Origin of the sequence: Nostoc sp. PCC 9305 (genome assembly GCF_963920915.1) — a bacterium.
In the GTDB taxonomy this organism is placed as follows: Bacteria; Cyanobacteriota; Cyanobacteriia; order Cyanobacteriales; family Nostocaceae; genus Nostoc.
In genome coordinates, this window is the sequence record NZ_CAWUDN010000019.1 from 1 (window position 1) to 93,880 (window position 93,880).

The following is a 93,880-nucleotide window of genomic DNA, read 5'->3' on the forward strand; positions in this document are numbered from 1 at the left end:
TAGGGGGATCTAAAATTTTTGATACCGACAAGAGGACTTTTCAAACATCCTCTTACACCATAGCGCGCTGTTGTTCGCAATAACTCCATTGCAGGTTCCTCCCATCAGTAGAAGTGGTAGCGAGTCTGGTAAAATCCCAATCTAGCGATCGCAAATAACTGAGTAACTATAATTACAAAAATATATAAGATAGCAATTATACCTAACCCAATGGTAGGAAGTATTTTAATAAGTAATTGTGTCAATCTAGCAAATAGCTTTTCAATAGATTTACTCATGGCTAAAAAATCTCAACCCAATGTAGAACCATACCAAGATGTCAGATTATCTGCTACCACTAGAATTTGGGTAATTACAGTAGCCATTCTAGGAGTTTGCGTCCCATTGTCAGCCGTTACTAGAAGCGGTGCTATTCTTCCTTTAGTTGCTATTGGTGGCGCAGCTGTTGGTACAGTTGCGGTTTGGCGTTCTGATGAACAAAAATCCAAAACTAACTATTTGCAACAGCAGCAAATAGAACTGCTAGAACAAAGATTAGCGAATTTAGAAACAATTGTTAGCAGTGATGACTTGAACTTGCAAATGAAAATTAAACAGATCGAAGCAAGGGATACTTTTGGTGACTCCTCTGATGTAAGTACTACACCCAGACAACCAAAACGCAAAGGTTAAAATTAGCCAATCTTCACCATTTATCTCGATTTCAGATGATATTTCCTAGAATTATCGTTACTAGGTTATTTCTATGTAGCTATTTGCTGACTTAACGTTACTGTAATCTTTAAAATCCGTCTCAAATTCAACTTTCCTTTACAGTTAGAAGTGTTTCTAGGGAAACAGTATTTCGTTATCCACCTCCGTTAGAATTGACTGATATCATCTAATTCTATATACTTCAACGCATCAGTTCATGAAATGTCTAAGTGCTATCCATCTATCTCTTTCACGGAAACATTTGTCAATGGCTGTGTTTTATTAGACTGTTAATATTACTGAATTTTTAATTAACTAAGGTTATAAACTTGAGTAATTGCATTTGTATAGCTTACCGTAGGTATGCAATAGTTTGCCGCAGGAATGCAGATGGATTGGATTAGCTTACTCAAAGCTCAACAAACTGACTTTCTTCAACGTGTGAAAAAACCTAAAACTTATGACTTATCTTTGCTGGAAAGTCAAGTTAAAGGTTGTCACACTGAAGTTATAGCCTTTTGGGGCGAGCCTTTGGCTAGACTCCAAGAACTTTCTCGCCAACAAGCAGAAGTTCTCGCCAAAAATCCGCCGCCGACGCCGCCGGAATATCCTGAGCCTCCTGACTGGACGATACCTTTTCCTAAATACTTCCAACAACAAGCTCAAGATTATCTTTTACGGGAGCATATTGTTGACAGGGTAATAACTGAACGCTTGGGCAAGTTAGTAAAAAAGGTGTCACAAGATACTTTGCAAAACATGATTTTAGATGATGAGGGAAATTTGGGTGGCGAAAGTAAATTTCCTTATATAATCAAAGATTATCCTCAGCTAAGTGTTCAAGTTTACGTTGCTGATGGAGAAAGTTTTAATGGTATTAAGAAAGACAAAATTAGGTGGTCGGTTACTCAAGAAGATTTAAAAAATCACCAAGTATTAATTTTTCTCTGTTTATTTTATCCATCTACAGGTAATTTAGGTTACGAGAAGCAAAGTATAATAGCAGGCTTTTTACCTACAAATCAACTTGAATTTAGCGAACCAAAACTGTATGTCACTCCGAGTAATTTGTTATATGCAGGGGGGTTGGGTTGGTATTTAGAATCACTGATGGGTAAAAAAGACACGTCGCCAGTAATTAATGAGAGAGCGATCGCACATACAATACAGACTCTACCATCAGAACATTGTCTCAAGGCTATAGTCGGTGACTGGGAATGCTGGCAGACTTTGCAAGGACACACCAGAGGCATTAATTGCCTAGCTTTCAGTTCTGGGTGCAACAATGGCAAAGCCTTACCCATATTGGCAAGTGGTAGTCGTGGAGAGACGAAACTCTGGGATTTAAGCAAGGGTGAATTAATAGAGACATTATCAGAGTATCCTTGGGTAATATCTGGGCTGGTGGATGAAGTGAATTCCCTAGCTTTTAGTTCAGATGGACAGACTTTAGTGAGTTGCGGTGCAGATTCGACAATTAAGCTTTGGCACGTAGGCGCTTTAGACTTGATAGATATTTTGCACAAACATAATGGGGTGGTGCGGTGTGCTGCTTTTACCCCAGATGGCAGAATGTTAGCGACAGGCGGAGATGATAGAAAAATTCTATTTTGGGATTTGATGCATCGTCAGGTTGCGATCGCACTTTCTTTAGATGATACAGCTGCTCATTCCTTAGTTTTAAGTCGAGACGGCGAAACTCTCGTTACAGGTAGCTACCGCAAAATCAAAGTTTGGCGCACCTCACCCCAAACGGGAATCAAAAGTTTAAAAGATGCACAACCACTGCATACCCTGATGGGTCATTCTCACATCGTTTGTTCTTTAGCAATCAGTGCAGATGGTAAACTGCTGGTGAGTGGTAGCTGGGATCAAACGATTAAAGTTTGGCAATTGGAGACTGGGGAATTACTCCATACCCTTAAAGGACATAGAGATAGGGTATATGCGATCGCTTTAAGTCCCGATGGACAAATTATCGCCAGCGGTAGTGCCGATCAAACCATTAAGTTGTGGCATTTACAAACCGGGGAATTGCTGGGTACATTTACAGGTCATGGGAATATAGTCACAGCATTAGCCTTCACGGCTTCCGGTGAAATGTTAGTCAGCGGCAGTTTGGATAAGACAATTAAAATTTGGCAACGCAGTTAATGGTAGTTGGTAACTCATCATCACACTCTCTACGTAGCTTGCTTCTTTGCAGGAGTACAATAGACACCTTGCAAAAGTTACTTTTGCAAGATGTTGGGAAAAGGTTAAAGGTTACTGGGTTTGGGAAAATTCCATACTTTTACCTTTTACTTTTTTCGGAACAATTTAGCCACGTCACTACTGCTTTGTGCTTACTAGCAAAGTCAAACGAACAGCAAGTATATTACCAGCGATCGCACAATCGGATGGTGGGGAATGGTGGAAGTTTATCTAACTTTAACAATTGATTCAGCCCCAAACATTGTTAATTCATATAGTACTTATATTTACCCATTATAGTACTAGTATTTTCACTGCTTAATATGATAAGGTTATACGAAATACTACGCGAACATACTTTCATAGCAAATGGAAAATAAATTTTTCATTTCTGCCCTCTAACCGTTACTGCTATTGGGTAAAGTTTCTATCCGTGATGCAAAGTTGCGGATATCGTTTCTTTGTGAAGTTGTATATATTTACCCCCAGTTACTCAGTTTTCCCAAGTCATTGGGGAGACTGCATGGGGGTCTTATTATATGTATCTTCACACAGAATTGGTATGACTCAGGAATAATACAAAACCAAAGGAGTAATAGAATGCGTCTGAAAAAGCTAGTCAGCTATGGAATTTTTGTGCTGATGCTCATCATCGGGTTCAGTTTCACGGGAATTGCCCGTGCTTTTGACTATCCACCCCCAACTGAGAAGGTTGCGATCGCCCAAGAAACAAGCGATCTTATGTTCAACACGTTATTCGCAGCACTGACGCAGGAGTTCAACGAAACCACTGCTGCTAACGTGGAGCAAGGCAAGCATTCCATCTCGCTGATATTTAACGATCAGAACAAAGATATGCGGTTAGTAGGCACTGTTGGCCCACTTCGGGAAAGCGATCGCCCCAGCGACAACTTTGAGCGTCAGGCAAACGCGCTGGCAATGGCGGGACAGGCATATGCGTCCGTCCAGCGCACGAACAATCAATGGTACTATCGACGCTCAATCCCCCTCAGCAACTTTAGGGCGGAGTGTGCGCTTTGCCACATCAATTTCAAGCCCGGCCCCACGCCAGACCAAGTGGGCGCGCTCATGCTCAGGGTGCCAATCAAGTAGTAAATGACTTCCAAAAAATAAAATAATTATTGTAGAAAGTAGGAGTCAGCGCTGCGTCGGCAGCACTGACTCCTTATTTTGTCGTAAATTTAACTATGTTAGGACTTACGCACGAGTTACGGGATAACGAACCACAGAGGCGCAGAGGACACGGAGAAATCAGAGTTTGAGAGATATTTTGCGTAAGTCCTATATGTATGATTGGAGTTTTTAGTCAATCGAAATCTGCTGAGGGCCAGTGGCTTTGCCGTTATGCGCGTCCGTTGTATTACTGGTGTAACTATTTGAGCGGATTTGTTTATCCAGCCAACTTTTAACGGGATCGTCTGCAAGATTAAGCCGAAGCACACCAGAGAAAAACCCACCCACAAATGAGACTGGATGTTGAGTTAATTCTCTGAATATAGGTGACAATTCATCAATGAACATAAAAAGACTCCTGGCACTGCCGTAAAAAATTATTACTTCTTAATTGATCGTAACGTGTTACGGCATTGGGGATTGGGCATTGATTATTCTCATCTGCTTTACAGTTCCTAGCCCCTAGTCCCCAATACCCAGTCATTCTGCCTTATGAGCTTGGTTGCTGATCGGGAAACATACACTTATCAGAATCACAACCACTAGGGCCAGGCTCTGTCATTTCGCCTAAATCGTAGCGGCTTAGTACTGCACAGAAATCATCTGTTTTGCGCCGCGCTTTCACTTCTTGAGTTAAGCGATCGTAGGTTGATTTATTTATTGGTTCAAATGGCAAACGTGGGAATGATTGCAAATCGTCAAAACGAGCTAAAAGAGCGGCTGAAATATATCCTTCATCATTCTGAATGGTCTCGTAAATGCGCTGTCCCAAAGGCTCAATTTCATCAGAGCGCAGTTCCAAAGTAGCTGATGTGTTGTGAGTCACGTACCAACGTTGAACCTGGAGGACAAAATCAAATTGGGCTAAGACTGAAAACTTAGAAACATCAATTTCATCAGCTCCTGGTAAATCAGCCCAAGTTACAGAAACAGGGATTTCCACTAGCCATTCACTCACCCGTGGATCGAAGGGATCGTTAAGCAAATTACCGTGTTCATCTTTGTCTGATTGAGAGGGAATGACATTGTAACCATAGTCAATACAAGCTAAGGCTACTGGGTCATTTTTACCGAAGGTGATTCGACGAATGAATCTTTGGGCTTTGGGAGGATGCCACCCCGAACTAGCATTAGTTAATAAAGCCTTAGTACCACTGGGTTGGACTGTGGTGCAGCGATTTGGGCGCTTGAGATTGTGGCGATCGCAATAATCCCAAACTACCCGATGTACAATATCTCTCCAAGAACTGAGGTATTTCTCTTCCTCACGCTTGAAAGCTAATCCTTGGGGAGTTGCAGGTCTTCCTTCTTCCCACCAGCGCAGCCAATCAACACCAAAAGCATGGACAAAGAAATCAAATAAACCTGTAAAAGAAACTCCCACAATCGGGTCTAATTCACGGCTGTATTGATAGCGTGGTTCCAGGAATTTGTGATTTAAAAGTGCTGCTACAGATAGCGCCCCAGCAGTGAAAGCCTCCTCTTGTTCTTTGTAGTTATGGGGGTCAATTTGATTAAGATGAACCTCTGACAAATTACAGTGGAAATTAGAGCCGATGATTTCCAGATTTGTTACCCTAAAGGCTTTTTATCCCCTAGTTCTACTGCTTGATTATTTGCAGTAGCTCCGCGTACCTTTTGCAGATGTGACGTCAGATAATAAAAGTGTTTTTCACATCCGCCCCCGCACTCTTGGAGAGATTATATTCTAGACAACAATTTTGGATGTAATCTAGTTTCACTCTCTACGCTGTACGGTGTCAAAGGCTTTTTACTTCCTTTGATTACCACGGGATTAGCATCTCAGCTTTCCCCGTTTTTGCGAGGTTTTTAACGTGAGGCAAAATCAATTACCACACGGATTTAGCCCATAACGAGCTAAACGATGTTCTAACTCATTAGCATCAAGATTTGAATAACGTTCTTCTAACCACTGTTTTGCTGTTCCTTGTTCATAAGCTTGTAAAAATTCAACTTTCAGAGCTTGTGTTGGTAGCAAATCTATGTTCGATCGCGCCACGGCTTCACCAGCCCATTGAATCGCTCCCTCGCCACTGTAATATTGTTTGCGGACAGCACCAACACATTCTTCTAAGGTGGGCTTGCGGTGAAAAACTCTAGTGTGGTTTGCCATCCTGAGTGCATCACGCTCTGGATCGATTCGCCAGTTGCCATTTTCATCTTGCTGCCATAAATTATCTTTGGCATCGGCAAACAAACTATCAACGCTTGAACCTTGCCTCATGCCAGCACTATTGTGTGTCAAATAGCCATCACAATAAAAACAATGAGCTTCTTCGACTTCAATATCGTAAGTGTGGACATGATCGTAACTGCCTAATCCTTTAACACTGACTGGAATATCTAACGAGATATCAGCCTCAACGATATAGCGTTCATAATTAGCATCAACAGTGCGAGAACCTTGAAATCCCATATCTCGCATCTCGCTATAGGTATAAGCTTCCCGCATGATTGCACCAGGCACGGTGAAACCATACATTTTCAGCCCTTGGCGGAGTTCTCGCTTGAGTGAGTGAGGTGCAATCAGGGCGTTGTAACGCTCTTTAAGGGCTGGAATTGTGAGGTTGTACTTAACTTGCCATCCCGACTGCTGTGGATGGGTAATGCTAATTCTGCCAGCAATACCCAAGCTGGATAAAACTGCACTAACTTGTCTAATAAATGACCGATAGACTGAGGTAACTAAGTGAGGGGGTCGGTTATTGACAGCACCATCACTGTCCATTAATCCAGCTAGGTAAGCCGCCCTGATATCTACTGAACCCTGCAAAATAAAACTAGGAATCGCTAGGGGAATATTAGGTTGCTTGATATAGCGATGGAAGTACTCAGCTAGTCGAATAGATGAGCAGATTGATTTGGCAGTGTTTTCGCCCTTGATGATCCCATGAGTAGCAGTCAATCCAAATAAAGCTAAAGCAGCATCTATTTTGGCTTGAACTCTAGTTGTTAGTTCTGTATCTAAGCTGTTCATTGCCCATTCAACCCGGCCATAGGGCTTATCATACTTATTGCGACCGAGAGCAATATAGCCGTCACCGTGGGTTAACCCAATTAGCCAAGCAACCTCAGCTGTCAATTCGGGAATTATAAACGACTTAGCTGTGCGACTGTTTGAGGGTCGAGATTCAGTAAAATCAGGGGGGAGATGGGTAACTGTACCAGGTAGAACTTGTGTGTTGTGCTGTAGGCGATCGCCTTCAACTAAACTTGCAATCGACTTCCAGGTAATTCCCCCTTGAGCATCTGCAAGAACTGCTTGTCTATGGTTTAAAGTTGCTCTTGGGTAAGTCGCATTAGTTTCAATTTCATAGACATCTTGAAATCCTTGGTCGAATTTATCAACAACTCGCCGAAATCCTAAAGGAGTTTGTACTAGATCGCCTACTTGGACATCGCAAATGGGAACAAGACCTTTGGAAGTATGAACTAAAGCATCTTCAGGCAGACAGCGCCGGATATTACCTGCAACAATTGTTACAGCAGCTTGATCGATTAATAGACAGCATTCAACTGAATTTAATTGTCGTCCTACAGCTTTATTGAGAATAGATGCACAACGCTGATAGAGTCCGGGCAATTTTACAGGATTAGCAACTCCTCCAAAGCCGTTGAGAGTTTCTCCCGCTTTTCGGACATCGCTGATATCAACTAATACTTCAACTGCTGCTGAAAATTGTTCATCAGTAGAGAGTTCTAATAAGGCTTGATATGATTCAACCCAACCTTCACGGCTATCTCCAACGTGAATAGTGACGTTATTACCTTCTATATGAGTTTCAGTATATTCACGTCGCTGTTGGACAGGAGTGCTGCCAATTTCACCTTTTACAGTGACATTCAGTTGATTACGAATTGCAGGCAACTGGTTAATAAATTGTGGTTCTAGGACGGCTCCAGTACCATTAAACTAAGCAACACCCTCGCGAGTGCTACTCGTCTCCAGAACCGGACATGAGACTTTCACCTCATCCGGCTCCTCAGAAAACATACCCTTGTCATGGGAACCGCTCAGGCTGCCATCTCTGGCTGTCTTTTGGTTATGGCAATGTCTATGCAATGCTTGAATGTTATGGAACTTTCTTTTTCCGCCCAGGCTGATTGGTAAAATGTGGTCAAGTTCAATTTGGTCTTCCGTTGTGAAGGTTAGACCGCAGTTAACACATTTTCCTTTCTGCTTGTGAAGAGTTTTTGCCAGTAGAGATGGAATCTCTTTGCTTTTTCCAGTTCTTATTCCCCAGTAGACGAAATCACCGTTAAATGGTGAAGCATCGCCTTTGACCTTGGTGTGGCGCACAATCTTAGTCCATGTATGCTTTGACAGTATATATCTTTCATTCGTGTCTGGGTTGGTATATCCAAACACCCAGTTATCTCCACCTACATTTGTCCAGTATTTCTCAGTTACCCACTTGCCACCTTTGTTGGGGTGTCTGTATTTTGCCCATGATGTCAGCTTGACGTAAATCATGTTATTTAAGTCTCTGAAGGCATCTGTTGAGCAAACGGATGAGTAATAATTAGCCCATCCTTGGATGATCGGGTTGAGTTTCTGGATTAGCACTTTTTGCGGTGCTGCCTTGTGGGAGTCGATGACATCGGATATCGCCTTGTAGTGACGTTGTACCGCTTTCTTGCTTGGTTGGATGATTGTTTGGAATCCAAGAATTTTTCTTGATCTAGGCGCTCTTGCGCTCATCCCATCGTTGACTGGGAATTGCCGGATGTTAAAACCTAAGAAATCAAATCCAGGTTGTTCCCCTTCATATTCTTCAAAGGTGTGACAGATTCTAGTCTTGCTTGGCTTGAGTTCCAAACCGATGTCTTTTAAGAAACCTTCAATTGCGGTTTTTGCCCCTAATACTACATTGATGTCTTCGTGGATAATCACGAAATCGTCAGCGTAGCGAATTAAACTGAGGGCATGACGGTTCTGCTTTTTCCCGTAGTCCCTTCGAGTGGGTAGGGTGTTTGCATATTCCTTGATGACCTCTTCCATCCCGTGGAGAGCAATATTTGCCAGTAGAGGCGAGATGACCCCCCCTTGTGGCGTACCTGCTTCAGTTGGGAATATATCTTGTCCATCCATAAATCCAGCTTTTAGCCAGTTGCGGATCATCCGTTTCATGGATGGGTAAGTGTTTAATTTGCTCAGTAGCTTCTGATGGTCGATATTGTCAAAACACTTGGAAATGTCGGCATCTAAGACATACTTACTTGTACAATGGATTGCTAGGTAGATGGCTTCAATAGCATCATGTGCTGCCCGTCCTGGTCTGAACCCGTAGCTATTTGGCTCGAATTTGGCTTCCCATTGTGGCTCTAAGGCTATCTTGGCTAATGCCTGATTTGCCCTGTCTGCCATTACGGGAATTCCAAGGGGTCGCTTTTCGTCTGTTCCTCGCTTGGGAATCCAGATTCTACGGGTTGGTTTTATTTTCCCGTTAGTTCCTAGATTGTTAGCGAGTTCCAGCCGTTGGGCATATCCGAGAGATTTTACTCCGTCAACCCCTGCTGTTTTCTTGCCTTGGTTGTCTTGGGTCACTTGTCGCGTTGCTAGGAGCTTGGCGTACCAGGATTTCATCAAGGTCTTCTGGAGTCGTCGCATTGCTTTGACATCCCCACGTTGAGCAGCTTTATGTATGCGCTTTTGCAACTTGAACACAATCCGCTGGATTTTCTTCCAGTTGATTTGGTTCCATACTACCGTAGTCTTGAAACTCGTTTTAGTCATCTTCATTGCTACTTGTACCTACATGTATCTGTTTCCCGTGAGTCCGTCAGCATATCCTACACATTACTGTAGGCATTAGCTTCTGACTCAATCTCGCCACATAGCTCATCCGGTTAGCACCTGCTCAGGTATCGACCTTCCTGAGAGAAACTATGTAGTTACTTCGTTCCTGATAGTCATTGGTTGAGAGTTTAGGTTTCTACTGTTCACCGGGGTTACGAGTGGTGCAGACCGAGATGGTAGCAATTCCGGTCACTCTACCCTTGCCTTTTGGCACAGCCTGTTAGTCCACTAGGCTGTTTTATATGATCGCGATGATTCAGATGTAGATTTGCTTTCGCTAACCGTACTCTCTTGCTAGTTGGGATTGAGGTCTGGACTGACCTCTTACCACCGTTCATTCCCGCTTCACGGATTGATGGCTAGTCGCTACCGTGGGGAAAGTGCTTTCACCCTTGCACTTAGGGGGTTGGACTTCATCGTTTTTCTTATGCTTTCCAGGTTTACCATTAGATATATCTATGATTTTGACTGTACTGACTTTTGATTTATTTCGATGTCACCAACATGACTATCAAGTTGTCAAGGCTCTTACCTTTTGGGTAGGTTTACCTTGCGGCTAATCCTCCAAAACCCTTACTGGTCTTGGTTTCTAGCCAACGAATCGCACACAGCCCATCATTGCCAGATCCATCATTAATCCGAAGGCACTCCAGTCTTCGAGATTGGTGGAGGTGCAATTATAAGCCCCGGAAAAGTTCTTTGGCTTGGTTATCCAATTTGTACCACCAACCCATAACCAGCGCCCACTGGGCATAGCTTTCAAGTTGCGCTGCATCTTATCCAGTGTGGCAGCTTCTTCTTGAGTTAACTTTCCCAACTCTACTAAACCGAGTATAGTGCGATCGCATACCTCATCCCATGTTTCCCTTAGTCCCGCCTTTGTACGGCGGCTATAGGTTCTAAAAAATACGGGATTAGCAGCCGGTGCAGTTTCTGGAAACCTTGCACTCTGGCGTGTTCTTTCGAGATTCTGAACCATATATTAAGTGTCTTGCGTTCTTCTTGCGTGCGGACAGATTATGACTATACGCCAAGTAGTTTTAGTATTAAAGATTGTCAAATTGTCCACTTTACGCTAGCTCCACCCAGGACTAATTACAACAGAAATTTATGATGTATAATATCCCCTACTCTTGGGTAAGAGATATATACTAAGTTCTAATTAGCACTACTTGTTTTAAGTAAATTATCTCTATTACTTCATGTTCAGGGTGACGATCGCTACTCAGCAATGACTCAACGCTCCGCTACTGCTAACTGTACTCACGACTCTTCATTAGTTTCCCCCAACTTGCAGTGATAGTTAAATAAGTTGCGGCTGTCAGTTAAATCCAAACAATTAATTCCAGTCTCTTGGGAACTATAAATTTAGTTACAGGAAATTGATTATGAATGATGAATGGGAACCTCTAAATCCTGATGATGTTGTGCATTTTTATCAAGAAGCATTTGAAAATTTACCCCGCACTCAAATAGTGTTTCAGTTATTCAAAGAAATCAAAAAAATTTGGGCAGAACACTTTACATCGTCAGGATCAAGAGTATTTGGAGAAGGATTTGAATGTTGTGTTTTAATACCCGGTCAACAATGGCGGACAGGTAAAATTAGAGTACGCCTAGAATTCTGCCCTGATGAAACTGAAATCGAAGATAATCGATTAGACATCAAACACGAAAACTCTCCCCTTGACGACCTTCGGCAGCAACTAAAGGAAGGTAAAAACTAATACCCAAGTTGATATAGACAGATATAATATAAAATTATCTGTGTCTGTGTGCGCTGAAAAAATAAAATGGTATGGACTCCCCTACATGCAAAAATTCATCGCACCATCCGAGCGCGCCACTTATTTGAGCGCAACCAGCGGCTATTAATCGCTGTTTCCGGCGGACAAGATTCTCTGTGTTTAATAAAATTACTTTTAGATTTACAATCCAAATGGGGATGGTATTTAGGTATTGCTCACTGCGATCATCGCTGGCGTTCTGACTCTGAAGCTAATGCTAACCACGTCGAAAATTTAGCGAAAACTTGGGGTATATCCTTTTATTTAGAAACAGCGAACAAACCGATAAATAGTGAAGCTGCTGCACGCGATTGGCGCTATCAAGTTTTAAGTGCGATCGCACAGGCAAATAATTATCAATATATAGTTACAGGACACACCGCCAGCGATCGCGCCGAAACTCTCCTCTACAATTTAATTCGCGGTACTGGTGCTGATGGTTTACAAGCCCTGATTTGGCAACGCCCCCTAACTACGGGCATTATGTTAGTGCGTCCACTTTTAGAAATTACTCGAATACAAACAGAGCAATTTTGTCAAGAATTTAAATTACCAATTTGGGAAGATTCTACCAATCAAGATTTGCAATATGCCCGCAACCGCATTCGCCAAGAATTACTACCATATTTGCGAGATAATTTCAACCCCCAAGTAGAATCAGCCTTAGCCCAAACAGCAGAACTTTTACAAGCGGAAGTGGAATATTTGGAAAAAGCTGCCCAGCAGTTGCGGGGTGCGGCATTGGGCGTGAGACATGAAGAAGATTCTCTTACTGTTCTTCCCTTACGGTTAAATCGCCGGGTATTACAGAAAGCACCACTGGCGTTGCAACGTCGCGTGATGCGTCAGGTATTGCAGCAAATACTGACTGATGCGCCCAGTTTTGAACACATTGAAAAATTAACGGCTTTAATTATAGCGCCCAACCGATCGCAAACCGATCCATTTCCTGGTGGTGCGATCGCTCAAGTAGAAGGTGACTGGATCTGTTTTAAATAGTTAGGAGTTGGAAGTTAGGAGTTAAGAGTTTTAAATTTGGAATTTGAAGTTTGGATTTTTCGGTTTTGGGTGTTGAGATTTGAGTTAGAAATTTTCTTTAATTCATAATTCCTAACTCCTAACTCATCACTCCTAACTTATTAAGACGCTAGTAATTCTGGCTGAGGCATTAAACTCTGGAGAGTATGACGCAATTGAGCGATCGCTTGGACTTGATAATCACCAGTTTCCTGGAATTGATCCAAAGATTCTGCAATTCCTTGCAGCTTTTGCCGTAATCCATCTAGAGAATCTTGAATTGGTTGTAGTGCTTCTTGATAAAGATTCACTCGACCAGATAATTCAGCAGTTGTTCTTCGTAAAGATAGCAAATTTTCCTCGATCGCTTTCAGTTCTTGGCGCTTTTCATCTAGATCGTGAGTTTGATTGTCAATCATTCCCTGATTGAGTTCAACACCAGAACGAATCTGTTCAATTTCACGTTCCAGCTTTTGGATTTCCTGTGAATATTGTTGTCGCTGGGTTTCAATTTGTAACAGAATCGGTTCTAAATTAATTTTGTTGTTACTTTCTTCTTCTTCAGTAACAGTATGTCCTTGCCGCCGTAGCAGTACAGCTTGATGTTGCTTGAGAAACTTCTGGTGCTGTAGCATATTGCGGCGTTGCCCCACCAAACTGGAATTTAGCATCTGATAAAGGTCTTTTTCATCAGTTAGTTCTAATTCCAAATTGATGTGGTCATGGTCAGATGCTTGATTTAATTTAGTTTGGAGTTCTTCTATAGCTTCTTGTTTATATTTCAGTTCTTGTTCTTGATCGTGAACAAAGCTAGCATCGATTTCTAACTTATGCTGCAAGTCTTGCACTATCTTTTGTAGTTCTTCTAAAGGCATTTTATCCAAAGCCTCCACATCAGCTTGCTTGCCGAGAACTACATCACCAGATGTTGCCGCTAAAGAATGCATCTGTTGATATAACTCTTCGGCATTTCGTAACTGCTCTTTGACGAGCCGAGCATATTCTTGCTTACTGGTAAGGTCTGCTGTATTTATTTGTAATTGGGCTGTTTGCTGAACTAGAGAATTTTGTGCTTGTTGCAATGCATTTTGGCGATCGCTAAAAGTTTGTGATAAACGCTCAACTTCTTCTTGCTGTTGTGCGATCGCATTTTTATGCTCCTCCAGTTTTTGCCAATGCGGGGTAAGAGTCGCTTGCTGCTTTTCGACCAATTCAAAGGCTAGATGCAGGTGTTCTCTAACTTTTTCCGTAGGAGTAACACGACTAGACAAGCGATCGAGTAACTCACTCATTACTCGACTTTGCTCCTCATCCAAAACCGTCCCTTGTTGAAAATCCGCTTGGCGTTCTTCCAGGCGACGCTGCTCACCCCGTAAATGCTCCCAAGCGCCTTCCAACTCTTGGCGGTTGCGCTCAATTTCTCCTTGTAATCGTTCAATTTCCTGGCGGGAGGTGTCAACTTCCTGTTTTTGCTCCTCTAGATGTTGTACCTCATCCTCCAATTGCTGCAACTGTTCTGCTCGTACCTCCATGTCCATTTCACGGCGATTCAACTCTTGCGCCTGAAATGTGAGTGACTGTTTCCACTGATCGATCTCATCTTCCTTGAGCTTAAATTTCTCCAACTGGCGGGAAAAATTCTGCAAAATGTTGACGAGTGGACGTCCTGCTTCTTGAATCCGCTGCACTTGACGATTCGGATTCAGTTCAACCAATACCAAAGCACCATCATTTAATTTGCTTGCGTCCTCAGCGGCAATCACCTCTTCCGACACAGTACTCCAATTCTGGTCAGTTCGCTGACAAGCTAGCAGTTTCAGTTCGGTTTTGCCACCGCCACTGAGTAAACCACCTTTCTGTTTTTGTACTTCTGCTAAATACAGCACACCGTTAGTCCTTTATTGATGCACTTAAAGTTCGTGTTTTGAGATATACCTTAAATAATTCTGTTAACTTGTCTCACTGAACCAAGGTTTAGAAAAACAAGACAGACAAAACTATAGACGCAAGATGTTACGTCTTGATACTTATAGAAGCGATCTGGTCGCGCCTTTATATTTTGTACTGATGACAGTGGTGATGACTTCCGTGTTAACACTAGCTTTGTCAAAGTGTATTACGAAAAATAAAGGTTTATAGCTTAATGTATTCCCTATGACAATCAGAATAGAGTAAAAATCTTTTCAATACTCCATAATCAATACTTAAAGAATAAGTCATAATTCACGATTCAGAATTCAGCAATACTTAAGGAGTACTTTTTAGCTAAATGCAGGGAAATTTAAATGAAATTGATATTTGCAGTATCCTGCAATTGATTGAATTGGGACAGCGAACTGGGCAACTATGGGTGGAAGCTTATAGCTCTCACCATAACAATAAACTGGGTGGAGATGGAGCAAACATTTATCGCTCTAAACAACAGTCTTGGTTCGTTTTTTTCCTTAATGGCCAAATTATCTATTGCCAAGAAGGCGAGAGTAGTTTATCCAGAATTAGCGATTATTTACGTCATTATCGCGTTGAGATGCGACTCACCGACAAACAAATTGCCACCCTACCACCAACCGACGCGCCAGAGTATGCCTATCTTTGGGCACTCTTGGAGCGGAATATCATTAACCCAAAGATAGCCGCTAGTATCATTTACGGTTTAGTCCATGAAACTCTCTTTGACCTGCTGAGTTTACGCCAAGGTAACTTCATTTTCCATCAGGGTGCAGCACTTGCCCCGCAATTAAACACTTATGAGATTGCTCCATTGGTGACAAAAATCACCAAGCAGCTGCAAGAGTGGAAGCAACTCTATCCACACATTCAGTCTCCAGAGCAATTGCCAGTGCTATCTGACAAAGTTCAGCTACAATCTTCTTTACCAGAAGCAACCGTGAATAAGCTACAACATTGGGCTGATGGTAAAACATCCTTGCGACAACTAGCTCGCCATCTCAACCGAGATATTTTGACAGTAGCTAAGGCAATATATCCTTATGTGCAACAAAGTTGGCTACAACTAGTATATTCAGAGACTAATTACCCAGATACATACACGGATAGCTGGGAATTGAAAGAAAAACCGATGGGGCGGATAGTATGTATTGACGATGCGATCGCCATCGGTGAGACTATAAATTCCATCTTACAACCACAAGGTTATGAAGCGATCGCTCTTACCAATCCCTTAGAAGCACTGAGTCTGGTTTTTCAACTCAAACCGGATTTAATTTTATGCGACATTGCCATGTCGGAATTGGAAGGATACGAGGTTTGTGCCATGCTGCGACATTCAACAGCATTTCGGCTCACGCCGATTATCATGCTTACTGGGAAAGATGGGTTTATGGATCGAGTCAAAGCTAGGATGGTCGGGGCAACAGATTATTTGACAAAGCCGTTTACAGATACTGAGTTACTTATGCTCGTAGAAAAATATATCAACAACCCATGAAAATTGGGTATGGGGCATTAATTATTTTTCCCTCATCTCTCTCACCTATGGGGCATATAAAGAGATCAAAGATTTGTTGATCTACTAAAAGATGAGTTAAAAGATGTTATCACAGAGTCAGTTAACTGAGTGAAACGTCAATCTCCGGGAAAATAGTGAAGGCATAAAATTAATTTATACAGTTAATACTTGCGGAGGAATCAGGGAATGTTCCAATTAGGAACGTCTAAATCAGGAGGTAAATAGACAATTATGAGCACAGTTCTGATTGTGGAAGACAGTATAGCGCAAAGGGAGATGATTACAGACCTCCTGAAAGCAACTGGCCTAACAGTTACCCATGCTAGTGATGGATTAGAAGCATTAGAGGCAATTCAAATAGCACCTCCAGATTTAGTGGTATTAGATATTGTCATGCCCCGAATGAACGGCTACGAAGTTTGTCGGCGGTTAAAATCCGATCCAAAAACCCAAAATGTCCCAGTGGTTATGTGTTCTTCCAAAGGCGAAGAATTCGATCGCTATTGGGGCATGAAGCAGGGTGCAGACGCTTACATAGCCAAACCATTTCAACCAACCGAGTTGGTAGGAACAGTCAAACAACTGCTGCGAGGATAAGGATAAAAACAACATGGTCAGCAAACCGGACTTTTTAAGTGGCGGCGGTCAAGACCACTTTCGACCAGAATTACAAGTAGAAAGTCCTGAAGGTGAGTTACATTTGAGGTTTTACATTCCCTCGCATCAGGAGTTTGCACTACAAGCAACTGGCATCCGAGAGGTAATTGAACTAAGTCCTGATAGAATCACCCCGATTCCTAATGCTTCTCCTTTACTTTTGGGTACTCTAAATTTACGAGGTCGAGTTATTTGGGTGGCCGATTTGGGTCAATTTCTGGGGGAAGCAGGTGCATTAAACACGGATAGAGCTGAAATTTCGGTGATTGCCATTGAAGAGCAAGACACAATAGTGGGTTTAGCAGTAGAGGAAATCGGTGGTATGGACTGGTTGGATGTCCAGAATCTGATGCCACCAACTAGTGTTCCAGATACTATGGCTCCCTTTTTACGTGGAGAGTGGTCATTAGGTGCTAAAAGCAACCAGTGTCTACGACTGCTCGATCAAATGGCAATTGTACGAAGTGCTAGGTGGGCAGGATGAAATTGGAGGAGGAAATGGCAGCAAGTATTGATAATTACGAGCCAACATATCAACAGGCGATGACCGCCTATGTTCAAAGAAATTATGAGGTTGCGGCCACTTTAGTTGACCAAGTGGTGCAAAATTTACCAGATGACCCCAATACCCATTTGTTGAGGGGTCACATCTACTATGTTTTACAGCACTATGATGTAGCAAAAGAAGAATATCAACAGGTGTTAGGCTTGACTAACGATCGAGAAATTATTGGTTTTGCCAAGAATGGAATTGACAATATCAATCAATATTTAGAGTCATTTAGTGGGCAGATCGATCCATCAGAAAGTCAAGAGGAAATAAACTCTTCAGAGATATCCGATCCACTGGCATATAACGAATCAGAATTAGAAGATTTAAGTGCTAATCAGGAGTTTGACAGCGAGAACCTTGATTTGAACTTTTTTGGAGAGCATCAAGAAAGTATGAATGGCGTTGAAGATATATCTTCAAAAAGTCCATTCGATCTGCCCACGGAAGATAGTATTGGAACAGAAAAAATCTCAGATTCTTCTATAGCTTTTGGTGATGACCCTTTTGCCATGAATGAAGAATCACAGGAAGAAGAGTCAAATAAAAAATGGGAGGAGAACACAGAATTAGAGTTGCCTGCTTTTTGGCAGGAAAGTATCTCAGAAGATATTTCCGAAGAATCATTAGCAAATAGTCAATTCTCAGATAATGGGATAAATTCTCCTTACGGAAATTCAACTATTGACAATAATAACTCTTCATCTTCTAACTCACAAACTGGTAATAACGAGAATAATTTCCCTGATTTGTTGAGTGAGCCAAAGTCTCCAGATCAGACTATGGGAAATTTAGAATATAAAAAATCTAGTTTTGGAGACGAAACTTTACTGATTGTTTCAGAAGAACTAAGAAATGATTCGCCAACAACAAATAACTTGGAAAATGGCAGTCAAAATAACTTGTCTGAAACCGAATCCCATAGTTGGTTAACACCAAAACAAGTAGAGCTGGAATCAGCATTTCAGCCGAATTTACCTGATAATACATCATCTTTTAATAGTAATTTACCTCAGAAGGAAAAGCAATTTAAATCAGGTGAATTCATCGGAAAAAATAGCTTCGATGACGATGAAAATTTTGATATGGAAGCATTTGAGTCTGCCTTTGGCTCAGAGAGTTTAAACTCTTATGAAGACTCAAGTAATATACTAAATGGAGAAAATTCTAAGAGCAATATCGAGTTTTTAGATGACTTTGAGGAATTTGATGATTTAGGCAATATTCCAGGGTTTGACCTGATCGAAGGAGATTCTAACTTCGGTAATGTCGCAATGCATTCTGCTCCATCAGAAACTAGTGACACTGGACGCCCTAAAGTAGCAGAGGCTTTTGCAAGTAATTCAGCCGATCGCGAAGAAGAACTTTTCTCAATGACTGGTTCCCATGAAGCCGTTCCAGTCTTTAGCCAAACAGATATCTCCAAACTAGAACCCAACGTCAGCATTGAGCAAGGATGGTTAGCACCATTAGAAAATGCTTCCATTGAACGGAAACAATGGCTAATTGCTGGAAGTGTGGGCATTGTCTCAGCGCTGGTTGTAGCTACAGTTAGCTTTGTCGCCACCACATTTTCGCCACCCCAACAACGAGAATCAGTACGAAACACCGGTTGGGCAATGTCACTAGCCGCTGGAATTGCAGGTTTTGCTACCGCAGGCTTCATGGGGAATCTGGCGCTTAAACAAATTCGGCGCACAACTGATGACCTCCAAGCCCAGTTTGAGGCTGTACGTCAAGGAAATCTGAATGCTCAAGCTACAGTATATTCCGAAGATGAATTGGGGCATTTATCCACTGGCTTTAATGAAATGGCGCGGGTAATTTTCACAACCACAAGTGAAGCCCAACGCAAAGCCGATGAACAAGAGGAAGCCAAAGAAAACCTGCAACGTCAGGTGATCCGCCTTTTGGATGATGTGGAAGGAGCTGCTAGAGGCGATTTAACAGTCCAAGCGGAAGTGACAGCTGACGTACTGGGAGCCGTAGCTGACGCCTTTAACCTAACAATTCAAAACCTGCGGGATATTGTCCAACAGGTAAAAGTGGCGGCGAAGGATGTAACAAAAGGTGCAACCAACTCCGAAACCTTTGCCAGAGCCTTATCTAGTGATGCTTTGCGGCAAGCAGAAGAGTTGGCAGTAACGCTGAATTCTGTACAGGTGATGACCGACTCGATTCAGCGGGTAGCAGAGGCGGCGCGGGAAGCTGAAACCGTTGCTCGTGATGCTAGTACGATCGCCTTGAAAGGTGGCGAAGCAGTAGAAAATACCGTGGCGGGGATTTTAGAAATTCGAGAAACCGTTGCCGAAACCACTCGCAAAGTGAAGCGCCTGGCGGAATCTTCCCAAGAAATTTCTAAAATTGTGGCGTTGATTTCTCAAATTGCTTCGAGAACAAACTTGTTAGCACTCAATGCTAGTATTGAGGCGGCAAGAGCGGGAGAAGCGGGACGCGGGTTTGCGATCGTTGCAGATGAAGTGCGCCAGCTAGCAGATAAATCTGCTAAATCCCTAAAGGAAATTGAACAAATTGTGATGCAAATCCAAAGCGAAACAGGTTCTGTAATGACCGCGATGGAAGAAGGCACACAACAAGTAATTAAAGGGACAAAATTGGCAGAAGATGCCAAGCGATCGCTCGAAAACATTATTCAAGTGGCGAATCGCATCGATATTCTTGTGCGCTCTATTACTAGCGACACTGTGGAACAAACGGAAACCTCCCGCGCCGTTGCTCATGTAATGCAATCAGTGGAACTGACCGCCCAAGAAACTTCCCAAGAAGCACAGCGAGTTTCAGGTGCCCTACAACACTTAGTAGGTGTATCTCGTGACTTGATCGCCTCCGTTGAACGTTTCCGAGTGGAAACTATGGAAACCAGATAACAAAGTTAGGAGTTAGGAGTGAGGAGTTAGAAATAAAAATCACAACTCACATCTCATAACTCATAACTCATAATTCATAACTCATAACTCATAACTCATAACTCATAACTTTTGCTATGCTGCCGGAACAACAACAGCGGATTTTGGGTTACTTTATCGAAGAAGCCAGGGATCACCTGAATACCATTGAGCAGGGCTTGCTGAATTTAGAGGGCACTCTAAACGACCCGGAAATGATCAGTGAGGTCTTCCGGGCGGCTCACTCCATCAAAGGAGGAGCGGCGATGCTTGGATTGACTAGCATCCAGCATACCTCCCACCGTCTGGAAGATTGTTTCAAAATTCTCAAAGATAATCCGGTTCAGATTGACCAAAAGTTAGAGTCTTTATTTCTTGGTGTCTCTGACACCCTAAAATCGCTTTTAGAGCATTTGAGTGGCCCTTATGGCCTTTCTGAAGATGCAGCTAATACTTTGATGTCAGAAACTGAGCCAGTCTTTCAATGGCTGTATCAGCATCTGGAACTACTTGTAGAACAAGCAAAGAGTGGAGTAGCCAGCAGTTCTGACGCAACAGAACTCACAACTTCTATAGAGAATGTCTCCACACTTACAGAAATTTTCATGCGGCGAGATATTCCCGATCTGACAGAGTACACCCATCAGGAATCTCCAGACTCGGTAGCACCCCAAGAGGCACGCGGACTCGCTAACGCTGCGCTATCGCCAGTCACCGCTAAAGAAAATAATAACTGGAGCGAGTTTCAAGCCCAAGTGCTGCAAACACTGCGGGAAATGTTGCAATTATTTAAGCAAACTACAACACCTTCAACTCGGCAAAACCTCCAGCAATGCTGTCACCAGTTAGTCAAACTTGGTGAAACTTGGAATTTGCCCAATTGGTGTGGTTTGTGTCAAGCAGCAGCCAGTGCGATCGGCAATCCCGAAAATACTTATCTGACTTTAGCTAAAATTGTCATTACCGAAATCAAACAAGCTCAAGAATTAGTTCTGCAAGGTAGAGAAGCGGAAATTGCAATTAGTCAGCAACTAGAAGCACTTTTAAGCTTTGCAGAAATTGAGTTATTAGAAATTACCCCTGATTTATTTGAAGAACAATCTCCGGTTTTGACAGAATCAGAGTCAATTCTATCTGGTGACACCAAGGTGTTAGCCCAGACAACTGAAGAACATAGCTACGCCAATTTCTCTGACGAACGCTCCTCCCTTCAGTTACAAGGAACACCACTAAATGAAAGTAGAAACACTAGTCTTACTTTCACCACACATGACGAAGCACATCCAATCAGTAACAATCTCGATCCCAATGGGCCAGAGGTAGGAATAGCTGAGTTAAATACCCTTGCCGATTTATTTGACGGTGAGACTCCCGAACTAGATGAAAGCTGGCATCAAGAAGAAACCTTAGATATTGTTACTACCGATGACTTTGGAATTGATTTGAGCAGCACTGAGGCTGAAGACGCTCATAACGATTTATCTGACTTACTCTCCTTTAATGAGGATATAAGCAACGCACTACACCCAACAACCACCGCTACAACAGAAGATTTATCCTTGTTATTTGGCGATCATTTCCTAGAAAAAGATAATTCAAAACCGCAAAATCAACAAACGTCTGCGACGCCTTTAGAGTTGAGCGATATTAACGAATTTGATATAAATTTAGACTCATCTTCTTCCGAAATATTACAAGAATTTATTGATATTTCTAGTGATACAAACCAGACTAATAGCGAGATTATCCAAAATAGTGTAGTCGAAGATTTCTTGACACTGGAGTTAGATGATGATGAACTATTGCCAACAGGCGAAGTTACTCAACCAGAAACTGAGCCGTTCGCCAGTGTAGAACTATCTACCAACCAACAAAATAATTTTGATAACTTATTCTTAGAAACTAAAAATGCAAATTGGGTAGAAGAAATTACCCCTAGTGACTACATAGAATTACCCCAGCCAAGAGACTTGTCTTTGGACAACCTGTTTGCTGAAATGGAAGAACAGCCACAACTATCGACAAGTGAACCAGAAATCAATGATTTATTTAATACGCCTCCAGTAACAGAACCTGAGTTTTCTCAATCAGAAAATGATTTGAGCAACTTCTGGAACCAGGAAACCACAGAAGAAAAGGACGAATTCGATTCCTTAATTGAGCAGAATGTGGAAAGGGCGTTAGATGAAAGTTTGTTTACTGCGGCGGCTGATGACATTTTTGCTGATAATCAGCAATCCATATCTTCTCCTATAGCCAGTTTTGATATAGAAGAAGATTTTGATATTAATTTCCAGCATCAAGAACAGCTAGATTTAATATCATCAGATTCTGGAGATAATTTATTTGATGAATTAACATCAAGTAGCTCAACTATTTCTCCTGTAATCAACGATAATTCTACGCCTGAGACGCTTTTGTTCGCACAGCATCCTGGGGAAGAAATTCTCAGACCGCAACAACCAGAATCTTTAGATTTTGTTCCAGAATTCGCTAATCAGACGCCAGAAATATCTGCTGCTGATCTGGAAGTTAATTCATTAGGATCTTTCGATGAGAATCCACAACTGTTGTTTGAAGATGTCGCTACAAATGAATTGACCTATATTCAGATAGACCCCACAGAGAATACTGTGGATGAACTATCAGAAACTATCAGTTTTGGGGAAAATTCAGATTCAGCATTACCCGAAGCACAGCCAGATGATTTGTTTAGCTCTTTTGATGAAAACCCCCAACTGTTGTTTGAAGATGTAGCCACCAATGAATTGACCTATATTCAGATAGACCCCACAGAGAATATTGTGGATGAACTATCAGAAACTATCAGTTTTGGGGAAAATTCAGATTCAGTATTATCCCAAGCACAGCTAGATGATTTGTTCGAGTCCGAGGATGTAGCCACAAGTGAATTGACCTATATTCAGATAGACTCCACAGAGAATACTGTGGATGAACTATCAGAAACTATCGGTTTTGGGGAAACTTCAGATTCAGCATCACCCGAAACACAGCCAAGTGAATTGTTTGACTCTTTCGATGAAAATCCCCAACTGCTGTTTGAAGATGTAGCCACAAATGAATTAACCTATATTCAGATGGAAACCACAGAGAATACTGTGGATGAACTATCAGAAACTATCAGTTTTGGGGAAACTTCAGATTCAGCATCACCCGAAACACAGCTAGGTGATTTGTTCGACTCCGAGGATGTAGTTACAAATGAATTGACCTATATTCAGATAGACTCCACAGAGAATACTGTGGATGAACTATCAGAAACTATCGGTTTTGGGGAAACTTCAGATTCAGCATCACCCGAAACACAGCCAAGTGAATTGTTTGGTTCTTTCGATGAAAATCCCCAACTGCTGTTTGAAGATGTCGGTACAAATGAATTGACTTATATTCAGATGGACACCACCGATAATACTGTGGATGAACTATCAGAAACCGTCAGTTTTGAGGAAAATTCAGATTCAGCATCATTCCAAGCACAGCTAGGTGATTTGTTCGACTCTGAGGATGTCGCTACAAATGAATTGACTTATATTCAGATGGAAACCACAGAGAATACTGTGGATGAGCTATCAGAAACTATCAGTTTTGGGGAAAGTTCAGATTCAGCCCAGACAAGCCTAGAAGTTTTAGAGACCGAGGAAAATAATAATTTAGAAACTACCTTTGAATTAACAGAAAATACAGTTGTTGAAAATAATTTATTGTTTACAGAAACCACTGAAATAGTTACTCAAGAAGATGAATTTGCAGACTTGGCAGCATTATTAGGGGAGGAAGTAGCACCCATTCCCAAAGCTAAGAAGATACCAGAAGTAGATTTTGCTGCCCTGGAAGACTTACTAAGTACAGAGAATAACAACGATGTCTATGACGGGCTACGCCAACGCCAGCCTTTCAACACTCAACCAGTCTCAGCTAAAAATGCTATTCCATCACCAGCCATCAAAGATGAATTTGGTGACTTAGAGAAATTGCTGGCAGAAGCGAATCAAACAATATCCCATTCTACTGTAGTAAAATCGAACACCAGCCAAGCTAACCGTCCCTCTACTCGTCGGGCTGCGAGATTTGAAGAAACGATGAAGGTTCCAGTTAAGCAACTGGACGATATGAGTAATTTAGTTGGGGAGTTGGTGGTAAACCGCAATACCTTAGAGCAGGATCATGAACGACTGCGACAGTCATTAGATAACTTGCTGATTCAGGTACAACAACTCTCAGATGTAGGCGCAAGGATGCAGGAGTTGTATGAGCGATCGCTACTGGAAGCATCTCTGTTAGCTGGACGCAAAAAGAAAGACCCCGACGGCTTCCAAGCCCCTGATTCCAATGCAGATCGGGGTTTTAGCGAGCTAGAAATGGATCGTTTTACTCCCTTCCACACACTCTCACAGCAGATGATTGAGCGCATTGTACGAGTGCGTGAGTCGGCTAGTGACATTGATTTTGTTACCGAAGAAACCGAACGAGTCGCCAGGCAGTTCCGCCAAGTAACTACCCAGCTACAAGAGGGATTAACTAGAGCGCGAATGGTTCCTTTTGCTCAAACTATCGATCGCTGGCGGCGAGGAGTGCGCGACAATGCCATTAAGTGTGGCAAACAAGTAGAGTTGCTGATCGAAGGTGGCGATACCTTAATTGACAAGATGATTTTGGATCATCTGACTGATCCGTTAACTCACATGCTGAATAATGCGATCGCTCACGGTATTGAAACGCCAGAAGAGAGGCAAGCTGCTGGTAAACCACCTGTAGGAATCATTACTATTCGTGCCTTCCACCAAGGCAACCAAACGATCATATCTGTAGGCGATGATGGCGCAGGTATCGATTCGGCAAGGGTTAAGGCTAAGGCTGTGAAGATTGGCATGATTACAGAAGCGCAGGCAAAAGCCATGTCTCGTCTGGAAGTCTACGATCTACTGTTCCAGTCTGGTTTTACGATTAAAGACCAAGCCGATGAAATTTCTGGTCGTGGTGTGGGTATGGACGTGGTGCGCTCCGAGATTAGCGAAATTCGGGGAACAGTTAACACCGATTCTGCGATCGGCAAGGGAACCACCTTCACCATTCGTTTACCACTGACTCTGAGTATTTGTAAAGCTCTCTGCTGCGTCTCCGATCGCTCCAGGATCGCCTTCCCGATGGATGGTGTAGAAGATACGCTAGATATTCCAGTCAAAAATATTCAGCACGATGCCAATGGGCAATCATTTATTTCCTGGCGCGATACGGTGCTACCATTCCGACCTCTGAAGGAACTTTTAACCTTCAATCGCCAAATCAGTCGCGGTAATGTCTATGGCGGCACCAGAGATGATGATATGGTTTCTGTGGTTGTGGTGCGATCGGCAAATACCCTGATTGCTCTACAGATTGACCTGGTGTTAAGCGAACAAGAAATTGTAATTAAGCAATTTGAAGGGCCAGCACCTAAACCCATTGGTGTTGCTGGTGCTACTGTTCTGGGTGATGGTCGAATTATGCCCATTGCTGACGTGCTAGAAATAATTGACATCTTCCAGGGACGGATTTCTACACAAGCTGGTGGCAATTCTTGGCAACAAAAACTCACTCCCCCAGATACTTCTCCCGCGAAGATTGACCCGACAGTGTTGATTGTTGATGACTCAATCACAGTCCGAGAATTACTATCCCTGACATTTAACAAAGCAGGTTATCGCGTAGAACAGGCACGTGACGGTCAGGAAGCTTGGGATAAACTCCGCTCTGGTCTGCCTTGCGATATCGTATTTTGCGATATTGAAATGCCCCGTTGCGATGGACTGGAATTACTCTCTCGCATCCAGAAGGACTCTAACCTTAACCACTTACCGATCGCAATGCTCACCTCGCGCGGTGCAGACAAGCACAGACAAATTGCCGCTCAACTCGGTGCTAGTGGCTACTTTACCAAGCCCTATCTCGAAGAAGCTCTACTTGAAGCCGCAGCGCGGATGCTAAAAGGAGAGAAACTCGTTAACTAAATCAACCAAAAGACTTCGATTTTAAGGAAAACTCACACGCTTCTACCTCGATTAAAGCTAATACTATTTTTTAATAGTACAATTGTTCTATAAGCAAAAATAGCACGTATTGCCCCGTCAAAAGCCGGGGCTTTCTTTTTGAGAACAATTAGAGTGTATACCCCAAGTCTTGGGTCTATCTTTGTAGTATGTAAAGAAGCACTTTGACCTAAGACTATGCCTTCTTCTGAAAAATCTCTCACTTACCCAACCAGCCATAAGAGCAATCAAGCTGATAATTACCACGGTACTTTAGTCACAGACCCTTATCGTTGGTTAGAAGATCCTGACTCCGAAGAAACAAGAACTTGGATTGAGGCACAAAATCAAGTTACTTTTGGCTATCTGAGTGAAATTCCTGCTAGGGAAAAAATTAAACAGCGCCTCACCAAACTTTGGGATTATGAAAAATACGGTATTCCTTTTAAAGAAGGCGAACGTTACTTTTATTTCAAAAATGACGGACTGCAAAATCAAAGTGTCCTTTACACCTTGAAAACTCTCGACGACCAACCCAAAGTTTTACTCGATCCCAATAAACTCTCTGAAGATGGCACTGTTGCTCTTTCGGGATTGTCGATTAGCGAGGATGGTAAGCTTTTAGCTTATGGTTTATCCTCCTCTGGTTCTGATTGGCAAGAGTGGAAAATACGCAATGTTGCAACTGGTGAAGACCTCCAAGACCACCTGAAGTGGATTAAATTCTCTGGCGCATCTTGGACACACGATAATCAAGGTTTTTTCTACAGTCGCTACGATGAGCCAAATGAAAAAACTCGATTAGAAGATGTCAACTATTATCAAAAACTCTACTATCATCAACTAGGTAAACCCCAATCAGAAGACATTTTAATTTATCATCGTCCTGACCAAAAGGAATGGGGTTTTAGTGGTGGCGTTACTGAAGATGGACGCTATCTAATAATTTCAATTTGGCTAGGTACTGACTCTAAAAATTTGGTTTTTTCCAAAGATTTAACTAACCCTAATGCGGAAGTCGTAGAACTAATTAACCAATTTGAGGCAGATTATAGCTTTATTGACAATGATGATAGCATCTTTTACTTTCGCACAGATTTAAATGCACCACGGGGAAGAGTTATTGCGATTGACACGAAAAACCCTGCACTAGAAAATTGGCAAGAAATCATTCCCCAATCAGCAGAAACTTTGGAAAGTGTCGGTATACTTAATAATCAGTTCGTTGCCGATTACCTCAAAGATGCTCACAGCCAAATCAAAATTTTTGACCTCAAAGGTGCGTTTAGTCGAGAGATAGAACTACCTGGGCTTGGTTCAGCAGGTGGCTTTGGGGGTAAGCGTTATGATACTGAAACTTTTTATAGTTTTACCAGCTTTACCATACCAGGTACTATTTATCGCTACGACATGGTGACAGGAAAAAGTGAGCTTTTCCGTCAACCACAGGTAGATTTTAATCCTGATGAGTACGAGACAAAACAGGTCTTTTATCACAGCAAAGATGGTACTAGAGTACCAATGTTTATTACCCATAAAAAGGGCATTAAATTAGATGGAAATAACCCTACTTATCTCTATGCTTATGGTGGTTTTAATGCTTCAATGACACCTGGCTTTTCTGTGAGTCTGTTGGTGTGGATGGAGATGGGTGGTGTCTATGCTATGCCTAATATACGCGGTGGTGGAGAATACGGTGAAGAATGGCATCAAGCAGGAATAAAGGATAAAAAGCAGAATGTCTTTGATGACTTTATTGGGGCTGCTGAGTGGTTGATTGCTAACAAGTATACTAAAACTGAGAAGCTAGCGATCGCAGGTGGTAGTAACGGCGGTTTATTAGTGGGTGCTTGTATAACGCAACGTCCCGATTTGTTTGGTGCAGCAATACCCGCCGTCGGCGTCTTGGATATGTTGCGGTTCCACAAATTTACCATCGGTTGGGCTTGGACTTCCGAATATGGTTCAGCGGATAATCCAGAAGAGTTTCCGGCGCTATATGCTTATTCGCCATTACATAACATCAAACCAAATACAGCTTACCCAGCAACCTTAATTACCACAGCCGATCATGACGATCGCGTTGTCCCTGCTCATAGTTTCAAATTTGCCGCTGCTTTGCAAGAGGCTCACACCGGTGAGGCGCCAACGCTAATTAGAATTGAGACTAAAGCCGGACATGGTGCGGGTAAACCCACGGCTAAAATTATCGAAGAAGCCGCAGACAAATGGGCTTTTTTAGTACGTGCTTTAGATGTGAAATTTTAGCAACTTTGTCGGGTGGGCATTGCCTACCCTACGAGACTAAACTAACTATCGCCTTCACTAACTTCTGTGGCTCTACAGGTTTTGTAATGTGAGTTTGAAATCCTACCTGAAATGCTCTTTGTTGGTCAATTTCTGCGGCATAAGCAGTCAGTGCGATCGCCCGAATGGTTCCTCCTTGATTCGGTGGGCGAGATCGAATCCGCTGCATCAGCATATAGCCGTCCATCTCAGCCATACCTATGTCACTCACCAGCACGTCAGGAGTGAATTGCTCTAGAGCTTGCAAAGCTTCTAAGGCAGAAGCGACGGCTGTTACATTTGCACCGCTTTGTGACAGCACAAGTGCTTGAAACTCGCGAGTATCTGCCTCATCATCCACCAGCAAAATTTGAACGCCGTCTAAAGGCACTTTTGCTTCTGTCTGAGTGTGGATTGGCTCGGATGCGTTGAGCTTTGCTCTTGCCTGCTGCATGAGGGGCAATTGGATGATGAAGGTTGCGCCTTGATTTTCACCCTGACTTTCTGCTGTCACCCTGCCCCCATGCATTTCGACAATTTGCCGCACGATCGCTAGCCCCAATCCCAACCCGCCAAATTTGCGTGTCGTTGAGCCGTCTTCTTGGCGAAAATATTCAAATACATGAGGCAAAAACTGTGGATTGATGCCCTTGCCAGTATCAATTACCTGAATCTGAGCTAGCCCGTCGAGTTGCCGCAGTTCAACAGCTACTTGTCCGTTGTTGGGTGTGAACTTAACCGCATTGGTAAGCAAATTCCACATCACTTGTTGCAAGCGAGCTGCATCGCCAGAAATCGGAGCGATCTCAGTGTCAAGATCGAGAGCGATCGCAATATTTTTTGCTTCTGCTGCCAAACGCACTGTTTCAACGGCAGCATAAATCACAAAGGTCAAACTGACCGGAGCCGCTGTTAAGGTGAGTTTGCCCTGCATGATGCGGGAGATGTCGAGCAAGTCTTCGATGAGTCGCGTCTGTAAATTGGCATTGCGCTCGATAATTTTTAAGGCTTCGGCTCTTTGGGCTTCGCTCAGTTTGCCGTTTTGTAGTAACTGCGTCCAGCCCAAGATCGGGTTGAGAGGCGATCGCAATTCATGAGACAGCACCGCTAAAAACTCATCTTTGATCCGATTGGCACGATCGGCTGCTTCTCTTGCGGCTTGTTCGCGGACAAGGAGTTGTTCTCGTTCTGCCTCAATGCGTTTTTGCTCAGTGATATTGAGTACAGTACCGACAAAGCGTTGGGGATTGTCGGCAGCATCAAAGTAAGCCTGTCCTCTGGCTGCAATCCACCGTTCAACCCCATCCTGAATCCCGATCGTGCGATATTCTACGTCATACTTGCCGTTGCTTTTTGGGTTCAAAGTCCTTTGCACCAACTGTTCTAGTCGTTCGCGATCGTCAGGGTACAGTCCGGCAAAAAAGACCTCAATGCTGCTCTCGGCTTCTGGTGGTAAACCATGCATGGCTTTGCAACCCTCATCCCAAATCAATTGGTTGGTGATGAGATTCCAGTCCCAGGTGCCTAATTGGGCAGATTCGATCGCCATACGAAAGCGGTTTTCACTGTCGCGCAAGGCGGCTTCAGCGCGGGCGCGTTCGACTGCTGCCCAAGTGCGCTCGGCTACTTCTTCCGCCAGGGACACCTCGTCCGGTGTCCAAGCCCGCGACCCGGATGTGTGAACTGCCAGCCCCGCTACGAACTCGCCCCTCTTGATCAGCGGTATGCCGATGTAGGCACCGATCTCAATCGCGGCGTAGGCTGCTCGCTGTGGCGGGGACAGGTTGGGATCGGCTTCCACATCGGACGCGGATACGGCGCGACCGGTGCGGTAGGCTGCGAGCAGCTTGGGGCCGAACGAATCAACCGGGTAGTTGCCAGCGAGTGCTGCGGCTCCGTTAACATAATCACGCTCAACGACGTAATCAGCACCGCGAACCTCGAAGTACGCCACCCGATTCGCGCTGAGATATTCGCCCAGCACACGGCTGGCCGTAGCCTGAATCTCTATAGGGTCGGCAAGCGGGCGGAGTGCGTCGGAGAGAGAAACGCGGAAAGCATTAAATTCGGCGGTTCGCCGCGAAAGTTCTTCTGCCCGTTTGCGTTCGCGTAGCGCAGCTTGCTGTTCGCTAATATCTTTGAAGACAATGGCAACTTTTCGCGCCTCCGGCTCACCCATGCGACAGGCATAGACATCGAACCATCGGTTCATTGCAAGAGAGCCATTTTCAAAGCGAGCAGGTTCACCCGTTAGAGCAACTTGACCGTAAATCTGAATCCAATGGTCTTCTAAATCTGGAACTAACTGACGCGCCGTTTTCCCGACTGCTTGTCGAAGTCCCGTTTGTTGCTCAAAGGTGGGATTGATCTCTAAGAAACGGTAGTCACTGGCGCGTGGCACACTGCCACTCGGCAGATCATTTTCTTCAAATAATACTTCAATAATGCAGAAGCCTTCGTCGATCGATTCAAACAACGTCCGGTAGCGTTCTTCGGATTGATGCAGGGTTGCGGCAGTTTGAATCTGCTCGGTAACATTCTTGAAATAAACAGTGATACCGTTTGGGGCGGGGTAGGTGCGAACTTCGTACCAGCGATCGCGATCTGGGTAAAACGCGGTCATTGACGCAGCCACACGATCGCGCATGGCGCTCCAGTGAATCTGCTCCAACTCGTTGCCAATCAATCCTGGATATTCTTCCCATAAAGTCTTGCCAATTAAATCCCCTGCCACACAATCGAGCAGCATTTCGGCAGCTTGATTCACATAGGTAAACATCCAGTTCTCATCCAGAGCAAAGAATGCGTCTGTAATACTCTCCAGAATATTTCGGCTCTTTTCCTCGCTTTGGCGCAAGGCTTGTTCTACCTGTTTGCGTAAGCGAAGCTCGTTGGAGACATCGGTAATGTCTCGCGTCACGCCTGCCACTGCATCTACTGCGCCGTTTATGCCCAAAAGTGGGACGAAAATGTATTCATAGGTGCGTGTGCCGATTGCGCTAGTATAGGGCGTTTCATCCTTGAGCGGCTGGCGCGTGGCGATCACCTGTTGAATCTGTTGCTGATGTCGGGTCGCTAAATCGGTTGGATAATCCAGATCAAAAAAGTTCTTTCCCAAAGCTTCATCCGAAGTTTTCTGCCAAAGATTGAGCAGTGCCGGGCTGATATACGTGAACCGTCCCGCCAAATCAAAGGTGTAAATAAAATCAGGAATTGCAGCGACGATCGCGTCGAACTTCCGCAGTTGCCGTTCGAGTTCGCTACGGCTCTCGCGTAATGCTGCTTCAGCAAGGGCACGCTCGACGGCTGCCCACGTCTGCTCTGCTGTTTCCTCGACTCGTTTCACCTCGTCTTCTGTCCACTGGCGAGGCTCTGCCTGATGCACCGCCAGCAACGCGACAAATTGATTGTTCTTAATCAGTGGCACATCAATATGCGCGGCAATATCGATTGATCGATACCTTGCCCGATCGCTGGTTGTGTATTTAGAATAGTTGGCCACATCGGGAACGATCGCCGTTCGCCCCGCTCGATGCTCATCTGTCAGGTTGCGCCCAAAGTCTTCTAGATGGTACAGTCCGCTCAGTTCGGCAACGCCGTTCGTGTAGTTTTTATGAACGATGACCTCCTTGCCGTCCGGTAACACTTCAATGTAAATAACGCGGCTTGCGCCTAGAGACTCGCCCAGAACAAAGGCAGCGATCGCCTGAATCTCGTTAGCATCAGTCAGCGGGCGTAGCGCATTGGTGAGCTTGACTCGAAACGCATCGGCTTGGGCAGCTTGACGCAAGGCATTGGTTGATATGCACTCCGGCAGCAGATCGGATTCTAGCTGCTGGACGCGATCTAGTTCTGTTAATAGGATCTGCACAGCCGTTTTTAGGCTATCCGACCAGGTTTCGACGGCCCCTAGTGGCGTTTGCGACCAATCGTGCGATCTCAACAATGCACCTATCTTGCCGCCACCAACAAAGAGGTTTTCAGCCTTGGTGCGATCGGCAGCCCATCTCTGACGGTATCGCATTTCCCGTTCTAAAGCCTTAACTATTAAATCATTAAATGATTCGCTACCTTCCTTGAGCTTCCTGGCTTTTGCAACCAAGTCAGGCGGAAAACAGATTGTTAAGGCTTCGCGTTCCATAGCAATGAGTGTAACCAGATATGGATAACATTTATTGTATTGTGCCCATAGAACAGTCCGACTAGGTTTGCTTCCACTTTTTTTATTTGCAATTAGAGGGTGAGTTTTAATATTGATAGATGAGTTAAAATTCAATCAATCATTACTTATTTTTAAAATATATCTTCAAAGTATTGATAATCTTTAGTTAAAGATTGAATAAAAATAAACTTTACTTAATTTCAAGTATTATCTATTTTATAAATAATGCGATATCAACCTTGACAAAGGGTTAAGCGATAATGGTGAAGGCAAACAATTATTTATCTTCACCCTCAATACGGTTCGGTTAAAGTTTTTTGATGAAAATTCTAGATCGTTAAAGATGCGATAAATCACCGTTTCTACAAAGAAATGATTATTGTAGAGACGGCGATTCATCGCGTCTTGTCTTAACCGAACAGTATTAACGCTTTTCCCGATGCGAGCAAGAAGTTTAATATTTTTATCCTTCTTGTGTAGTTAAAACGCGACAGCTTGAGCTGTACCAGTCAAATGGATTGTCGTATAAGTTTGTCTTTGCCCCTGGTTGAATTTAGGAATCACAGAAAAGAGATTTGTTGTTGTGATTCCCTTAGTTTCTACTGCGGCTGAGTTGCTTTTTCCAAGGTTTACACGGGGTAAGATCAAAGTAAACACGGTATTGCCAGTATCTACTGTCTTACGGATAGTCACAGTTACTAGTGTACCAATTTCTGTTTCTACACTACGGATCTGCTCAGTACCTTGAAAGTTTAATGTCTGTTGCTTATCTTTATAGGTAAAAAGGGGCTTGCCAATAAAGCTTGTCGTTGAGTAACTAATGCTGACATTCTTACCTTGAAACTGGTATAAGTTTGGTATTACTTCTGAGGCATTAGCTGATAATACAGGTATTGCTGTTAACAGCATACCTAATGTAAACGATCCAATTAAGTTTCTTGTTTGCATATCTAAAAAAGTTTTTGCTAGTTTGACAGAGATACTTACCCGAATGGGATGACAATAAGTATCAAACTAATTTTAAAAGTAAATATTACTACAGTCGTGTAAAATGGAACACATTGCAATGCTTGTTAATATATTTGCAATAATTTCTAATATTCTGTAAAAGTTCGATCTGCGAACCTGATAACCCTTGGGTAGTTTTAACAAATGCACCCAGATATGCTATGGGCAAAAAGTAGTGCAGCAATAAATTTATATATTCTCTCCTTTGAGGGGATTTGATTTCATTTTTGTCTTATTCCCTCAATAACTAGCAACTTGAGTTAGATTTAAATTTTGAAATACCCTTTGGGGTTTTATTTTAAAATTGGAAATTTTGTATTGCTTATGAAACGGCGATCGTACATGCTTCTAGGATTTTTCCTCAGTCTTATTTTAACTATCGTGCCAATGCCTGGCAATTTCACTAATGCTGCAATACCAACAGCAGTCACACCTGTCTCAGCTCTCTCATTCACCCAAGGAGTGCAAAAAACGGTATTAGACAACGGCTTAACGGTGTTAACCAAAGAAGTTCATACTGCTCCAGTGGTGAGTGTGCAAGTTTGGTATAAAGTTGGTTCGCGCAACGAGGTGAAGGGAGAAAATGGTATTTCTCACCAGCTAGAACATTTGATGTTCAAAGGCACAAACGACCGTCCAGTACAGTTTGGACGGTTGTTTAGTGCTTTGGGTAGCCAGTTCAATGCTTTTACTAGTTATGACGAAACAGCTTACTTTGGCACAGTGCAGCGAGACAAATTAGAAGCACTGCTGACACTAGAAGCCGATCGCATGGAAAATTCCTTAATTGGGACTGAACAACTCACCAGTGAAAAGCGGGTGGTGATCTCCGAGTTACAGGGATACGAAAATTCACCAGGTTATCGTCTGAGTCGGGCGGTGATGCGGGCTGCTTTCCCCAATCGAGCTTATGGTTTATCGGTGGGAGGCACAAAAGCCGATGTAGAGAAATTCACGGTGGAGCAGGTACGGAATTATTACCAAACTTACTACAGCCCAGAAAATGCCACGTTGGTGATTACCGGAGATTTTGCCACAAAACCCGCACTCAAAGTTGTTCAAGAAACTTTTGGGAAGTTATCGCAACGAGCAAAACAGGATACGGCACTCCCTAATGCCAGGAGAGCAATTGATCTTTACTCGGCATCTTCTTCCATTGCTGACGCTTCCCCGTCTACCCCTGTTGCGAAAAAAGCACCGATTGTCCTCAAGCAACCTGGAAGTGCTGCACTATTGCAAGCGGTGTATCCTCTGCCAGACATCAAACATCCTGATGTTCCAGCAATTGATTTGATGGATGCCATTCTTACAGGTGGACGTAGTTCTCGGCTTTATCAGGCTTTGGTGGAATCTGGACTCGCAAGTTCAGTGAGTGGCGGTGCTGCCGAACTTATCGAACCGGGTTGGTATGAAATTAATGCTACAGCGGCTCCCGGTCAAGAGTTGGGGAAAATTGCCCAGGTACTCCAGGAATCTTTAGTAAAATTGCAAGAGCAGCCAGTCACCTCAGAAGAGTTAAAGCGGGCGAAGACGCAACTGCAAGCTTCGTATATTTTGGGAAACCAAGATATCACTAGTCAGGCTAATCAACTGGGATATAACCAAACGATCGCAGGGGATTATCATTTTATTGAAAGGTATCTGGCTGCGATCGCGAAAGTGACTCCTGCTCAAGTCCAGAAAGCAGCGAAAACTTATCTCAATCCGGCTCAACAAACTATCGGCTTCTTTGAGCCGACTCAACCAGATGGGAAACCAGGAACTTCTAGTGCTGGTTCTAGTCGCACGGTGGAAAACTTCAGCCCTGGTAAGCCTGTAGATCCAGCAGAACTAGCAAAATATTTGCCACCTGCTACATCAGAGACAGATTCTAATAAACAATCACTACCAGAAGAGTTTACCTTAAAGAATGGTTTGAAGGTTCTGTTGTTGAGCGATCGCAATCTTCCCACTATTAACTTAAGCGGACAAGTTGACGCTGGTGCTGAATTTGATGGCAATCAAAAAGCTGGATTAGCAAATCTAACTGCAAGCAACTTAATGAATGGGACGCAGACTAAAAATGCTCTGACCCTAGCAAAAACCTTAGAAGACCTGGGAGCCGGTTTGAGCTTCAGTGCTAGCCGTGAGGGAGTTAACGTCAGCGGTGAGGGACTTTCAGCAAATCTGCCTATATTGATTCAAACTCTGGCAGATGTGTTAGAAAACGCCACTTTCCCCGCCGATCAGTTAGAACTGAGTCGCCAAAGGGCACTGACAAGTCTGAAAGTCCAACTGGATGATCCTAGAGGTTTGGGAAGGCAAGTGTTCCAACAGGCAATTTACCCTGAAAATCATCCATTCCACAGCTTTCCCACAGCCGAGAGTTTAAAGACTATTACTCGTGATGATTTGCTTGGTTTCTACCAGACACACTACCGACCGGATGCCACGACGATCGCAATAGTTGGAGACTTTGATTCAGTTAAGTTAAAAGCTTTGCTAAATGAAGTATTTGGTAAATGGCAAGCCACAGGTAAGCCACCTGTTCTCAAAATACCAACCGTACCATTTCCGAAAACTTTGACACAACTAAACAAAGTAATTCCCGGTAAAGCCGAGGCTGTCACCTACATCGGCTACAACGGCATCTCTCGGAAAGATCCACGTTATTATGCGGCACTAGTGCTAAATCAAATTTTGGGTGGTGACACCTTAGCCAGCCGCCTGGGTACAGAAGTGCGCGATCGCCAAGGTTTAACCTACGGTATATATAGTGGTTTTGCCGCTGGGATTAATCCCGGGCCGTTCTTGATTCAAATGCAAACTGCTCCTGGAGATGCCCAAAAAGCGATCGCCAGTACTCTCGCTTTACTAAAACAGTTGCGGGAACAAGGAGTGACTGAGGCTGAATTCAACGCAGCAAAACGCTCAATTACTAATAGCTATCCTGTGGATTTAGCTAATCCTAGTGATGTATCAAGCATCATTTTGGATAATTCTGTCTTGGGGCTTTCACGCTCAGAAATCCGAGAGTTTCCCCAGCGGATTCAAGCAGTCACTATGGCTAATATGCAACAGGCAATTGAAGATTTAATTAAGCCAGAAAATCTGGTGATTGTCACCGCCGGGCCTGGAGATAGTGTAACCAAGGGTAGCTAATTATTTCAGATACATAACACAATACGGTTCAGTTAAGGCTAAAACTCTTTATTAAAGTCAATTTTTTTAACGAACCGCAGAGGCACAGAGGGAACAGAGAGAGGAAAAAAATGCTTAACTGAACTGTATTGATACATAACAATCTTATCTGATTGGTAAAAAGCGCAATAACAAAATCCCCGACTTCTTTAAGAAGTCGGGGATTTCATTCTTTACGAATGATTTAGGATGGCTAATATCACCTCGTACCTTCTGCCTCACTTCGACTTCCTTCTCTACGAGAGGCTGCGCCAACAGCTCCGCTCAGGGCAGGTTGTTGAGTTTCGACTACGCTCAACTGCCGCGTAGTCGAAACACTGCCTCCTTCAAATTGAATAAGACACTGGAAAGGACTTTGCATCCTTTGGCTTTACATACACTCGCTGTAGAGGTTCTAACTCTAAGTCATTAAAGCGATCGCGTGTTAAATGCGCCATCACTACTTGCCCGTCATCGAAAGTTAATTCCACCTGAATTTCCCAACCCAAATGTATCAATCGGCTTACTGTCGCAGCCGTAGTCGTACCGTTAGCAACCTTTTCAAAAATCACATCTTGCGGACGCAAAAATACTTGTGGGTGTGGCGTATCAAAGCCGCTACTTTGAAAAATCTTCGAGGTGCTGGGTAACACATTCACCGGGCCAATGAAGCTCATTACAAATGCGGTGGCGGGATTATCGTAAATTTCAGATGGTGTCCCCACTTGTTCCACACGTCCTTTATTCATCACCACAACCTCATCGGAAACTTCCATTGCTTCCTCTTGGTCGTGGGTGACGAAAACTGTGGTAACATGAACCTCATCATGGAGGCGGCGTAACCATGCCCGTAAATCTTTACGGACTTTAGCATCGAGTGCGCCAAAGGGTTCATCTAGCAATAAAACTTCCGGTTCTACTGCCAATGCCCTGGCTAATGCTACCCGTTGTCTTTGACCGCCAGAAAGTTGTGATGGATAGCGATCGCCTAATCCAGTCAATTGCACCAATTCGAGTAACTGTTCTACCCGCCCCTTAATCCTCTTTGGCTGTGCCTTACGAATTTCTAAGCCAAAGGCAATATTTTGCTTAACAGTCAGATGCTTGAATAGGGCATAGTGCTGAAATACAAACCCAATATTTCGCTGTTGCACACTTTGGTATGTAGCGTCCTTACCGGTAAGCAGGATTTTGCCGCTATCTGGCATTTCTAAACCGGAAATCAACCGTAATAGCGTAGATTTACCCGATCCCGATGGCCCGAGTAACGCAACTAGCGAACCACTCTTAATTTCCAGGCTGACTTGATCGACTGCCTTGAAACTCCCGAATTGTTTGGAGACGTTCTCAACTACTATACCCACTGCTACTATAACCTCTGCAACTAAATCTACAGATCCTTGGTAGGATTACTGTGTCCTACATATACCATATATCGTTATTTATGGATGAACAAGATTTAGCTACCACAACTGCCGCAATCGAGGAAGCTACAATCAGCCCCACTGCAATCTAGGGAACTACAATCAGCAGCACCACAATCAAGGGAACCACAATCGGGAGTCATGCTAACGATCTCGACACAATTGCAGCCCAGATCGGCACAATCAAAACAGTTGGTATTGTCGCTACTCATAAATGAAGATTTTTGAGTAACTTTACCAGATGCTTGTCGTTGCTGCTTGTCTGCTTCCTCCTCTGTGGATTCTTCTGAGTTCTCGCTCTGCATTCGCAAAATTTGGTTAGCTTCCTTGCAAGCTTGAAATCGTTCGCGGGAATTAACAAAAGCTACTTTTAACCCTTCCTTGGCAACTACCCGCTTAATGTATTGAGAGCAAGATTCGCCGCCATATAATATTCTGTGGGCACAAGCAAAACCTTTGTGCGGAGAAATATGTTTTTGATAGCCAGTAATTGCGGCAGTACTAACTTGTCTAGTCAAAGAATCGAATAAGGAAATCTGCATATTGAGGACTGGGGACTGGGTAGGCAATATTCTTCATTTTTCCCAATACCCAATGCCCAATACCCAACTCTAATTCGTATCGAAACATTAAGGAATATTGCATTTGTGCAGAAACCTGGAGGAAAAGCGCCAAATCACTAGAAAGACCGTGGTAGTATGCTCTCGGTAAATGTGAAGATTGGGAGAAAGACCTTTGACACTACGGGTTGCTGTTATTGGGTCAGGCCCTGCTGGTTCATCTGCCGCTGAAACACTGGCAGCCTCTGGGATTGAAACCTACCTGTTTGAGCGGAAGCTAGACAATGCAAAGCCTTGTGGGGGTGCAATTCCCCTGTGTATGGTGAGTGAATTTGACTTACCACCAGAGATTATCGATCGCCGGGTACGGAAGATGAAAATGATTTCGCCTTCCAATCGCGAGGTTGATATCAATCTGGTAAATGAAGATGAATATATAGGAATGTGCCGCCGAGAAGTGTTAGATGGCTTTTTGCGCGATCGCGCGGCAAAAGTCGGCGCAAATTTAATTAATGCCACTGTTCATAAACTCGATATACCAGGAAACAATACCGATCCCTATACCATTCATTACATTGACCACACAGATGGGATATCACAGGGTATTGCCAAAACTCTGAAGGTGGATCTGATTATTGGGGCAGATGGGGCTAATTCCCGCGTTGCCAAAGAAATGGATGCTGGGGATTACAATTATGCGATCGCTTTCCAAGAGCGAATTCGCTTACCCGAAGACAAAATGGCCTACTATAACGATCTCGCCGAAATGTATGTCGGTGATGACGTTTCTACCGATTTCTACGCTTGGGTTTTCCCCAAATATGACCACGTAGCTGTCGGTACTGGCACAATGCACATCAATAAAGCCAGCATCAAACAGTTACAAGCTGGTATCCGCGCTCGTGCTTCCGAGAAGTTGGCAGGCGGTAAAATCATCAAAGTTGAAGCCCACCCCATTCCCGAACATCCCCGTCCCCGTCGTGTTGTCGGTCGCATCGCCTTGGTGGGAGATGCTGCTGGTTACGTTACCAAGTCCTCTGGTGAAGGTATCTATTTTGCCGCTAAATCTGGGCGGATGTGTGCCGAAACCATTGTGGAAACATCTAATGGTGGTAGCCGGATTCCTACAGAAGGCGACCTGAAGGTTTACCTGAAGCGTTGGGATAAAAGATACGGACTCACCTACAAGGTGTTGGACATTCTGCAAACCGTGTTCTATCGTTCCGACGCCACCCGCGAAGCGTTTGTGGAAATGTGCGATGACCTCGATGTACAACGGCTAACATTCGATAGCTATCTGTATAAGACGGTTGTCCCAGCTAATCCCATCACCCAACTGAAAATTACTGCCAAAACTATTGGTAGTCTAATTCGGGGTAATGCCCTTGCACCTTAATTGAGTGTGGAATCCTGTAAATTGCAACAATTGGTACTCCCTGGTTAATGCAAGAGACGCGATGAATCGCCGTCTCTACAATAATTACTCTTTTGTAGAGACGGCGATTTATCGCGTCTTTGTGATGATTTATCGCATATTTAGCGGTCTAAAATTTTCATCAAAAAACCTTAACCAAGCCGTATTGCTCCCCGGTCTAAAGACACGGGGATTTTAATTTCACCCTAGCCACTTCTCAACTAGGCAACCTCCTCTAACTTGTTACGGGTCGCAGGAGGTGTATATTAGGATGCTGTATTCTGCACTTCAGCGATAAATTGCTTTCTGAATAAATGCTTAATCTTATTTCCTATTTGTTTTTAGCTCAAGCATCGCCTTCTCCTCCACCTGCACCACAGGAAATCTTCGTTCCCCAACAAACAAGACCTTTAACAGGACATCTTGACGAAGTACCGGTATTTAACAGTAATAACCCAGAAGTAGTTAAGAGTGAAGGAATTCTGCTGTCTACATTTCCTCCTCAAGGCAAAAAAGTGCCCAGCGCCCACCTAAACTTTCCATTTCAGGGAAGGTTTGATTTATTTTCTCACCATATTGCTAGAGCGATTGAGACGCCAAATGATTTGCGGACTCTTTATTTGGGAGTGATTGTTTACAATCCCAGCGATCGCTCTGCAACTGTCAATATCTTGCAAGCAGCTAGTTATGTAAGTCAACCTGATGCACCTTTTGTCAAGCTGCCTCCCATGCTGTCAAATAATTCGGGAAACATTTATGCCGGGCCGGGCGATCGCGTCATGAATGATCTGCTGCGAGCCAGACGACAAGGATGGCCAGCCCAGTTGGTAATTCCACCAAAACAAAGCCGGATGTTAATGAATCATCCAATTCCCGTGCGGACTTTAACGCCGCCATTGAATGGACGTTCTACTTTGTTACGTTTATATAGCGATCGTCCTGTTTATATGGCGAACCTGGCCATGTTTGCCAAACCCAATCCCGATGGTAGTGAACGAGCGCCTACTTTAGAAGAATGGGAGAATTTATTAGAAAATGGTGATTTTGCAGGGCCCCGCGAACCGGCTCCCAGTCCTCCAGATAAACTTGCAGGGGCAACAGAAATTTACGGACGGGTAGCGGGAGTAGCTGTTGGCTCTCGTTGGCAAGCACAAGTTACCGACTCTAATAGTTCATACCTGACAATTCCCGAATTAGGACAGGCTTTTTCTTACGGTTTAAGTACCCTTTTGGCTGGCAAAATGGGTACTGGACAAAACCAAACGGCTAAACTCGTAGCGCGTTATCCTGGTACTGCTTACGAAGCTCACGGCAACTACGGGATTGAATACAATATCTCTCTACCATTATTCAACAATACCGATAAGCCGCAAACTATAAATGTACTTTTCCAAACGCCTATCAAAGAAGATGAGTTAAGTAAACCAGGGCTGCGCTTTTTTTCACCACCCCAACCATCTGTCTTTTTCCGAGGCACAGTTCGTATTCGCTACAACGACGATAATGGCTTACCCAGAACCCAATATTGGCATTTAGTTCAACAACGGGGACAAATGGGAGAACCGCTTGCTCAATTAAAAATATCTCCTGGACAGCGCCGACTGGTAGAAGTGGATTTTCTCTACCCACCTGATGCTACGCCCCCTCAAATGCTGACAATTCAAACTGTAGACCAAACATAAGGTATAGGGCAAAGGAGAACAAAAAAGTTATCAAAAAATCCTTGCCAATGCCAGCTTCTACTTAAGTTGATAGAGGTGAACTGCTGTTGTGCCCTTACAAATTGTGTGTACTTGAGGCAATTGGAAACTGCTATATGTAGCGTTTCTCAGTCGTATGTAATACAGGTCTTTGGTTTTTAGGTTTAGTGCAATTTCTGATAAAACAGATGTTGTTCTGAATCTACTGGGGCAAAATAGAAAACATGACGATTGAATCCAATTCCTCTAATCTACCAACCCCAGAACCAGACCCCGAAAATGATTTGCAGCCGGATGACTTTGACGGGAGTGCAAATGAGAAAAACCTAGCCTCACAAGCACTAGCAGCAATTGGTTCTTTGCAATCTCCGCAACATACAACTGCTTTACAACAAACCCGTTTTGACTTCAAGCAACCCATTAGCAAGCAATTCACAGTTAAGCCGAGGGCATTGCTGATTATTTTAATAGCGATCGCCATCACCCTCGTTGGAGTTCTCCTCAATAACTGGATCGTGGGCATTATCGGCACGCTGATAACTTTGCTGTTATCCCTAGCGATATTATTGCCTTGGTTACAAGAAGTTTTAGACGAGTGGTTTTCACCCCAAGAACGCACCCTATTTGTTGCCTTTTTGGGACTAATAGTAGCTATTATCGGCACGATCAGGTTCACAGGTATAGGCGATCGCTTACTGCTTTTAGGACGCCAGATTAACTGGGATATTGCTGGTAGCCTAGCAGAATGGTTTGGCGCTTTGGGGCAAATTCTCATCGCTATCATTGCCGTTTACGTAGCATGGCGACAATATGTCATTTCCAAAGACTTGACAATTCAGCAAAACCTACTAACAGTTCAGCAAAATATTATCACCCAGCAACAGACGATTGATTCCTATTTCCAAGGCGTTTCCGACTTAGTATTAGATGAAGAAGGATTATTAGAAGATTGGCCCCAAGAAAGAGCGATCGCGGAAGGACGCACTGCGGCAATTTTAAGTAGTGTCGATGGTAGTGGGAAAGCGAAAATTCTCCGTTTTTTGTCACGTTCCAAGTTGCTCTCACCCCTACAACGCGATGGTCGATTAGGTCGAGCCATTCTTGACGGGAGTGGCGGATATGCAGAAGACCGCCTTGAAGGTGTGCGCGTCATCGATTTAGGCGTAATGCTAGCCGCCGCAGACCTTTCTGGCACTGATTTGCGTTGGACTGATTTGAGCGAAGCTAATCTTGTCCGCGCTAATCTGGTCGGTTGTGACTTAGTAAAAGCTAACCTTTCTCGTACAATTTTATATAATGCTAATCTCAGTGGTGCTGACCTGAACGGGATTCGCCTATTCTACGGTGTACTGGAAAAAGCATCACCCCGCAGTCGGACTGAACGACCAGATTATGAAATCGGCGAACACACTGGCGCTGTGGTGGAAAATGCCGATTTTACGAATGTGCAGCGGATGTCTGAGTCTGCGCGTTGCTACTGTTGCGCTTGGGGTGGTGAAAAAACTAGAGGTACTATTCCTGGTGGTTGTGAAGGTATTCCCAATAAGTTGGGAAGATAATTATAAGACTAGATAAAAAAATTACTCCTTTGTGCAACTCATAGCGTTTTCCATCGTTGGGATACCATTCGATAAATTCATTGAAGGTAGCTAAGAGTAGATGTATTAATAGTGGCTGAAACCATAGAGATTTTTCCTTCCAGGTTCAGAACTAGAGCAGCAATACCTACTCTTAATTATTCTAACTAGCTGTTTTATCTAGGTTCCAGTAATTCACACCTTCAGGAAGGGTGAGGATTTCAACGCCGTCTTCAGTTACAGCTAAGGTATGCTCGCATTGAGCAGAAAGCTTGCGATCGCGCGTTACCGCAGTCCATTTATCGCTGAGAACTTCGACTTCGTAAGTACCTTCATTAATCATTGGTTCAATGGTAAAAACCATCCCCGATCTGAGGCGCTTGCCCTTACCACGAGTGCCATAGTGGGGAACATCCGGCGCAGTATGGAAAATATTACTGATGCCGTGGCCAACGAAATCTCGCACTACAGAAAAGCCTTGTCCTTCAGCATACTCTTGAATGGCTGCACCAATGTCGCCAATGCGTGCCCCAGGTTTAACTTCAGCAATACCCAGACGGAGACACTCTTCTGTCACCTCTACCAGCTTCCTCGTTTTTGGCGAAGGGGTACCAACAAAGAATGTCTTGGATGTATCGCCGTGATAACCTTCAACAATGGGCGTTACATCAATATTAATGATGTCACCTTCTTTCAGGATTTGCTTGGCGTTGGGAATGCCGTGACAAATTACCTCATTTACACTAGTGCAAATTGATTTAGGATAACCCTTATAGCCAAGGGGTGCGCTTTTTGCGCCATGCGCTTGCGTCCAGCGTTCGGCTTCATCATTTAGTTCGAGAGTGCTAACCCCTGGTTTCACAAAGGGTTCGAGATGCTGAAGGAGTTTAGCAGCTAAACGCCCAGCTTGACGCATTTTCTCTATTTCTCGTTGGGATAAAATAACAATTAGTTCAGTTTTCATTAACTTTTATCTAAAGTATCTTTCATAAACATAGTTAACCCTGTCTGTGCAGCTCTTTGTGCAGTATCAGCAACCTTGAGGGTATACAAGCTCTCCTCTGGGGTAACGTACAAAGGAGTCCCGTCAAAAAGATGGTCTAACACCATACTCGTATCTTTGGCGAACAAACCCCGACGAGGCCCAACCTCTATAGGTGTTGTTTCCCCCGGCTGGACGAATATTCCGGTGTCGCCATCAAAAATTAAACCACCTTTTTCACCGTGAACTTCAAACTTGCGTTCTGATTGCCAAATACTTTCGCCTTTGCCGTAAACTACTTGGGCTAAAAGTCCACTGTTAAAGGACAGTTCACTAGTGCAGAAACAGGTTTGGTAGTATTCCGGTTCTATTTCCCAATATCGCTGGTGACAGTTAACAGTAAATACTGTACCAAATAAATCGATGAGGCGATGTAGGCGAGACAGGGCCCCAATTAAGGGAAAGCCAAAAAACTCGTGGTTATAAGTCCATTTGCGGGGTGCAGGATTTTGAGAATTGATGGTGCTGTAGCGAACATAAAACACCTCACCAATTTTGTCTAGGTTTTGCTTCAAAGCTTGATGCAAACCACCCAAAAGTTCCAGATGTTCAACGTGTAGGAGTTTTTGTTGTGCTTTGGCTAAGGCAATCAGTTCCTCAGCTTCAAATACATCCAACGAAAGAGGATACTCTACAATCACATGTTTGCCGTTGCTAAGTGCTACACGAGCGATCGCACCATGATCTCGATTAATAGTGGAGATCGCTACTAGGTCTATATCTTCACGCTTTACTAGCTCTTGCCAAGTATTCAAGACTTCAATCTGGTACTCTCTGGCAAAGGTTTCGGTTTTTTCTCTTGTATGACCAACAACTGCGACTATATGCGATCGCTCATCGTGGAGCAATGCTTCAGCCCGAAACTTTGCCGCATACCCAGTACCTACCAAACCTACACGCACTTTTGCTTTTTCCAAAGCTGCCTCTGAATTATACATTATCCTTATTAGTTCTGTTCTCGATCTTCCCACGCTTCTAGTGGTGAGATTCTCTCTTCATGGGGTTCACCAGTCTAGACTCTACAACATTCGCCCTACCCCCTCAAGGGCAAATAAGACTTTATTTGCAGCTAGATAGAATTACGTGTACTCAAAAAGGAAGACTTCAAAAGAAAAGCCCTTTTTTTACCCATAATGTTAGAAATTTGTCAATCAATGAACAAAAAAAATGGCAAAAGAAAAATTACATCTCTACTGTACTGTTATGTTTCCTTCATTTATAACAGGCGCATTTAAATCAGATTAGAAAATGAAACAGCCCTATTTTTTAAAGGAGTTGGGGAATCTCTTCTACGTAAGTCCTACAAAATATCGGTAACATTAACCTTACTCATGCTTAAGTTTCAGGCATATAATTTTTTCTAATCACAACCTGACTAGGGTAGATAATAATATAAAGAAAACTTATCGGGATTAAGTAACTAAATTTCATTACTAATCGGGTTCAATTTCCAGTTACATCGTTTAATTTTTCTCGTAGTATCAGAAATGAAGCAAATTTAAACCAGCGGCTAATTCCACAGAACAGCCGCTATCTTTGCCTTAAGATAACTTATACTGCCGTTTACAAAAGAGAGGATTACTCAATGCCAACTTATAAAGTGACACTACTCAACGAAGCCGAAGGTCTGAACCAAACACTTGAAGTTGATGATGATGTCTATATTCTAGATGCTGCCGAAGAAGCTGGTCTTGACTTGCCCTACTCTTGCCGCGCTGGTGCTTGCTCGACCTGTGCAGGTAAAATCACCAAGGGTACTGTCGATCAGGGCGATCAGTCATTCTTAGATGATGAACAAATAGAAAAGGGATATGTACTGACTTGTGTTGCTTACCCAACCTCTGACGTAACAATCGAAACTCACAAAGAAGAAGACCTTTACTAAGAGTTAAGCCACTCAAACTTGAACCTCTTGCAAGAGTTACTAATTTCGACAAAATAGAAGCAGGATATCCAGAGTTAACACCCTTGCAATGCAATTCCGTGTGTACCTCTAAAAGCGACTTTGACAAAAAGTCTAATTTTATGTTGGGCAGGAACACAGCAAATCTTGTGTTCCTGCTTAATTTTTTAAGTATGGAGTTTCCTATCTATATTTTGGCCTCTTTTTAACTCCCGACTCCTAACTCACAGATGCAACTTGAATGCCAATAGCTCAAAGCTTAATTTCTTTTTTGAGAATTTGAATCTGAGTACCAGGATAGTAAAATTGGAGAATTTTTGGACTTGACCAACCTAGTTTTGCTAAATTTTGAGCGCCAGTTTGACTCAAGCCGACTCCATGTCCTAATCCACCACCAATAAAAGCGTATCCCCAGAGTTCAGATTTGCCTTTGTTCAGGGGTTCGATGTAAAAAAGCGTACTTGTAGGGGCTGCAAAAGCACTGCGAACTTCGTCTTTGTGCAAAATAAAGGTGCTGCGATCGGTTTTAACTGCAAGTTCAAGGATACGTCCACTCTGGCTTCGCTCCACTACTGCCATAGCCTGAATTGTCTTAAATTTGGCATGGGGACTGTTTTTCACCTGTAAAAATTTTTGCAAGTCCTTGATAATATCCTTTAAAGGGGTTTCCTTATGCCAACGAAACATATCCCACTTGCTTTCATTAAATCCTTGTTGCGTATTAATAAATTTCTGGAAATTCTTTTCATTTGCTAAATTCTGCTTAGACAAGTCCCAAAAATTAGTCGGAGCATCCAGTACAGGGCGCAGGTAGGGACGATCTTCGCCATTCCAGACATCGCTAAAGGAAGCAGTGACGCCACCAGTGGTAGAAGAATACAGGGCGTCTACGAGTTCATTTTTATAAGTTAGTACTTTACCCCTAGTTGAGGCGATCGCTTGGTCTGTTTTGGCAGCTGCTCCCTTCAGCCCATAATAAACTTGGCAGTGAGTATCAGCACACAACTGATAGTTATCTGCGGCAAACCTACGTAAATTTCTCAAGGCATAAGTCCGAGCGAGAATTGCCTGAGCTTCTAGTGCCGCTTTTGGTGCATCTGTTCCTATTTCGTAAGGCACAACCCCACGCAAATAAGTTTCTAAAGGTACTTGGTTAACGAGAGTGTATGTGCCATAAGCGTTTGGCTGCAAATTCATTCGACCGGCATAAAGACGAGCAAGCTCTTGTTTTTCGGTTTTATTTACCCGAATCAAGTTTTTATCAGTGCTAATTTCCAAGTCATTCGGGCTATAGCGATTACCATCCACCACCCAACTCACTCGCGGCACTTTTTTCAACACTTTAGTATCAAGATATACTTTTTCTTGGGTAGAAGCTTGGATGTTTTGTAATAACAAGCGTCGCAGTAAAGGAGTGCTGTAAACATCTCGTTTAGCCCAAACCTGCCAGCGTTCTGGCTGGGCTATTTCCACTTCCATTCCCTTAGAACGCCATTTATTAGCACTATCTTCCGCAGTTTCAAAAGTGCGGTATGTGCCTAAAACTACTACTTCTTCGACTGCTGGCTGGGGTAAAGCTTGCATGACTGTTTCCAGCTTTACAGGATTCTTAGTAAACAGGATTTGCTGCTTATTGCCCGTTTGAAATTTTAACCTTAAGCGATCGCCTTTGATGGGTTCCAGTTGTAGCTTGGCTGTGGCTTCGGCGCCAAATCGCTGCACAATCCCAATTTTCAGTTCTATATCCTGGATGTTGCTCTCAGGGCCTGATGCAGCAGTCAGTCCCAATAGACAAAATGTTGTCAGCACAGTGTGGGAAAAACGCCAAAACGAAAATTTCATGGCTACCTGATAGGGAAGCGATAGCGAGTACTCAAGCGTCTTCTGCCCCTTAATGCGTCGTTGGAGCTGATTTTCCAATTGCTTTGTAGCGCGGTTTTTTTGTCGCATGAATGCTCCAATGATACCATTACCAATTTTGCCCTAAATACTAGTTGCAAAACGAAGTCATAATGACTATGATTTATTTAGAGAGAAAAAACAGAACTAGTTGGATAAACTCTTTATGGTTAGAGTCCAAGAAATTCCATTAAATCAGATAAAACGGCCATTGCCTCGTACAAACGATCCAAAAAAAGTACAAGCCTTAATGGAATCGATTGCGGAGATTGGGCAGCAAGAACCTATCGATGTCCTAGAAGTAGATGGACAATATTATGGCTTTTCTGGTTGCCATCGGTATGAAGCTTGCCAGCGTTTAGGCAAAGAAACCGTTTTAGCCAGAGTCCGTAAAGCACCCCGTAGCGTTTTGAAGATGCACTTAGCATAGACAATGGGAGTGGAGAAGGGAATAGGTTACAGGGAATAGGTTACAGATTATTCCCTATCACATGTCACCTCTTTGTTGGTCTTCTACACTGGCTACTTGTTGGTTAAGATTATTCTCTGTCACCTCTCCCCTGTCACCTCTCCCCCATTCCCAATTACATATAACCTAATTAGGAGAAAATTATGTCATCGAAAGTAACAGTCAAAAATGTAAATATCGGCATTGACGAGGCGAGTAGGGCTAAAATTGCCGATGGTTTATCTCACCTGTTAGCTGACACTTATACACTGTATCTGAAAACTCATAATTTTCATTGGAATGTAACGGGGCCGATGTTTCAAACATTGCATTTGATGTTTGAGACCCAGTATACAGAATTAGCGTTAGCAGTGGATTTAATAGCCGAGAGAATTAGAGCGCTTGGCTATCCCGCACCAGGAACCTACAGCGAATACGCCAAACTGAGTTCGATTCCAGAAACTCCTGGAGTTCCTAAAGCTGTGGAGATGATCCGCTTGTTAGTGGAAGGACAAGAAGCCGTAGTCAGAACTGCACGATCTATTTTTCCTGTGATAGAGGAAGTTAACGACGAACCTACCGCCGATTTATTGACTCAGCGGATGCAAGTACACGAAAAGACAGCTTGGATGTTGAGAAGTTTACTGGAAGAATAGGGAATAGGGCATAGGGAATAGGGAATAGGGGACAAAGAAAAACTTAATCGTCAATGCCCAATTCCCAATGCCCTTCAGGAGTGCTGAGTTGGGAATCTCACTTCTTTACTCAGGACTCGGAACGGGCTAAACCCTAGCTATCCCCTAACGGAACTGTTTTGCCAAATGCCCAATATTAATTTCACCCAAAAGTTGCAAGATTTAATGCAACAGGTAGGTATTTCTAGTTTTAAAGGGCTGAGTCGCGCTGCTGGCGTCTCAGAGCGTCAACTTTCGCGGTTACGCCAAGGAAAGTTAGAGCAGATGCGGGTGGATGTGCTGCTTAAGCTTTCGCCAGTGCTACAGATGCCATTGAATGAATTAATCGCAACTTTTTCAACCGTAGAGTTGTTACAAGAGAAAACAGCACCTACCCAGGAATTGTTACAAGAAATTACAAATTTAAGAAGAGAGTACGATCGCTCGCAGTTTCAATTAGAACAACAGCGAGAAATATTACTACAAGAACTCCAGCAGTCGACTTTGCAACTGCTGGAGTCTTTATTATTGCAATGGCCAACAGCAGCAAAGACAGCGCAGGAGAATCCCCAGCTAGAAGCAATCAAAATAGTACCGTTGGTGCAGAAACCCCTGGAAAAGTTTTTACAGGCGTGGGGAGTGGAAGCGATCGCCCCTGTGGGAGCAGAATTACCTTACGATCCCCAACTGCACCAATTGATAAAGGGAACTGCACAACCTGGAGAAACAGTCAAAGTACGCTACACTGGCTACCTTCAAGGTGAGAAACTGCTTTACAGAGCCAAAGTGAGTCCTGTTTGAGAGAGTGAGGAGTTAGGAGTAACAAATTCACAACTCTTTACTTTTTGTATTGTCTATCGAGAAATGACAGATATTGGGAATACTAAAATAGCAGAGGCGATCGCCTTCAGAAAACTTCTTTTAAAGCCTTAGTCTCGGTTCTAGCTTGCTTGGCGCTGTTGAAACCTAAATTTTTGGCTCTAGAGCGGTAGTCCAGAGGTAAATTATTTCAATTATGTAAGTAATTGGACATAAATAAATATAGATCCTAGTTACCATCATAAGTACTCAGGGAGGAAAAGCTACTGCTAGACTCGGTTTAGCTATGTGTAGGCGTAGCCCGCCGTAAGCATTGCTGCAACTAGTTGAATTCTGAATTGCTTAATGACTAGCTATTGTCATGAGATTTATTAGAGAATCTCAGTTTTGCAAAAATTTTTGGTAAATAATCTGAAAAGCAGTAACTTCAGCTTGTATGTAAGTATATATCTAAATCCATGAGATACAAGTAAGTCGGCGTTAAAAATTAACATACATGACAAAACATCAAATCAACGAACGGCTTATAAATTCGTCATTACAACATTTTTACAAAACTAAAATACCAGTTTTTTGTCATGCCAACTGACTTAGCTTGTTTATTTATAATTGATCTATTTCTAGTAAGAAAACTATACTAAATTAAGCTAATGATTTATTTTGATTACAAAAAAATAGATTCAAAATTTTATAATTAATCTTTATCTATCCTGATTAATTATTAATGATTACTCAATAGATAATATTAAATTTTATTTTACAAGCATTTTTAAATGTTCTATAATGGCGAAATCAGAGTATTATTTACATAAGTCAGAGTGACATAATTATGAGAGAACAAGTAAAAGTTATTAAGCTTAGTGGTAATTTGAATGCCACAACTTCACAAGACTTTCGACAAAATATCACTGATATTCTAGAAAGTGGTGCGAAAATTGTGTTAGTTGATTTTAAAGATGTAACGTTTATGGATAGTTCGGGTTTGGGAGCTTTAGTATTAGCTTTTAAAACCTTGCGAGCCGCCGATACTAAGCTTGTTCTCTGCTCAATTAATGAGCAAGTCAGGATATTATTTGAACTGACTAATATGGATAAAGTATTTGAAATCTTTCCCAGTCAAGATGCATTTAACCAGGTTTTAGTCTCTAAAACCTAATTAATCAAACTTCATTTGCAAAATAGATAAATCATCATCAAAAGCATCTTTGGAGTTCAGAGCTATTAAATAACTGAGTACGCGATCGAGTTGGCTATCAACAGGATCTTGTAAGCTAACTAGTAGCTGAATAAAAGCATCTAAACTCCAAAGTGTGCCGTCTGATTTAGTTATTTCATAAGCGCCATCACTAAAAATATAAAGGGTACTGAATTTTTCAATATTGCAAAACCCATCAACATATTTTGCCTCTGGAAACATGCCAACTGGCATACCAGGGGTTTTTAGGAGTTTAACTTCAGACTTTCTTGGAGATGTGCCAGTTACTAAAACTGCTGGTGGATGACCTGCGCTAGCATAAATTAACTGGCGGTTGATTCGATTGTAAACTCCGTACCAAATCGTAAAGTATTTATCATTTTGATAATTCATCTGAAAAGTGTCATTTAAAGCCTTCAATACATCACTAGGTTGATAGTAATCAAGACCTTTGAGCGCACGAGAACGCAGTAGATTCAGCACTGAAACAGAGGGAAGAGTAGCTTTGAGTCCGTGTCCGGCGGTATCGAGTAAGTAAATTGCCAGATAGTCATCATCGAGCCAATAGTAATCGAAACAGTCACCGCCGAGTTGTCGCGAGGGAATGAATCGGAAATTTATATTGAAGGGTTCGGTCATGGAAAAAGGTAGCAGCGATCGCACATATTCTGCTGCTTCTGACATTTCTGATTCTAAAAGCAACTTTTGAGCCTGCAAATCTCTACTCAACTGATGCAGGCGTAATCCCGCTCTTACGCGTGCTTGTAATTCATTATGCTCAATAGGTTTAGAGATAAAATCATCGGCACCAGCATCTAAACCTTTGACACAATCGGCAACGGAATCTAAGGATGTTAATAAAATAAAGAATGTGGTAAAAAATTTCGGGTCTGTCTTAATGCGGTGGCAAACTTCTAGTCCAGTCAACCCCGGCATGATCCAATCACAAATAATTAGTGCTGGGCGATAAACTAGTGCCTTTTCTATTCCTTCCTCGCCGCTACTGGCAGTAACAACCTCATAACCCTGTTTTTCCAACATCCTTTTCAGGAGTATTTTTATTGAATGGTCATCATCAATTATTAGTATTTGAAACATATAAATTTTTTGAAAACACTCATTAATAATTTTTTGTCAAACTAGAAAATAAAAATATGATATGAGCTAATAAGCTAGTAGTATCAATACAGAGATGCTATAGCGCTTATAGTACCTTCTCCCTTGGCGTTAGCCTCTCCCTTTGGGAGAAGGGGAGACGCTAGCGCGAATAGAGAACTCTTAAAGTAGCCGCTACGCGTCTATGTATGCAATAGACTTTGACTACTCTCTCTTAAAAAGAGAGAGTACCTTACGTTGTAGCAACAGGCGTAAGGAGTTGAGGGTTTGGTCTTTATTCGACTCAAATGAGAAGCACTATAACTCATTTCTATTTACTCATGGAATTTACGACTGTTTAACAGTCATAAAATATTATGGCGATCCTAAAGGATTTAGCCATAAAAGAATGTTGCTTTTTAACTGGTTTAAGTCGCGGTATGCTTCTTGCTTGAACCATTGTCCTAAAGCATCAAAGGGGGTAAAAGATGTTCCCGTTTGCCATTTAATATCTTGACCTAAAGGTGTTGTATGATTTCCTGGTAAAGTTTGCGCTGTCACCATCTCATCAAAACGTTCTTGTAATATTTTGGTTAAAGCTGCCGATTGATCGATGGTGTCATTACTAAATTTTATTAATAAATTGCGTCGGATATTGTAACTTTCTTGGACAAGTTTGTTAGTTTCTAACGGCGATGGGGTAAATTCAATCGCAAAAGTAGAATTAAATTGTTCTACTAGAGGGATAGCTTCTTTCGCGGCGTAGTTGTTGAAGGATATTAAAATATTGCCTGCACGTTCTACTTTAAAAAGGCTGCCAATCAGCAAGTGGAGTTTACAGCCCATACTGTGTCCAACGCCGTAGATGGGAAAGTAAAGCTTGCGTAATGCTCCAGAATCATGCAATCGTTCGAGGGTGCGGTCAAAGTTTAACAGCACAGATTTTGCGATCGCAGTATGATCTAGTGTATTAACAAAAGGCGTAGCAATTACAACATAGCCTTTACTTGCTAGTTGTTCGAGTAACCAGCGATAAGTGATGTGCGGTGCAGTGGCGACAAATGCACCTCCTAAAAAATGAACGATACCTATGGGATTTCGGGGAATAATTACCCAGTTTCCTCTAATTTCTTTCCAGTCCATGCGGATAAGCGATCGCTTTACGATTATTCTTTATGTTAGACCGGGGATTGCAACCGTGGGAAAGATTATAGAAAAAAGCCATTGATAATCTCTGGCGAGTAGGTTGGAAACCAATCCACCCAGCAGCGTCTATGGATTTATCAGAAGCACCTACGCTTTCTCCAACTCTTTCTAAATCCCTATTACAAAACTTAATTACGTTAGCGCAGCGTAAAGCCTTCTCTACGAGAGGCTGCGCCAACGGCATGGCTTCGCTTAGAGCGAGTCCGCGTTCGCGCAGCGTCTCGTAGAGAGCGTCATTACAAATTACGAATTATCTTAACGCTGAGTCTGTAATCTTTTCATCTCGTATTGCACATCTAATGCAATTTGTAATGCTTCATTGAGTAACCTTCCATGCTCAGTAGCCTCCTCTGTTACTTGCATAGCTGTTAAAGTTGCTAAATTGTTGACAAATAGTTCTGTATTACTCAATATAAAATTCTTATTCTCTCTCAAAATCTTTTCTGTCTTTAAAGCGCGAACTAAATCAGCTTTGGTGAGTTTAAGTGCTGCGATTACATCCTCTCTTTCCTTTATAATCACTTCTGGATTACCAGCTTCTTCTATTTGGTCATTGATATCTATAACTCTAATAACAGTATTATATCTATTAACCTCATTTAACAGGATTTGCAGAGATTTTGTCATATTCGCTTTAACAAGCTTACTTCTAGTTTTCCAGATAAAATATAAGATGCTTTGCGTCAAACCACCAACCCAAAGACTTAAGACAATTAATAATATCCAAGATGGAATTGTTATCCACGTAACAAAAATTTTAATAATGATATCAAATAAAATATAGACAAAAACAAATGTAGAAAATCCAATAAAAACTACAGTTGCTCCTTCAGAGCTTTTAAGTTTTTCTATATAGATATTAGCTAATCTCTTGAGAGGATTTGTAATGATTAAAAGTTCCCCATTGACAGGTAAATTAGTCAGCTTTTGCAGATCGTTCTGACTAATTTCCAAGCCCTGTAAATCATCCCGCACAGCTTTTAAACCCTTGCCAGAATAGTTATTTAATCTAATATAGCAATCAAATTTCTAGAATGCTGGCATTTTGTCTAAACTTTTTCGTGCAAGTTAATACTTATAAGCAATGTCAAGATTTTTGTACAATACGATACTATTTTACCAAGATAACTATTTACAGCAGAATTCTGAATTCAGAATGGGCTACCCCCGCTGCACTAACAGGAGTAAAACACTCTTTATACCTGGGTAACAGACTTAGCTTGTGTACCTCACTTTCCTTGAAATCTGCTGTCTACTATAGCAATCCTAAATCATTCGTGAGAAACAAGCTTCTCGACTGATTTAATAAATCAGGGATCTGCGGGTTGCAATTCTCACAAAACAAATCGGATTGCTATGTAATAGTCAGGATAAAAAACAAATTAATTGCCTGTAAATAGAATCGCAAGGCAACAGGTTCTTGTTCTGGAAAACGGTCATTTAAGAATGAAAAAGTCCGTTTTTGCGGACTTTATTTGTTGAATTCTAAATAATCGTGTCTCAGTCGTTACATTAACTTCGCTTTGAAGAAGGTTGTTTCTGTTTTGAAACACTAGACTGAGGGTTTAAAAATGGTGGGATAGGACAGTCTAACGTCATGGCGATCGCTCTGAGTAAATCTGCTTCTGAAGGAGTAACTTTGTTATCTAATAGTACCGTGTGGGCGCAAGCATCAACAATAGCCTGTTTGAGTTTAGGAGTGGCAAGACGCAAACGCTCAATACTTTTTTTGAGTTCAGTAAAATTACAGTTTAGTGGTTTTTCTGGTTTTTCTTGCTCTCCGGCTTTGGGGAGTCGAAAAACTCCAGAACGAAAAGCATAGGCGATGTCTTCAGTGGACGCATCGGGTTGGGAGTGTCCGACACGGGCAATTACGGACAATATTAATAGACTATCTGGCCAAATCTGTTCGATGGAGGTGAATTCTACCGTTGTAGTAGATGCAGGATTTATACTAGGTTGAAGACGATGCCACAGTATTAACTGCAACACAAAATGCCACAGCGATAAACTTCCGGTGGCTACAACTAAACCGTGGATGCATTTGCATAGCCTTTGGCATTCTTTGGCAGAATTTTGTCGCAATATAGGCACTGCCAAATCCACAAGTGGTAAGCGAATTCGGGGATCTAACTGATTAATTTCGCTACTTAATTGTAGGGTTTTCTCTACCAAATCAGCAGGTTGTACCTCTCGGAACCAAGCAATCTGACGTTCTTGAATTTGGAGGTTTTCCGTATCTAAAGCTAGCGCAAAAACGATCGCCATTGCACTTTGTTGCTCCCGCGCACCCAAACGCAAGGATTCTGATAATTGCGATAACAGCGCTTGAGCATGGGCAAAATGCTCTGGTGTAACGCTGCCAACTTGGTTTACAACCTGTTCTGGCGAGGTGTTGCCACCGCCAGCAAAGCCCATTGTTAGGGATTCCTGGGAAGGGGAACGCATTTGATTGCGAGATGGCATTGCTGCTAAATTGCTGACGTTCAAACCCCCAACGCGGCGGATACGTTCTGCTAGAGGTGGGTGGGTAGAAAACATATCTTCCCAGAAAGAGGGGTTGAGGGCATTGCCAAAAAACATGTGGCTAGAAGCTTCTGCACCCGGCGAAATCAACCGTGAATCCATCTGTTGGAGTTTTTGAAAGACTCCGGTAAGTCCGTTGGGGTTGCGAGTGAACTGTACCGCTGAAGCATCGGCAAGAAATTCGCGTTGGCGAGAGACGGCGGCTTTAATCAAGCGTCCGCAAAGTAATCCTATACTGCCAATTGCCATCAGTGCCAAACCAAAAGCCCAGATAGGTAAACCCTTGTCTTCCTTTCCTAAACGGAAGCTACCGCGAAGGCGCCACAATAATTCCCCCGTTAAATAAATGAACAAAATCCCATGCAGTAGTCCCACTAAACGCAAATTCAGCCGCATATCTCCATTGAGAATATGACTGAATTCGTGGCCGATAACTCCTTGTAGTTCATCCCGGCTCAAGTTTTCCAAAGTTCCACGGGTAACTCCAATTACAGCATCATTGGGCGTAAACCCGGCAGCAAAGGCATTAATGCCGGTTTCTCTGTCGAGGAGATAAACTTGTGGGACAGAAATACCAGAAGCGATCGCCATTTCCTCGACAATATTTAATAGTTGTTGTCCTTGTTCGTCGGCCATTTCTGGTAACAGGAGTCTTCCTCCTAACTCTTGGGCAATTACGCTTCCACCCTGCCGGAGACAGGCAATTTTGTATAAACTTCCGACTGCGATCGCAATTATTGTAATCCCAGCTACGTAGAGAAATATCCCTGGATGCCACCAAACACGAGGAGCCATGCGAAACAGAAATAAAGTGGCAATATAAATTGCCATAATCATAACTGCGATCGACAGGGAAAATAACCCGATTAATTGTTGCGTATTTTGGCGTGCCCGATCCTGATGTTCAAAGAAATTCATAGACACCTAAAAAGACACGCGTGGGGCATTTCTGATTTCTGGAGTAGCTTCGGGGAGCAATTCTGCAACAGTAAAGTTAAAATTATTTGCCACAAGGTTGCTAGGAAAAGATTCCCTCTTGGTGTTGTAAAGTGTCACCGCGTCATTAAAAGCCTGACGGGCAAAAGCAATCCGGTTTTCAGTGGAAGATAATTCTTCCATTACCTGAGTCATAGCGCGATCGGCTTTCAATTCTGGATAAGATTCTGAAAGTACCATCAACCGACTTAACGCACCCGTCAGCGCCCCTTCAGCATTGCCCAACTGTTGCATTGCTTGGGGATCTCCAGGATTTTGCGCGGCACGACTGCTAGCATTAATTGCAGAATTTCGGGCGGCAATAACTGCTTCTAAGGTTTCTCGCTCATGTTTCATGTACCCCTTGGCTGTTTCTACCAAGTTGGGAATTAAATCATAACGGCGCTGTAATTGAACATCGATTTGAGAGTAAGCATTTTTGTAACGGTTCCGATACTTAACTAAATCGTTGTAGCTATTAATGATAATTACAGCAACAATGGCAACTAAAGCAACAGAAAATATTAAAAACCCCATATTTTTAGATTATTTCCATCAAGTACTTACTTTTTTGCAGATTTACCAATTACGGTAATCCTTAATATCCAGCAAAATTTGTGTGGATATAAAGATGAGTCTACTTGTAGCAAGTTGGCTTCGTCGTCTGTAAAATTAGTTACGCAAGTTTACTGATGTAGGATTTTTTAAATAACCGCAGAGGCACAGAGAACGCAGAGCGAAATAATTTACAACAATTCCAAACTATTTGTGAACTCTAAGTATTTAGGCATAAATAAATTAAAGTTTGTAGTAAGACTTTAGTCCTGATAATCCTTGCTCTGAGGGATAAATCGCTCACTACAAACTAAGAGTTTATTTTATTGTATTTAATTATATCTACCTACTTACTTACCTAATTATCATCTCTCTTTTCTCTGTGTACTCTGCGCCTCTGCGGTTGATGAAAAATTGTAGCCAGATATGTCACCCATGAATCTGCATAAATAGGGAATAACCACTGACAGCAAAAATAAAAAGGATGGCGGCAGGAAAAATTACTACATCCCTGACAATAAATAAAATCCAATCTTTTCTTAGTTCTTGTTTAAACTTGAGTTCTCGCAGTTTTCGCTCAAGTTCTAAGTCTTCTGGTGACTGCAAGTTGACAGGTGACAAACTTAGCGGATTATCGCCTTTGCTGGCAATTCTTTTTGATAAATCTGTTATATCTGTCATGCTGTTGAGATACTGATATTACTTAGTGTCTCATAAAAAAGAGCCAGAGAGTTAGTTCTCTGGCTCAAAGCTGGAGACAAAAGAATCATCAATTGAAGGAGGCAGGAGGCAAAAGGTTTTGTTAAGAAGGGGATTCAGACCCCTCCTTAATAAGAGCGACCAAATTTTTAATTTGGTCGGGGTTTTAAACCCTTGAACATTCGGTCACGGGCTTTGGTTAGGAGTCAGAATTCCCTTTTGCCTTCTGCCTCCTGCCCCCTGCCTTTCTTCGATAAAGGCTAACTTGGGTAAGAACCTAGATTCTTCCCAGGTTATGCAGCCCTAAAATAGTACCTACTCCCAAGATATGACCAAAGGCGGTAGTTGCTAAAAGGGCTGGTAGACCAAAACCACCAAAGAAATTGGCTGAGGGTAGTCCTGGTTCTGCATTGGGATACTTGATGCTAGATTTGCCAAAGGCAATGGCAACGATATTAGCAATAATCATAATCAGTCCGACTGTAGGACTCCATTGCAGAGGTGTGGTTGCAGCAGCGAGTAAGGTTGAAGTCAACACCTAGATTTGCTCCTGAAATTTATTAATGGTTGAAAACATAATCTGAAACTTTCCGAAGCAAATTCAAGAAATTACCCGATTTTGCATCAATATTTAACAGTTATTCTTACTACTTAATAAAATATGAGTTCAACGCAGCGATGTGACTGTGGTAGCTAGTTTGAATTTAAATATCTCAAACAATCAGACTATTAGTCTTTATTTATACTTAAGTGGCAGTGATTATGATGAAATTATCGAAACAGAATTCAGGAGTCAGTCGCCAGAATTCAGAATGAATTTTGAACTTCATAGTGGATGAATCCAGGGCGTTTAAGACCTACATTAAATATGCAGATTTAGTGGTCAACTTTCGTAGTGGCGGGTCTGAATCCCCCACTGATAGCGAGTCTTCGAGCGTCTTCATTCTGACTCCTGTTAGCGCAGCGGGGCGTAAGCCCATTCTGACTTCTGAATTCTTCTTCAATGCAATGTATCCATAGCAATTTGTGCAGGAGTTACGAATAAAAAGATCCTGACTTTTTGAAGGATATAGCTGAAGTAAGAAATTTAAGAAGCGGATTCACCTTTTGGTAGATTTAGACAGAATCATCAAACCTGTATATTTGGATGGGATAACATATAATTTGCCGCAAAACCTCATGCTAAATCAGTAATTTCAAGATCGACAGATGAAATTTTGATTGAATTCTAGTTAATTTGTTCCTTAAGTTCCTCAAAAGCCATGACATCCCCTGAGCCTCAAACTGATTTTGGAGAAAAAGCTCCACAAACGTCATTTGAGCCACCTTCTGGAAAACGGCGGTGGCTTTGGTTGAGTTTAGCCGCACTCCTATTGTTAGGGGGCGGAGCAACTCTAGTCTGGCGTTTACTGACTCCACAAAATTCAGCACCTTCAAATACTAACGCTCAACCTCAAGGGGTAAGAGTCAAAATATCAGCAGTACAAAACGGCATAATTGAGGAAAGTTCAGATTTTATTGCTAGTCTAAAATCCCTGCGCTCAGTCACGCTCCAACCGAGGATTCAGGGTCAAGTTACCCAGATACTTGTTAAATCTGGAGATCCAATCGTCGAAGGAGCAGCAATTCTCCAAGTAGATCCTACACGACCAGCAGGTATCAGTGGAAGCAATACTGTGCCTCAAGCATTTTTAATGCAACTGGCAAATGCCCGCGCCACGCTCAAATCTTTAGAAGCAGAACGACCATCCTACGTTGCGAATCTGCAATTGTACCAGCAGAACTACGATAAGTTTGTCAACCTAGCTGAACAAGGAGCCGTGTCTCGACAGACTAGCAATCAGTTTGCTAATCGGCTGGCCAATGCTAAGACTAGTCTCGATGCAATTGATTCCAGGATTCAAGCACAACGAGCCACCATCTTGCAGGCTGAAAAATCTTTGCAGCAATCTAATGTAAATACTCAAACACAACAGCCCCAGCCTGACAAAATTACCGCTCCTTTTAGTGGCACAGTTGGCAACATCCCTGTGAAAGTCGGTGATTTAGTTAATACTTCTACACCATTAGTTAATATCACGCAAAATCGACCTTTAGAAGTGAATATCTCTGTACCTCTACAGCAAGGGCCCCAATTGCGTAAGGGTATGCCAGTAGAGGTGATGAACACACAAGGTCAAAAGCTTGGTAGAAGTAGGATATTTTTTATTGCACCTAATGCCAGCAATGAAACACAAACGATATTGATTAAAGCACTTTTTGACAATACTAACGGTCAGCTACGTGCAGATCAATTGGTCAGGGCTAGAGTGTTCTGGAATCAGCGCCCTGGAGTTTTAATTCCCACAACAGCAATGACTCGTGTAGGCGGAGACACTTTTGTTTATGTAGTTGAAACAGAGATATCTCCCCAAGGTGTATCCCAACAAGTAGCTCGGCAAAGGCGAGTGAAGCTAGGCGAGATTAAAGGTAACAATTACCAAGTTATTGAAGGATTACAGCCAGAAGATAAAGTTATTATTTCAGGGTTGCTTAATCTCAGGGATGGTGTTGCGATCGTTCCAGAATTTTAATTAAGGGGAGTAGAGAGGAGGAGCAGGGGAGAAGTCTCAATCTTGTCTCCTACCAATCTTCACCCAAGAGTGTTAACTATAGCGATCGCTCTTTGTTGGAGAACTTGTAAAGTAGTCTCTAGGTGTCTATCTATGCAATACACTCTGAACTCACTTCCATTCTTTTCTCCTCAAAAGAAAGCATTGGTGACATTTTAAGATATAACTCGTTTTGTCAATAGTGATTACGCTGTAAATTATCTCTGCTATGAGTATCTCATTAAGCTTTATACTAAATTTTATGGCAAGGATGAAGGATGCTTTTAAATATGCGTAGGCGTAACTAGTCTTGTCTATGAAACGCTATGCAAAGGCATCACAGGCTGGAAAATTACGTAAATTTAATCACCACTATTTATTGACAAATGGTTAATGACCTTAACCTATCACCAATGAGTAAAAGTAAGCAATTACTTGATTACGTAACAGAGGTAAATAATTATGTCAGTGAAAATCATCCAATCTAAGTGCGGTTTAGTTTTAACTTGTTTACTGGGACAAATAATGTTGTTGGCTGCGCCAGTACAAGCTGGAGTGGAGGGCAAAATCTACGATGTCAATGTTAATTCGAGTCAGGGAGATAATTTTACTGTTTGTTTTGAATTTAACGCCGATGGTAAAAGCCTTCGCTTTGTTGGACTAGATGCTACTTATAGCCGTACAAATCTAGGTCAAGATCAGAGAAATTGGCAAGCAGTAACAAATCCAAATTCAGAAGAAAGTATCGCACTTAGCGGTCAAGTAAGAGGAGACTTTATTCCAGACCGGAGGATAAGTGGTAATGCTATCAATTCCAAAGGCACTACTTATACATTTAATGGAACGCTCTTATCTGAGCCAACATGTCCGATTGAGATTCAATCCGTGATAGGTTCAGAAAATCCCTTCTTCAAATAATTTAATTGACGCAGATATGATAAACTAGATGAGCTTTTGGTTAACGAAGACAGACAATTTATAAAAGATGTTTGTAGACTATGGTCAAGACAATACCTGTGTCATCAGCACTTAAATTCTGTCAAGTTCGGTAGGGCGTAGTTTACTGCTGTAGGCATTGTGTTTAGCTCAATGAAGACTCAGAAATTCGATTTAGCTCAACATATTCAACAATATTCGCCAAGCCATAGCAAATCTTAATCTGCTGTGAAAATGCCGCCAAGAGGGCACGTATCCTCACCTTTTGCAAAGTATTTTCATTTCTCCCGCCTGAGAGTTACTTGAATTCACTGGCGGGATTTTGGCTGGAATGAAATCGGCAGTTTTAGCAGCGATCGCTAAATTTAACTTTGGTACAGTACCTTTAACAATAGATAATCACTTTAGTTAACCAAAATTAAACTCGATTAATCTATGGCATCATTAACAGGGAAGGTTGCAATTATCACTGGTGCATCGCGGGGAATTGGACGAGCGATCGCACTAAAATTAGCCGCTAACGGCGCATCTATTGTCGTCAACTATGCGGGGAATGCAGGCAAAGCACAAGAAGTTGTTGCAGAAATTGAAAAGTTGGGGGTAGAAGCGATCGCTATCCAAGCTGATATTAGCAAAGTACCCGACATCCAACGGTTATTTGAGCAAACACTTGAACGCTTTGGCAAACTCGATATTTTGGTCAATAATGCCGGAATCGCCTTCTATAAACCAATTACTCAGGTGACAGAAGAAGATTTCGACGCGATTTTTGCCATTAACGTCAAAGGCACTTATTTTACTTGTCAACAAGCGGCGCAACACATGTCAGAAGGAGGACGGATTATCAACTTTTCCTCATCAACTACAGTGATGATGTTGCCAACTTATAGTGCTTATGTAGGAACCAAGGGTGCTGTTGAACAAATCACGCGGGTACTAGCTAAAGAATTAGGTGCAAAAGCGATCGCAGTTAATGTTATTTCTCCTGGCCCCACCGATACAGAACTTTTCCGAGAAGGTAAAACCCAAGAACAGATAGATCGTTTAGCCCAAATGGCTGCTTTTGGCAAACTGGGTGATGTGCAAGAAATCGCCGATGTAGTAGCGTTTCTCGCTAGCGACGAAGCTAGGTGGATCACTGGGCAAAATATCCGTGTCAACGGTGGAATCGCGTGAGGAGAAACTCTGTTGATGAAAGCAATATTCCCTAATCCTGATTTACCAAAACGTTTAGAACTTAACGCACATTTAAACACTCCATATCTAAAAAAATTTTATGCCCCTGACACCACAGGATACACCGACTACCCATTTTTAGAACTTCAGACAACTTAAAGTAATCACAGTCATCTGTAAATCAAAAATATATAGGAATCTGCTTTGATTCCTGAAATTATTTGCATAGGGAGGGAACAGGGAACGGGGAACAGGCAAGAAGGAATAAAAGTGTACTGAGTTTTTTCAAAAATCAAATACGAGTCCTATAGTTTTTCATCTACAAAACTTTTCGGTTTTATAATTGTCCAAGTAAGATAGGACAGCCATTGTATCTTACAAATAAAACGGATTGCTAAATCTGGGCTGCAAAAATTTGTATAAATAATTTATAACTTATACAAATAACGGCTCGGCGGCGTTGCATATTTGCGGGATGATTTTGCTAGTTTTGTGGGATGGGCATCTTGCCCGTCCCTTGTATTTCAGGGCGGGCGAGACGCCCACCCTACAAGAATCATCCCTTGATTCAGCAACGCCGGCTCGGCTATGCGGTTGTAGAGTCTGTGTTTTCGTACTCAATATCAATTCACTGTCATTCCAAAATTATGGATTTGTCCAACTTTACTACACTTCAAAACTTAGAAGCTGCCTTCGGTGGTGAATCGATGGCAAATCGTAAGTATCTGTTTTTCGCTGAGGTGGCGCGTCAACTTGGGTTTACAGACTTGGCGAAACTTTTTAAAGAAACAGCAGATCAAGAAACTGAACACGCTTTTGCACATTTTAAGTTACTACATCCAGAACTTGTGGTAGAAGATGCAGCTGCTTTAACTGATGAACAAAAGCGGGAAATTGTATCTCGCTGTTTATCTTTGGCAATTGAAGGCGAGACTTACGAATATACCACAATGTATCCAGAGTTTGCCGCAGATGCCCAACGCGATCGCGACAATCCTGCTGCTGAAGAATTTCTCAAACAAGTTCAAGAATCTACCGATCATGCCAACACATTTCGGGAAGCTGCCCACCGTTTTGGCTTGTTAAAATTCATCGAAAATTATCACGCCGATCGCTACACTGAAGCCTTAGAAGTATTAAATGGTGGACAAACAGCAACTAGAGTTGCTGGTGAAGATCCTAAAACTCGGAAATGGATTTGTAGACAATGCAGCATGATTTACGATCCCGTTGCTGGCGATCCTGATTCGGGAATTGCGCCTGGTACACCTTTTGAAGAAATTCCTGAAGACTGGGAATGTCCGATTTGCGGTGCTAGCAAAAAAACCTTTAAACCATTTGAGGAAAAAGTTGCAGCTTAAGACAACAATCAATTAGGCAATCTTTTTTAGCGTATAAACGCGAAGTGTCTTAAAAGATACTTCGCGTTCTTAATTTTTTATACAGAGGTTTTGATCGTGCGTTCACCAGAAGATAACGGCTATGCCTTTTGTTTTGGTGAAATTAGTAGGTCTTTTATACCGATTTGGCTGACAACGGGTAGATGGAATGTGGAGCTATTGCACTTGTAGGTAATTCGTAATTCGTTCAGGAAGTGAGAGTCTTCTCAATGCGACGATCGGGGATTAGCCAGATGACTGCGACTAAAGCGTATAATGCACAGGCAAACCATGAGTTCACAAAGGCAAGTGGAATTGCCACAGCATAGACAACTACTGATAATTTTCCTTTGAAGTCTTCACCAACTGCGATCGCTAGAGTCGAATCCTTGCCGTGGTGAAAAATCAGGGTACGAGTCAGAATGAAGTAAGCGATCGCAGCCAACAACAACACCGTACCATAAAGGGCAACTGGCATAGCGGCAAAGTGATTCTCGCCCATCCAACCAGTGACGAAGGGGACTAGCGATAACCAAAACAGCAGATGCAGATTAGCCCAAAGGATACGCCCATTAACGTGTCGGACTGCTTGTAGTAGGTGATGGTGATTGTTCCAGTAGATGCCAATATAAATAAAACTCAACACATAGCTCAGAAATACTGGGATTAGTGGACGTAGCGCAGCTAAATCGAACCCATGCGGCACTTTGATTTCTAGCACCATGATAGTGATAATGATGGCAATCACCCCATCGCTGAATGCTTCTAATCTCCCTTTTCCCATGAACGCATTCCTTTTCTATTTATTTGAGAGTTAAGTTGTGAGACTCTGTACTTTATCGTACCAAGTAGTTGCCGTTGATGAAGATTCTCTGCGTTGGCGTAGCCCGCCGTTCGCAAAGCGTCTCGTAGAGAGGGCATCGCAAAATCAAAATCTTTAATTCTCACTTGCCAATTTCCGCCGTAATTCCCGAATAGCAGCGCTAGTATTGCGCTCGTAGGCAATTTTTAGAGACTCTGTGACTACTTCTGACACATTGATGTTAGAGAAATAACGACTTCCAAGTAGGCGTAATGTTTTAAATATCAACTGCTGCGGCTGAAGAATACAGCAGCTATAACAATTAAACCTAAAAGTGCTAGAGGAACCCAGAGATTAGGGAGATCGGACAAACTCATAAAGGACTTTCAAATAAGTAGGGTGTATGAGACAGATTGCAATAGACAGTCGCTACTTTATAAATCAACTTTTAGGTAAGCCTCCTTTTAACTTCCTCAGCTAAATTTTCTAGCAGTACTTCTACTTGCTCGCCTGTTTTCAAATCTTTGAGCGATGACTTTTGCGCTGCTGCTTCTTCAGAACCAATAATTACGCAAAATTGAATTCCTTGTTTGTCTGCTAATTGAAATTGTTTACCCAAGGGACGCTTATCAAAGTTAGTTATCACATTAATTCCCGCCTGACGCAGATGTTGAGAAACTTTTAAATAAGTGGGCATTAAATCTTCTTGCATATTCACTACCATTACCTGGGCTGGTGTAGCAGCTAAGGTACTTAGAATCCCAGCTTTTAATAAACGACTAATTAAGCGAGTTAAGCCGATAGAAATGCCGACACCAGGCATCTTTTCGCCCAAAAAGACCCCGACTAATTCTTCATATCTACCGCCAGAACAAATACTACCTAAAGCTTCATGTCCTAATAGAGTTGTTTCGTAAACTGTGCCAGTATAGTAATCAAGACCGCGGGCAATGGATAAATCAATACAGAAACGGTTTTCGGCAACTCCGAGATTACGCACTCCAGCAATTACCGTTTCTAATTCGGTAACTCCTAAACTCAATTGCTCGGTTTCTGGCAGATTTTGGGCGAGGTGCTTGAGTTTATCTAAGACTTCATCAACTGAACCATCTATTTTGATAAACTCAATAATTTTTTGTGACTGTTCGGCTGCAATTCCTTCTTTTTCTAAATCTTGTTTGACTTTATTTTCACCAATCTTTTCTAGAGTATCAACAATACCAATACAAGATTTAATTTGATTTTCGGCAATTCCCAATGATTTAAAGAAACCAGTAAGAACTTTTCGGTTATTGATGCGAATTAGAAAATCACCAATATTAATTGCTTCAAATATCTCAGTGATAATTGCAGGCATCTGAGCATCATAGAGCAAGCTGAGTTCGCGACGCGCAACTACATCAATATCGCATTGACGGAACTGACGAAAACGCCCATCTTTTGCCCGTTCTCCTCGAAAAACTACATCGGTTTGGTAGCGGGCAAAGGGAAAGATTAATTCATTCAGGTGACGGGCAATATACGCCGCTAAAGGAACTGTTTGATCGAACTTTAAAGCTCTTGCTTCCGAACCTGTTTCGCCCGATTTATCTCTCTCGGCTTGTCGATTTGGTGGCAATATAGGATTAATTCCATAAATGATATTATCGCCTTGATTACCTTTAGCTTGTAGCACTTCTAAACGTTCTACAGCAGGTGTTTCGATGGGCGTAAATCCATAGCTTTCAAAAACTCTACGGATGATATCTAGCAAATATAATTCTAGACGCTTTTCGCTAGGAAGAAATTCTGGAAACCCGCTAGGGGTAGAAAAGTTTATTTTGTCACCTTTGGCCATGTAAGTACCTTACTAAGTTGAAATTTGAGATGAGAGTTATATAATATCTGCTTGATTATTGAAACCCCTGACAGTTTTCACTGCTATGTCTATTTTATCCGTTCTTCTTGCACCAATGTACGTTGATAGAGTCGATCGTTCTTAAACCAATGCCAGGTGCGAAAACGATAGTTATTGCAAGGGCTGAGGAAAATCACTTCATACAAGTGAGCACCCGGAGCCTTCTTAAAAGTAAATCGGAACATAATAGTAGCATCGTCTACTTCCCAGGCATTACCCTCAAGACGTTCGGTGTCAAACCATACTTTTTTATCTCGATATAAACCAGGAAAATGATGTTCCTCTTGTTTGCCATTAGGCCATTTGTAGCGATTTATTTGGTAGTAGGAATAAGGAGGATTTTCAATAAATTTGCAGCTTAAATGAGAAGTATATTTATCTAAAATTTCTCCTTCTGTATCAACCAGTTTATAAGAACCAGACCACTCTCCTTCATGACGGGCCATTAGGGACATTTCAGTTTTCATGATAGACATATTCAACTCCTATTTCTATAAGCTTTATTAGAGACTATTATTTTTCATTTGTATTTATTTTTCCTGTTATCAATTCTTTATTATTTCTTCACTATTCTTGATTATCAAACCACCAAGGGTCACTAGTTGAGTTGGTTTTGATCAAAATAGCTTTTTTTCGCATAAACCGTTTCAACGCTGCTGCACCCATACGTGAACCTCCCAAACCAGAGAATTTGAAGGCGTTTTTCTCCCCCTCGTGCATAATGGCGGTGAGTCCAGCATCGTTGATACTAATAGCACCTGCATCTATCTGGTAGGCAACTTCTAAAGCTTCTGTTTCCAAAGCAAATACAGCAGCACTTAATCCATAGATTGAGTCATTGGCTAAAGAGACTGCTTCACCTATTGTGGAAAAAGGCATGACTGGCATAATCGGGCCAAAAGTCTCTTCGGCCATGACTTTCATGGAATGATTAACTTGGGTAAGCACTGTTGGACGACACCACCAACCCCCACCTAAATCTTCTATTACACCGCCGCAGTGAATTACTGCTCCTTTTTCAACTGCATCTATGAGATGATCGCTAATAATGGCTGCTTGTTTTTCGGCGATGATGGGGCCAATTTCTCCACTTTCGACTGTGGGGTAGGCTAGCTCAAGGCGATGTGCTTTGGCTACTAGTTGATGATAAAACTTTTCAAATATGGAGTCTGCAACATAAATTCGCTCAATTGAGAGGCATGACTGTCCGGTGTTGGCGACGGAAGCCCACAAGATTGCTGAGGTTGCTAATTCTAAGTTAGCTGATTCTAAAACGATCGCAGGATCTTTTCCTCCTAATTCCAAAAAAGCTGGAATAAACTGTTTTGCAGCCGCTTGTGCAACTTTTCTCCCTGTGGCTACACTGCCTGTAAAACATACCAAATCTACATTTTCAATTAAAACAGATCCGGTCGCACCTGCTCCTTCCACAAAAGTTAATACCTCGTGCAATTTAGGAACAGTATTGAGTGCTGTAATCAGTGGTGCTACGAAGCGGGGAGTGATTTCACTGGGTTTGACAATGACAGCACAACCTGCCAACAATGCCGGAATGGTATCAACAGTAGACAGTGACAGGGGAAAATTCCACGGGCTAATTACCCCAACTAAGGGATAAGGAACGGATGTTTGTTGTAAGGCAATAAAGGGAATGGCTGTATTTTTTGCCGATTCTTGCAGCAATTCCGGTGCTAACCGACACCAGCGATCGATGCTGGAGAGTAAAGAGTCTATTTCTAATACCGAGGCTGACAATCTTCCTGTATCATTTACCAAAGCTTCCGTGAGGCGATCGCGTCCAGATATTATCGCCTCCTTCCACTGCTGTAAAGCTTCAATTCTCCCCTCTAAGCCCAATTTCTGCCAGCGAACTTGTGCCCGGCGCGTCCGCTTACATTGCTGTACCACCAACCTTGGAGGTGGTGGGATAATTACGTAGTCAAATTTGCCAGTTCGGGGATTGCGGACTTCTATTGGTTTTGTCATTTGTCATTTGTCATTTGTTATTACTTCCTAATCCCCAATTCCCAATTTCCATTCCCAAATTCAAATCATCCCCAGGTTGGTGAAGCACTCAATGGTGGTTTGCTGTGTTTGCAGGAAGTGTTTGCGGTCTACTTCTCTTTCCAGCATAGTATTAGCAGGGTAAAAGTGTAATTGGCGATCGCGAGTGAAGGTTGATTGCATAACAGGTAACTTGCGATGCTAAAGCGCAGTACGATTCTAAATTAGTGGACATGGAAAATTGAGAGTCATAACAAATGACCAATGACAAATGACAAATGACAAATGACTAATGCCTAATTTAGAGAATACGATCGCCACCCCAGAGCGATCGCACAAGTTTCTCTGTCAATTCCGAGCCAAACATCTGTGCGGCAAATTTATTACCTGGATCGCGTTCAGCACTGATACGGCGGAGTGCTAAATCACGAGCAGCTAAAGCTTTTCGTGCATCTTCTGGCATAGGTTCAGCGCCATCTACCCAAGTTAACCAGCGATCGAGTGTTTCGTGTGCAAGTGTGCGAGTTAGTTGCAGGGTTTCAAAAGTAGGTGCGCCTGTGTAGCAAAGACTAACGGGCGATTGAAATAGGCGAATATACGCACTTTTGCTAGTAAATACCTTGAGCCGCGAATCTTGCTGTAATTTTAAGAATGTTTCATTAACTGGCTCATAGTAGCGATCGAGAGATGCCAAATCGGTTAAAAGCTCAGTCCGGGCAATGTAATCTATATAAAATAAAATATTTCCATTTGGAAGTGTGCCAAACTCAAAGGCCAAATGAGGAACCTGAATATGGGACTTCAACCAAGTAGTGAGACGCATTGTCCCAAAGTTTGATTTTTCCGGGTTTCCCAACCACGAATGCACTAGCCAGTCAATTTCTTCCCCAGAAAAAGCGGTTAGCGAACCCTTCATATTGCCATCAAGACTGCTGTATTGCTGTAAATTTTCTACAGAAGGGTCTGGATGTAACTGAAAACGAGCCTCTAATTTTTGGCGGAGTTCCTTTGTAATCTCCCACAACTGCTCAAATACAGCTTTATTATCTAAATCAGTTGGTTGCTGAGTCATAGTTTGAGTTTGCAGTTTTTCTATAAACTTCATATTTAGTTTGACACTTTCCGGTATCTAATTCGTTACTTGTATCGAGCAACGCATTCATCGAACTCAAGACTGTGAGAAACAGACCATCAACCAAAGCGCGATCGAGCTATTGCAGCAACATCTTTTTTCACAGCAGAGTTGCAGCAATTTATTTCAGTCGATGATTCTTCATTTAGATGCTTTTGCTCTTAGCACAAGCTTCAGTGATAATACTGGAATTTTATGTAAAATTATTTTTTATATACTTAATTATAAAAATCAAAATAACTTTGTTGAGAATTATAGACAAATTAGAAGAAAAACAAATATTAATAAGTTAGTTGTTTGATTATAAATATACAGAATATGGCTTTTGATTTAGATAAAGCTTTTCAAGTAGATATCGCTCAAATGAATTTGAAAAAAGCACATTCATTAGTATTTAGGTTACATGGTGAGCCGAAAATACCTTTTGTCATTTGGTTACTGGAGAATCCTAATAGCATAATGGCATTACCTGGAAAAATTAGTCTGCTCAATCATGATTATATTCACATACTTTTAGATAGAGGGATTTCTTCTCAAGATGAAGCTTTTGTCATAGGGTTTACAATGGGTAATGACTTAAAGACCAATCAACTACATTTGTTCATCTATCAATTCTTTGCTAAATTTATATATCCAGTTCCTTATAATTTTTCCAAGCTAGACTTTATGAGTTTTAAATTAGGGTTTATTTATGGCAGAAAGATTAAAATTAAACAAATAAATAAAATTGACTTTGAAATTTACCAAAATGAAACCATAGGATTTTTGAGAAATTTTTTCGGTATCAATACTGATAACTCTAGACTTATGCAAGAGTATTAACGGCGACAAAAATTAATTAAAATATATCTAAATAAATAAAGAGTATTAAAATGCACATACCTTATAAACTGAGATTTGCTTCCTCTCAACTAATAACTGTAACAGTACTGCTTACTCTGCTCTTATTCATTCCTCAAGTTTGGCTCAATTTGGAAGCATATTATAACTTCAATAGTATTACTAAAAATGAATTTAAACTTCAAATATTAAGTGATGAGATCGCTTATTTGGATGAAGTACTAACTATGTCAGCCCGCATGAATGCTGCTACAGGAAACACTATTTGGGAACAACGATATCGCCAATTTGAACCTAAGCTTGATATCGCTATACAAGAATCGATTAAACTAGCTCCTAAAGCATATAAAAATGAGGATGCTAAGAAAATTGATGCTGCTAATCAGCGCCTAGTCGCAATGGAATATCAATCTTTTGATTTAGTTAATAAAAATCAAAAAGAGACAGCACAACAACTACTTTTTAGCCGCGAATATGAAACTCAGAAGCAAATTTATGCTGATGGGGTGATGAAAAGAAAGTCTAATATCTCACTAGAATTACAGCAGAAGGTTGATGAATATTATCAAAGAATTCTATGGGCAATTTCGGAGTCTATTATAAGTTTAGCGATGCTGATTCCGGCATGGCTTTTAGTATTGCATTTATTACAGCAATACTTAAAAGCTAAAAAAGCTGCTCAAGCCGCTTTAGAAGAAACGAATTATCGATTGGAAATGCAAGTTACGGAGAGAACGGCAAAATTAAAACATAAAAATGTTCAGCTACAAAATACACTGCAAGAATTGCAACACACTCAAGTACAACTTATTCAAACTGAAAAAATGTCTTCATTAGGTCAGCTAGTTGCTGGTGTTGCTCATGAAATCAATAATCCAGTTAATTTTATTTATGGTAATCTGATGCATGTTAGAGAATATAGTCAGCAATTACTAACTTTAATTAAACTGTATCAGCAACACTGTTCTAGTGAGAAATCAGAAATAACTACTCTAATTAATGAGATAGATTTAGAGTTTATTGTTGATGATATGCCAAAAATCTTATCATCAATGGCAGTTGGTACTGAACGTATTCGTGAAATTGTGCTAACTTTGCGTAACTTCTCACGCCTTGATGAAGCAGAAATGAAATTTGTTGATATTCATGAAGGAATTAATAGCACGCTATTAATTTTACAGTATCGTTTCAAAGAAAATCATAAACAGCAGGAAATTTCAATTATCAAAGATTATGGAAATTTGCCTCTTATTGAATGTTATGCAGGAGGGTTAAATCAGGTTTTTATGAATATTATCAGTAACGCTATTGATGCTTTACATCAACGGGAAGTAGAGTATTTAAAAGGAGATATTGAAAGACAGCTTAATTCTATTGTTATCCATACTCAAGTTAAAAATGAAGAGTCTGTAATTATTAGTATAAAAGATAATGGTTTAGGAATAACTGAAGAAGATAAAACTAGATTATTTGACCCTTTCTTTACTACTAAACCTATCGGCAAAGGTACTGGTTTAGGATTATCTATTAGTTACGAGATTATTGTGGAAAAACATCAAGGGAAAATTAAGTGTATTTCTGTACCTGGTAAGGGTACAGAGTTTGTCATTGAGATTCCTATCAAGCAGACACGTTCAATAGTTACGCATTGACAGAGAGCGATTGTTGCTATTTCAATTATTACTAATAGAAAATCCTCGACGCCTAGGTTTAATATTAGCTAACTCCACCTGAAAACTTACTTTGTCGCTCATTTCCCCGCTTCTTGCTTCCAAAGTCCACTTACCAGGACGTAAATTCCAAAATAAAGAATTAGCTGAGTTTGTATCTAACTTTTCGCCATTTAACCACCACTCCACTAGTGCAGATTTATTTCCCGCTAGTTTAAATTCGAGTTTTTGCTTTGCTTCTTCACCAGGATAAACTAAAAATAAATCGCCATGATGCGGAGATAAAATTCTCAAATTGGTAGAAGTAAAATTTGACTGCTGTTGTTTTGCCAACCATTCATCATACTCTGGTGGCAAATTGAATTGATGCTCGCGTTCGTAATTACTTTTATCTTCAGGATAGAAATATTCCTGCACCACTGAGGTACAATCTGGTGTGGGTCGTAACCCAGAAATTGCACAAACAGGTAATTGCACTAAACCTTTTGGAGATGGAAAAGCTGCTGGTTCTTGATGTTCGTGCAGATGTAACATAATTCGATTCCATAAAGGTGCTGCACCTGTCACACCTGAAACTTGTCGCATTGGTTCGCCGTTGAAATTTCCTACCCAAGTAGCGACGGTGTAATCTGTAGTGAAGCCAACAGTCCAAGTATCACGAAAATTGGAAGAAGTGCCAGTTTTAACAGCAACAGGAAAGGGTAAATTTAACACCGAGTCTACACCAAATGCTGTTGCACGAGCATAGCTGTCACTGAGTATATTGGTGATTAATTGCCAAATTGTCGGATTTTGGATTTGAGATTTGGGACTTCGACTTTGCTCAATCGAACGATTTTGGATTGGGTAATTGGAAAATGTGCTTACTAAAGGAATCGCCTCTCCTTGTCGTGCTATGGTCAGATAAGCACGGGCTAATTCCCAGAGACTTACTTCGCCACTACCTAGAGTCAAACCTAAACCATAATGTTCTGGAGTTTGATTTAGGTGTTCAAATCCCAGTTGATGCAGTCGTTCTAAAAAAGTTTCCACACCAACTTTTTCTAACACCTTTATTGCAGGTACATTTAAAGAATTTGCTAAAGCGATTCGCACCCGCACCGGGCCAAGAAATCTTTCGGTGTAATCTGTGGGGCTGTAAAGTTTCGCGCCGGGAATTGCATAATGGGCGGGTACATCTGCCAAAATGGTGTTTGGGCGAATTAAACCTTTTTCTAAAGCTAGTTCATAGACAAAAGGCTTGAGGGTAGAACCTGGTTGACGTAGCGCTTGCACTCCATCATTGCGTCCCAGTTTGGCTTCATTAAAGTAATCAGGTGAACCGACATAAGCCAAAACTTCACCAGTCTGATTATCAATCACTAACGCAGCAGCATCATGGACATTGTTAGCGGCTAGGGAAGAAATTACCTGCTGTACCTGTGCTTCTACAAACTGCTGCAAAGGGCGATTTATAGTCGTGCGGATGGGGGAATTTTGTTCTGTTTGCGTTTTATCAAACTGATTGGCTAACCAAAATAAAAAGTGTGGTGCAGCGATAATTCCCCCTTGGCGAGACTGAAACACAACTTTTTCAGTATGTGTTCGGGTTGCGTTCGCACTATTAATATACTTTTCCTGTATCATCCGATTAAGGACGTATTTTTGTCGCTGCTTCAGCCGTTCCCAATGTTCATAAGGATTAAAATATGTGGGATTATTGGGAATAGCAGCTAACAAACTAGCTTGAGCAAGATTCAACTCACTAGCTGGAATGGAAAAATAAGTCCGCGCGGCTGCTTCTACACCATATATATTCCCGCCCATTGGTAGCCGATTGATATATGCAGAGAGAATTTCATCTTTGTTCATCCCTGCTGCTAACCGCCAAGATAGCCAAATTTCACTCAGTTTACCAGAGAAGTTGCGCGGCACTGGATCTAACATTCGCGCTAACTGCATAGTAATTGTGGAAGCACCGGAAACAATTCTTTTGGCGTGGATGGCTTCTTTGCTGGCGCGGATAACAGCTTTCATATCCAACGCTCCATGATGGTAAAAGCTGCCATCTTCGGCGGCTAAAATGGCATGGATAAACTGGGGCGAAACCTGATTTAGTGGTACTACTGATGTATGCTCTTGATCGCGGGTGAGCAATGTTCCTAATGGTAAACCATTGCGATCGCTAAATTGCATTGCCAACTGATTTTGGGCAATATCTGCGGCACGAATGGGCGCAAAATAAGGGAGTAAGCGTACCACGAGACAGATTAGCAGCACAGCTAGGATAACTTTACTAGTGCGCTTAAGTTTGAGTAGCGATCGTAAAATTAGTTTCATCAGGGAATCCCCTGTCCAAGAATACCTACCTTAATCTTGACGCAGCGATTACATCTACATCAGTAAATATTTCAAATCCTTAATAATTAATTTTTACTAACTCAGCAGATGTAAATTAATGTTTGCGAAATTTAAATACTTCTTTATAGTTAAGAATTGTAGTCATTTTTGGAACAATAACACTAGATTGGTTATCTATGTAAATAAACAGACATTACATCCGCAGGTTGTGTAAAAATAACTAGTTATCTTGCGTCCTTTATTAGCCTTGGCATTTCCGACTCCATCAGGGAATAAAAGTTTTTATTTGCTATAGTGCATAAATTTTTTATTTTTAATTACTAGAAAAATGATTATCAGAGTTTTACTGCGTTTCCAGCATAAAATAACCTATCGCCTTCGTAGAGTTATTGGCAGTAGCCTGCGACAAGCCGTACCACTTGCCTACGGCACGCTCCGCGAACGTGGAAGCAAGCTACGCGTAGCGTCTCGTAGAGAAGCGTCTACGTTAAAAAAAATTAGACGTTCTTCAGTCCGAAAGAGAACAATACAGTTTCTCCTTCTCTTTACATTTATATTAGGGATGGCAGGGTGTAACTTTTTTGGTATCAACTCAAGTAAAGAACAACTCCCAGCAGTTTCCTCACTCACACCACCAAAATTACCAGACTGGATTGAACAAATTAGTCCCATTGGAGATGCAAAACCTCTCAATCAAATCCGCATCCGTTTTAAAGAAGCTTTAATCCCAGTTGAAAGTCTTGATAGTCCAGAACAGCAAAAAATACTACAAAAATTTGCCCTTTGGCCGCCTTTACCCGGTCAATTTCGCTTTTTAACACCTCGCATGGTGGGATTCCAAGCTGAAAAAGCATTACCAATAGCAACACGGTTTCAAGTTACTCTTAAAGCAGGTTTAGCCGATTTAAAAAATCATCGACTAGACAAAGATTTACCTTGGACTTTCAACACCGAGTCTATTAACCTGACCAATTTACCAGGTGTAAACCCGATTGAAAAAGCTGATATTGAACCAATTGATTTACAACAAAAGTTACAGTTTACTTCCAATGTCGAATTAGATTTAGCTTCTGTACAAGAACATTTACAGTTAATTCCTGAAGGAAAAAACAAAGGTGTCGGCTTCAAAGTCGAATTAAACAAAGAAGAAAAGCCATTAAAAAATGAAGAAGACCCTTTAGAAAAATTTGACCCTTCAGCACGCAATTGGATTTATAACCTCATCCCACAGCAAAATCTCGAAAAAGCAACTAGTTATCGCTTGGTATTTTCCCCTGGAATACGTCCTGCTTATGGCAATCTAACTACAGCGAAAGAATTTGTCAGTAAGTTAGTCACTTATTCGCCTTTGGCGTTTCAGAAAATTAACTTTTACGGACAGCCAGATTCAGGTGGAACTTTTGGAAGATTTCTTAAAGGCAGTCCGCAGCTAGAATTTAATAATGTCTTACTAACAGATTCAGCTAAAGAAAATATTACTATTAATCCAGCACCAAAAGCCATTTCAAGAATTATTCAAATAAATGAAGAAGATAAAATTGTTGGCATTAACCCTTATGCACTAGAACCTGCCAAGACTTATACAATTACTATCGGCGGAAATCTCAAAGATAAATTTGGGCAGACTTTGGGTAAACCTCTAACACTTAAATATGATACTGGAGATTTAGCTGGGGATATCTGGGTACCATCCGATTTGAATATTTTCCCCACAAGTAAAGATTTACAGCTAAATATTAGTACGGGAAATCTGCCAGAATCAAAATACAAAGCAGCTTATCGAGTAGTTCAACCGACAGATTTAGTTTATTTTAATAATAGTAGTGATTTATTACCACAACCTTCTGATTGGCAAAGCTTTCAGGTATCGGATAAGAAAAATCAATCAGTTGACATTGCTGTTCCTCTTCGGGAAAAAATAAGTGCTGCTACGGGGATGTTAGCTTATGGAGTGCAAGCCCGTACTAATAAATATCAGGATAATGGTAAAGAACTATGGCGTGAACCTACGACTTATGGCTTAGTTGAATTGACAAATTTGGGCATATTTACGCAGTGGTTTCCTGAATCAGGGTTAATTCGCGTCAATCATCTTACAGATGGTTCACCAGTTAAAACGGCTGTTATTGAAATTTATCAATCAAAGTTACAAGCAAAATCTCGCCCTGAAGCAGTACCTTGTGCAACAGGTAAAACTGATGAAAATGGAATTTTCAGAATTGTTCGTGAAGGATTACAGCAATGTTATTCTGGGAATGAAAGCTCTAGTAAATCACCACAATTATTAGTAATTGCCCGTGAAAATCAAGATTGGGCATTCGCTAGAACCGAAGAATACAGCGGCGTTTATGGCTATGGTATTGATGCAGGTTGGCAAGATGCTAAACCAGAATCACGCGGCGTAATTTTTTCGGATAGACAATTGTATCAACCAGGTGAAAAAGCTTGGTTAACTGGTTTCGCTGACTTCTTACAAAATGGCGCAATTCAGCAAGATAAAAATGCTGCTTACCAATTAACTTTGGTAAATCCTGATGGGCAAAAAACCAGCTTAGGTACACAAACCACAAATGAATTTGGCACATTTTCTCTAGAATTACCAATTAAAACTACTCAGCGCTTAGGCTACTATACAATCCAGGCGAAGGGGAAGAATGGACAAGAAATTTCTGGAGAATTTCGGGTAGCTGAATTTAAGCCACCCAATTTTAAAGTCGAACTCAACTTAGATAAAGAATTTGCTCTTATTGACGAGAAAGTTAATATTAATGCTACCAGCAATTATTTGTTTGGCGCACCTGTAGAAGGTGGAGAAGCAAAATATTTTATCACTCGCCAGCAAGCTGATTTTGTTCCTAAAGGTTGGGAAGAATTTACTTTTGGTAGGCAATGGTTATGGCCAGAGGAAACTCCTAGTATATCTAGTGATGTATTGCAAACTAATGCCCAGCTAGATGCTAATGGTAAAAGTAGTCAAACTGTGAATGTGGCTAATGATTTACCATATCCGATGACTTATCAGGTAGATGTGCAAGTTGCAGATGTTTCTAATTTGTCTGTAGCCAATTCCAAAACCTTTACCGCTTTACCGAGTAATCGCCTTATTGGTTTAAAAAGTAATTTCATCGCCGATGCTGGCAAGGCTTTTCCCATTGAAGTAATTGTTACTGACCCTACAGGAAAACCGATAACAGGTCAACGAGTCCGGGTAGAATTACAACAGATAAAATATAGCAGTGTCACGCAGTTAGTTGAAGGTAGCCGAACACCAAAAAATCAAGTCGAATATAAAACAGTAGGACAAGCAGAAATTACATCTGCTAGTAACCCACAATCAGTAAGTTTGACAGCAACCGAATCTGGTTCATACCGGATTAGAGTTAATTTTAGTGATGCTAAAAGCGAATTAAGTGCCACAGATTTACAAATTTGGGCAACTGGAGAAAATCCTGTGTTTTGGGGTTCGAGAGAAAAAGATGTCTTAGAAGTTAAGCTAGATAAAAAAGAGTTTAAACCAGGCGAAACTGCTACTGCATTAATTCAATCTCCCTATCCAGATGCAGAATTGTACTTTGCTGTAATTAAAGACAAACCCCTTTATCAGCAAATTATCAAAGTTCAGGGAGGCGCACCACAAATTCAGTTTCAAGTCACGCCAGAAATGCTGCCTAATGCCGCCATTGAAGCTGTATTAGTGAGACAAGGTAAACCCATAAACCAAGTGGAAGCAGGAAGTTTAGATAACTTGGTGAAGATTGGTTTTACACCTTTTAAAGTTAAGTTAGAGGATAAGTATTTAAAACTGCAAGTTAAGCCAGTACAAGCATCATTAGAACCTGGTGCAGAAGAAACAGTACAACTAGAACTGAAGGACAATCAAGGAAACCCCACCAAAGGACAGTTTACAGTCATGGTGGTAAATGAAGCGGTGTTACAACTTTCTGGTTATCGTCCGCCAGATTTGGTAGATAGAGTTTATGCAGAACAGACAATTTCTACCCGCTTTAACGATAATCGCGCAGATGTCATATTACAAGCACAAGATGTAGCTAAACCCAAAGGTTGGGGTTATGGCGGTGGTTTCTCAACTGGTGCAGCAAATACTCGCACTCGCACCGATTTTCAAGCCTTAGCTTACTACAACGGTTCTGTCCTTGCTGATGCAAATGGGAATGCACAGATAACCTTCAAACTCCCGGATGACTTGACTACGTGGCGAGTCATGGCTGTGGCCACCGATGGAAATCTGCGTTTCGGGAATGGGGATGCGACATTTATCACCACCAAGCCACTACTAACTAATGCTATCTTGCCACAATTTGCCCGTCCAGGCGATCGCATCCTCGCTGGTTTATCTGTAACTAACAACACCGGGAATTCCGGAAATCTCTCAATTAATGGCGAACTTAGCGGTAATGTGAAGTTTGCTGACAAAAATCCCACAACAACTTCTTTGCAAACCAAAGCTGAATCCGCAACTCATGCTTATCGCTTTCCAATGGTGGCGGATAGTGTGGGAACTGGTAAAGTTCGCTTTACCACTCAGCTAAATGGTACAGCCGCAGATGCTTTTGAAGTACCTTTGGAAATTAAGCCAATTGAAATTACAGAACAAGTCGTTGAATCTGGTGTCACTGACAAACAGGTGAAGATTCCCCTGAATGTTGATAAAAATACCTTCCCTGATGCGGGAGGTTTAGATATTCAGTTGGCGAGTACTTTGATTCCAGAAATTAAAGCACCAGCAAAACAAGTTTTAGAAGATGATGATTTACCATTCACAGAACCGGCGGCGAGTCAGTTAATAATTGCGGCAAATCTGCAAACTCTTGCCCAAAAATACGGTCAGACATTTGCAGAATTTAATCCTAGCCAACAAGCGAGCCAAGCAATTGAAAAATTACAAAAACTCCAAATAGCTGATGGTGGTTTTGCTGCTTTCCCCGGACAAGAAAAATCTGACCCTTGGGTTTCTTCCTATACGGGTGAATCTTTGGCTAAAGCTAGTCAGGTGTTCCCTAATTTAGTCGATTCTGCAATGCTATCTCGCCTGAAAGCCTATTTACAAAAAGTTCTAGCAAACCCCGGAGAATACGACTTTTGCAAACAACTACTTTGTAAAAGACAACTGCAACTAAATGCTTTAATCTCTTTAGCAGAATTGGGAGACAAACGCAATACTTTCCTCGCAGATATTTATGAACAGCGCAATAGCTTTGATGTAGCAACTCAAATTAAACTGGCGCGATACTTATCTCAATTCCCAGAATGGCAAGATGAATCTCAACAATTAGTCAATAAGCTGCAACAGAATATCTATGAAACTGGCCGCACAGCAGTTGTCAGTTTACCCAGTAGTTGGGGATGGATGAGTTCATCTACTACGACGCAAGCGCAAGCTTTACGCTTATTTATTGCCAAACAAAGTAAACCCGAAGTTATAGATAAATTATTCCAAAGTCTTCTGGCATTACGACGCGATGGTACATGGCAAACCAACTATAATAATGCTCAAGCTTTAACAGCTTTGGTAGATTATAGTCAACTGCAACCCACACCACCTAATTTTGTTGCCACAGTGGAATTAGCTGGTAATAAGTTAGGAGAAAATCGTTTTGATGGCTACAAAAATCCTAGCTTACAACTAATTCTGCCGATTAATCTATTACCTCGTGGGCGTAATGATTTAACTCTACAAAAATCAGGTAATGGCACTTTGCACTATCTGGTTGCTTACAATTATCGCTTGCAAGGAAATCAACCAGGCAGATTTAACGGACTCCGCATAACACGAGAAATTAGTCAAGTAAATCAAGAAAAAGTTTTGCAAAAAACAGGTCTTTACGCTTTCGATAAACCCTTGACTTTAGCCTCTGGACAGGTGTTTGATATTGGTTTAGAAATCATCGCTGATCATCCTGTGGATCATTTGGTGATAAAAGATCCGCTACCATCAGGTTTTGAGGCGGTGGATGCAAGTTTTCAGACTGCTACCGCTGCATTACAAGCAAAAGCCGATAGCTGGGAACTTGGGTTTAAGAATGTGTACCGCGATCGCATTATCGCCTACGCCGACCACCTGGAACCAGGAGTTTATAGCCTCCATTACTTAGTCCGTTCTGTTACTCCTGGTACATTTTCTTGGCCTGGTGCAGAAGTTCACTTGCAATATGCGCCAGAAGAATTTGGGCGTACTGCTGAGTCTACATTGGTGATTGAGGATAAGTCGTGACAACTGGGTTCTATAACCAATCCGATCGCATTTTCACCTCAGCCAACAAATAATCACAACCAAAATCTGTATATGTACTGTGGGAGAAGGGGAGCTAATTTCAAAGTTCCTCTCCCAAGGTTGGGAGAGGGATTTTGGGTGAAAGCTGATTGATTTATGCAAGAAGTCTATTAGACAATTATCGAATGTGTATCTGCCAAGGCGGGAACTTTGACTTCTGTTTCGGCTTGTAAGTCGAAGTCATACCACTCGTTACGCCATTGCAGACGAAACTTCAAACGCGTCCAGTTGGGTGGTAAATTGGGACAGGCAACAGGGCCAAATTGAGTCATCCGAATGCCGCCAAACCCGAAAACTACCGCTTGCCAAACTCCTCCAGCACTGGCAGCGTGAATTCCTTCGGCGGCGTTCAGTCTCACATCCTCTAAGTCTACCAAGGCCGATCGCAGAAAGTGTGTATAAGCTTCGGTTGGTTGATTCAGGTCGCAAGCTAAGATAGCGTTAATGGCTGGGCCTAGTGAAGAACCAAAACTGTGGTCGGTGCGTTGGGTGTAATAGTCCCAGTTGGTGGCGAGGGTGTTATGGTCGTAGCGTAGACGCTTTGCGTCTTGTCGCCAGACATCGCGCAGTAAATACAAGAGCATCAACACATCTGGCTGTTTGAGAATCTGCTTTTGGTTTGTAGCTTCAATTCCCAACAAACCTTGCAGAGATTTGCTACGCGGTTCGTAATCAGCGAGGTTAACGTCTTCTAGCTGGAAAAAACCTTCAAATTGCTCAATTAAACCTGTTTGAGCATCTTCGTTAACAAATAGACGCTCTTGAATTTCCGCCCAATGGTGCAGACGCTCTGTGGTTAAGTTGAGTTTTTGCACCAGTTGGGCTGAAGTTTCAGGATAAGCTTGTTTGAGCCAATCCCACAGCGCCAAAGCTGACTGCAAATGCCACTGTACCATGAGATTGGTGAAGGCATTATTATCGACGCGATCGTGATTTTCATCGGGGCCAATTACATCTAGGATGTCATAGCTGTGGCGCTCTTGGTTCCACTGCACTCGACTTTCCCAGAAAACAGCCGTATCAAGAATAATTTCCGCGCCATAATCGCGCATCCAGTCATCATCGTTGGTAGTCTGCCAGTAGTGCAAAATTGCATAAGCAATATCTGCGGTGATATGCACTTCAATGTCACCGCACCAGATGCGGATTAATTCTCCGTTGGGAGCCGGAACCCAACGCGGAGTTACTTCATCGCCAGTAGTGGCACTTTCCCAAGCATACATCGCTCCTTGATACCCTGCTTCTTGAGCTTTGCGTCTCGCTCCTGGTAGGGTGTGGTAGCGGTAGGTGAGTAAGTTACGCGCTAGGGCTGGTTGAGTTAAGGTGAGGAAAGGCAGGATGAATATTTCTGTATCCCAAAAGATATGTCCGCTATAGGCAAAACCGGAGAGGGTTTTGGGAGGAATGCTCACGCTGTCATCGTGACGCGGTGTCACCGCTAGTAATTGGAAGAGATTGTAACGGACGCTCAATTGAGCCAAGCGATCGCCTTCTATAATAATGTCACTGTCTTGCCACACTTGCTCCCATGCTGCAATGTGAGCTGCCAATAGGGTAGTATATCTCGGTTCATCAGCGAGTCTTTGTAAAGCGGCAGCAATGGGAATTTCTGTCTCTCGTGAAGTAAACAGGGTGACAATCTTTTCTACAGTTACCGTTTTTCCGGGATATAACTCTAAGGTGGTTGTCAAAATGGGAGAACTAGAAGCATTTTCAACGCTCACTGGTGCAGTCTCGTCACCATCTACCACTAACTTAGCTGCCATCCCAAGTTGAATATTTGAGTGGAGAGTTGTACTGTTTAACCAGAGAATCTGATTTATGCCACCTTGGTTTAAGGTTCGCCAATGTTTAACGCCTTGGGTATGTGGTTCGCTGTCAAATCCAGCTTCGACGGTAATTTCACCCTCAAAGTCTACCGATGTAATTTGAGCGCGAATCGCCAAAACGTGTTGGTCTGCTAAACTGGTGAAACGCTCGAAGTGAAAATCTAGGGTATGACCATTAGGACTACGCCAGCGCACATCACGGCTAACTAAACCTAAGCGTAGATCGAGCCGACGTTCGTAGTTGAGAATCTCACCACTGTCCATAGTAAAGCGTTCCCCAGCTACTTTTACCGCCAATGGCAGCCAGTTGGGACAGTTGACTAGTTCGGTGTGAGCAATTGTCACATCATCATAAACACCGTGAATAAGTACGGCTGGAAAATCCTGTGGATATCCTTCCTCAAATGTACCCCGCACTCCTAACAACCCATTACCAAGAGTAAAGACGGTTTCTTTGTGATGTAACTGCGTCGGATTAAACTCCGTTTCAATAACGTTCCAGTCAGTATTGTCAATTAATTGCTGATTTTGTTGAGAATTGTGAGTGGATACGTTGAGCATGAGCGATCAAACCTATGTCTTGGGGTGGCTGTGGGCAGGATGCAGTAAAATTAAGAGCAATCCTTAAGTGATTAACTCCTTTTCTTTAGCGCGTAGATTAAAAGATAATCTGAACGCTAAAAAACACGCTTCTGATAACAGTAGCGTTTCAAATTTCATCTGTCTACAGTTAGATTTCTTTAAAAATGCCAGTTATAACTCATAAATCTTAACTAGCTACGAATTGATTCGGCTTTTCATCAATTTCTTTCATATTTACAATTAACGCAAGACGCGATGAATCGTTAAAGCGAGACGCGATAAATCGCGTCTTTGTCTTTGTGATGGACGTTAGTCATATTTTATTTTGGCTGGTAAAATCTACAGGTGCAGTTAAGTAACGTTTTGTTCTTTTACCAGAAGTGGTATATTGGCACTTGATCCGACCGAGTACAAACTATGCATAAGCCCACAGGACAGCAAACTAGAGGTGTTGTACTCAGTACTACAGGACAGGAAGGGAAAGTGGGCAAATGAATAAAAATACTGGGCAAGGTAATGTTTTTTCTTTGTTTAAAGGCGTAGCTCTAAGTCGCATTTTGGTAGCGTTGTTTTTGCTGCAAATCTTGCTAGCCGTGGGATTGACTGCATACTTATCAATCGGCAACGGGCAAAAGGCAGTCAATGAGGTAGCTAGCGAATTACGTCATGAAGTTGGCAATCGAGTTGAGCAGAATTTACAGACTTATTTGGCAACGCCGCGTCAGGTACTACGCAGTAATCAAAATCTCATTAATATGGGGTTGCTGAAGATAGAGAATCTGGCAACCTGGGAGTCATACTTAATAGAGCAGTTAAAGATTTTTCCCGATGCGTTGGCAATAACTGCAAGCAATGAACAGCAAGAATATCTAGCGGTAGAGAAGCTCAACGATCGCCAATCTTTACTCAGAAAAGCCGATAAGTCAACTGGGTACGATCTCTACACTTACATAATTGACTCTCAAGGTCAACGTACTCAATTACCAGAGGTAATCAAAAACTATGATGCGCGATCGCTTCCTGATTATCTCACAGCAGTTACCGCTAAAAAATTCAGCTTTAGTGAGATTTTTACACCCCGCACTGAACCAACACTCTTAATTAGTGCTTCTCTTCCCATCCATAACTCCCAAGGGGAATTACTCGGAGTCAACAGCACTCTCACTCACTTATCACAAATTGGGGATTTGCTGCAAAACATCAAAGTTGGCAAGTCTGGGCAGATTTTTATTATGGAGCGATCGGGGCTATTAGTTGCAAGTTCTACAACCGAAGAACCATTCCGCTTCCAAAATGGTAAACCCATTAGGTTGAAAGCTTCCCAAAGTGGCAATTCTTTGACTAAAGCAACCGCTAAATACTTAAAAACTACATTTAATAACTTTGAGCAAATTCAAAGTTTACAGCAACTAGATTTTTCCTTTGACGGCAAACGGCAATTTTTAGAAGTTAGACCTTTACAGGGCGAAACAAATGTCAACTGGTTGATAATAGTAGCTGTCCCAGAAGCAGACTTTATGGGACAAATTCATCGCAATATTCAAACTACTATTTTTCTCTGTTTGGGAGCGTTGGGACTAGCTATTCTATTGGGGATTCTCACCGCCCGGTGGATTACTCAACCAATTTTGTACTTCAGCACGGCGACAAAAGATTTAACTGATTTTACCAACAGCGAAGACTCAGTGGTGAAAGTGCAGGGCATTCAAGAACTAGAGGTGCTGGGTGCATCTTTTAATGAGATGGCGCAAAATTTACGGAAAATCTTTACTACACTGATTAGCAAAAATGAAGATTTAGAACTGCAAGTTAAACAGCGAACTCAAGAATTACAGCACGAGGTTGAAGAACGCATTAACAGTGAGCAAAAACTGGAGCAGCATTATCAAGTACTCACAGAATTGGCAAATCACAAAGCGATTTTTGAAGGAAATCTGGAAACAGCATTCAAAGTTATCACAGAAAAAGCAGCCAATGCCTTAGAAGTAGAACGAGTCAGTGTATGGTTATTCAATAGCGATCGCACCAAGCTACAATGCATAAGTCTCTATGAACGTAGCCATCAGAAACATTCGGCAGGTTTAGAACGCAACCTTGCAGATTATTTAATCTACTTTAGAGCTTTGGTGGCTTCTCGTACCATTGCCGTCTCTGACACTCGTACCGATCCACGAGTACAAGAATTATGGAATAAATGGCTCGAACCAAATAATATTGTATCTCTAATTGATACCAGTCTTTGGGTTGGGGGCAAAATGGTGGGAACAGTATTATCTGAACAGGTTGATATTCCCCGGAAATGGGAACTGAGCGAGCAAAACTTCGTTAGCTCAATCGCGGAAATTGTCACCCTAACTTTAGAAGTAGGCGATCGCAAACGCGCAGAATCCGCGCTACGTGAGGCGAAAGAAATTGCCGAAGTGGCAAATCGTGCTAGAAGAACCTTTTTAGGAAACATCAACCACGATCTGAGGACTCCTTTAAACTCAATTTTGGGAATCACAGAGGCACTCAAAGAGCAAGTATACGGCCCTGTAAGTGAAGAACAGCGCCAGTCTTTAAATATGCTCGAATCTAGCGGTAAGAACCTATTAGAATTAATTAACCAAATCCTTGACATTACTGACACCGAATCTAGCAAAATAGAACTGCAATTAGCTGCTACTTCGATTCAGGGAATATGTGACTTCTGCTTGAGTTCTGTCAAAGATTTAGCCTTCCAGAAAAATATCCGGCTGAGGGCACAAATACCTGAAGAACTCGAACCCATCCAAGTCGATGAACGCCGCATTCGCCAAGTATTTATCAACTTATTGACTAATGCAATTAAGTTTACTAAAGAAGGAGGCGAAGTCTGGATTGAAGCCCAGCCAAGTTCCACCAACGAATATATCTTCATCAGCGTGGTAGATACTGGTATTGGAATGCTTTCTGATGACCTTTTTAAATTATTTCAACCTTTTGTGCAAGTTGAAACTGCCTCTAACCATCGTTCTTCGGGAACTGGTTTAGGATTAGTAATGGTGCAAAAAATTGTCGAGTTGCATGGTGGAACTGTCCACGCCGAAAGTCAGTTAGGCAAAGGTAGTCGATTTACTGTGAAGCTTCCTTGGAAAAAGGCGGGGGAATGGAGAGTCTAAGCGATGTGACGATAAGTATTAAACGGTAATCCAGTGCGCTGCTTCACATCAATCAATGATTTATACTCACCTCGTTGCTGCCTTTCGGCAACAATTTGTTGTGCGATCGCTCCATCCAATCCACAGGTAATTAATTCATCAGTTGAATATGTATTTAATCGTTTCCAAGAAAAATCAGCTTCTTTTTTGTAGTTGTAGCTAAAAGTAATGAGTGGTGTAATTCGAGCCACCTGCTTTTCGGGAATTCCGGCTATTTCGATTAACTCTTCTACATGAGTGAAAACATATCCTTCATTCATTAATGATTCTATATTATTTGCATAAACTATCGGTAGCCCTAAATAATTAACTAGTTCATGTTTTGAGCATTCATTAATATCTACTTTCTCACGAGTATTCGCAACTAACTTTGCTAACTCTTGTTCTTCTGGAATTGGTAAATTCTTCGGATAGGTTTTAACTAAATAAGATTTTTTGAGATAGAAGGCAATGCCAATTTGAGCTATCCAGATCGCAACCGCTAAACTATTTGCCGATAAAGCCAAAGCTAAAACAGAGGTGCTAATCCCTATGACAACCCAAGTTTTAGTCTTAGATTTATAACCTGCATAGACAATAGCAAATCCCCCTAATGTCGGAATTAATGATAACCATACCCAAGCAGGAGTTTGCTGAAACCAAGATTTAGATTGTGACACGGTAAATCAACTGATGATTTTAATTTACAAAGATTTCAGAAGCTTTTGCCGCTTTTCTTCATACTCTTCTGCGGTAATTATCCCAGAATCAAAAAGATTTTTTAAATCAGCTAGCGCACTGGTTGCATCTTTAGCAGATACTGCTCCACTTGCGCTTGCTATACCTTGATTATATTTTGTATTGAATTCGGTATCTGGCATCAAAACTAGGATGAAGAACTCAACAAAGGCTATTAAAGATGGAATACAAGTCCAAAAAAACAATAAATACAAAATACCTGCTACATTTTGTCCTAAGTAAAATTTGTGAATTCCCAGCCAGCCACCAAAAAAGCAAAGTATAATTGCTGTAGATTTAGTCTTCATAACATTTACTTCCTTAATTAACTCTAATAAATATCTATTTGCATACAATACAACCAAATTTTTTGACCTTTTTTTGATTATTTATGTGTTTTATTAGTGATTTTTGCCGTCAAAAAATAAATAACGATTATACATAGCTGAGATTCCATTAAAACTAAATATCCTTTAAATATGTAGTTTAAATCTAGATTGGAATTGAAATAAAAAATCAGAGAGCCAATTGCTAGATATGGAACTAAACGCAACTGATGGAATTTGAGGTTTAGTTTTTGGTTATTTAAGTCACTCATCAGTGGATAAAGTTATGTTGAGCAATATTTGCTGATAAACAATCCATCGGTTATTACCGATTATTACAAACTTGTTTGGTTTAACAGATATTGACTGTTATTTAAAGCTAATCTTAGTTAATTTTTATCTGTTAAACCTCACGAATTTTACCGAATTTACTTATAGTTACATCAATAGAGTTACGTAAAGTTTCTGATGACTAAAGTAAAATACACAGCCGAAAAAATTACTTATGAAATGTTTTGGCTGGCTGTCTCATTTATTCTGGCTCCTGAGAGGATGTTTGAAAAGTCCTTTTCTTGGTAACAAAACATTCTAGATTCCCCTAAATCCCCCTTAAAAAAGGGGGACTTTGAAAGGTTTCGCCCCCCTTTTTAAGGGGGGTTGGGGGGATCAATAAGTGCCTAAAATCACAGCCAACCACTTTTCAAACAACCTCTGAATTCTGACTCCTGAATTCTTACGTGCAGATTTAAATCTGAGGCGCTTTTATACAGTTGTAGCACTCTTAGTATTTGCTTCCTCTGAAGTCGCTTTCAAGCGTGTTGCTGTGCTTTTACGGATGCGATCGCTTTTACGAACACCACCTGCCATCTGATATTCATAGCTATCTTTGCCGTATTTAAAAGCAACACCCAAGAGCATTTTTTCATTCAGATCGCTCAAAGTTTTTTCCAACTCTTTCATCTCACTTTTATAAGAGTCAATCACAGCTAGAGTCGTATTATAAGCATCTATTTTACTGCGGTATTGCTGAATTACTTGTGCGACATTTTGCAAGTTGCGAGCATCCCCAAAATCCATACTGGGATCGATCGCTTTGAGTCCGGCGATTCTCAATTCAGCTTTTTCTAGAACGCGATATGTACGCTTTTGACGAGGCATAATGATGTTCTTTTTAATGTGTTCTAGAGCTAGCTTGCCTTACTAAAGCCTAATTTTGGTTGGGTAAAATCCACATATTTTGGTGCTTATTGTAACAATTAACTCAGCAATATTAACTAAAGCTATGACGTTTGTAACGAAAATCGTAGTGATAGTAACTAAATTTGTAAACTTGTAACGAAAATTATGATGTTTGTAACAAAAATCGTAGTGATGGTAACTAAACTCGTTATTTTAGTAACAAATTTGTCAGATTGTCACGAAAATTGTAGTAGTGGTAATTAAAACAGCTTCACCCAAGCGATCACTCTTGTGCCACTGTTAAATATTCTGAATTTAATGCTCGCATATCTCAACGGACTTAACTGCGATCGCCTAGAAGCCTAACCAGATAATTTAACTTCTCAAGAGATGCCAAAGTTATAGCTTGTTAATATAATATCTCAAACACCAAAAATTATTGACACGCTAAGTACATACGCAATACAATTATTATAGTTGAACCTAACGATAGAGTTAATCAAAATACTTTTCCCAGAGAATAATAGACAAGCAATATTAAAATAATTTGGATAAAACAAATGAACGCCAAAATTATTGCTTTCTTAGGGATTACGGCAGCCTTTGTAAGCTTAGGAAGCCAAGTCTACGCTCAATCACCAGCATCAAACTCAAATCCCGGACAATATAGATTAAGTGGTGATTCTCTACTTGGAATCGATAAGAAAACAGCCCAAGATGACTTTAAAAGTTTTTTTGAGCAAACTAATCCAGCAAGTCTTTCCAACAATAATCGAAGAGAAAATAAAACTCCAACCCAAATCCGCTTTAACGAATCACTATCACAGCCAGACACTTCAGTTTTCTTAACACCGGCTCAGTCAGACAGTGACAATGATGGATTGCAAGTACAGTTAGATATAGGGAGAGAATAAGCAGGGATAAAGGCTGACGCTGTAATTTTAATTATGGGTTGCCCAAAATCCTTGCTAATAGTCTGTTAAGTTTAAATTAGTAAGGTAAACAAGTTTGTAGTAAGGACTTTAGTCTTGAATTTTCTAAGCACTAAAGTCCTTACTACGAACTTTTCATTACTAAGTTAGACATTGTACTAGGCACAATTACGAAATTATTTCCACATCATTTTCACTCTTGTATTTTTACTTAAATCAAAATAGCTTTATTAGAAAACATCGTTCAGACAACGGCAGTTTTAGCCAATCCTACTGCCTCCTCTAGCAGAATAAAGTTTTGCACCTGACTCAATCCGCAACCAGAGTTATCTATTCTTGAGGTCTGGGATATGTATTGCGAATACAGAAAACAAGGATTAAGAGAAAGTGTTTATAAAGGCAAATATCAAGGAAGATATAAAAATTTCCTTAAGTCAGCAATAGAGGCAACTAAATCAGAAGATGCTTTGAAAATTATAAACTTGTTGATTGAGAATAGAAGCTTAAAAACAGTTAAACTTGTACTTTCTAATTTAGAAAAAGCTTATCAAGTAGGGATAAAACAAAAAATTTTGTCTTACAATCCTTATAAAGATATGTCTGACGAAATAATAACTAAAAGTGCTAAAGGTAAAACTCAAAAGGAAATTGAAGTAGAAACAGATGATGACGTTTTGGACAGAGGAAAAGCTTATACTTGGAATGAAGCACAAATAATTCTTAGTTATGTGCAATCAGAATATTCTCACTGGTTTAACTTTCTTAAGTTTAAATTTCTTACTGGTACAAGAACAGGTGAAGCAATTGGTTTAATGTGGTGCGATATAGAATGGGATAAAGAAAGAATTTTAATTCGTAGAAATTATGACAGAATAACTAAGAAATTCTATCCATTAAAAAATGACAATAGTTACAAAGGGGATTTAGTACGAAAATTTCCGATACCTAAAGATGGTGAGTTGTGGAATCTTTTAAAGTCAATTCCACAAGGTGAACCAAATGAAGTGGTTTTTAAATCTAAAATTGGAAAAATAATTGATGACACAAATTTTGGTCAAGTGTGGCGTGGAAGGAAGAACTTTTATCGCAAAGGAATAATTGATAAATTAATCCAGCAAAATAAACTTACAAGATATTTATCCCCTTACAATACACGCCATACTTTTATCACTCATGCAGTTTTTGACTTAGGAATTGATGAAAAAGTAGTAAGTAAATGGTGTGGACACAAAGTGGAAGTTTCAAATAAGCATTATCAGGATGTAGCGATATTTGCTGAAAGAATTAACCCAGAAGTATCTCAGCAGCAATCAGAAATTGATTTACTCAAGCAACAATTAGCCGAACAACAAGAGTTAATTAATCGACTAATGGAAAATAGGGATATATAAGGAAGTATCTTCCAAATTACTCCAAGTACAGACTCCAAGTAAATTAAAAACCTCTAGAATGCTTATTCCTAGAGGTTTTTTGTGTATGCCACCTACACTAAATAGCTGCTCAACAACTAAAATCACACTCACCTTTGAGAGTCTTTTTTCTGAAAGGTCTGTGTAGCAAGCATTCTAGACACTGCAAAACTGTAATTTTATTTTTGGTGGCAGTAACGATATAGCAGACATACTTTCACACTCATCAGCGGATAAGTTCCTATTTTGTAGCGCTTTGTAAAAGGTGGGATAAGTAGGAAAAGTAGGGAATTTGGTATAAACTCTTGATTCTCCTGTCCCGTATTAGTACATTAAGTAGGCAGTTGAGGAATAGGAGCTTAACGGTAAAAGTCAGATTCATAGATTGGTTTATTTTACAATTGTTAATGATAAACAGGTGTTACGGGCGGCGGCTAGTTTGGCTATGCTGTCACCTATTACTAGTAATGGTGTAAAACTACAAATCGACATGGGATTAAAAGCGGTTAGAGTAGAGCATTCAATTTTAGATTAGCCTGCTCAACAGCGATCGCACTCTTTACAAAGCTTGTTGTGTCTGTATATTACCAAAATTGTCGAAGTTAACAACAGTTGCCGCTCCTGTTGAGGCGTTATAGAACAAGATTACACCATTACGGATCTTCGTTACGCGAGTCCAACCCCCAGCAAAGGTATAACCTTGTTGTGTCTGTATATTACCAAAATTGTCGAAGTTAACAACAGTTGCCGCTCCTGTTGAGGCGTTATAGAACAAGATTACACCATCACGGATCTTCGTTAAGTGAGTGCAACCCTCAGCAAAGGTATAGGTTGTGAGTGTCTGCACATTACCAGAACCGCCGAGGATGCTAGCAACAGTTGCCGCTCCGTTTGTAGAGTAAAAAATAACGACGTTATCGCGAATTGATTCTATACTAGTCCAGTTCCCAGCAAGACTTGCGGAAGCAGGCAAACTACCAGTTAAATTTGCCCCGCCTAAAGTTAAGACTAATCCAGCTAAAGCAGGTGTAGCAAAATAAGCGAGTTTCTTGAGCGATAGATTCATGAGATTCATGGCAGTTTTCTCCGTAGATTTTGAAGCGAACTCAAAAGGTTATGGAACTTACACCTGGACTTTTAGTCCAGAGTGGTTGAGTTGAGTCTGAGTAGTTACGATATTTAGAGTATTATAGGACTTACGCACTGTACAAAATAACTATCTTGTGTATTAACGTAAATACGTTGTTTCAGGCTTTTGTAGGTTGCTTTTGATTGCTGGCGATCGCCTAAATATGATTGAAAAATCTAGATAGAAGCCTTGAAAACTCTACCTGTCATTTTTGCTTTTATGTAAATGCGTAAGTCCTATATTATACGGAATTACAGCAGTTTCGGCAGCTATGAGGTACATCCTAAAAGCTGAAAGCAATGATAGGAGAGGGGCAAGGAGAAAACTATATTGCATAATAGCCGGAAGCGCTGTATTATACGGAATTTTCCTACCAAACATGATTACGAAAGATGAATTTTTTGCAATCATTCAAAAATTATATGAAGTACATCAACTTTTAATGAAATTACTTTACGGCACTGGTTTTCGATTAAATGAAGCCTTAAATTTCCGGGTTAAAGATATTGATTTTGCTCAGAACCAGATTACCGTTCGCGATACCAAGGGAAATGAAAGTCGAGTAACAATGTTACCTGAAAGTGTTGCAGAAGAACTTAAAATTCATTTACAGAGTGTCAAAATTATTCATAACCAAGATTTAGAAAAAGGCTAAGGTTCTCACACAGTCAGAGATACAGCTATAAATTGAAGGCTAGAGTCAATTTTCTAACCCTAGCCTTCAATTTGTTATATATATTGCTTTTCAACTATCTGTAGTTTAGACAGAATGTTAGAAATAAAGCTCTAATTACTGTTGCCTTCCTTTCTTTTCATCCAGTGCTTTTTGAATAGCTTCTCTACAGAATTCAGGAGGATTGTCTTGTTGCTGTACTTCCTCTTTCATGGATTTTGTCATGC

Annotated in this window: 66 protein-coding genes and 2 pseudogenes; 34 read left to right on the forward strand and 34 right to left on the reverse strand. The window is 41.6% G+C overall.

What is annotated here, in order from left to right:
• Window positions 1-104: 104 nt before the first annotated feature.
• Window positions 105-278: a hypothetical protein gene (locus ACM0OX_RS09345; protein WP_414514638.1), complete on the reverse strand. Its 174-nt coding sequence runs from the start codon at window positions 276-278 to the stop codon at window positions 105-107.
• On the opposite strand from ACM0OX_RS09345, the gene ACM0OX_RS09350 reads away from it, so the two are divergent.
• From ACM0OX_RS09350 to ACM0OX_RS09365, 4 genes are all read left to right on the forward strand, one after another.
• Window positions 277-672: a hypothetical protein gene (locus ACM0OX_RS09350; RefSeq protein ID WP_335181559.1), complete on the forward strand. Its 396-nt coding sequence runs from the start codon at window positions 277-279 to the stop codon at window positions 670-672. The two genes, ACM0OX_RS09345 and ACM0OX_RS09350, sit on opposite strands and share 2 nt — an antisense overlap.
• 405 nt (window positions 673-1,077) lie before the next feature.
• Complete coding sequence (locus ACM0OX_RS09355) at window positions 1,078-2,847, forward strand: WD40 repeat domain-containing protein (RefSeq protein ID WP_414514639.1); 1,770 nt, start codon at window positions 1,078-1,080, stop codon at window positions 2,845-2,847.
• A 68-nt stretch (window positions 2,848-2,915) separates the two neighbouring features.
• A complete protein-coding gene (locus ACM0OX_RS09360; RefSeq protein WP_414514640.1) occupies window positions 2,916-3,134 on the forward strand; it encodes a hypothetical protein in 219 nt (72 codons plus the stop codon).
• A 352-nt stretch (window positions 3,135-3,486) separates the two neighbouring features.
• The gene (locus ACM0OX_RS09365) at window positions 3,487-3,999 is read left to right on the forward strand and encodes a hypothetical protein (protein WP_414514641.1); all 513 of its coding nucleotides are present in this window, start codon (window positions 3,487-3,489) and stop codon (window positions 3,997-3,999) included.
• A 210-nt stretch (window positions 4,000-4,209) separates the two neighbouring features.
• On the opposite strand, the gene ACM0OX_RS09370 is transcribed toward ACM0OX_RS09365, so the two are convergent.
• From ACM0OX_RS09370 to ACM0OX_RS09390, 5 genes and pseudogenes are all read right to left on the reverse strand, one after another.
• A complete protein-coding gene (locus ACM0OX_RS09370; RefSeq protein WP_414514642.1) occupies window positions 4,210-4,428 on the reverse strand; it encodes a hypothetical protein in 219 nt (72 codons plus the stop codon).
• 142 nt (window positions 4,429-4,570) lie between these two features.
• Window positions 4,571-5,644, reverse strand: a pseudogene (gene nrdJ, locus ACM0OX_RS09375) (ribonucleoside-triphosphate reductase, adenosylcobalamin-dependent); the annotation flags it as partial.
• Window positions 5,645-5,926: 282 nt separating this feature from the next.
• Entirely contained in the window at window positions 5,927-7,969 is a 2,043-nt protein-coding gene (locus tag ACM0OX_RS09380) for an LAGLIDADG family homing endonuclease (protein WP_414514643.1), read from the reverse strand.
• A 45-nt stretch (window positions 7,970-8,014) separates the two neighbouring features.
• On the reverse strand, window positions 8,015-9,838 hold the full coding sequence (gene ltrA, locus ACM0OX_RS09385; protein WP_414514644.1) for a group II intron reverse transcriptase/maturase: 1,824 nt from the start codon (window positions 9,836-9,838) through the stop codon (window positions 8,015-8,017).
• A gap of 670 nt (window positions 9,839-10,508) precedes the next feature.
• Window positions 10,509-10,880 (reverse strand): annotated as a pseudogene (locus ACM0OX_RS09390) (ribonucleoside-triphosphate reductase, adenosylcobalamin-dependent); the annotation flags it as partial.
• 409 nt (window positions 10,881-11,289) lie between these two features.
• On the opposite strand from ACM0OX_RS09390, the gene ACM0OX_RS09395 reads away from it, so the two are divergent.
• Window positions 11,290-11,628, forward strand: a complete 339-nt coding sequence (locus ACM0OX_RS09395; RefSeq protein ID WP_414514645.1) for a KGK domain-containing protein — start codon at window positions 11,290-11,292, stop codon at window positions 11,626-11,628.
• A 66-nt stretch (window positions 11,629-11,694) separates the two neighbouring features.
• Entirely contained in the window at window positions 11,695-12,687 is a 993-nt protein-coding gene (tilS, locus tag ACM0OX_RS09400) for a tRNA lysidine(34) synthetase TilS (RefSeq protein WP_414514646.1), read from the forward strand.
• 140 nt (window positions 12,688-12,827) lie between these two features.
• Here tilS and hmpF read toward each other — a convergent pair whose 3' ends face one another.
• Complete coding sequence (gene hmpF / locus ACM0OX_RS09405) at window positions 12,828-14,591, reverse strand: pilus motility taxis protein HmpF (RefSeq protein ID WP_414514647.1); 1,764 nt, start codon at window positions 14,589-14,591, stop codon at window positions 12,828-12,830.
• Window positions 14,592-14,974: 383 nt separating this feature from the next.
• Between hmpF and ACM0OX_RS09410 the strand changes: the two genes are divergently transcribed.
• The 6 genes from ACM0OX_RS09410 to ACM0OX_RS09435 all read left to right on the forward strand — a co-directional run bounded on the left by ACM0OX_RS09410 (window position 14,975) and on the right by ACM0OX_RS09435 (window position 28,581).
• The gene (locus ACM0OX_RS09410) at window positions 14,975-16,153 is read left to right on the forward strand and encodes a response regulator (protein ID WP_414514648.1); all 1,179 of its coding nucleotides are present in this window, start codon (window positions 14,975-14,977) and stop codon (window positions 16,151-16,153) included.
• Between the two features lie 252 nt (window positions 16,154-16,405).
• Window positions 16,406-16,771, forward strand: a complete 366-nt coding sequence (locus ACM0OX_RS09415; protein WP_069073698.1) for a response regulator transcription factor — start codon at window positions 16,406-16,408, stop codon at window positions 16,769-16,771.
• 13 nt (window positions 16,772-16,784) lie between these two features.
• Window positions 16,785-17,315, forward strand: coding sequence for a chemotaxis protein CheW (locus tag ACM0OX_RS09420; protein WP_289799376.1), 531 nt, complete (start codon window positions 16,785-16,787; stop codon window positions 17,313-17,315).
• Between the two features lie 14 nt (window positions 17,316-17,329).
• Window positions 17,330-20,269, forward strand: coding sequence for a methyl-accepting chemotaxis protein (locus ACM0OX_RS09425; RefSeq protein WP_414514649.1), 2,940 nt, complete (start codon window positions 17,330-17,332; stop codon window positions 20,267-20,269).
• A 116-nt stretch (window positions 20,270-20,385) separates the two neighbouring features.
• Window positions 20,386-26,295, forward strand: coding sequence for a response regulator (locus ACM0OX_RS09430; protein WP_414514650.1), 5,910 nt, complete (start codon window positions 20,386-20,388; stop codon window positions 26,293-26,295).
• Between the two features lie 216 nt (window positions 26,296-26,511).
• Window positions 26,512-28,581 (forward strand): prolyl oligopeptidase family serine peptidase, encoded by a 2,070-nt coding sequence (locus ACM0OX_RS09435; RefSeq protein WP_414514651.1) that lies wholly within the window; start codon window positions 26,512-26,514, stop codon window positions 28,579-28,581.
• 28 nt (window positions 28,582-28,609) lie between these two features.
• Here ACM0OX_RS09435 and ACM0OX_RS09440 read toward each other — a convergent pair whose 3' ends face one another.
• Together ACM0OX_RS09440 and ACM0OX_RS09445 are read right to left on the reverse strand one after the other, a co-directional pair.
• Entirely contained in the window at window positions 28,610-32,740 is a 4,131-nt protein-coding gene (locus ACM0OX_RS09440; RefSeq protein WP_414514652.1) for a YlcI/YnfO family protein, read from the reverse strand.
• A gap of 501 nt (window positions 32,741-33,241) precedes the next feature.
• Entirely contained in the window at window positions 33,242-33,709 is a 468-nt protein-coding gene (locus ACM0OX_RS09445) for a hypothetical protein (protein WP_334898484.1), read from the reverse strand.
• Between the two features lie 384 nt (window positions 33,710-34,093).
• Here ACM0OX_RS09445 and ACM0OX_RS09450 point away from each other — a divergent pair, with 384 nt between their 5' ends.
• Window positions 34,094-36,910, forward strand: coding sequence for a M16 family metallopeptidase (locus tag ACM0OX_RS09450; RefSeq protein WP_414514653.1), 2,817 nt, complete (start codon window positions 34,094-34,096; stop codon window positions 36,908-36,910).
• 365 nt (window positions 36,911-37,275) lie between these two features.
• Here ACM0OX_RS09450 and ACM0OX_RS09455 read toward each other — a convergent pair whose 3' ends face one another.
• Both ACM0OX_RS09455 and yidD read right to left on the reverse strand, forming a co-directional pair.
• Window positions 37,276-38,292, reverse strand: a complete 1,017-nt coding sequence (locus tag ACM0OX_RS09455) for a sulfate/molybdate ABC transporter ATP-binding protein (protein ID WP_414514654.1) — start codon at window positions 38,290-38,292, stop codon at window positions 37,276-37,278.
• 95 nt (window positions 38,293-38,387) lie between these two features.
• Entirely contained in the window at window positions 38,388-38,894 is a 507-nt protein-coding gene (gene yidD / locus ACM0OX_RS09460) for a membrane protein insertion efficiency factor YidD (protein ID WP_414514655.1), read from the reverse strand.
• Window positions 38,895-39,087: 193 nt separating this feature from the next.
• Here yidD and chlP point away from each other — a divergent pair, with 193 nt between their 5' ends.
• The 3 genes from chlP to ACM0OX_RS09475 all read left to right on the forward strand — a co-directional run bounded on the left by chlP (window position 39,088) and on the right by ACM0OX_RS09475 (window position 43,585).
• Complete coding sequence (gene chlP / locus ACM0OX_RS09465; protein WP_104907632.1) at window positions 39,088-40,308, forward strand: geranylgeranyl reductase; 1,221 nt, start codon at window positions 39,088-39,090, stop codon at window positions 40,306-40,308.
• A gap of 332 nt (window positions 40,309-40,640) precedes the next feature.
• Window positions 40,641-42,008, forward strand: coding sequence for a DUF3370 domain-containing protein (locus ACM0OX_RS09470; RefSeq protein WP_414514656.1), 1,368 nt, complete (start codon window positions 40,641-40,643; stop codon window positions 42,006-42,008).
• A 242-nt stretch (window positions 42,009-42,250) separates the two neighbouring features.
• A complete protein-coding gene (locus tag ACM0OX_RS09475; protein WP_414514657.1) occupies window positions 42,251-43,585 on the forward strand; it encodes a pentapeptide repeat-containing protein in 1,335 nt (444 codons plus the stop codon).
• A 181-nt stretch (window positions 43,586-43,766) separates the two neighbouring features.
• On the opposite strand, the gene map is transcribed toward ACM0OX_RS09475, so the two are convergent.
• Both map and ACM0OX_RS09485 read right to left on the reverse strand, forming a co-directional pair.
• Window positions 43,767-44,567, reverse strand: a complete 801-nt coding sequence (map, locus tag ACM0OX_RS09480; protein ID WP_334839448.1) for a type I methionyl aminopeptidase — start codon at window positions 44,565-44,567, stop codon at window positions 43,767-43,769.
• On the reverse strand, window positions 44,567-45,583 hold the full coding sequence (locus ACM0OX_RS09485; protein WP_414514658.1) for a Gfo/Idh/MocA family protein: 1,017 nt from the start codon (window positions 45,581-45,583) through the stop codon (window positions 44,567-44,569). The genes map and ACM0OX_RS09485 overlap by 1 nt, the downstream gene beginning before the upstream one ends.
• A gap of 647 nt (window positions 45,584-46,230) precedes the next feature.
• Between ACM0OX_RS09485 and ACM0OX_RS09490 the strand changes: the two genes are divergently transcribed.
• The gene (locus ACM0OX_RS09490) at window positions 46,231-46,530 is read left to right on the forward strand and encodes a ferredoxin (protein WP_334839451.1); all 300 of its coding nucleotides are present in this window, start codon (window positions 46,231-46,233) and stop codon (window positions 46,528-46,530) included.
• 270 nt (window positions 46,531-46,800) lie between these two features.
• Here the strand turns inward: ACM0OX_RS09490 and ACM0OX_RS09495 are convergent, their stop codons facing one another.
• Entirely contained in the window at window positions 46,801-48,498 is a 1,698-nt protein-coding gene (locus tag ACM0OX_RS09495) for a SpoIID/LytB domain-containing protein (protein ID WP_414514659.1), read from the reverse strand.
• Window positions 48,499-48,613: 115 nt separating this feature from the next.
• Here ACM0OX_RS09495 and ACM0OX_RS09500 point away from each other — a divergent pair, with 115 nt between their 5' ends.
• The 4 genes from ACM0OX_RS09500 to ACM0OX_RS09515 all read left to right on the forward strand — a co-directional run bounded on the left by ACM0OX_RS09500 (window position 48,614) and on the right by ACM0OX_RS09515 (window position 51,544).
• Window positions 48,614-48,877, forward strand: a complete 264-nt coding sequence (locus ACM0OX_RS09500) for a sulfiredoxin (protein WP_334839454.1) — start codon at window positions 48,614-48,616, stop codon at window positions 48,875-48,877.
• A gap of 182 nt (window positions 48,878-49,059) precedes the next feature.
• Window positions 49,060-49,551: a Dps family protein gene (locus ACM0OX_RS09505; protein ID WP_292739190.1), complete on the forward strand. Its 492-nt coding sequence runs from the start codon at window positions 49,060-49,062 to the stop codon at window positions 49,549-49,551.
• 165 nt (window positions 49,552-49,716) lie between these two features.
• Window positions 49,717-50,370 carry a nucleotide exchange factor GrpE gene (grpE, locus tag ACM0OX_RS09510; RefSeq protein ID WP_414514660.1) on the forward strand — a complete coding sequence of 218 codons (654 nt, stop codon included), beginning with the start codon at window positions 49,717-49,719 and terminating at the stop codon, window positions 50,368-50,370.
• Window positions 50,371-51,217: 847 nt separating this feature from the next.
• A complete protein-coding gene (locus ACM0OX_RS09515) occupies window positions 51,218-51,544 on the forward strand; it encodes an STAS domain-containing protein (RefSeq protein ID WP_335199233.1) in 327 nt (108 codons plus the stop codon).
• Here the strand turns inward: ACM0OX_RS09515 and ACM0OX_RS09520 are convergent, their stop codons facing one another.
• The 8 genes from ACM0OX_RS09520 to psaK all read right to left on the reverse strand — a co-directional run bounded on the left by ACM0OX_RS09520 (window position 51,545) and on the right by psaK (window position 59,177).
• The gene (locus ACM0OX_RS09520; protein WP_414514661.1) at window positions 51,545-52,681 is read right to left on the reverse strand and encodes a PP2C family protein-serine/threonine phosphatase; all 1,137 of its coding nucleotides are present in this window, start codon (window positions 52,679-52,681) and stop codon (window positions 51,545-51,547) included.
• A 372-nt stretch (window positions 52,682-53,053) separates the two neighbouring features.
• A complete protein-coding gene (locus tag ACM0OX_RS09525) occupies window positions 53,054-53,821 on the reverse strand; it encodes a DUF1350 family protein (RefSeq protein ID WP_414514662.1) in 768 nt (255 codons plus the stop codon).
• A complete protein-coding gene (locus tag ACM0OX_RS09530; protein WP_414514663.1) occupies window positions 53,802-54,068 on the reverse strand; it encodes a hypothetical protein in 267 nt (88 codons plus the stop codon). Before ACM0OX_RS09530 ends, ACM0OX_RS09525 begins: the two co-directional genes overlap by 20 nt.
• Before the next feature lie 71 nt (window positions 54,069-54,139).
• Window positions 54,140-54,859 (reverse strand): hypothetical protein, encoded by a 720-nt coding sequence (locus ACM0OX_RS09535; protein ID WP_414514664.1) that lies wholly within the window; start codon window positions 54,857-54,859, stop codon window positions 54,140-54,142.
• A 537-nt stretch (window positions 54,860-55,396) separates the two neighbouring features.
• Entirely contained in the window at window positions 55,397-57,328 is a 1,932-nt protein-coding gene (locus ACM0OX_RS09540) for a M48 family metallopeptidase (protein ID WP_414514665.1), read from the reverse strand.
• 6 nt (window positions 57,329-57,334) lie between these two features.
• The gene (locus ACM0OX_RS09545; protein WP_335054964.1) at window positions 57,335-57,922 is read right to left on the reverse strand and encodes a LemA family protein; all 588 of its coding nucleotides are present in this window, start codon (window positions 57,920-57,922) and stop codon (window positions 57,335-57,337) included.
• A 447-nt stretch (window positions 57,923-58,369) separates the two neighbouring features.
• Complete coding sequence (locus ACM0OX_RS09550) at window positions 58,370-58,621, reverse strand: hypothetical protein (protein WP_414514666.1); 252 nt, start codon at window positions 58,619-58,621, stop codon at window positions 58,370-58,372.
• Window positions 58,622-58,916: 295 nt separating this feature from the next.
• Window positions 58,917-59,177 carry a photosystem I reaction center subunit PsaK gene (gene psaK, locus ACM0OX_RS09555; protein ID WP_289799424.1) on the reverse strand — a complete coding sequence of 87 codons (261 nt, stop codon included), beginning with the start codon at window positions 59,175-59,177 and terminating at the stop codon, window positions 58,917-58,919.
• Window positions 59,178-59,901: 724 nt separating this feature from the next.
• On the opposite strand from psaK, the gene ACM0OX_RS09560 reads away from it, so the two are divergent.
• The 5 genes from ACM0OX_RS09560 (at window position 59,902) to ACM0OX_RS09580 (ending at window position 64,703) form a co-directional block, all read left to right on the forward strand.
• A complete protein-coding gene (locus ACM0OX_RS09560; RefSeq protein WP_414514667.1) occupies window positions 59,902-61,212 on the forward strand; it encodes an efflux RND transporter periplasmic adaptor subunit in 1,311 nt (436 codons plus the stop codon).
• A gap of 480 nt (window positions 61,213-61,692) precedes the next feature.
• Window positions 61,693-62,148 (forward strand): hypothetical protein, encoded by a 456-nt coding sequence (locus ACM0OX_RS09565; RefSeq protein ID WP_414514668.1) that lies wholly within the window; start codon window positions 61,693-61,695, stop codon window positions 62,146-62,148.
• 453 nt (window positions 62,149-62,601) lie between these two features.
• Window positions 62,602-63,342: an SDR family oxidoreductase gene (locus ACM0OX_RS09570; RefSeq protein ID WP_414514669.1), complete on the forward strand. Its 741-nt coding sequence runs from the start codon at window positions 62,602-62,604 to the stop codon at window positions 63,340-63,342.
• A 15-nt stretch (window positions 63,343-63,357) separates the two neighbouring features.
• The gene (locus ACM0OX_RS09575; protein WP_414514670.1) at window positions 63,358-63,501 is read left to right on the forward strand and encodes a hypothetical protein; all 144 of its coding nucleotides are present in this window, start codon (window positions 63,358-63,360) and stop codon (window positions 63,499-63,501) included.
• A 488-nt stretch (window positions 63,502-63,989) separates the two neighbouring features.
• Complete coding sequence (locus ACM0OX_RS09580) at window positions 63,990-64,703, forward strand: rubrerythrin family protein (protein ID WP_414514671.1); 714 nt, start codon at window positions 63,990-63,992, stop codon at window positions 64,701-64,703.
• Window positions 64,704-64,929: 226 nt separating this feature from the next.
• On the opposite strand, the gene ACM0OX_RS09585 is transcribed toward ACM0OX_RS09580, so the two are convergent.
• The 6 genes from ACM0OX_RS09585 to ACM0OX_RS09610 all read right to left on the reverse strand — a co-directional run bounded on the left by ACM0OX_RS09585 (window position 64,930) and on the right by ACM0OX_RS09610 (window position 70,496).
• Window positions 64,930-65,505 (reverse strand): TMEM175 family protein, encoded by a 576-nt coding sequence (locus ACM0OX_RS09585; RefSeq protein ID WP_414514672.1) that lies wholly within the window; start codon window positions 65,503-65,505, stop codon window positions 64,930-64,932.
• A 466-nt stretch (window positions 65,506-65,971) separates the two neighbouring features.
• On the reverse strand, window positions 65,972-67,360 hold the full coding sequence (gene hisS / locus ACM0OX_RS09590) for a histidine--tRNA ligase (protein WP_414514673.1): 1,389 nt from the start codon (window positions 67,358-67,360) through the stop codon (window positions 65,972-65,974).
• 89 nt (window positions 67,361-67,449) lie between these two features.
• Entirely contained in the window at window positions 67,450-67,896 is a 447-nt protein-coding gene (locus ACM0OX_RS09595) for a DUF3598 family protein (protein ID WP_414514674.1), read from the reverse strand.
• A gap of 91 nt (window positions 67,897-67,987) precedes the next feature.
• The gene (locus tag ACM0OX_RS09600; RefSeq protein WP_414514675.1) at window positions 67,988-69,406 is read right to left on the reverse strand and encodes an aldehyde dehydrogenase family protein; all 1,419 of its coding nucleotides are present in this window, start codon (window positions 69,404-69,406) and stop codon (window positions 67,988-67,990) included.
• Window positions 69,407-69,466: 60 nt separating this feature from the next.
• Entirely contained in the window at window positions 69,467-69,607 is a 141-nt protein-coding gene (locus ACM0OX_RS09605) for a hypothetical protein (protein WP_414514676.1), read from the reverse strand.
• 118 nt (window positions 69,608-69,725) lie between these two features.
• Window positions 69,726-70,496 (reverse strand): red chlorophyll catabolite reductase, encoded by a 771-nt coding sequence (locus ACM0OX_RS09610; protein ID WP_414514677.1) that lies wholly within the window; start codon window positions 70,494-70,496, stop codon window positions 69,726-69,728.
• Window positions 70,497-70,874: 378 nt separating this feature from the next.
• Between ACM0OX_RS09610 and ACM0OX_RS09615 the strand changes: the two genes are divergently transcribed.
• Window positions 70,875-71,378: a hypothetical protein gene (locus ACM0OX_RS09615; protein WP_414514678.1), complete on the forward strand. Its 504-nt coding sequence runs from the start codon at window positions 70,875-70,877 to the stop codon at window positions 71,376-71,378.
• 50 nt (window positions 71,379-71,428) lie between these two features.
• The gene (locus ACM0OX_RS09620; RefSeq protein ID WP_414514679.1) at window positions 71,429-73,048 is read left to right on the forward strand and encodes a sensor histidine kinase; all 1,620 of its coding nucleotides are present in this window, start codon (window positions 71,429-71,431) and stop codon (window positions 73,046-73,048) included.
• Window positions 73,049-73,069: 21 nt separating this feature from the next.
• Here ACM0OX_RS09620 and pbpC read toward each other — a convergent pair whose 3' ends face one another.
• Entirely contained in the window at window positions 73,070-75,385 is a 2,316-nt protein-coding gene (pbpC, locus tag ACM0OX_RS09625) for a penicillin-binding protein 1C (RefSeq protein ID WP_414514680.1), read from the reverse strand.
• Window positions 75,386-75,968: 583 nt separating this feature from the next.
• Here pbpC and ACM0OX_RS09630 point away from each other — a divergent pair.
• The gene (locus tag ACM0OX_RS09630) at window positions 75,969-81,638 is read left to right on the forward strand and encodes an alpha-2-macroglobulin family protein (protein WP_414514691.1); all 5,670 of its coding nucleotides are present in this window, start codon (window positions 75,969-75,971) and stop codon (window positions 81,636-81,638) included.
• Window positions 81,639-81,808: 170 nt separating this feature from the next.
• On the opposite strand, the gene ACM0OX_RS09635 is transcribed toward ACM0OX_RS09630, so the two are convergent.
• Entirely contained in the window at window positions 81,809-84,088 is a 2,280-nt protein-coding gene (locus ACM0OX_RS09635) for a glycoside hydrolase family 65 protein (RefSeq protein WP_414514681.1), read from the reverse strand.
• 512 nt (window positions 84,089-84,600) lie between these two features.
• Here ACM0OX_RS09635 and ACM0OX_RS09640 point away from each other — a divergent pair.
• Complete coding sequence (locus ACM0OX_RS09640; protein WP_414514682.1) at window positions 84,601-87,249, forward strand: ATP-binding protein; 2,649 nt, start codon at window positions 84,601-84,603, stop codon at window positions 87,247-87,249.
• Here the strand turns inward: ACM0OX_RS09640 and ACM0OX_RS09645 are convergent.
• The 3 genes from ACM0OX_RS09645 to ACM0OX_RS09655 form a co-directional block, all read right to left on the reverse strand.
• Window positions 87,246-87,947, reverse strand: coding sequence for a helix-hairpin-helix domain-containing protein (locus ACM0OX_RS09645; protein ID WP_414514683.1), 702 nt, complete (start codon window positions 87,945-87,947; stop codon window positions 87,246-87,248). The genes ACM0OX_RS09640 and ACM0OX_RS09645 overlap by 4 nt on opposite strands.
• Window positions 87,948-87,971: 24 nt before the next feature.
• Window positions 87,972-88,370: an NINE protein gene (locus ACM0OX_RS09650; protein WP_414514684.1), complete on the reverse strand. Its 399-nt coding sequence runs from the start codon at window positions 88,368-88,370 to the stop codon at window positions 87,972-87,974.
• A 723-nt stretch (window positions 88,371-89,093) separates the two neighbouring features.
• On the reverse strand, window positions 89,094-89,489 hold the full coding sequence (locus tag ACM0OX_RS09655; protein WP_414514685.1) for a hypothetical protein: 396 nt from the start codon (window positions 89,487-89,489) through the stop codon (window positions 89,094-89,096).
• Between the two features lie 581 nt (window positions 89,490-90,070).
• On the opposite strand from ACM0OX_RS09655, the gene ACM0OX_RS09660 reads away from it, so the two are divergent.
• The 3 genes from ACM0OX_RS09660 to ACM0OX_RS09670 all read left to right on the forward strand — a co-directional run bounded on the left by ACM0OX_RS09660 (window position 90,071) and on the right by ACM0OX_RS09670 (window position 92,386).
• Window positions 90,071-90,424: a hypothetical protein gene (locus ACM0OX_RS09660; protein WP_414514686.1), complete on the forward strand. Its 354-nt coding sequence runs from the start codon at window positions 90,071-90,073 to the stop codon at window positions 90,422-90,424.
• 368 nt (window positions 90,425-90,792) lie between these two features.
• Window positions 90,793-91,833, forward strand: coding sequence for a tyrosine-type recombinase/integrase (locus ACM0OX_RS09665; protein ID WP_414514687.1), 1,041 nt, complete (start codon window positions 90,793-90,795; stop codon window positions 91,831-91,833).
• A 403-nt stretch (window positions 91,834-92,236) separates the two neighbouring features.
• Window positions 92,237-92,386 carry a hypothetical protein gene (locus tag ACM0OX_RS09670; RefSeq protein ID WP_414514688.1) on the forward strand — a complete coding sequence of 50 codons (150 nt, stop codon included), beginning with the start codon at window positions 92,237-92,239 and terminating at the stop codon, window positions 92,384-92,386.
• Between the two features lie 24 nt (window positions 92,387-92,410).
• On the opposite strand, the gene ACM0OX_RS09675 is transcribed toward ACM0OX_RS09670, so the two are convergent.
• Window positions 92,411-92,926, reverse strand: a complete 516-nt coding sequence (locus ACM0OX_RS09675) for a hypothetical protein (protein ID WP_414514689.1) — start codon at window positions 92,924-92,926, stop codon at window positions 92,411-92,413.
• 325 nt (window positions 92,927-93,251) lie between these two features.
• On the opposite strand from ACM0OX_RS09675, the gene ACM0OX_RS09680 reads away from it, so the two are divergent.
• On the forward strand, window positions 93,252-93,635 hold the full coding sequence (locus tag ACM0OX_RS09680) for a tyrosine-type recombinase/integrase (protein WP_414514690.1): 384 nt from the start codon (window positions 93,252-93,254) through the stop codon (window positions 93,633-93,635).
• The last annotated feature ends 245 nt before the right edge of the window (window positions 93,636-93,880 follow it).

Excerpts from the sequence above, each read along its gene's own strand:
- ACM0OX_RS09565 (WP_414514668.1), top strand. The coding sequence starts at position 61,693 with ATGTCAGTGAAAATCATCCAATCTAAGTGCGGTTTAGTTTTAACTTGT.
- ACM0OX_RS09485 (WP_414514658.1), bottom strand. The coding sequence starts at position 45,583 with ATGTATAATTCAGAGGCAGCTTTGGAAAAAGCAAAAGTGCGTGTAGGT.
- ACM0OX_RS09445 (WP_334898484.1), bottom strand. The coding sequence starts at position 33,709 with ATGCAAACAAGAAACTTAATTGGATCGTTTACATTAGGTATGCTGTTA.
- ACM0OX_RS09430 (WP_414514650.1), top strand. The coding sequence starts at position 20,386 with ATGCTGCCGGAACAACAACAGCGGATTTTGGGTTACTTTATCGAAGAA.
- ACM0OX_RS09595 (WP_414514674.1), bottom strand. The coding sequence starts at position 67,896 with ATGTCTATCATGAAAACTGAAATGTCCCTAATGGCCCGTCATGAAGGA.
- ltrA (WP_414514644.1), bottom strand. The coding sequence starts at position 9,838 with ATGACTAAAACGAGTTTCAAGACTACGGTAGTATGGAACCAAATCAAC.
- ACM0OX_RS09600 (WP_414514675.1), bottom strand. The coding sequence starts at position 69,406 with ATGACAAAACCAATAGAAGTCCGCAATCCCCGAACTGGCAAATTTGAC.
- ACM0OX_RS09495 (WP_414514659.1), bottom strand. The coding sequence starts at position 48,498 with ATGCGACAAAAAAACCGCGCTACAAAGCAATTGGAAAATCAGCTCCAA.
- ACM0OX_RS09505 (WP_292739190.1), top strand. The coding sequence starts at position 49,060 with ATGTCATCGAAAGTAACAGTCAAAAATGTAAATATCGGCATTGACGAG.
- ACM0OX_RS09665 (WP_414514687.1), top strand. The coding sequence starts at position 90,793 with ATGTATTGCGAATACAGAAAACAAGGATTAAGAGAAAGTGTTTATAAA.
- ACM0OX_RS09545 (WP_335054964.1), bottom strand. The coding sequence starts at position 57,922 with ATGGGGTTTTTAATATTTTCTGTTGCTTTAGTTGCCATTGTTGCTGTA.
- ACM0OX_RS09680 (WP_414514690.1), top strand. The coding sequence starts at position 93,252 with ATGAGGTACATCCTAAAAGCTGAAAGCAATGATAGGAGAGGGGCAAGG.
- ACM0OX_RS09585 (WP_414514672.1), bottom strand. The coding sequence starts at position 65,505 with ATGGGAAAAGGGAGATTAGAAGCATTCAGCGATGGGGTGATTGCCATC.
- ACM0OX_RS09525 (WP_414514662.1), bottom strand. The coding sequence starts at position 53,821 with ATGGACTGGAAAGAAATTAGAGGAAACTGGGTAATTATTCCCCGAAAT.
- grpE (WP_414514660.1), top strand. The coding sequence starts at position 49,717 with ATGCCCAATATTAATTTCACCCAAAAGTTGCAAGATTTAATGCAACAG.
- ACM0OX_RS09345 (WP_414514638.1), bottom strand. The coding sequence starts at position 278 with ATGAGTAAATCTATTGAAAAGCTATTTGCTAGATTGACACAATTACTT.
- ACM0OX_RS09470 (WP_414514656.1), top strand. The coding sequence starts at position 40,641 with ATGCTTAATCTTATTTCCTATTTGTTTTTAGCTCAAGCATCGCCTTCT.
- ACM0OX_RS09540 (WP_414514665.1), bottom strand. The coding sequence starts at position 57,328 with ATGAATTTCTTTGAACATCAGGATCGGGCACGCCAAAATACGCAACAA.
- ACM0OX_RS09635 (WP_414514681.1), bottom strand. The coding sequence starts at position 84,088 with ATGCTCAACGTATCCACTCACAATTCTCAACAAAATCAGCAATTAATT.
- ACM0OX_RS09500 (WP_334839454.1), top strand. The coding sequence starts at position 48,614 with ATGGTTAGAGTCCAAGAAATTCCATTAAATCAGATAAAACGGCCATTG.
- ACM0OX_RS09530 (WP_414514663.1), bottom strand. The coding sequence starts at position 54,068 with ATGCCGTTGGCGCAGCCTCTCGTAGAGAAGGCTTTACGCTGCGCTAAC.
- ACM0OX_RS09515 (WP_335199233.1), top strand. The coding sequence starts at position 51,218 with ATGAGAGAACAAGTAAAAGTTATTAAGCTTAGTGGTAATTTGAATGCC.
- ACM0OX_RS09355 (WP_414514639.1), top strand. The coding sequence starts at position 1,078 with ATGCAGATGGATTGGATTAGCTTACTCAAAGCTCAACAAACTGACTTT.
- ACM0OX_RS09365 (WP_414514641.1), top strand. The coding sequence starts at position 3,487 with ATGCGTCTGAAAAAGCTAGTCAGCTATGGAATTTTTGTGCTGATGCTC.
- ACM0OX_RS09630 (WP_414514691.1), top strand. The coding sequence starts at position 75,969 with ATGGCAGGGTGTAACTTTTTTGGTATCAACTCAAGTAAAGAACAACTC.
- tilS (WP_414514646.1), top strand. The coding sequence starts at position 11,695 with ATGGTATGGACTCCCCTACATGCAAAAATTCATCGCACCATCCGAGCG.
- ACM0OX_RS09580 (WP_414514671.1), top strand. The coding sequence starts at position 63,990 with ATGGATTTGTCCAACTTTACTACACTTCAAAACTTAGAAGCTGCCTTC.
- ACM0OX_RS09560 (WP_414514667.1), top strand. The coding sequence starts at position 59,902 with ATGACATCCCCTGAGCCTCAAACTGATTTTGGAGAAAAAGCTCCACAA.
- ACM0OX_RS09550 (WP_414514666.1), bottom strand. The coding sequence starts at position 58,621 with ATGACAGATATAACAGATTTATCAAAAAGAATTGCCAGCAAAGGCGAT.
- ACM0OX_RS09440 (WP_414514652.1), bottom strand. The coding sequence starts at position 32,740 with ATGGAACGCGAAGCCTTAACAATCTGTTTTCCGCCTGACTTGGTTGCA.
- ACM0OX_RS09655 (WP_414514685.1), bottom strand. The coding sequence starts at position 89,489 with ATGCCTCGTCAAAAGCGTACATATCGCGTTCTAGAAAAAGCTGAATTG.
- hisS (WP_414514673.1), bottom strand. The coding sequence starts at position 67,360 with ATGGCCAAAGGTGACAAAATAAACTTTTCTACCCCTAGCGGGTTTCCA.
- ACM0OX_RS09410 (WP_414514648.1), top strand. The coding sequence starts at position 14,975 with ATGCAGGGAAATTTAAATGAAATTGATATTTGCAGTATCCTGCAATTG.
- ACM0OX_RS09475 (WP_414514657.1), top strand. The coding sequence starts at position 42,251 with ATGACGATTGAATCCAATTCCTCTAATCTACCAACCCCAGAACCAGAC.
- ACM0OX_RS09575 (WP_414514670.1), top strand. The coding sequence starts at position 63,358 with ATGAAAGCAATATTCCCTAATCCTGATTTACCAAAACGTTTAGAACTT.
- ACM0OX_RS09490 (WP_334839451.1), top strand. The coding sequence starts at position 46,231 with ATGCCAACTTATAAAGTGACACTACTCAACGAAGCCGAAGGTCTGAAC.
- ACM0OX_RS09675 (WP_414514689.1), bottom strand. The coding sequence starts at position 92,926 with ATGAATCTCATGAATCTATCGCTCAAGAAACTCGCTTATTTTGCTACA.
- yidD (WP_414514655.1), bottom strand. The coding sequence starts at position 38,894 with ATGCAGATTTCCTTATTCGATTCTTTGACTAGACAAGTTAGTACTGCC.
- ACM0OX_RS09520 (WP_414514661.1), bottom strand. The coding sequence starts at position 52,681 with ATGTTTCAAATACTAATAATTGATGATGACCATTCAATAAAAATACTC.
- ACM0OX_RS09605 (WP_414514676.1), bottom strand. The coding sequence starts at position 69,607 with ATGCAATCAACCTTCACTCGCGATCGCCAATTACACTTTTACCCTGCT.
- map (WP_334839448.1), bottom strand. The coding sequence starts at position 44,567 with ATGAAAACTGAACTAATTGTTATTTTATCCCAACGAGAAATAGAGAAA.
- ACM0OX_RS09570 (WP_414514669.1), top strand. The coding sequence starts at position 62,602 with ATGGCATCATTAACAGGGAAGGTTGCAATTATCACTGGTGCATCGCGG.
- ACM0OX_RS09660 (WP_414514686.1), top strand. The coding sequence starts at position 90,071 with ATGAACGCCAAAATTATTGCTTTCTTAGGGATTACGGCAGCCTTTGTA.
- ACM0OX_RS09350 (WP_335181559.1), top strand. The coding sequence starts at position 277 with ATGGCTAAAAAATCTCAACCCAATGTAGAACCATACCAAGATGTCAGA.
- ACM0OX_RS09435 (WP_414514651.1), top strand. The coding sequence starts at position 26,512 with ATGCCTTCTTCTGAAAAATCTCTCACTTACCCAACCAGCCATAAGAGC.
- ACM0OX_RS09425 (WP_414514649.1), top strand. The coding sequence starts at position 17,330 with ATGGCAGCAAGTATTGATAATTACGAGCCAACATATCAACAGGCGATG.
- ACM0OX_RS09620 (WP_414514679.1), top strand. The coding sequence starts at position 71,429 with ATGCACATACCTTATAAACTGAGATTTGCTTCCTCTCAACTAATAACT.
- pbpC (WP_414514680.1), bottom strand. The coding sequence starts at position 75,385 with ATGAAACTAATTTTACGATCGCTACTCAAACTTAAGCGCACTAGTAAA.
- ACM0OX_RS09415 (WP_069073698.1), top strand. The coding sequence starts at position 16,406 with ATGAGCACAGTTCTGATTGTGGAAGACAGTATAGCGCAAAGGGAGATG.
- ACM0OX_RS09370 (WP_414514642.1), bottom strand. The coding sequence starts at position 4,428 with ATGTTCATTGATGAATTGTCACCTATATTCAGAGAATTAACTCAACAT.
- ACM0OX_RS09615 (WP_414514678.1), top strand. The coding sequence starts at position 70,875 with ATGGCTTTTGATTTAGATAAAGCTTTTCAAGTAGATATCGCTCAAATG.
- ACM0OX_RS09450 (WP_414514653.1), top strand. The coding sequence starts at position 34,094 with ATGAAACGGCGATCGTACATGCTTCTAGGATTTTTCCTCAGTCTTATT.
- ACM0OX_RS09610 (WP_414514677.1), bottom strand. The coding sequence starts at position 70,496 with ATGACTCAGCAACCAACTGATTTAGATAATAAAGCTGTATTTGAGCAG.
- ACM0OX_RS09640 (WP_414514682.1), top strand. The coding sequence starts at position 84,601 with ATGAATAAAAATACTGGGCAAGGTAATGTTTTTTCTTTGTTTAAAGGC.
- ACM0OX_RS09395 (WP_414514645.1), top strand. The coding sequence starts at position 11,290 with ATGAATGATGAATGGGAACCTCTAAATCCTGATGATGTTGTGCATTTT.
- ACM0OX_RS09420 (WP_289799376.1), top strand. The coding sequence starts at position 16,785 with ATGGTCAGCAAACCGGACTTTTTAAGTGGCGGCGGTCAAGACCACTTT.